The 115,343-nt window shown below is 64.1% G+C and carries 95 protein-coding genes (1 of these 95 only partly in view); 40 read left to right on the top strand and 55 right to left on the bottom strand.

Features of this window, described 5'->3' with window-relative positions; all coding sequences use genetic code 11:
* Nucleotides 1–650 carry the 3' portion of a hypothetical protein gene (locus tag B5483_RS10515; RefSeq protein WP_079730263.1) on the top strand. The gene continues 787 nt to the left of window position 1, outside the view, so 650 of the gene's 1,437 nt are visible here — the last part of the coding sequence; its start codon lies off the left edge, out of view; its stop codon occupies nucleotides 648–650.
* 243 nt (nucleotides 651–893) lie between these two features.
* The gene (locus B5483_RS10510; RefSeq protein WP_245828938.1) at nucleotides 894–2,123 is read left to right on the top strand and encodes a cell wall hydrolase; all 1,230 of its coding nucleotides are present in this window, start codon (nucleotides 894–896) and stop codon (nucleotides 2,121–2,123) included.
* Nucleotides 2,124–2,288: 165 nt separating this feature from the next.
* Here the strand turns inward: B5483_RS10510 and B5483_RS10505 are convergent, their stop codons facing one another.
* Entirely contained in the window at nucleotides 2,289–2,954 is a 666-nt protein-coding gene (locus B5483_RS10505) for a response regulator transcription factor (RefSeq protein ID WP_054947673.1), read from the bottom strand.
* A gap of 299 nt (nucleotides 2,955–3,253) precedes the next feature.
* Nucleotides 3,254–3,859, bottom strand: a complete 606-nt coding sequence (locus B5483_RS10500; protein WP_079730261.1) for a polysaccharide biosynthesis/export family protein — start codon at nucleotides 3,857–3,859, stop codon at nucleotides 3,254–3,256.
* Between the two features lie 303 nt (nucleotides 3,860–4,162).
* On the opposite strand from B5483_RS10500, the gene B5483_RS10495 reads away from it, so the two are divergent.
* Nucleotides 4,163–4,957: a sugar transferase gene (locus tag B5483_RS10495; RefSeq protein WP_054947671.1), complete on the top strand. Its 795-nt coding sequence runs from the start codon at nucleotides 4,163–4,165 to the stop codon at nucleotides 4,955–4,957.
* Between the two features lie 13 nt (nucleotides 4,958–4,970).
* Here B5483_RS10495 and B5483_RS23170 read toward each other — a convergent pair whose 3' ends face one another.
* A complete protein-coding gene (locus B5483_RS23170) occupies nucleotides 4,971–5,111 on the bottom strand; it encodes a hypothetical protein (RefSeq protein ID WP_156367400.1) in 141 nt (46 codons plus the stop codon).
* Between the two features lie 49 nt (nucleotides 5,112–5,160).
* Between B5483_RS23170 and B5483_RS10490 the strand changes: the two genes are divergently transcribed.
* From B5483_RS10490 to B5483_RS10475, 4 genes are all read left to right on the top strand, one after another.
* A complete protein-coding gene (locus B5483_RS10490) occupies nucleotides 5,161–6,636 on the top strand; it encodes an outer membrane beta-barrel protein (protein WP_245828935.1) in 1,476 nt (491 codons plus the stop codon).
* A 55-nt stretch (nucleotides 6,637–6,691) separates the two neighbouring features.
* Entirely contained in the window at nucleotides 6,692–8,833 is a 2,142-nt protein-coding gene (locus B5483_RS10485; RefSeq protein ID WP_054944343.1) for a GumC family protein, read from the top strand.
* Nucleotides 8,830–9,984, top strand: a complete 1,155-nt coding sequence (locus tag B5483_RS10480; RefSeq protein ID WP_079730260.1) for a glycosyltransferase — start codon at nucleotides 8,830–8,832, stop codon at nucleotides 9,982–9,984. Before B5483_RS10485 ends, B5483_RS10480 begins: the two co-directional genes overlap by 4 nt.
* A gap of 462 nt (nucleotides 9,985–10,446) precedes the next feature.
* Nucleotides 10,447–10,677 (top strand): hypothetical protein, encoded by a 231-nt coding sequence (locus B5483_RS10475; RefSeq protein ID WP_079730259.1) that lies wholly within the window; start codon nucleotides 10,447–10,449, stop codon nucleotides 10,675–10,677.
* Nucleotides 10,678–10,796: 119 nt separating this feature from the next.
* On the opposite strand, the gene B5483_RS10470 is transcribed toward B5483_RS10475, so the two are convergent.
* From B5483_RS10470 to B5483_RS10460, 3 genes are read right to left on the bottom strand one after another with little or no spacing between them, the layout of a single operon-like run.
* Entirely contained in the window at nucleotides 10,797–11,744 is a 948-nt protein-coding gene (locus tag B5483_RS10470) for a glycosyltransferase family 8 protein (protein WP_079730258.1), read from the bottom strand.
* Nucleotides 11,714–12,856 (bottom strand): aspartyl/asparaginyl beta-hydroxylase domain-containing protein, encoded by a 1,143-nt coding sequence (locus B5483_RS10465; protein ID WP_245828932.1) that lies wholly within the window; start codon nucleotides 12,854–12,856, stop codon nucleotides 11,714–11,716. The genes B5483_RS10470 and B5483_RS10465 overlap by 31 nt, the downstream gene beginning before the upstream one ends.
* Complete coding sequence (locus B5483_RS10460) at nucleotides 12,843–13,937, bottom strand: GNAT family N-acetyltransferase (protein WP_079730257.1); 1,095 nt, start codon at nucleotides 13,935–13,937, stop codon at nucleotides 12,843–12,845. Before B5483_RS10460 ends, B5483_RS10465 begins: the two co-directional genes overlap by 14 nt.
* Nucleotides 13,938–14,353: 416 nt before the next feature.
* On the opposite strand from B5483_RS10460, the gene B5483_RS10455 reads away from it, so the two are divergent.
* The 5 genes from B5483_RS10455 (at nucleotide 14,354) to B5483_RS10435 (ending at nucleotide 20,110) form a co-directional block, all read left to right on the top strand.
* On the top strand, nucleotides 14,354–15,811 hold the full coding sequence (locus B5483_RS10455) for a glycoside hydrolase (protein ID WP_054944349.1): 1,458 nt from the start codon (nucleotides 14,354–14,356) through the stop codon (nucleotides 15,809–15,811).
* Between the two features lie 64 nt (nucleotides 15,812–15,875).
* Nucleotides 15,876–16,964, top strand: a complete 1,089-nt coding sequence (locus B5483_RS10450; protein WP_054944350.1) for a GNAT family N-acetyltransferase — start codon at nucleotides 15,876–15,878, stop codon at nucleotides 16,962–16,964.
* Nucleotides 16,965–17,224: 260 nt separating this feature from the next.
* Nucleotides 17,225–18,142 (top strand): glycosyltransferase family 2 protein, encoded by a 918-nt coding sequence (locus B5483_RS10445; RefSeq protein ID WP_054944351.1) that lies wholly within the window; start codon nucleotides 17,225–17,227, stop codon nucleotides 18,140–18,142.
* A gap of 76 nt (nucleotides 18,143–18,218) precedes the next feature.
* Complete coding sequence (locus B5483_RS10440) at nucleotides 18,219–19,730, top strand: lipopolysaccharide biosynthesis protein (protein WP_054944352.1); 1,512 nt, start codon at nucleotides 18,219–18,221, stop codon at nucleotides 19,728–19,730.
* A gap of 80 nt (nucleotides 19,731–19,810) precedes the next feature.
* The gene (locus B5483_RS10435; protein WP_231634381.1) at nucleotides 19,811–20,110 is read left to right on the top strand and encodes a hypothetical protein; all 300 of its coding nucleotides are present in this window, start codon (nucleotides 19,811–19,813) and stop codon (nucleotides 20,108–20,110) included.
* A 13-nt stretch (nucleotides 20,111–20,123) separates the two neighbouring features.
* Here the strand turns inward: B5483_RS10435 and B5483_RS10430 are convergent, their stop codons facing one another.
* The 9 genes from B5483_RS10430 to B5483_RS10390 all read right to left on the bottom strand — a co-directional run bounded on the left by B5483_RS10430 (nucleotide 20,124) and on the right by B5483_RS10390 (nucleotide 30,979).
* Entirely contained in the window at nucleotides 20,124–21,278 is a 1,155-nt protein-coding gene (locus B5483_RS10430) for a glycosyltransferase family 8 protein (RefSeq protein ID WP_079730256.1), read from the bottom strand.
* Nucleotides 21,279–21,337: 59 nt separating this feature from the next.
* Nucleotides 21,338–22,567: a class I SAM-dependent methyltransferase gene (locus B5483_RS10425; protein WP_079730255.1), complete on the bottom strand. Its 1,230-nt coding sequence runs from the start codon at nucleotides 22,565–22,567 to the stop codon at nucleotides 21,338–21,340.
* The gene (locus B5483_RS10420) at nucleotides 22,564–23,829 is read right to left on the bottom strand and encodes a class I SAM-dependent methyltransferase (protein ID WP_079730254.1); all 1,266 of its coding nucleotides are present in this window, start codon (nucleotides 23,827–23,829) and stop codon (nucleotides 22,564–22,566) included. The genes B5483_RS10425 and B5483_RS10420 overlap by 4 nt, the downstream gene beginning before the upstream one ends.
* A gap of 10 nt (nucleotides 23,830–23,839) precedes the next feature.
* On the bottom strand, nucleotides 23,840–24,895 hold the full coding sequence (locus B5483_RS10415; RefSeq protein WP_054944357.1) for an NAD-dependent epimerase/dehydratase family protein: 1,056 nt from the start codon (nucleotides 24,893–24,895) through the stop codon (nucleotides 23,840–23,842).
* On the bottom strand, nucleotides 24,819–25,700 hold the full coding sequence (gene rfbF, locus B5483_RS10410; protein ID WP_342743664.1) for a glucose-1-phosphate cytidylyltransferase: 882 nt from the start codon (nucleotides 25,698–25,700) through the stop codon (nucleotides 24,819–24,821). The genes B5483_RS10415 and rfbF overlap by 77 nt, the downstream gene beginning before the upstream one ends.
* Nucleotides 25,697–26,653 (bottom strand): glycosyltransferase family 2 protein, encoded by a 957-nt coding sequence (locus B5483_RS10405; RefSeq protein WP_079730382.1) that lies wholly within the window; start codon nucleotides 26,651–26,653, stop codon nucleotides 25,697–25,699. Before B5483_RS10405 ends, rfbF begins: the two co-directional genes overlap by 4 nt.
* A 297-nt stretch (nucleotides 26,654–26,950) precedes the next feature.
* A complete protein-coding gene (locus B5483_RS10400; protein ID WP_079730253.1) occupies nucleotides 26,951–28,219 on the bottom strand; it encodes a glycosyltransferase family 4 protein in 1,269 nt (422 codons plus the stop codon).
* Nucleotides 28,220–28,223: 4 nt separating this feature from the next.
* A complete protein-coding gene (locus B5483_RS10395; protein ID WP_245828924.1) occupies nucleotides 28,224–29,894 on the bottom strand; it encodes a glucosamine inositolphosphorylceramide transferase family protein in 1,671 nt (556 codons plus the stop codon).
* Between the two features lie 200 nt (nucleotides 29,895–30,094).
* Nucleotides 30,095–30,979 carry a proline dehydrogenase family protein gene (locus B5483_RS10390; RefSeq protein WP_054944360.1) on the bottom strand — a complete coding sequence of 295 codons (885 nt, stop codon included), beginning with the start codon at nucleotides 30,977–30,979 and terminating at the stop codon, nucleotides 30,095–30,097.
* 279 nt (nucleotides 30,980–31,258) lie between these two features.
* Here B5483_RS10390 and B5483_RS10385 point away from each other — a divergent pair, with 279 nt between their 5' ends.
* Nucleotides 31,259–32,569: a calcium-binding protein gene (locus B5483_RS10385; protein WP_079730251.1), complete on the top strand. Its 1,311-nt coding sequence runs from the start codon at nucleotides 31,259–31,261 to the stop codon at nucleotides 32,567–32,569.
* Between the two features lie 112 nt (nucleotides 32,570–32,681).
* Here the strand turns inward: B5483_RS10385 and B5483_RS10380 are convergent, their stop codons facing one another.
* Entirely contained in the window at nucleotides 32,682–33,521 is an 840-nt protein-coding gene (locus B5483_RS10380; RefSeq protein ID WP_079730250.1) for a hypothetical protein, read from the bottom strand.
* Between the two features lie 137 nt (nucleotides 33,522–33,658).
* A complete protein-coding gene (locus B5483_RS10375; protein ID WP_079730249.1) occupies nucleotides 33,659–34,906 on the bottom strand; it encodes a S8 family serine peptidase in 1,248 nt (415 codons plus the stop codon).
* An 83-nt stretch (nucleotides 34,907–34,989) separates the two neighbouring features.
* On the opposite strand from B5483_RS10375, the gene B5483_RS10370 reads away from it, so the two are divergent.
* Together B5483_RS10370 and B5483_RS10365 are read left to right on the top strand one after the other, a co-directional pair.
* Nucleotides 34,990–35,487: an RNA polymerase sigma factor gene (locus B5483_RS10370; RefSeq protein ID WP_079730248.1), complete on the top strand. Its 498-nt coding sequence runs from the start codon at nucleotides 34,990–34,992 to the stop codon at nucleotides 35,485–35,487.
* The gene (locus B5483_RS10365; protein ID WP_079730247.1) at nucleotides 35,484–36,257 is read left to right on the top strand and encodes an anti-sigma factor family protein; all 774 of its coding nucleotides are present in this window, start codon (nucleotides 35,484–35,486) and stop codon (nucleotides 36,255–36,257) included. The genes B5483_RS10370 and B5483_RS10365 overlap by 4 nt, the downstream gene beginning before the upstream one ends.
* Before the next feature lie 64 nt (nucleotides 36,258–36,321).
* Here the strand turns inward: B5483_RS10365 and cobA (B5483_RS10360) are convergent, their stop codons facing one another.
* From cobA (B5483_RS10360) to B5483_RS10275, 18 genes are all read right to left on the bottom strand, one after another.
* Nucleotides 36,322–37,116 (bottom strand): uroporphyrinogen-III C-methyltransferase, encoded by a 795-nt coding sequence (gene cobA, locus B5483_RS10360; RefSeq protein WP_079730246.1) that lies wholly within the window; start codon nucleotides 37,114–37,116, stop codon nucleotides 36,322–36,324.
* Entirely contained in the window at nucleotides 37,113–39,692 is a 2,580-nt protein-coding gene (locus tag B5483_RS10355; protein ID WP_079730245.1) for a nitrate reductase, read from the bottom strand. Before B5483_RS10355 ends, cobA (B5483_RS10360) begins: the two co-directional genes overlap by 4 nt.
* 5 nt (nucleotides 39,693–39,697) lie before the next feature.
* Complete coding sequence (gene nirD / locus B5483_RS10350; RefSeq protein WP_054944367.1) at nucleotides 39,698–40,066, bottom strand: nitrite reductase small subunit NirD; 369 nt, start codon at nucleotides 40,064–40,066, stop codon at nucleotides 39,698–39,700.
* Nucleotides 40,066–42,573 (bottom strand): nitrite reductase large subunit NirB, encoded by a 2,508-nt coding sequence (gene nirB, locus B5483_RS10345; protein WP_079730244.1) that lies wholly within the window; start codon nucleotides 42,571–42,573, stop codon nucleotides 40,066–40,068. The genes nirD and nirB overlap by 1 nt, the downstream gene beginning before the upstream one ends.
* A gap of 359 nt (nucleotides 42,574–42,932) precedes the next feature.
* The gene (gene cynS / locus B5483_RS10340) at nucleotides 42,933–43,376 is read right to left on the bottom strand and encodes a cyanase (RefSeq protein ID WP_054944369.1); all 444 of its coding nucleotides are present in this window, start codon (nucleotides 43,374–43,376) and stop codon (nucleotides 42,933–42,935) included.
* Nucleotides 43,373–45,181 carry a bifunctional protein-serine/threonine kinase/phosphatase gene (locus B5483_RS10335; protein ID WP_079730243.1) on the bottom strand — a complete coding sequence of 603 codons (1,809 nt, stop codon included), beginning with the start codon at nucleotides 45,179–45,181 and terminating at the stop codon, nucleotides 43,373–43,375. The genes cynS and B5483_RS10335 overlap by 4 nt, the downstream gene beginning before the upstream one ends.
* 96 nt (nucleotides 45,182–45,277) lie before the next feature.
* Nucleotides 45,278–46,099 (bottom strand): formate/nitrite transporter family protein, encoded by an 822-nt coding sequence (locus B5483_RS10330; protein WP_054944371.1) that lies wholly within the window; start codon nucleotides 46,097–46,099, stop codon nucleotides 45,278–45,280.
* A gap of 154 nt (nucleotides 46,100–46,253) precedes the next feature.
* Nucleotides 46,254–47,492 carry an alginate export family protein gene (locus B5483_RS10325; protein ID WP_079730242.1) on the bottom strand — a complete coding sequence of 413 codons (1,239 nt, stop codon included), beginning with the start codon at nucleotides 47,490–47,492 and terminating at the stop codon, nucleotides 46,254–46,256.
* A gap of 211 nt (nucleotides 47,493–47,703) precedes the next feature.
* Nucleotides 47,704–49,398, bottom strand: coding sequence for an ABC transporter ATP-binding protein (locus tag B5483_RS10320; protein WP_054944373.1), 1,695 nt, complete (start codon nucleotides 49,396–49,398; stop codon nucleotides 47,704–47,706).
* 32 nt (nucleotides 49,399–49,430) lie between these two features.
* The gene (locus tag B5483_RS10315; RefSeq protein WP_079730241.1) at nucleotides 49,431–50,483 is read right to left on the bottom strand and encodes an ABC transporter permease; all 1,053 of its coding nucleotides are present in this window, start codon (nucleotides 50,481–50,483) and stop codon (nucleotides 49,431–49,433) included.
* 28 nt (nucleotides 50,484–50,511) lie between these two features.
* A complete protein-coding gene (locus B5483_RS10310; protein WP_245828922.1) occupies nucleotides 50,512–51,939 on the bottom strand; it encodes a CmpA/NrtA family ABC transporter substrate-binding protein in 1,428 nt (475 codons plus the stop codon).
* 222 nt (nucleotides 51,940–52,161) lie between these two features.
* A complete protein-coding gene (locus B5483_RS10305) occupies nucleotides 52,162–53,370 on the bottom strand; it encodes a CmpA/NrtA family ABC transporter substrate-binding protein (RefSeq protein ID WP_054944375.1) in 1,209 nt (402 codons plus the stop codon).
* A gap of 1 nt (nucleotide 53,371) precedes the next feature.
* On the bottom strand, nucleotides 53,372–53,950 hold the full coding sequence (locus B5483_RS10300; RefSeq protein WP_054944376.1) for an ANTAR domain-containing response regulator: 579 nt from the start codon (nucleotides 53,948–53,950) through the stop codon (nucleotides 53,372–53,374).
* Between the two features lie 130 nt (nucleotides 53,951–54,080).
* On the bottom strand, nucleotides 54,081–55,886 hold the full coding sequence (gene glgX / locus B5483_RS10295) for a glycogen debranching protein GlgX (RefSeq protein ID WP_079730240.1): 1,806 nt from the start codon (nucleotides 55,884–55,886) through the stop codon (nucleotides 54,081–54,083).
* The gene (glgA, locus tag B5483_RS10290; RefSeq protein ID WP_054944378.1) at nucleotides 55,883–57,352 is read right to left on the bottom strand and encodes a glycogen synthase GlgA; all 1,470 of its coding nucleotides are present in this window, start codon (nucleotides 57,350–57,352) and stop codon (nucleotides 55,883–55,885) included. The genes glgX and glgA overlap by 4 nt, the downstream gene beginning before the upstream one ends.
* Nucleotides 57,353–57,356: 4 nt before the next feature.
* Nucleotides 57,357–58,619, bottom strand: coding sequence for a glucose-1-phosphate adenylyltransferase (gene glgC / locus B5483_RS10285; RefSeq protein ID WP_079730239.1), 1,263 nt, complete (start codon nucleotides 58,617–58,619; stop codon nucleotides 57,357–57,359).
* Between the two features lie 15 nt (nucleotides 58,620–58,634).
* Nucleotides 58,635–60,809, bottom strand: coding sequence for a 1,4-alpha-glucan branching protein GlgB (gene glgB / locus B5483_RS10280; RefSeq protein ID WP_079730238.1), 2,175 nt, complete (start codon nucleotides 60,807–60,809; stop codon nucleotides 58,635–58,637).
* The gene (locus tag B5483_RS10275; protein WP_079730237.1) at nucleotides 60,806–63,235 is read right to left on the bottom strand and encodes a glycogen/starch/alpha-glucan phosphorylase; all 2,430 of its coding nucleotides are present in this window, start codon (nucleotides 63,233–63,235) and stop codon (nucleotides 60,806–60,808) included. The genes glgB and B5483_RS10275 overlap by 4 nt, the downstream gene beginning before the upstream one ends.
* A gap of 231 nt (nucleotides 63,236–63,466) precedes the next feature.
* On the opposite strand from B5483_RS10275, the gene B5483_RS10270 reads away from it, so the two are divergent.
* The 3 genes from B5483_RS10270 (at nucleotide 63,467) to B5483_RS10260 (ending at nucleotide 68,283) form a co-directional block, all read left to right on the top strand.
* The gene (locus tag B5483_RS10270; protein WP_079730380.1) at nucleotides 63,467–65,080 is read left to right on the top strand and encodes an alpha-amylase family glycosyl hydrolase; all 1,614 of its coding nucleotides are present in this window, start codon (nucleotides 63,467–63,469) and stop codon (nucleotides 65,078–65,080) included.
* A gap of 84 nt (nucleotides 65,081–65,164) precedes the next feature.
* Entirely contained in the window at nucleotides 65,165–66,442 is a 1,278-nt protein-coding gene (locus tag B5483_RS10265; protein WP_079730236.1) for a cation:proton antiporter, read from the top strand.
* A 2-nt stretch (nucleotides 66,443–66,444) separates the two neighbouring features.
* Nucleotides 66,445–68,283 (top strand): DUF389 domain-containing protein, encoded by a 1,839-nt coding sequence (locus B5483_RS10260; RefSeq protein ID WP_079730235.1) that lies wholly within the window; start codon nucleotides 66,445–66,447, stop codon nucleotides 68,281–68,283.
* A 7-nt stretch (nucleotides 68,284–68,290) separates the two neighbouring features.
* On the opposite strand, the gene B5483_RS10255 is transcribed toward B5483_RS10260, so the two are convergent.
* Both B5483_RS10255 and B5483_RS10250 read right to left on the bottom strand, forming a co-directional pair.
* Nucleotides 68,291–68,647 carry a PilZ domain-containing protein gene (locus B5483_RS10255; RefSeq protein ID WP_054944383.1) on the bottom strand — a complete coding sequence of 119 codons (357 nt, stop codon included), beginning with the start codon at nucleotides 68,645–68,647 and terminating at the stop codon, nucleotides 68,291–68,293.
* A 168-nt stretch (nucleotides 68,648–68,815) separates the two neighbouring features.
* Nucleotides 68,816–70,171, bottom strand: coding sequence for a GntP family permease (locus B5483_RS10250; protein WP_176167996.1), 1,356 nt, complete (start codon nucleotides 70,169–70,171; stop codon nucleotides 68,816–68,818).
* 212 nt (nucleotides 70,172–70,383) lie between these two features.
* Here B5483_RS10250 and B5483_RS10245 point away from each other — a divergent pair, with 212 nt between their 5' ends.
* Nucleotides 70,384–71,688, top strand: coding sequence for a cyclic di-GMP phosphodiesterase (locus tag B5483_RS10245; protein ID WP_139383953.1), 1,305 nt, complete (start codon nucleotides 70,384–70,386; stop codon nucleotides 71,686–71,688).
* 56 nt (nucleotides 71,689–71,744) lie between these two features.
* On the opposite strand, the gene B5483_RS10240 is transcribed toward B5483_RS10245, so the two are convergent.
* Nucleotides 71,745–73,526, bottom strand: a complete 1,782-nt coding sequence (locus B5483_RS10240) for an SLC13 family permease (protein ID WP_054944385.1) — start codon at nucleotides 73,524–73,526, stop codon at nucleotides 71,745–71,747.
* Between the two features lie 15 nt (nucleotides 73,527–73,541).
* Entirely contained in the window at nucleotides 73,542–75,107 is a 1,566-nt protein-coding gene (locus B5483_RS10235; protein ID WP_079730232.1) for a carbon-nitrogen hydrolase family protein, read from the bottom strand.
* A 325-nt stretch (nucleotides 75,108–75,432) separates the two neighbouring features.
* Here B5483_RS10235 and B5483_RS10230 point away from each other — a divergent pair, with 325 nt between their 5' ends.
* A complete protein-coding gene (locus B5483_RS10230) occupies nucleotides 75,433–75,705 on the top strand; it encodes a hypothetical protein (RefSeq protein ID WP_054946013.1) in 273 nt (90 codons plus the stop codon).
* Here the strand turns inward: B5483_RS10230 and queF are convergent.
* Nucleotides 75,702–76,163: a preQ(1) synthase gene (queF, locus tag B5483_RS10225; RefSeq protein ID WP_079730379.1), complete on the bottom strand. Its 462-nt coding sequence runs from the start codon at nucleotides 76,161–76,163 to the stop codon at nucleotides 75,702–75,704. The two genes, B5483_RS10230 and queF, sit on opposite strands and share 4 nt — an antisense overlap.
* Before the next feature lie 163 nt (nucleotides 76,164–76,326).
* On the opposite strand from queF, the gene B5483_RS10220 reads away from it, so the two are divergent.
* Genes B5483_RS10220 through B5483_RS10210 form a run of 3 tightly spaced genes read left to right on the top strand, consistent with a single transcriptional unit; the run spans nucleotide 76,327 to nucleotide 79,920 of the window.
* On the top strand, nucleotides 76,327–77,580 hold the full coding sequence (locus B5483_RS10220; protein WP_139383952.1) for a hypothetical protein: 1,254 nt from the start codon (nucleotides 76,327–76,329) through the stop codon (nucleotides 77,578–77,580).
* Nucleotides 77,581–77,602: 22 nt separating this feature from the next.
* Complete coding sequence (gene metC / locus B5483_RS10215) at nucleotides 77,603–78,823, top strand: cystathionine beta-lyase (protein WP_054946011.1); 1,221 nt, start codon at nucleotides 77,603–77,605, stop codon at nucleotides 78,821–78,823.
* A complete protein-coding gene (locus tag B5483_RS10210; protein ID WP_079730230.1) occupies nucleotides 78,820–79,920 on the top strand; it encodes a mechanosensitive ion channel family protein in 1,101 nt (366 codons plus the stop codon). Before metC ends, B5483_RS10210 begins: the two co-directional genes overlap by 4 nt.
* Before the next feature lie 18 nt (nucleotides 79,921–79,938).
* On the opposite strand, the gene B5483_RS10205 is transcribed toward B5483_RS10210, so the two are convergent.
* Together B5483_RS10205 and B5483_RS10200 are read right to left on the bottom strand one after the other, a co-directional pair.
* Nucleotides 79,939–80,835 (bottom strand): GGDEF domain-containing protein, encoded by an 897-nt coding sequence (locus B5483_RS10205; RefSeq protein ID WP_231634626.1) that lies wholly within the window; start codon nucleotides 80,833–80,835, stop codon nucleotides 79,939–79,941.
* 284 nt (nucleotides 80,836–81,119) lie between these two features.
* Nucleotides 81,120–81,800, bottom strand: a complete 681-nt coding sequence (locus tag B5483_RS10200; RefSeq protein WP_079730229.1) for a helix-turn-helix domain-containing protein — start codon at nucleotides 81,798–81,800, stop codon at nucleotides 81,120–81,122.
* A gap of 239 nt (nucleotides 81,801–82,039) precedes the next feature.
* Between B5483_RS10200 and cobA (B5483_RS10195) the strand changes: the two genes are divergently transcribed.
* The 5 genes from cobA (B5483_RS10195) to B5483_RS10175 are packed head-to-tail and all read left to right on the top strand — an operon-like array spanning nucleotide 82,040 to nucleotide 86,044.
* Nucleotides 82,040–82,855 (top strand): uroporphyrinogen-III C-methyltransferase, encoded by an 816-nt coding sequence (gene cobA, locus B5483_RS10195; protein ID WP_054946008.1) that lies wholly within the window; start codon nucleotides 82,040–82,042, stop codon nucleotides 82,853–82,855.
* On the top strand, nucleotides 82,852–83,148 hold the full coding sequence (locus B5483_RS10190; protein WP_054946007.1) for a DUF2849 domain-containing protein: 297 nt from the start codon (nucleotides 82,852–82,854) through the stop codon (nucleotides 83,146–83,148). The genes cobA (B5483_RS10195) and B5483_RS10190 overlap by 4 nt, the downstream gene beginning before the upstream one ends.
* A complete protein-coding gene (locus B5483_RS10185; protein ID WP_079730228.1) occupies nucleotides 83,148–84,782 on the top strand; it encodes a nitrite/sulfite reductase in 1,635 nt (544 codons plus the stop codon). Before B5483_RS10190 ends, B5483_RS10185 begins: the two co-directional genes overlap by 1 nt.
* On the top strand, nucleotides 84,775–85,206 hold the full coding sequence (locus tag B5483_RS10180; RefSeq protein ID WP_054946005.1) for a DUF934 domain-containing protein: 432 nt from the start codon (nucleotides 84,775–84,777) through the stop codon (nucleotides 85,204–85,206). The genes B5483_RS10185 and B5483_RS10180 overlap by 8 nt, the downstream gene beginning before the upstream one ends.
* 40 nt (nucleotides 85,207–85,246) lie before the next feature.
* Complete coding sequence (locus B5483_RS10175) at nucleotides 85,247–86,044, top strand: phosphoadenylyl-sulfate reductase (protein ID WP_054946004.1); 798 nt, start codon at nucleotides 85,247–85,249, stop codon at nucleotides 86,042–86,044.
* A 115-nt stretch (nucleotides 86,045–86,159) separates the two neighbouring features.
* Here the strand turns inward: B5483_RS10175 and B5483_RS10170 are convergent, their stop codons facing one another.
* Nucleotides 86,160–86,927, bottom strand: coding sequence for a COG4705 family protein (locus B5483_RS10170; RefSeq protein ID WP_217698201.1), 768 nt, complete (start codon nucleotides 86,925–86,927; stop codon nucleotides 86,160–86,162).
* Nucleotides 86,928–87,103: 176 nt separating this feature from the next.
* Between B5483_RS10170 and B5483_RS10165 the strand changes: the two genes are divergently transcribed.
* Complete coding sequence (locus tag B5483_RS10165; protein ID WP_079730226.1) at nucleotides 87,104–88,330, top strand: MFS transporter; 1,227 nt, start codon at nucleotides 87,104–87,106, stop codon at nucleotides 88,328–88,330.
* A 13-nt stretch (nucleotides 88,331–88,343) separates the two neighbouring features.
* Here the strand turns inward: B5483_RS10165 and B5483_RS10160 are convergent, their stop codons facing one another.
* Nucleotides 88,344–88,895, bottom strand: coding sequence for a dihydrofolate reductase family protein (locus B5483_RS10160; RefSeq protein ID WP_054946001.1), 552 nt, complete (start codon nucleotides 88,893–88,895; stop codon nucleotides 88,344–88,346).
* A 336-nt stretch (nucleotides 88,896–89,231) separates the two neighbouring features.
* Nucleotides 89,232–92,843 (bottom strand): trifunctional transcriptional regulator/proline dehydrogenase/L-glutamate gamma-semialdehyde dehydrogenase, encoded by a 3,612-nt coding sequence (gene putA, locus B5483_RS10155; protein WP_079730225.1) that lies wholly within the window; start codon nucleotides 92,841–92,843, stop codon nucleotides 89,232–89,234.
* Between the two features lie 98 nt (nucleotides 92,844–92,941).
* Between putA and B5483_RS10150 the strand changes: the two genes are divergently transcribed.
* The 6 genes from B5483_RS10150 to asnB all read left to right on the top strand — a co-directional run bounded on the left by B5483_RS10150 (nucleotide 92,942) and on the right by asnB (nucleotide 98,803).
* Nucleotides 92,942–93,412: an Lrp/AsnC family transcriptional regulator gene (locus B5483_RS10150; protein ID WP_079730224.1), complete on the top strand. Its 471-nt coding sequence runs from the start codon at nucleotides 92,942–92,944 to the stop codon at nucleotides 93,410–93,412.
* A gap of 419 nt (nucleotides 93,413–93,831) precedes the next feature.
* A complete protein-coding gene (locus B5483_RS10145) occupies nucleotides 93,832–94,221 on the top strand; it encodes a hypothetical protein (protein ID WP_245828920.1) in 390 nt (129 codons plus the stop codon).
* Entirely contained in the window at nucleotides 94,211–95,635 is a 1,425-nt protein-coding gene (locus B5483_RS10140) for a sodium:solute symporter family protein (RefSeq protein WP_079730222.1), read from the top strand. The genes B5483_RS10145 and B5483_RS10140 overlap by 11 nt, the downstream gene beginning before the upstream one ends.
* Nucleotides 95,632–95,754 carry a hypothetical protein gene (locus B5483_RS23665; protein ID WP_281251237.1) on the top strand — a complete coding sequence of 41 codons (123 nt, stop codon included), beginning with the start codon at nucleotides 95,632–95,634 and terminating at the stop codon, nucleotides 95,752–95,754. Before B5483_RS10140 ends, B5483_RS23665 begins: the two co-directional genes overlap by 4 nt.
* Complete coding sequence (locus tag B5483_RS10135) at nucleotides 95,751–96,842, top strand: aspartate/ornithine carbamoyltransferase family protein (protein ID WP_054945996.1); 1,092 nt, start codon at nucleotides 95,751–95,753, stop codon at nucleotides 96,840–96,842. Before B5483_RS23665 ends, B5483_RS10135 begins: the two co-directional genes overlap by 4 nt.
* A 32-nt stretch (nucleotides 96,843–96,874) precedes the next feature.
* Nucleotides 96,875–98,803, top strand: a complete 1,929-nt coding sequence (asnB, locus tag B5483_RS10130; protein ID WP_079730221.1) for an asparagine synthase (glutamine-hydrolyzing) — start codon at nucleotides 96,875–96,877, stop codon at nucleotides 98,801–98,803.
* Between the two features lie 48 nt (nucleotides 98,804–98,851).
* On the opposite strand, the gene B5483_RS10125 is transcribed toward asnB, so the two are convergent.
* The 9 genes from B5483_RS10125 to B5483_RS10085 form a co-directional block, all read right to left on the bottom strand.
* A complete protein-coding gene (locus B5483_RS10125) occupies nucleotides 98,852–99,223 on the bottom strand; it encodes a WYL domain-containing protein (protein ID WP_231634624.1) in 372 nt (123 codons plus the stop codon).
* Between the two features lie 41 nt (nucleotides 99,224–99,264).
* Nucleotides 99,265–100,536 (bottom strand): Zn-dependent hydrolase, encoded by a 1,272-nt coding sequence (locus tag B5483_RS10120; RefSeq protein WP_079730220.1) that lies wholly within the window; start codon nucleotides 100,534–100,536, stop codon nucleotides 99,265–99,267.
* A 78-nt stretch (nucleotides 100,537–100,614) separates the two neighbouring features.
* Nucleotides 100,615–101,310, bottom strand: a complete 696-nt coding sequence (locus B5483_RS10115; RefSeq protein ID WP_079730219.1) for a hypothetical protein — start codon at nucleotides 101,308–101,310, stop codon at nucleotides 100,615–100,617.
* 6 nt (nucleotides 101,311–101,316) lie between these two features.
* On the bottom strand, nucleotides 101,317–102,528 hold the full coding sequence (locus B5483_RS10110; RefSeq protein WP_079730218.1) for a toxic anion resistance protein: 1,212 nt from the start codon (nucleotides 102,526–102,528) through the stop codon (nucleotides 101,317–101,319).
* 112 nt (nucleotides 102,529–102,640) lie between these two features.
* On the bottom strand, nucleotides 102,641–103,483 hold the full coding sequence (gene fdhD, locus B5483_RS10105) for a formate dehydrogenase accessory sulfurtransferase FdhD (protein ID WP_079730378.1): 843 nt from the start codon (nucleotides 103,481–103,483) through the stop codon (nucleotides 102,641–102,643).
* Nucleotides 103,484–103,528: 45 nt separating this feature from the next.
* Nucleotides 103,529–104,380, bottom strand: a complete 852-nt coding sequence (locus B5483_RS10100; RefSeq protein ID WP_079730217.1) for a formate/nitrite transporter family protein — start codon at nucleotides 104,378–104,380, stop codon at nucleotides 103,529–103,531.
* Nucleotides 104,381–104,449: 69 nt separating this feature from the next.
* Entirely contained in the window at nucleotides 104,450–105,289 is an 840-nt protein-coding gene (fghA, locus tag B5483_RS10095) for an S-formylglutathione hydrolase (protein ID WP_079730216.1), read from the bottom strand.
* Nucleotides 105,290–105,293: 4 nt separating this feature from the next.
* A complete protein-coding gene (locus B5483_RS10090; RefSeq protein ID WP_079730215.1) occupies nucleotides 105,294–105,677 on the bottom strand; it encodes a VOC family protein in 384 nt (127 codons plus the stop codon).
* A gap of 21 nt (nucleotides 105,678–105,698) precedes the next feature.
* Nucleotides 105,699–106,811, bottom strand: coding sequence for an S-(hydroxymethyl)glutathione dehydrogenase/class III alcohol dehydrogenase (locus B5483_RS10085; protein WP_054945987.1), 1,113 nt, complete (start codon nucleotides 106,809–106,811; stop codon nucleotides 105,699–105,701).
* 95 nt (nucleotides 106,812–106,906) lie between these two features.
* Here B5483_RS10085 and B5483_RS10080 point away from each other — a divergent pair, with 95 nt between their 5' ends.
* Entirely contained in the window at nucleotides 106,907–107,803 is an 897-nt protein-coding gene (locus B5483_RS10080; protein WP_054945986.1) for a LysR family transcriptional regulator, read from the top strand.
* 102 nt (nucleotides 107,804–107,905) lie between these two features.
* On the top strand, nucleotides 107,906–108,649 hold the full coding sequence (locus tag B5483_RS10075; RefSeq protein WP_079730214.1) for an enoyl-CoA hydratase/isomerase family protein: 744 nt from the start codon (nucleotides 107,906–107,908) through the stop codon (nucleotides 108,647–108,649).
* A 2-nt stretch (nucleotides 108,650–108,651) separates the two neighbouring features.
* On the opposite strand, the gene B5483_RS10070 is transcribed toward B5483_RS10075, so the two are convergent.
* Nucleotides 108,652–109,470, bottom strand: coding sequence for a TetR/AcrR family transcriptional regulator (locus B5483_RS10070; RefSeq protein ID WP_245828918.1), 819 nt, complete (start codon nucleotides 109,468–109,470; stop codon nucleotides 108,652–108,654).
* Here B5483_RS10070 and B5483_RS10065 point away from each other — a divergent pair.
* From B5483_RS10065 to B5483_RS10055, 3 genes are read left to right on the top strand one after another with little or no spacing between them, the layout of a single operon-like run.
* Complete coding sequence (locus B5483_RS10065) at nucleotides 109,351–110,529, top strand: efflux RND transporter periplasmic adaptor subunit (RefSeq protein ID WP_139383951.1); 1,179 nt, start codon at nucleotides 109,351–109,353, stop codon at nucleotides 110,527–110,529. The genes B5483_RS10070 and B5483_RS10065 overlap by 120 nt on opposite strands.
* A 6-nt stretch (nucleotides 110,530–110,535) precedes the next feature.
* The gene (locus B5483_RS10060; protein ID WP_079730212.1) at nucleotides 110,536–113,691 is read left to right on the top strand and encodes an efflux RND transporter permease subunit; all 3,156 of its coding nucleotides are present in this window, start codon (nucleotides 110,536–110,538) and stop codon (nucleotides 113,689–113,691) included.
* Nucleotides 113,692–113,695: 4 nt separating this feature from the next.
* Nucleotides 113,696–115,120: an efflux transporter outer membrane subunit gene (locus B5483_RS10055; RefSeq protein ID WP_079730211.1), complete on the top strand. Its 1,425-nt coding sequence runs from the start codon at nucleotides 113,696–113,698 to the stop codon at nucleotides 115,118–115,120.
* The last annotated feature ends 223 nt before the right edge of the window (nucleotides 115,121–115,343 follow it).

Raw genomic sequence — 115,343 nt, 5'->3', positions numbered from 1 at the left:
TCCTGACCGAGACGTTCGAAGCGCCATCGGCAGACGAAAGCCTGCTGATCAACTACGACGAGTTCCTGATGTCGCTCGAAGAGGCGCGGCAACAGGTCGAAGCGGCCAGTTCGAGCGAAGAACGTTCGCATGTCGCGCTCTACAAGGCGATCGGTGCCGCCTACGACTTTTCCCTCTACGCTCTTGACGCGCCGGACAGGCTGGAGCGCATGGTGATGGAAGCGGGCCTGACGATGCAGGCACGCGCGCCGATGACGCCGATCGTCAAGCTGGTATTCGGCAGCCATTACGACCGCTCGCGCCTCGCCGAATATGCAACGGCACTGGCTCATGGCCGGCGCAAGGGCGTGACGGCCGGCGGCTTCGTCGATTACCTGCTCGCCTACGAGGGCGGGCTCAAGGGGATCGTCAAGACGGAACGCGCGCGCAAGCGCAAGGTCGGGGCCCCGCGCCAGTCGAAACTGGAAAAGATCGAAAGCAAGCTGCGGGCGCTTCCCGCAGTGCCCGCCCAAGCGATTACACCGGAAGGCGAGGAGTTTGCACTGGTGATCGCTCGCCGCATGCCCGACGGCACCATTGCGCTGCTCGGCGAAGTGCCGAACGACGAAAAGCTGCTCTGTACGGCCGCACAGAAGCTTCTGAAGTCATAGGCTTTCGTTGGGGCCGACCGTATTGGCTTAACGGCGGCCGGTGCCCGTACCCCTTTCGCGTAGAGGCTACCGAATCCGGCCATGACCTGCTTCACGAGCTAGGCCCGCGACGCGGAATAAAGGGGCATACCCAAGGAACTATCCCCAGTCCTGCGGCACTTATCGCCCACTACTTCGAACGCTCCGCTGCCTACTCCAAAAGCTCGCTGGCAAGCCAATCCGATCAACCGCATCCTCCCTCCCGTGAAGTTCACCGCCCCCCCAGGTCTCGCCCGTTCGCGCATGGCGGCAACGCCGGCCAAACACGTGAAGCAGATGCTCGTCGACCGCGAAACGAAGTATGCGGTCGCGGGGGTCGTTCCCGTTTTCGTGATGGTGATGATGCTGGCCCACAGCGCCAGCCCGGCACCGGCGCGCCACGAGGCGATACCGCGGCTCGGCGATACCGTTGCCCCGGCATCGGCCAGGCCCGTAAAGATGGTCCAAGCCGCGCCGACCGTGGCAGACTGGGGCCACATGCCGCAACAACCGGCCATGCTGACCGTGACTTATGCCAAGCCCCGCAGCGCGGCGCCGTTCTTCTACAAGGGAACGACCGACGACCGCGAACGTGCGGTCAATTGCCTTGCCGCCGCTGCCTGGTACGAGGCCGGAAACGATCCAGAGGGACAAAGGTCGGTGATGCAGGTCGTGCTCAACCGCGTCCGCCATCCCACCTTTCCCAGCTCCGTATGCGGCGTCGTGTTCGAAGGCAGCGAACGCACCACCGGATGCCAATTCACGTTCACCTGCGACGGATCGATGCAGCGCCGCTTCCCGTCGGCGCAGCAATGGTCACTGGCCCAGAAGCTGGCGGAAAAAGCCCTGACCGGCTCGGTCGACGATACCGTTGGCCAGGCCACACACTACCATGCGGACTACGTCTCGCCCTGGTGGAGCGGCGCCCTGCAGCAGGTCAGCCAGATCGGTGCCCATATCTTCTACCGCTGGCCGGGCGGCCAGGGCCATCTTGCCCGAAACCGGAATGCGGGCGCCGAGGCGAATGAAGCCGAACTGGCGCAAGGCCGGCCACGGCCGGAAACGCAGGGTGAAGCCACCGCGCTTCTCGCTCCGCAAATGGCTACGCTCGATGCGGCAGCGAGCGCCCCGGTCATCCCCGTCGGCGTCAGCCAGGCCCAGTTGATCGGGCTTGACCCGAACTCGCCGAGTAGCCCCTGGGCCGTAACCGCCCTGAGCCAGTGCCTGAAAAAGCCGGCCTGCACGGTCATGGGATACGGGCAAGGCCTCGAACTGAGCCGCAACACGAACCTCGTGCCGGCGCAGATGGAGCGACCGCTGTTTCTCTTCGTGCGCGATCGCGCGTCGGGAATGGAAGTGATCCTGTGGGATTGCGACCGAACTGCCAGGCCCAGTGAGGATCAGTGCCTGCCGAAGGATCGAAAGTCGCTCGATCAGCTCATGCGCAACCGCTGAACACCGGCGCTGTCCAAGGCTTTTTCGCAATAATCGAGATATCCTGCAGCCCGGCGCGCCTTCTCACGAATATACGCCTGCCCTGAACAGGAAAAGGCGGGCCGGGTATGGCCCGCCTATTCAAGAGCCGGTGACGGGCCGCCCAAGACGCGCCCGGACCTGTCCTCAGGCATGCAGTTCCATGTCGGACAGCCCGCGCGAGCTGGCCCAGATCGCAGCCTGCGTCCGGTTGTGGACGTTGAGCTTGCGAAGGATGGCCTTCACATGGACCTTCACCGTCGCTTCGCAAACCATGAGTTCGCGAGCGATGACCTTGTTCGAATAGCCTGCCATCAGGCAGCACAGAACATCGAGTTCGCGCGGCGAAAGACGCGCTCGGTTGACTTCCTCGTCCGGCTTTTCCGCAGTACGCAGGATCGGCGTGAATGTCTGCTGCTCGAACACATCGACAAGGTCGGGCGGCAGTACGCGTTCACCCATGGCGGCGAGCCGCAAGGATGTCATCAGCGGCAATGCCTTCATCGAGCGCACAATATACCCCTGTGCACCGGACTGGAAGCATTCCAGCATCGTATTGAAGTCGAATCGCTCCGACAGGATGACGACGGGAACGGTATCGAACCGCGCCTTCAACTTCTGCACCGCATCAGACTGGTCGTCTGCGGCAATTCCATCGAGAACGAAAAAGAACTCGGCTCCGAAATCCTGCTTCTCGAGGTCCTTTATGGCCCCGTAGGAACCGATGATGTTGAAGCCCTCGGACTTCAGGATATTACCCAGGCCTTCCCTGGTTATTTCGCATTCACTTACTAAACAGACGTCCCTGTACATGTGCAGTCCCCCCGATTGACCCCGCAGGGCATTACCACGGCCCAGCAGAATGCCGGACCGATCGGAAGCGCGACTCCATTTCTCTTATGCTGAGACGATGCGGCAACCTGATATAGGAATCAACTATCAGCTAACATGCTTAGTCGTATTATGGGACAGGCGCGTCAGATTCCCCAATTAAAAGGACGCCTTTACATTAGTTTAACGCCGATATAACTCTTTCTGGGTATACCCGAACAAGGAGTAAACGAGTCCAGATTTGGATCAGTTTGCAACCCCCGGTTAACGGGTACTTGTGATCAGAAGAACGATTCCTGGATGATGATGGTGTCTCCCGGTGCAATCTTCAGCGGCGTTCCGTCCAGCTTGATTCGCGTGGCGCCTTTCGCGCTCTGGCGCTGAAGCTTGATCACGCGCTTGTTGGCGCGCGCCGTAAAGCCTCCCGCCTTCGCTACCGCCTGATTGAGCGTAAGTTCCCCGCTATAGGGATATTCGCCCGGCTTGGTCACTTCGCCGAGGATGTAGAAGGGCCGGTGCTCGGTCACTTCGACGGCTACCTTGGGAACGAGGACATAGCCCCCTTTCTGCAACCGGTTGGAAATCGCATTGGCCAGTTCACTTGTGGTCAGCCCGTTGACATCGACAGGGTCGATGAGCGGAAAGGCCACGGCGCCATCGTCGCCCACCTCATAGTCGCCGGTGAGTGTAGGCTCATCGAACACCGTAATACGCAGCTTGTCGCCGGTCGAAACCTGATAGCCGGATATGAGCCCGGCATTCGCTTCCTGCGCCGACGTGAGCGGCAGGCCCGCCTGAGCCGGCGCCGCCACGAGCAGGGTGCCCAGAACGATTCCCGAAAGAAGCAGGTGGGGCCTTTTGCCAAGTCTGCGATCCTGGGGGCGCATCAACGATCTCCTCAATCCCGAAATGCAACGAACGGGGACGCGGAATCACTTGTCGTGTCTCGCGTATGGCTATCGTAACCGCCAATTAAACGGCCCGAAACGACCATTTAGAGCGAACGGGAACATCTCCCGGACGACCGGTTTAGCCTCATTGGGTAGAAAAGCGCTACACCGGATGCCCGGTTGTGCAGCACCCTAATCTGGGAAATCGTCAGAGTGCGATCTGCGCTCATTCTTGAACGCAGATGGGTGGCAGGGATTACTGGTCGAATAGATCGAGAGATGCACACATCTAGCAAAGACATGTCACGCAAAGGGAGCGAGGGGGATCAAGCATATGGCTCCTGTATTGCCGTGGCATCGTCCAGCGCGGCCGAGGCGGCCCTGATCTCGAAACCGCGACTCGAGACGGTGCGCAGCACTCCCGCAGCTGCCGACAGTGCAGTTCGCGCCGCCAGGATCATCGCCACGCAAAGCGGGGACCCTCCACACTTCGGCCTTTGCCGGATCCGCGACATCGTCTGCGCCCTCGCCCTTATCATCCTGCTGCTTCCCGTATTCGTTGTATTGATCGCGGTCATCCTGATAAACGACCCCGGCCCGCCGATCTTCGCGCACCAGCGGGTTGGCAAGAACGGCCAGCCCTTCAAGTGTTACAAACTGCGTTCGATGTACTGCGACGCGCAGGAGCGGCTTGTCGTGCTGCTGGCGAAGAATCCGAAGATGCGGCGCGAGTGGGAAGCGATGCACAAGCTTACCGAGGACCCGCGCGTCACGCCGCTGGGCGACTTCCTGCGCCGCACCAGCCTCGATGAGCTGCCGCAACTGTTCAACGTGCTGATGGGATCGATGACGCTTGTCGGCCCCCGGCCGATCGTCTTCGACGAACTGCATCACTACGGACGCCATGCTTCGTGCTACCTGACCTCGAAGCCCGGCCTGACCGGCCTCTGGCAGGTCACCGGACGCAGCGAAGTGTCCTATCGCCGGCGCGTGGCGACTGATCGCCTCTACGCCCGGCGCAAATCTTTCAAGCTCGATTTGCGGATCCTGCTCGCAACGGTTCCCGCCGTTCTGGCGCGCAAGGGAGCCTGGTAATGGGGGGACGAAATCAGGTGATCAGCCAGAACACCAGCGCCCACAGGGCAATGGCTGCGGGCACTGCCAGAACGAGGCCGCGCGCGAAGCTGCGGCCAGGACCTCGAGACGGCTCACGCGCAACTGAGCGCTTCTCCGTGGGCAGTTCATTCATGGCAAATACGCTATCCATCACACGTCGCGCTCTACTCCTTTTGGGCAACTTGATCCAGCCAATCTTAATCATTCCGGCTATCAAGCACGGATTCAACGCACAAAGGGGGAAGGAGTTTCGCAAATCCACGGGTTTCGCGACGAATCGCACCCCTATTTCGACGTCTCGAACCGTCGACCTGCTGGAAATTGCCCCGCTGATCCTGCGCCTCGCTTTCTCCAAGGGAGAGCAGCGCGAAAGGCTGGTCCAGCACGTGATCTACGTGGGCATGCCGCAGGACAACCGCAGCAGGCCCTCGCTGGCAGCGCGCGGCGCCATTTTCCTCGCCCTTTTCGCCATGCCGCGTGTCGCCTCGGCGCAGGCGGTCGACGTTGTCGAGACGCCCACCGACATCTTCGAGCCGGAACGCGGCGCCGGCATACCCATTTCCGGCAGCCTGTTCCTTTACAACACTTCGGCCCTCCAGGGCATTTACGATTCCAATATCTACAACGTCGAACAGAACCGGACCAACGACACCAGCGCCCTCCTCCAGTCCGAATTTCATCTGACGACGAACCTCGCCCGTCACGAAGTGGGCGTGCGCGCCGGCGTTACGACCCGCAAATATTCGGACACGTCCGCCGAAAACTCCACCACCTACCATGTCGACGGACACGCCCATCTCGACCTCGGCGACCGCATCGACGTCTATGCTCGGGGCGGGTATCTGCGCGGAATCGAGATACGCGGCACTGCCGGGGACCAGTTCCTGACCGATCGCCCGGTCCGCTTCGACGACAAGTACATCGAGGGCAGCATCGAACGCACCGGCGGCATTCTGGAAGCCGGGCTTGCCGGTTCCTTCACCCGGCGCAAATACCTCAACGCCAGCATCAACGACACAAGCATCGACCTGAGCTTCCGCGACGCCGAGATCAAGAAGGCCACGCTCAAGGCCAGCTATCGCCTTTCCCCGGTCATGCGGCTTTACAGCGAATTCTCGGTCAACGACGTCACCTACGACCAGAACCTCGGCGTTTCGCGCGATTCCAAGGGCTATTCGGCACTGGCCGGCATCCACTACGAAGTCAGCAAGCTGGTCGATGTGATCGCCGCTGTCGGCTACATTCACCAGAAGTTCGACGCACCGGGCACCAAGGCCGCAACCGGCTTGAACTACCGGGTCGAGGCGACCTGGACGCCGACGCCCAAGTGGAAGCTCACGGCCAGCGGCGAGCGCTTCGTCGACTCCAGCCCGCTCAGCGACATTCCCGCGATCGTGCGCAGCGACTTCCGGCTCAAGGTACAACGGGCACTGGGTGACAGGATGCTGGTCGAGGCAGGCGCCGTCTATACCGGCGAGGATTATCGCGGACTGTCCGGAACCGATCGCCGCTATACCGGCTACGGCAACGTCCAGTACCGCATCACCAGGAATATCTCGGCCGTGGTCGAGGGCGGCTACCGCAAACAGTCCGGCGGCGCGAGCGGCCGCAGCTACAGCGGGGCATCGGTTTCGGCCGGCATAAGGGTCGCCTTGTGACGAACCAGCCCGGCCTTACGCGTGCAGACCGCAATCCGCACGCTGGAGAATTGCAATGAGCGGATCTCGTGAAATTGTTGCGTCCGGAGCCGAACCCGGTTCGTCGGCGCTGGAAAGAACCACCGGGCGGTCGTTGGCCTCGGCTGACCGCCTCGATCTCAGCGGAAGCATCAGCTTTTTTCGGCGACGCCTGAAGATCATCATCGCCTTCGCAATTCTCGGCCTGCTAGCGGGCCTGGCGATCAGCCTGCTGTCGAAGAAAGTCTATCGCGCGGAAGCGACCGTTATGCTGGTCGAACAAAGCAGCGGATTGCCCAGTGCGGACGATACGCCGACGGCCCCGGTGCCGCTGACCAGCCAGTTGGTCGACACCCAGGTGGAGATCATCAAGTCCCGCCAGATGGCGCGCCGCGTCGCCGATGCGCTGAAGATCGACAAAGGCCTCGACGCCGAGGAGCGGCGTACGCTCTTCGATCTCATGCAGGAAAAGGTGAATGCGCAGCGCACCGGCACCAGTTTCGCGCTGACCATTTCCTACGATGCCGCAGTTCCCAGCGATGCGCGCCAGATCGTCAACGAATATGCCCACCAGTTCGCGAACTGGCAGACCTCGCAGGACGAGGAACGCAATTCGCAGATCCGCAAGCAGGTCGAGGAGCGCCTCGTCAGCCTGCGCGAACAGGCCCAGGCCGATACCAGCGCGCTGCAGCAGTACCGTATCGCCAACAACCTGCTCAGCACCTCGGGCGCATCGCTGACCGAACAGGAAATCTCGAACTACAACCTCGAGATGACGCGCGCCCGGGCCGAGTCGGCGGAAGCCAATGCGCGCCTGCAGACCGCACTGGGGCAGTTGCGTTCGGGCTCATCGGGAGACGATGTCGGCGAAGCGCTGGATTCGCCGGTTGTTTCCTCTCTGCGCACGCAGGAGGGAACGCTCGCCGGTGAAGTCGCAAGCCTGGAAGCCCGCTACGGCCCCAATCACCCGCAACTGATACGGACCCGGAATCAGCTCGCTCAGGTCCGCCAGCAGATCCAGGACGAGATCGGACGCGTGATCTCCAACTTGCGCGCAAAGAAGGACGTATCCGAAGATCGCCTGGCCTCGATCGCCGGCAGCCTTTCCCATGCCCGCTCGATGCTTGCCTCGAACAATGCGGCGATGGTCGGCCTGAGCGAGCTTGAGCGCTCCGCCGAAGCGTCTCAGGGCATCTACGAGACCTATCTGAACAGCTACAAGCAATTGCTAGCAGCCGAAGGCACCTCGAAGCCGATGGCCCGGATCCTCTCGCTTGCCAACGATCCGATGAAGCCTATCTCCCCGAACCTGAAGCTGAACCTTGCCCTGGCGCTCGTCATCGGCCTCGGGCTTGGGGTGATTGCGGCCTATATCGCCGATGCCCTGTTCCACGGCATCAAGTCGGCGCACGAAGTCGAACACGATCTGGGCGAGAACTGCCTCGCCTCGATCCCGCTGCTGGCATCCGTCCACGAAGGCAAGCCGCACGCCATATCGGCGATCCGCGACAACCCCAAGTCGGTATTCACCGAATCCTTCCGGGTGCTCAGCACGGCCATCGACCAGGCGACGATGAACCGGGCACAGGTCATCGCGATCACCTCGGCATTGCCCGGCGAAGGCAAGACGGTGCTCTCGTGCTGCCTGTCGCACGTACTGGCGGCCGACGGCGAGCGTACGATGCTTATCGACTGCGACCTGCGCCGGCGCGGGATCAGCCGCCTGCTCGATGTCGGCCCCGACCAACCGGGTCTGATCGAAGTGCTCAACGGCACTTCGCCGCTCGATGTCGAAGAGCTTCTGCGCGACCGCGTATTGTGCGTCCTGCCGCTCGGCCCCAAGTCCGATGCGCCGGACAAGCTCCTGACCGGCCAGCCCTTCATCGACCTGCTGGAGAAGCTGCGGCCGCATTTCGACCGCATCATCCTCGACCTGCCGCCGATCCTGCCGATCGCGGCCACGCGCTCAATCGCCTGCCAGGCCGATGCCGTCGTCCTAGCCGCCCATTGGTGCAAGACGTCCAGCTTTGCCATTCGCACCGCCCGCGCGCGCCTGCCCAAGAAGCTGGTCAACGTCGTGGGCGTCGCGCTCAACCAGGTCGATCTGCGCAAGAAAGCCTACTTCGACCGTGAGGACGTCTCGTTCTACTACAGCAAGTACAGCGAGTACTATTCATGAACATCGTCGCCAGCCGCAGCGACTGGCGACCATCCGCGGGCGCCGCGCCTTTCTCGCAGCCCCGCGTGGCGATCGTCCATTACTGGCTGGTCTCCATGCGCGGCGGCGAGCGGGTGCTGGAGCAGATGCTCGACCTCTATCCGCAAGCTGACATCTTCACCCACGTCTACGATCCCGATGCGGTCTCTGCGAAGATCCGGGCGGCCAAAGTCACGACGAGCTTCATCGATCGCATGCCGCTGTCGAAGAAGCTCTACCAATACTACCTGCCGCTGATGCCCATGGCCCTCGAGGAACTGGACCTGAGCGGCTACGACCTCGTCATCAGCAGCGAGGCGGGGCCGTCCAAAGGCGTCATCACCGCGCCGACCGCGCTGCACGCGTGCTACTGCCATTCACCGATGCGCTACCTGTGGGACCATTACCATCGCTACAAGAAGGAGGCGAACTGGTTGGCCCGGCGCGCCATGCCGATGATGTACCACCGGTTGCGCGCCTGGGATGTCAGCTCCAGTGCCCGCGTCGACCGCTTCGCGGCAAACTCCGAGTTTATCCGGCAGCGTATCCGCAAGGTCTGGCGGCGTGAGGCGGAAGTCATTCACCCGCCGGTCGAAACCGGTCTCTTCACGCCCTCGACCGAGATCGACGATTACTATCTCTGGGTCGGCCAGATGGTGCCCTACAAGCGCCCGGACCTTGCCGTTGACGCGTTCAATGCAAACGGGTTGCCGCTGCTGATGGTCGGCACAGGCGGCATGTCGAAAGCGCTCAAGGCGAAAGCCGGACCCAATATCCGCATCGTCGACCGGCTCGACTTTGCCGGGCTTGTCAAAGCCTACGCCCGTTGCCGCGCGCTGGTGATGACCGCTGAGGAGGATTTTGGCCTCACACCGGTCGAAACCATGGCCTCTGGCCGTCCCGTCGTCGGCTACGCGCGCGGGGGCCTGCTCGACACCGTCGAACACGGCCGGACCGGCATCTATTTCGACAGCCAGGAGACCGAGGCGCTGGTGGACGCCGTATCGACGATGGAAGCGTTCCTGCCCGAGTTCGACCCACGCCACGCGATCCAGCGCGCCGCGCAGTTCTCGCCGCAGAGTTTCGGACAGAAATTCAGGCAGTTCACCGAACTGGAGCGCGCAGCGTACTGAACAGTTGCAAGTTTCGCATGACTATGCGGGACCATCGAATGAAGCGCTGAACAACATATTGGGATGCCGTACCGATAACGAGGTTTGTGAGACCACTTGCAGAATTAAACGGAGGGTCAGCCATGCAAGTTAATAAGAGAAGGATCAGCAAGTTAGTCGCCAAAACGGGACTTATCCACGAGTCTTAGCCCATTTACCCGTTCCGCCAACGCGCCGGACGATGCTAAGAGTATTGCATAAATCAACTGTCGGGTACCTTCGGATAACGGGCGCGAAAGCCGCAGAGGCATCTATCTGCCGGTATTGCACAAGTACCGATTACCCAGTTGAAGCCGACGTCGAGCTGGGGGCCTCGGCATCATGTGTACGTGCTGCAGCAGTGCGCTTGCAGCTTGGGTTGGATGAGCGCCGATGACATCGTCTGACGATCGATCTGCAAAAATAATGAGAGGATTACAACGCTTGCTCGCAGATCAAAGTTCCTCGAACTTCGTCGACTTCGTCGAGGTGGCGGAGTCCCTGATGGATGGGTATGCCAAACTGATAAGGAATGGCTCTCCCGCGTCCACGGTCGCACTCGCCATGCTGGGCGCCACGCTCAACATGTACGAAATGCTCGGGATGCGCTCGGAGCTACCCTCACTGCTGCGTACGGTGGCAGACCAGATCGAGTCCGAAAACCGCATGAACTGAAAGCGGGCGCCGCGTGAATCGGGTTGGGGCGCACTAACCCGCGTCCGAATGCTACGCCGCGCGACATCCCGACTGCCATCGCAGTTGACGGCCCGCCACGCGCGCCGTGCTTTCAAAGCTCAATAGAGAACTGAAGCCAGTCTGGCGGAACAGTGCCGGTATTCGTTCCTGCGGCGCATGTCCCACGAGCGGAACCGGTAGAGCGCCCGCCTCGCCAGCGAAATGCTCCTGCGAAACCGGCGCAACTGCGGATATTTCTTCAGATAGTCGCGATAGACATCGTGCTCGCGCCGGCTCCACGGAAAGAACACGCCGTCCCAGGGCTTGGGGTGCGACATGTAATGAATGATAGCCGGCGCACCGTCATCGACGAGGTGCATGAACTGGCGCGGGAAGTTCCACTTGTTGGAAATCGGGATCCACGCGTCCCCCTTCACGGCATTCAGCGCCCCCTGATCGTGATAGGCCCCGCCGTTCTCAACGAAGAAATCGAAGGCCCTGCGTCCGATCCAGCCCTTGCGGTTGAACTTGATGACGCCGGAATTGAAATAGTCCTCGTGGCTCGCCCCTTTGAGGACGGAGAGCACCGGAACGTAGTCCAGTGCGGCGAGGAACTTGCCCTCGGGCACCCTGTAGTTTTCAAGATAATCGAGCGGGCCCACGACCTGCACGTCGCCGTCCAGGTAGATGATCTGCTCGTAGATTTCCGGAAGCACCGCTGGCAACAGGAGGCGCCCCATGGCGGCAATGCTGATCCGGCCGGCGAACTTCGACTTGTCGAGCACCGATAACTGCTCGGTGAAGAAGGCGCTGGTGTCCTGAAAGACGATATTCTCTCGCGCACACAGGTCCTGCGCCACGTGACGACCAACAGAGGCCTCGGTGAAGGTAATCACGACATCGGTGTCGCGCGAGCAGTGCTTGCGGGCGAGGATGGCCGCAACGAACGTCGGCAGGAAGAAGTTCTCGTCGGTGACGAATGCGATGCACTGCCTGGTCAATGTGTCACCCTTGATCCCGTGCTTGCAGTCGCAAGCTAGATTTTCGAGGCCCGGATCCAGTCGCATTCCGCCTTCGTCAATTCGGGGTGGGGAAAGTCGACCAGCAGGACGATCCGCGGCTGCGTAGAGCTGTTTTCCGCTTCGTGGGCATAGGAAGAATCGAAGATCAGCGGCTCGCCGTAACGCCACTCGCGCCGGATCCCGCCCACCTCGATGTGCCCGCCGGGCGGAACGATCAGCGGTAGGTGCAGGGTGAGGAAGACGTTGGACACGTCGCGATGCGGGCGAATGAAACCATGGGGCCCGAGGATCGAGAACATGGCATCGCGAAAGGCCGGATATCCCGGGATCGTCTTCAGCAGGACGGCCACCACCGGACACAGGGCAAGGTTCTCGGGCACTTCCTCATGCCGCTTGACGAAGCTGAAGTTGCGCCAGAAATCGCCGTCGAGGCCGACGTAGTGATAATGTTCGATCCGCGTTTCGTGATTGAGCAGGACTGCCTCCGCTTCCGCCCGCAAGTCATCCACCGCGTTGACGAATGCGGGCAGCCAGGCAAAGTCCTTCGGATCGTGCCAGGGCCTGGAAGTAAGCCCGGCGAAAGTAAAACCCTGCGGATTGGGCCGCACCGAGACCGAGGACGCGCTGTCTTCCCAGTCGATCGAGACCCTGACGCGGTCCAGTCCTGCCGACGGTCCGGTTCGCTCCAGCGCCCCGCGCATGATCGCAATGCCGGAATTGATCGCCTGCCAGCGCCGCAATGCCGAAACCAGCAGCAGTGCCGTTACCGCGGTCGGCACGAGCAGCAGGGCAAAGGAGACCAGTGAGGATTCCACGCCCGCCGGCGATGCGCGGCGGGTCACCAGGACGACCGCAGCTGTTGCGGCGATCATGCAGGCAATGGCCAGAAGCGCCGGCAACATCCACTTGCGCATGCGGACTTTGGCGCTCGTGCCCCAATAGATCTCTACCGGCTCCATCAGGGCGGACCACGCGAACCACAGCAACGCAAGGATCGCCGAAACCAGCAACAGGTGCTCGGCCATCCCTATCGGCCCGGCGAAGGAAAAGGCTTCGCCGATGAACAGGCTGATGTCGGTCAGTTCCAGCAGCAACAGCAGCAGGAACTGCAACACCAGGAAGGCAAAGATGCCGTTGAAGGATTTAACCGTTCCCATCTTGCGATCTTTCTTTGTTGCGACCTTCGATGAACTGGCTGATCTTCTTGCGCCCCATCGCGGCAACGTCCTTCACCAGGGCTGCCGCGCCCAGCAGGTTCCAGGGGTAGTAGTTGAATTTCATCCGCGGGCGTTCGCTGGAAGCCCAGAAGGCAGTCCAGCCTGCCGCCTTGCCGAGGAACTCGTAGCGCTTCAGACCGCGGCCAGCGGCCTGCTGGATGCTTTCGAGCATCAGGAGCTGGCCGGGCGAACAGCGGGCGAAGCGCTCGTCGTAGCCGATCTTGAACAGCCAGAAGCTGCCGTCGCATTCGGCGCAGATCTGGGCCGCGGCGATCTCGGGTCCGATCTTCATGAAGGCGATCCGGAAGATGCCTTCCTGTGCGGCGAGCCGGGCATAGCGGCGGAAGAAGTCGAGCTGCACCTTGTTGTCGGCAATCGCGGTGCGGGTGCGCGATTTCCAGCTCTTCGCTTCCACCTCGATCGCGCGCTCGAGCAGCACTTCAGCCTCATCGGGGCGAGGTTCGTGAAACTCGAAAGCGACTTCGCCGTCTTCCTCGGCACGGCGGCGCATCCGGCGAAAATCCGCACGTCTGCGCGAATTGAAGCGCGCGAGGGCATCCTTCCAGCTCTCGTCAAGTTCGATGTAGGGCGAACCTTCGGTCGGCGCCGTGACCAGCAGGCCGCGCCGCTGCGCCTTTGCCGCGAAGATATCCGCAAAGACCGTGCCTGCCGGCGGCTGGCCCAGCTTCACCGGCAGGCGATGGTCGAGAATGGCATCGGCAAGCCGCTCCGCCGCTTCGGCATCGGCGTAGGCCGCCTCTGCCGGTTCGGCCAGTTCCTCCGCGCCTGCCAGGAACAGGGTCGGCAACGCCCCCTTGCGAACGAAGGCGGCTATGCCCCCGTTGGTGGTAAGCAGGACGGCCTTGCGATTGCGATACATCGTCGCAAAGCAGGCCTCGTGCCAGATGAAATGCTTCATCGGGGTAGGATCGATCGGGTCCATGCCCTCCCAGATCGAACGTGGCAGCAAGGCCTCCAGTGCAGAGGCATCGCTTGCAGGCACGATGGAACCGATCTTCATAGGGCAGCCAGCTTCTCTGATTTTGACCCAATCTGAATGCGTTGCGCGAGATCCCGTCCCCCGGGACGCGCGCGGCCGTCATGGCGCATACAAGCGAACCAACTGCCTGCATGATGACCCAGCGCCTCCCACGGAGCACTTGCTGATAAGGATTAGTCCGCTTTTTCAGAGCGCTTCCCGGCTTGAAAAGGCCCTCGCGGGCGCTGTTAGCCGAGACCTGCTCACCGTCCAAAAAAGCCGGATCGTCGGCAGGGCTAACCCGGATGCGCATTGGCGGCGCGCGCGTTCGCGGTGCTAGGTTCCTGAACATGATCGGCTGGGCCAAGGCATGGAGAGCAGCGCGCCCGTCGATGCCCAAACAGGCTTCGGGCCAGTCGCTCGGCCGCTGAACCGCGCGGGATCATGGGGAACTATCTTTGGAACTCACCTTCATCGGATTGATCCAGATAGTGGTCGGCGCAGCGATCGTGCTCTTCGGCGGCCCCGGCAGCGCCTTCATCTTCCTTATTGTCAGCGGCCTGTTCGACGGATCGGCGGCGATCCTGCTGCCCTCGCTCGGAGGGTCCTCGATCCCGCCCGTCCAGTTCGCCCTGCTCTTCGTCTACTTGCGCATTTTCGCACCCAAGGGCGGCCTCTACGGCTACTTTCCCGATGCCGTTCGGGCGAACGCCTGGCTGGTGCTGTTCTGCTTCTACGGCATCGCCAATTCATACATCGGGCCACGCCTGTTCGGCGGCGCGATCGCAGTCTATCCGATGCGCCCGATACCGGGTTCGGGACTGTTCGATGTCATTCCCCTCGGCCCGACCTCGCAGAACCTGACGGCGGCCACTTATCTTGTCGGAACGCTGCTGCTGGCCGTTGCCGCCTACATCTTCTGCCAGGCGCGCGGATCGAAGAAGGTCCTCATCGATACCGCGATCTGGAGCGGCTGGTTCTTCATCATTACCGGACTGCTCGATCTCGTCGCGCGCGGAACGCCGCTGGAGGACGTTCTCGCGATCTTCCGCAACGGCGACTACGTTCAGATGAACGTCGAGGTGGACGGTTTCGTGCGCATACGCGGCCTTCTGCCCGAAGCCTCGTCCTACGCCGGGTCGTGCTTCATTGCCCTCGTGGTCAATGCCGAGCTTTGGTACCGCTCGATCCGCCCCCGGCAGACGGGCCTGCTGGCCACCATCCTGACCGTCATGCTGGTCATCAGCACCTCGTCGACCGCCTATGTCGCGCTGGCCGGCTATGCCCTGATCTTCCTCGCCCGCGCCCTCGCCTTTCCCACTCTCGCGCCGCAGGGGAAGATCCAGCGCCTTGCCCTCGTCGGTTTCATGATCGTGTTCATGGTCGCGATCCTCATGGCGTCGATCCCTGAAGTGGCAACGGCGATAGGAAACCTCGTGCTGGAAATGACGGTCGCGAAATCCTCGACCGATTCCGGCCAGCAGCGCCTGTTCTGGGCCATGCAGGGTATCCACGGCCTGATCGATTCCTATGGTCTTGGCATCGGCCCGGGCAGCTTCCGCTCATCCAGCATGCTGACCGCGATCATCGGCGCGATGGGGGTCATCGGCAGCGTCTCCTTCGTGATGTACCTGCTGACGATCTTCCAGCCCTCGCGCCGATCGAGTTGGGGCATCGGCGCCGATTCATCGCAAACGCTGGGCGGCGCCTTCGCCAGCGCGGCCGTATTCAGCCTGATCCCGGCAGCCATCGCCTCTCCGCTGGCCAATCCGGTCGCGATCTTCTCGATCCTGTCGGGAGCGGCCCTCGCCCTGCGGCCGGGCCGCGAGGCAGCGCAAGCGAACCACGACCCCGTCCACGGCACATCAAGGACAAGGACCGTAGCGCGCAAGCGCACGGCAATGGATCAGGCATGACCCGATACCTGCCACTACGCCACCGCAGGGACCGGCTCCCCTGCCCCGTCCGGGAGGCTGCAGCATGAAAGCAAGAGTTCTCCCCCCCTCGCAACTCGATCGCGATCTTCTCGCTCGCTGGAGCCGGCTGTGCGACGCCGGTGCGCTTTACCAAAGCCCATTCTATCGCCCCCAGTTCACCCTGGCCGTGGCTGCGGCGCGACCGGATGCACGCGTCGCGGTTCTGGAACGGGGCGGCGATGTCGTGGGCTTCTTCCCGTTCCACCTGACACGCGGCGACGTCGCCAAGCCGATCGGCGGGCACATCAACGACTATCACGGCCCGATCCTTGCGCCCGGGACAGCCGTCTCCGGCCCGGCCCTGCTGCGCGCTGCGGGCCTCTCCGCCTACGACTACAATCACCTGCCGACGGCCTTCTCGACGCTGGCCGAGGGTGCGCATACCTTCTCCTACTCACCCTGCATGGATCTCTCGAACGGCTACGAGGCCTATATCGCGCGCAAGGATTCGCGCTGGACCAAGGCGCAGCGCGAAGTCCGCCGTCGGCAGCGCAAGACGGAAACCGAGATCGGCCCGCTGCGCTTCGCCTTCCACGATCCCTCCGAAACCGTGCACGAGCGGCACGTAGAAATGAAGAACGCCCAGTACGCCCGCATGGGCCTGAGGGCGATGCTGGGTAGCGGCTGGGTTGGCGAAGTCCTCGATCGGCTGAGGGCCATCGACGAGCCCGACTTCGCCGGCGTCATGAGCACCTTGCACGCGGGCGATCGCCTGATCGCCGCCCACTTCGGCATGCGCGCGAAAGGCGTGCTGCACTGGTGGTTCCCATCCTACGACCTGGCGCTTTACAAGCTGGGCCCGGGGATCAACCTCATCAACCAGTGCGCGATGACCGCCAACGAACAGGGCGTGACCCTGATCGACTTCGGCAAGGGCGACGAAGACTTCAAGCTCCACTTCGCCGACCACCGGGTCGACCTGTGCGAGGGTTCGATATGCCAGGCGCGCAGCATGGCCGCCACGCTGCGGCAGGGCACGCGGGCGCTGGTGGGCCTCGCCGAGTGCCTACCCCTCGGCCACTACCGGACGGTGCCGCGCCGCGCCGCAGCCCGGCTGATTTCCGGCGTCACCCTGCCGGAACGGGCCGGATAGGAGCGCTGTCGATGAGTACGACATCCATTTCCACCGGCCGATTTCGGGGTAGGCCGAATTATTCACCCTCCTCCGGGCCCACCGGGGCGGTGACTAAGGCGGGTTACCGCGATTACGAGGTCGATCAAGTACCTGAAATCGGCGAGAGTTTATCGGACAATAGGCGAACGAAGATCGGAACTGTGCAGACGTAAAGTGCCCGGCCCCAAGGTTTCCGGAAGCCGCCCGATCCACATAAATTGTAATGGTGACGAAGGTTTATGACAGCTGCCAACCTGAAAATAGCCAGAGAGAATTGCAGCCAGCCAATTCGGATTCATGTCATCATCGCCACTTACGGCCGACCCGATTCCGTGCGCAAGCTGCTGCGGCACCTCGAACACCAGACCCGTCCCGCGGACGGCACTATCGTGATCGGGACCTGTCCCGCCGACATTGCCGGCCTTGACGATGTGGCCGCCAATACGCGCGTGATTGTCGGTCCACGCGGCACATGTTGCCAGCGCAATTCAGGGATCGAGATGGTCAAGGACGAGTCGGATGTGGTCGTCTTCTTCGATGACGATTTCGTCCCGGCCAACGACTATCTCGAGGCGACCGAGGCCCTTCTGCTGGCCGACCCGGAAATCGCGGGGCTGACCGGGATTCTGGTTGACGACGGCGTCTCGCATGAACCCATTCCCTTCGACGTGGCGGTGCGCCGCCTTGAAGTCGACGGCGAGCGTCCGGCACAAACCGGGCATGTCCCCCGCCAGGCGCTTTATGGCTGCAACATGGTGATGCGCCTCGACGTGCTGGGCGATCTGCGCTTCGACGAGAACCTGCCGCTTTACGGCTGGCTGGAAGACGTCGACCTCACCTATCAACTCAGCAAGCGCGGCAAGCTGATTTCCGGCCCGGAGATTACCGGCATCCATCTGGGCGACCGCGGTGGACGTCAGCCGGGCAAGCGGCTGGGCTATTCGCAGGTCGCCAACGTGATCTACCTCTATCGCAAGGGAACGATGCAGCCCGACATCGGCTGGCGCCAGCTGCTGAAGAACGTCTCCGCGAACCTGGTCCGCAGCATCTCTCCCGAACCGCACATCGACCGGCGCGGCCGGTTGCTGGGCAACCTGCTGGCGATTACCGATTTCCTGCGCGGCAGGCTGGATCCGCGCAAGATCGTCTCGCTTTGACGGCCTGTGTGATCGCGGCGGGACCAGAACCACTTTCACACCGGGCACCCCCAAGCCCGGCCGTGGGGATAGGACCATGAACCTCAGGCTCGGTATGATGCACGGGGTCTTTTCGCTCGGTAGCGCGCGCCTGACCGGCAACCTGCTGGGCGCACTCGCCCTTGTCGTGCTGGCGCATCTGCTGACGCCGGAAGACTTCGGTATCGTCGCCATTGCCAGTTCGATCCTCAGCGTCGTCCAGTCCTGCACCGAACTGTCCCTGTCGAATGCGTTGATCCGCAAGGACAAGATCGACGCAAGCCATGTCGACACGGCATGGACCATGGCGCTGCTGCGGTCACTTGCCCTGTGCGTCTTCTTCGTGCTGCTCGCCTGGCCGCTATCGCTCGTCTATTCGGTTCCGGGCCTGATCCCCGTGCTGCTGGTCTCTGGACTGACCGGCGCCCTGATGGGCCTGCAGAACCCGATGGTGACAGTCGTCACCAAGGAAATGCGCTTCTGGCCCCTCGCCATTTCGCAGCTCAGCCTCAAGCTCATGAGCCTGGGCGTGGCCATTGCCCTTGCCATCATGCTCCGGTCCTACTGGGCGATCATCGCCGGGAACGCCATCGGCGCCCTCGTCGCGACGGCACTGACTTACATGCTCGTACCTTATCGCCCGCGCTTTTCGCTGGTCCATCTGCGGGAGATCTGGTCGTTCTCGGGCTGGATGTTCTTCAAGCAGCTTTGCGAGACGCTCAACTGGCGGGTCGACCAGCTGATCATGGGTGCACTGGTCCCGCGGGCGCAACTGGGCATCTACGCCATGGCCGACAGCCTTGCCGTCGTGCCCTCGCGCGAGATGGTGCAGCCGATCCGCATGGCGCTGTTTCCCGGCCTCGCCAATCTCAACGGAGACCTCAACCGCCTGCGCAACGCCTGCCTGCGGGCCCAGTCGACACTGGCCATGATTACCGCACCGCTTGGCATCGGCCTTGCCCTCGTCGCCGAACCGGCCGTCAAGGTAGCGCTGGGGCCGCAATGGATCGCGGCGGTACCGTTCGTCCAGATCAGTGCGGTCTTCTATACCATCAGCCTGTTCAGCACCGGATTGCAGCCGGTGGCCATGGCGCTCGGCAGGACCAAGATCCTCTTCGTGCAGCAGGCCCTCGTGCTGGTGCTCAAGGTCCCGCTGGTAGTGATCGGCTTCCTGCTTGGCGGCATGATCGGCGCGGCGCTGGGGCGATGCGTGTGTGAATTCATTTCGATGGTCTTCGAACTGATCGTCGCCCGGATGCTGACCGGAGTAACCGTCGCCGCGCAGGCCGCCTCCCATACGGTCACGCTCGTCGGTCTCGCGGCGATGGCCGTGGGCACCTACTTCGTGCATGGCGCACTGTCTCCGCTTCAAGCCAGCAATCTCGTCCAGCTGGCCATCGAAGTGTGCACCGGCGGCGCGGTCTATGTCGTTGCAGTCGGGGCCAGCTGGCTGATGATGGGCCGCCCGGACGGCCCGGTGCGCGAGATCGTCCAGCTCGCCCGGCGCTCGGGCGCTGCGGTCTGGCAGATGCCCGCCGCGCAGCCGAATTCCGGCCCGGTCGTCCCCTGAGAAAACAGCGCTGCCGGTGTACATGACGAATTCAGGTGCGGTGCGCCACTGCGCGCGATCCGTGGATGATTGAGGCAACCTTGCAAAGTCTGACTCGAGCCAACTACTTCTGCCTCCTCCTCGCCTCCTCGTTCGGCTTCCTGATCGCGGGGATGTTCACACGCATGCACCTGCGCCATATCGAAAGCCGGCTGCAGATCGCCGCCTTCTGGATCATAGCGATCGCTTTCCAGATCATCGTTCACCGGTCGCTGAAGGTGCGCCCGGGCAAGTTCGCGATTTTTGTGAGCGGCGTTTCCGCTACGATCGGCATCGTCGCGATCAAGTGGCTTATCGAGGGACCGCCCCCGCTCTCGCGCTGGGCCGAAATGCTCTTCTAGCCGTCAGGCCCGATCAGCGCGAATAGGCCGCGCCGGACGATCTCGGCGCCTTGGCCCGGGTGTGGAAACCGCTCAGGCCGATCGGCGAACCACTGCCATAGCCGTCGAGTACCGCTTCGGGCGGACGGATCTCCGCGCGTTCGCCCTTCGCCTCGGCCAGCAGTGCCATGGCCATGTCCTCCACGTCCTTGCCGTTGCGCGGTGCCCACGGCAGTTCCTCCTCGTCGTTGCGTTCTCGCGCAACATGCATGGCATCGAGGACGAAAGGCGCGTGCGCGGCCAGCGCATCGCGGATCTTCGGATTGTATCGGAACTTGAAGAGATCCAGCCGCGCGTTGAGCCGGTCGATGGCCGACTGCTCGGGGATGAAACCGGCCCAGACCGTATCGGCCAGCTCGCTGCGGTACCAATCCGCCGCATCCCGCCAACGCGGCGGACGCCGCTTCGACCATGGCTTGGTCGACGTGTAGTGTTCCAGTTTCGGCTTCAGCGCCCCGCCGAACTCGAGATAGGTTTCATGCAGGTTCCAGCGCGGATCGAGCGGCAGCCACTTGTCTTCCAGAGCCACGTTGAGCGCATCCTGATCCGGCGCTTCCTGACAGCTTTCGGGATGGTCGACCAGAAACTGGCGCGCACGGTCCAGAACCCCTTTGGACAACACGCGCGGCCAGTCGAAGACCATGACGCCGGACTGCAGGTAAGGGGCATCCTCGGCAAGAAACAGGTCTTTGCGGCGTCGCCGGATATTGCCGGTCAGGTAATAGACGAAGTCGTGCACCGCCCCTGCGATCTTGCCCTTCAGGTCGAGCGAAAGCAGCGGAGCGAGCGAAGTCATGATCCGCGTGTCGGCATCGAAATAGATCAGCCGCTCGACCTCCGGACCGAAGATCCTGTCGAAATAGAGGCGCAGATAGGCTGCGCGCGGCCAGCGGGTATTGATCGGTCGGATCGCCTCTTCGACTTCTTTCGAGGCAAAGATCCGCACCGTCATCTGCCTCGCCGCGAAAAACTTGCGGGCGGCTTCAAGCTCCGCCTCGTCGACGTCACAGCATACGAGGTTGAGATCGACCTGGCTTCCGGGCGGCAGGTGGTCCACGACAGACTTCAATTGGCAACATGCCGCAGGCAAGTACCCGCGATCGGAAGCCGTTGTAATTGAAGTCTTCATAATATCACGTTCCACAATTTGAACCGGAAGCGCGTCATATCACGCCTCGAATACAGATATCAGAGGAAGGTCACCTCGCAGGAAATGCCGAGGCTGCTGACGTAGTCCTCGATTTCGTCCTTGTAGATCCTGTTCATGATCACGATCAGGCCCGGCTTGATCTCGGCCAGTTCCTCCGGCGCGACGATGGGATGGCCGGTGCCGGGCATGAAGTGGCCGTGACGGTTGGGATTGATGTCGGTGACGCAGGTCACTTCCTCGTCGAGATCGAGCGAGGTCAGGAACGACACCGCCTTGGAGCCCGAGCCCCACAGCACGACCGACTTGCCTTGAGCCGCGGCAGCCTTGACCGTATCGCGCCAGTGCGCCTTGTGTGCCGCCACCCGCTCGGGGAAACTGGCCACGAGCTGCGCCAGTTCGGCCAGCGATGAGCCGTCATCGCTTTCCTGCTTGCCCGAAGCCGTGGCCTCGATCGTCAGGTACTGGTCGTCGTATTCGATCGCCGTGCGCGAAACCGCGAAATCGCAATCCTCGAACAGACGGCGCAGCGAAGTCTCGGTGAAATACGAGCAATGCTCGTGATAGATGTCCTCGAACGCGCAATGCTGCAGGATGCGGTAGGTCTCGGGCACCTGGAAGAAGACAACGGTGCCTTTGTCCTCCGTCAGTCCGGCGCGGATCGTCGAGATGAAGCTGGCCGTATCCGGAATGTGCTCAAGGGTCATCTTGCAGCACAGGAAGTCCGGCTCGCTGGCGCAGTGATCGGGCCGGAAATATTCCGGGATCAGGGTCACCCGCTCTGCGCCTTCGACGCCTTCGAGCCGTTCCGGAAGCGCACCGGGATCGACGCCGACGCCGGTATTTTCGCCCAGTTGCGAGAGCAGGACGAGGAATTCGCCCTTGCCGCAGCCGATCTCCATGACCTCGCGCCCGCGCAAGCCATGGCGCTCGATCAGTTCCGCGGCAAGGTTGCGGTGGAAGCGCGAGAAAGTGGGCGAGAACCCTTGCGTCTCTTCGTAGCGGCCCGAGTATTCGGTGAGGAACTGGTCGAAGCTCGCGTTGAATATGAACCCGCAGTCACTGCAGAAATGCAGCGCGACTTCGCCGCGAAGGCAGCCAAGGGCTTCCTCCCGCGTCGCAAAGAGGATGCAGGAGTTGGTCGGGACATTCTCCACCTTGTAGAACAGCTGCGTCCGAGCCGCCCCGCAATTGGGACAGGCGACCGGCGCGCCGCCGTGCGCCAACGCGCCTTGCGTCTGCGCGGAAAGGGCAGGATCGACCAGGTTCATTCGACAATCCTCGGTTCGGGTACGGGGATGATGAAGCGGCCGCCGGCATCGCGGTATTCCTGCTGCTGGGCGAGGATTTCGTCCGCGAAGTTCCAGGCCAGCATCAGCACGAAGTCGGGCTTGCGGGCGACAAGTTCCTCGGGCGGCAGGATCGGCAGGTGGGCGCCGGGCATCAGCATGCCCTGTTTGTTGACGTTGCGGTCCACAACGAAATCCAGTTGCCGGGTATTGAGACCGCAGTAGTTCAGCATCGTCGCGCCCTTGGCCGCCGCACCGTAGGCCGCGATCGAGTGCCCTTCGCTCTTCAGCGTATAGATGAGGGCAAGCAGCTTTTCCTTGAGCGTATCGACCCGCGCCGAGAACTCCGCGAAGAAGTCCAGCGTATCGAGACCAATGGCCTTTTCATGCGCCATGAGCGTCTCGACGCTCTCGCCAGTGGCCTCGAAGGGCTCGACGAAGATGCGCAGCGAGCCGCCGTGGATCTCCAGTTCCTCGACCCGGTTAAGGAACAGCCCGTGCCGCCGGAACAGGTTGTCCAGCGCCGTGACCGAGAAGTAGCAGAGGTGCTCGTGGTAGATCGTGTCGAACTCCACATGCTCGATCAGCCGCAGGAGGTACGGCATTTCGATCACGGCCACGCCATCGGGCTTGAGCAGGTTACGGATGCCGGCGACAAAGCCGTTGGTGTCGGCCACGTGGGCCAGCACGTTGTTGGCATGGACGATGTCCGCCCTGCCGTGCTCGCCCACGAACTTGCTGGCGAATTCTTCGGTGAAGAAATCGCATAGCGTGGGTACGCCCACCTTGCGGGCGGCGGCGGCTGGACCGTCGGCCGGGTCGATGCCGCAGACCGGCACGCCATGCTCGACGTAGTTCTTGAGCAGGTAGCCATCGTTGCTCGCCAGCTCCACGACGAGGCTCGAAGAACCAAGTTCCCGCTCGGCAAGCCGTTGCAGGACGTTGGCGCGCGAATGCTCCAGCAGCGCCGGCGAGAACGAGGAGTAGTAGGGATAAGCGTCCGCGAAGAGGATTTCGGGCGCGACCGTCTCCAGGATCTGCACCAGCGCGCAGTCCGGGCAGAACGCAACCACCAGCGGGAACGTCAGCTCGGGCGTATCGCCATCCTCGGGCCGGATCAGCCGGTCGGCCAGCGGCATGAAACCGAGGTCGAGGAACGGATGGAGCGACTGGCCGCCGCAGCAGCGGCAGGCGGTTTCGGTCTGCGATGCAACGCCGGGTTGATGCAGGAGAATCTGGTTCATGTAGTCCCCCTCAGGCTACGGCAAACTGTCGGACCGGGAACAGGTCTTCGTTCAGCGATCCCTCGCGGATGCGCTGCTGGATATGGGCGATGCGCTTGAAGCGCGGCCCTTCGAACTGCTCGACGGTCAACCCGCTGGACGTGAAGGCCGCAAACAGTTGCTCGACGCCGCGCCGGCAGGTCCATTGCGGCTTGAAGGCATGGAGGCGCCGGGCGATGTAATTGCAGTCCACGCGATAATTGCGCAGGTCCGGGCTGGCATCGTCGGCGAAGGCGATCTTCGATCCGGGTACGATGTCGCGCACGATCTCGGCGATTTCGCGGATCTGGTAGTTCTCGCTGGTCTGCCCGACGTTGAAGACCTCGCAGTGGACGTCTTCGCGGGGGGCTTCGACCGAGGCGATGTAGGCGAGCGCGATATCCTCGACATGAACGATGGGCCGCCAGGGCGATCCGTCGCTCTTGAGGTGGACGTCGCCGGTCGTCGTCGCCCATGCGGTCAGGTTGTTGACCACGAGGTCGAAACGCAGTCTGGGCGAGAGGCCATAGGCCGTCGAGGCGCGCAGGAACGTGGGGCTGAAGGTTTCGTCCGCCAGCGCGACGATGCCCTTCTCGGACTCCACTTTCGATACCCCGTAGGGCGTCACCGGATTGAGCGCACCGTCCTCGGTGATGAAGTTGTCGTCCGAGGCTCCGTAGTTGGAACAGGATGAGGCATAGACGAAGCGCGGGATCCCGGCGGCCTTGGCAAGCCGGGCGAGGTCGACCGATGCCCCGGTGTTGATTTCCTGCGTCAGTCCGGGGCGATAGTCGCCCAGAGGATCGTTCGAAAGTCCGGCGAGGTGGATGACCGCATCGAAGCCACGCAGGCGGTCTATCGCATCGGGTTCAAGAACGAAGCTGCGAACGTCCTGCCCGATCGAGGCAATGTCCGCAATCGCACCGGCAAAGGTGCATTCGGCAAAAAGATCGCTGTCGAGACCGACTACCTCATGCGCTCGCTCTAACAAGCGGGGTGCCAGCACTGTCCCGATGTACCCCAGATGCCCAGTCAGCAGGACTTTCATGAACGGTATCCCTCCAGAGTTTCCAGGGCGCCTGGCCCGACATCCAGTAATCGTTGAGAATCTGCTTCTCGCGCATGGTATCCATGCACTGCCAGAACGAGGTATGGCGGTAGGCCATGAGCTGGCCGTCCTGCGCCAGGCGGGAGAGCGGGCTCTGCTCGAACATCTCCTCCTCGCCGTCGATGTAGTCCATCACGCCCGGTTCCAGTACGAAGAACGCGCCGTTGATCCAGCCTTCGCCAAGTTGCGGCTTCTCGGCAAAGCAGGTGATCCTGTCGCCGTCGAATTCGAGGTGGCCATAGCGCGCCGGCGGGCGAACCGCGGTGAGCGTGGCCAGCTTGCCGTGCGACTTGTGGAACGCCAGCAGCTTGGGAATGTCGATGTCGGCCACGCCGTCGCCCCAGGTGACCATCATCGTGTTGTCGCCCAGCCAGGGCGCCAGCTTCTTGATGCGTCCGCCGGTACCGGCCTTCATCCCGGTCTCGACGAGGTCGACGTTCCAGTTGGGCGCGCAATCGGGCGAATGGCGCACCAGTTCGCCGGTCCGCGTGCTCAGTGAGACCGAACCGGAAACCGAGAAATGCTCGTGGAACCAGCGCTTGATGAACTCGCCCTTGTAGCCCAGCGCGACGCTGAAGTCGTTGAAGCCGTAGTGGCTGTAGATCATCATGATGTGCCAGAGCATCGGCATGCCGCCGATTTCGACCATCGGCTTGGGCCGGGTTTCGGTTTCTTCCGACAGACGCGAACCCAGGCCGCCGGCCAGGATGCCCACTCTCACCTTGGAGAAGTCATGCATAGTCATTTGAACACCACCTGTTTGAGCTGGCGGGGACCGATCTGCCCGGCAAAATTGCGCTTGAGGAACGCGGCCGTCTTCGGCGAGATCATGCCCGCCAGTTCGAGCGAATAGCGCCCGAGTTCCACCGGCGTCAGGCTCCGGCGGATCAGCCCCGCCCAAAGCCGGTAGGGCGCAACGACGTCGCCGTGCCGCGATGCGATGCGGAACAGATGGGACGCCAGCTGGATGTGCTCTGCAGCGGCGCTGCGGCTCTTGCGTCCGGTCTGCCAGAAGCTGCGCTGCAGCTTGTCGTCGATGTTGATCGAGCGCTCTTCGTGTTCGCGGTTGTAGAATACCGCGTCCTCGACCAGCAGGAACTTGCCGAGGATCGCCATTTCGGCCAGCAGCGCGCGGTCCGAACCGTAGTAGGAACGATGTAGCATCGAGCGCTCCAGCAGCTCGGGCCGGAACACGCCGAAGATCGGGAAGCAGGTCTTCGACAGGGCAATCGTCTGCCTGAAGCGCAGTGCCGGATCGTCATTGTCGATCGAGGGCGTTTCGTACTCGGGTATCTCGAAGATCTCGTCCTTGGGGCTGATCTGCAGGGTTCTGCCGTAAGCCAATCCGACGTCAGGGCGCGCTTCGAGCGCATCCACGCAGGCTTCGAGATAGTTGGGGCTCAGGCGGTCATCGTGCGCGCACCACTTGAAGTACTTCCCGGCCCGATAGGTGAAACCCAGGTTGTAGTTGGCGGCAGCACCGATGTTTTCCTTATTCCTCACCAGAACGACGCGACTGTCCTTGCGGGCATAGGACGAGACGATCTCAGGCGTGTCGTCTTGGGAGGCGTTGTCTGTAACGTACAGCCTGAAATCGGTGAGCGTCTGACCGAGAATAGATTCTATAGCGTCCGCTATGTAGTCAGAGCCATTAAATACTGGCAGAGATAATGTGACTTTTTCGGCGCTATCGGTCATGCTTTCACCAAACTGGAATAAGATAAAACGGAGACGATGCCCGCAGCCAAAGTCGAACTTGGGGATCGAAAATCGCATCCAATTCACGAATCATATTGGCATGTTCGGTCTGAGGCAGGAATCACGCACTGTGGTTAGACCGAAGGAGCAGAACCCTAGCCCAAAGGGGCAAAGAGATCAGGATATCATTGAATTATATTGGTTTTTATAGCGATCCTCAGGTCGACAGACGATTGCAGGGCGGGCCCGGAAACAGCGTTCCGGACGCTTGAGGACGGCTCGCCGCGAACCGCGCGTTCAGGCATAGGACCGCCGCAATGCCGGCTCGCGCGCGCGTCCGGAACTGTGCAGCTTTTCCTCGAAGATATCGATGAATGCGCCGATCCAGGTGTCCGGCGTGTGGCAAAGTGCATGGCCACCGGCGAAGCCGGCCCGGCTCATCTGCCCGACCTGATCGTCGTCGGCCGCCAACTGGCCCATCAGACTCGCCAACTGGTCGAAACGATCGATGTTGAACGTCTTGGCGAAGCCCAGCCGAACCGCATCGTCGGCAAGGTAGGCATGCGAAGCAAGAATGACCGGGAGCCCGCTCATCGCAGCTTCGAGAATGACGAGCCCGAAGGGTTCGGTCACCCGGCTCGGAACGATGATCGCGCGGCAATGCCTGGCAATCTCCGCGATGCCTTCCCGATCCTGCCAGCCGATGACGCGCGCATCCCTGTTCTTGCGCGCCTCCAGCGTTCCCAGCTTGCCGCTGCCGATCAGGGTGATCTTCTGCCCGGCCGCGCCCGCCGCCTTGATCGCGAGGTCGGCGCCCTTGTCGTGCCCCAGCCGGCCGACGAAGAGGAAACCCTCGTTGCGCTCCGCCTCAACCCGTTCGTCGGTCCACGCTTCCACAGGGTTGGGTATCGCAACGAGGTTTTTGGCCCGAAATCCGCTGTTTGCGAACTTTTCCAGCATCCGGTCGTGCAGGAAAGTGAATGTCGCGCGATTTTCCGCAAAGCGCGCGACACTGTTCAACCGCATGTGCCGCAATGCGCGCCAATACTTGCGCGCGGTGCTGATCCGGTCGCACTGGCTCACCAGGCATCGCGCCGAAAGCGAGCGGTGCTGACATGGCATTGCGCTCGGGAAATGGGAAAAACCGCCGTTCGGACAGATGTTGAAGAAGTCGTGACAGGTCACGATCAACCGGTCCTCGACCTCGCGCAGTGCCCGGAAGATCGAGGGCGAGAGGATCTGCGACCAGTTGTGCAGATGGTAGACCGTGCCGCGCGTGTCGTTGTCGCGGATCCAGTCGGCGACGAGACTCTCGGCTGCGGGATTGTGCAGCCCCTGCATCAGCGCATGGCGCGCCGGCAACTCGAGCAGCGCATCCGAGCCGAGCGTAACTTGCGTCACGCCCATGTCGTCCAACTTGGTCGTCGGCGCATCACCGCAGATATAGGTGACCGGATACCCCAGCCGGCGATAGAGCCTGACCGCCTGCAGCGCGATCACGGTGGCTCCCCCGCGCGATGCGGAAGCGAAGTCGTTGATGACGACAATTTGGTCTATCGAAGTCATCGGGTCACTCGCTCCCCTTGAGATGCCGGGTCCGGGCCGAGCGCAGACCGGTAGCCAAAGGCGCCATGGCCGGCGCGGACCCTGGCGCCTTGCGTCCAGTTGCACGGCCCGCAAAGCCGCCCACTCGCTTGCGAACATCCATCACCACACGCCCGGCCCGAACGTCCAAATGGTGGCAGCCCGTGATGCCGGGTTCGAAATCCGGCTCGATCGAGAAGGCCAATTCCTCCCGGTAATCGTCGAGAGACAGGTGCGCGATCTCCATCAGCCGCACGCCGTAGCCGTAAGTGCCATGCGAATTGTCCTGTGCGGGGCGATAGAGCCTGCCGTCGAGTTTCAGGATACGCCCGGCGTTGCGCGCCTCACGCGCGTCGACAACGACGGGGTTGAGGGCGTGGGGCTCCAACCGCGCAAGATCGGGCCCATCGGTCCTGAAGATGTGCAACTGGGTGTTCATGTCGAGAAAGGCGTCATCGGAGATATTGGTGAACAGCCACCAGGTCCCGTCGATCAGGTTCAACGTCGAATCCGCGGCGACGACACCCTCCAACGCGGTGGCATGCAGTGCCCAGTCATACGGAAACTCGCGGCACTTCCAGACTTCCAGCCGCCGGACCTCGCAGCATTCGGGCATCATGTAGAGCTCCCCTTCATGCTCGAAGAGGTGGGGAAACGACAGGTGATAGTCCCGGCGCAATGCGACCCGGATATCGGCAAGCTGCCCGTCTTCGAAGCGCCCTACGCTGATGTGCCCGCGGCCGGTGCGGTAGTCGAACTCCTCGAAGAAGCAGTACATTGCCCCTGCCCGCTCCCACAGGAAGGGATCGGCGAAATAGCTGTTCTTGGCCGAGACATGCGCTGTCGCCCTTGCGGGATCGAACTCGGACCATGCCCCGGCATGGGACTTGAGAAAGAACATGCCCGGGCGTGCGCCCAGTTTCTCGCCAACCTTTTCAACCACTTTGGCCGCTCCATCGCCGCCAAGACGAGCCAGATAGGTACAAAGGCCAGCTCCTCCCGGCTGGCGCGGCTCTGCGGACCGGGGCAAGGCAGGCAGTTCGACCGCTTGCGATGCCTGTGCCCGCTTCAGGGCGTTGACGATCAGCGGCACCGCCTTTTCGAGCATGAAGTCCTCGTTGCGCGAAGCCACGAACTTGGTATTGAGCCGCGCCGTCGCGATCGTGGTCTCTTCGCCCCTGTCCGCAGCCCCACACAGGAGCGATATCGCTATGACGGGATCGCGCGCGACGATTGCGGCGATGGCCGTGCTACCGGCTGGACGGCGCAGGAAGTCGGGGTGCCAGATACCCAACCGCGCAACTTCCGCCGGAAAGATGCCGGCGGCCTGCCCGGACAGATCGACGATCACGTCAAGGTCCATCCCCACGATCGCCAGGTGATCGTCATTGGCAAGGGTCGGGCAGTTGCCGCGCCGGTTGGACCGATCGAGAGGGTCCGCAGCCTGCAGCTTGCCCACGACCTTGCGTTCGAACGCATACCATGTGCGGACCAGGGCGTTGCCCGAGGATGGCTGCATGTGTGAAGGGCATGCGATGAAGGCGCGCAGGTCCAACCGCGGTTCGGCCTCGATCTGCTCCACCAGACGCGTACACCATCCGGCGGGCCGATCGGGCGTTGGCAGTACGATCGCAATGCGCAGTGCTTGCATCCTCATGAACCGGCTGCGTGTGGGGGCGCTTCGAAAGGCAACCGGGGCCCACCCCGACAGCGCCTGATGTCGAAACGATAAGTCGCTGCCGCCGCGCTTCCCATGCCCTATTCGGCGGTAGCTACAATGGGTCGCGCGCAGGAAACGGGCAGCAGCGCTAATCCGTTCGGATTGTTCGGATTTGCTTGCCCACGACCTTTGAGCCGTCAGTTCGCGACCGGCGCTGCGGGCATCTGCGCCGGGTCCAGCGACGGCAGCACGAAGTTCCTGCCGCCGATCAGGTCACGACCCAGCCAGTACAGCGTCTTCGGGCTCTTGATCGCCCGCTTGAGCGAATAGGGAAGCCAGGCCTCGCCATAGGGAATGTAGAGCCGCGCGCCAGCCCCATAAGACGCGCCTTCGCGCAGGGCGGCCTCGATCGGCAGCGGATAGACGAATTCCTGTTCGAATGGCGTTCCCGCTTCGGCAAGGATGCGCATGGCCTCGCGCGCCAGCGGTGCGTCGTGCGTGGCGACCCCCACGAAAGCGGCCTTCCCGGCAAGGCGCCTGATGATGCCGAGGTACCCTTCTCGCAAATCGATATGGGGGTGGTCCGGATCGACCCACTCGCCCTTGACCACCCGCACGCGCACGCCCAGCTCGATGGCACGGTCGGCATCGCGCAGACTGCGCTTCCAGCGACCGGGAATGGCAAGGCCGACACCCTCGCGCGGATAGCGTTCCAGGGTCTTGAGCGTATCGTCGGTCTGCGGCGGCGCGTGGGCATCGAAGATGACCGGCGCATCGACCTTGCGGGCCAAGGCAACGACCTGCTCGACCAGGTCCTCCCGCTCCTTGAGCGCGGGCAGCTTTGCGGCAAGGGCACCGTCGATGCGGCCCTCGCCGATCAGCGAGAGGATCCGCGAATATTCGCGCACGACGATTTCGGGATCTTCGGTTCCGTCGTTCCAGTAACACAAGGTGCAGCGAAGGTTCTGCCGGCCGGCACGCAAGGCCAGGTCGGCGGCATCCTCAAGGGCTTCGCCCGCGACGTACTTGCTGGTCGCCCGCTTCAATACCGGACCGAGAATGGACTTGAGAGCTTCGCGCATCGTTCCCCGCAAATGCCTTTTCCCAATCGCTTCACGACGACCGTTTCGGGATTTCGACGTGACTTCGCGAGACTTCCCCTAAGCCCTGACAATAGTCGGTCATGCGCGGGTGCCGGTATCGTCCATTGGCATTTAACCCGGAAGAGTAGTTCATCGCGCGTCGTTCTATACTCTTGCGCGGCAGCTCTCCTTGCAGTCGCCGATGCAGCATGCAAACTGCAGGGAGCGGCCCGCCTGGCCTTCAGGCGCTGGCATTCCTCTCCTGTCGGCGACATTGCGATGAGACCGTTCGGATACACGATCCTGTCACTGGTGGCGGTGATTGCCTGCCACGGTCCGGCGCTTGAAGGCGCAAGCCACAAGCAGGCGGACGTGACGGAAGGGGCAATTCCGGAAGCGCAATTCGTCGACTCCATGGGTGTCAACGTCCACCTCAACTTCACCGACGGCGCCTATGCCCGGCTCGACCGGGTTCGCGACGACATGCGCTATCTGGGACTGGTCCACGTGCGCACCCATGACGGCGGCGACACCGTGCCGCTCTCCGACTATGCCCGGCTCGCCTCCGAGGGCCTGCGCTTCAACCTGATCGCAACGGCGGACCAGATGGACCGGAACGTCGATTTCGCGGCAAGGCTGATGGCGCAAGTCCCCGGCTCGGTCGTCAGTATCGAGGGCTTCAACGAGATCAACAACTGGCCCGTCAGCTATCGCGGCCTCCACAAAGACGAGGCGGGGCGGGCCGCGCAGCGCGATCTCTATGCCAAGGTCAAGGCACATGCCGGCCTTGCGCATCTTCCGGTCCTCTACTTCACGGGCGGGGAAGCCGTTTCGGACCTGTCGGGAATGGCGGACTGGGCGAACGTCCATGCCTACAGCAACAATGCGCAGCAGCCGGGGCCCGCCCTTCGCGAGGCCTTCGCCAAGTTCACCGGCTCTGCGGCAAGGGCCCCGCGCGCCAATACCGAATTCGGCAACTTCACGCTTCCCGAAGGCTGGCCCGAGGGCAAGCCGTACTGGGCCAATTACACGCAGCTCGGCATCGACGAAGTCGCCCAGGCCAAGCTGGTCCTCACCGCCTACTTCGAGGGTGCGGAGAGCGGCATCGGGCGCAGCTACGTCTATGAATTGCTGGACGAGAAACGCGATCCCAAGGGAACCGAGCCGGAATTCCACTTCGGCCTCTTCACTTTCGAACATCGGCCCAAGGCCGCGGCGAAAGCGCTGCATAGCCTGACTTCGTTTCTGGCCAGGACCCGCTCCGACAAGGTCGAAGGCCCGATCGGTGCCAGGCTGAAGACGGCAGACGGATCGATCGGCATCCTCCCGCTCCAGCGCGAAGATGGCAGCCTGATCGTCGCGCTGTGGAGCCGTTCCCCGTTCTGGCGATGGGACCGGAACTACGCGGGTCCGGCCCAGACGCCCATGAAACAGGTCGAACTGGTCTCATGGTTCGACAACGGGAAGATCAAGGCCGTGGCTTTCGATCCGCTGGAAGATGCCACCGCGAAGCTCAAGGTTCGGGGCGGACACAACATCACCGTCGCGGTGCCGAACTACCCGATCCTCGTCTATCTCCAGAAGCGGTAGCGGCCACCTTGCAGAATCGGGCGACCCAGCGCCCCGCGGTCTGATTGACCGTCAGGACACTGGGTCGCGGGACCTGAAAGAGCGGGGGGACGGGTTTCAGGCCCGTTTCGGATCAGGCGCCGTCATTGGTGCTGACGTTCACGCCCACGCTGGCCGAACCGCTGCCACCCTGCTTCGAGGCCGAGCCGCTGCCCGAACCCGAAGCGCTGGCGTTGGCATTTCCGGCCGAGGCATTGGCCGAACCGCTGCCGTTACCGCTTGCCTGGGTGTTCGCAGCCGTGCCGGCAGCATGACCGGCAGCGTCACGGACCTTCGAACCCAGTGCAGAGGCGCGATCGCGGACGGCGCCGACCGCGTTGCCGGCGGTATCGGTCAACTGCGAAGCCGACGGCGCCGAGCCGACGGGCAGGTCCGCAGCGCCGGTCAGGGCCGAGTTCGCCGAACCGGAAGCCGAGCCGCCCGCACCCGAGGTACCGGCAGAGCCCGAAGCCGCACCGCTGGCCGAACCCATGGCGCTGCCGCTGGCTGAGCCGAGCGCACCCTTGGCACTGCCGACCGCGTTGCCGACACTATCGTGTGCCGTTCCGGCGAGGCCGGTGGCACGGTCGCGGGCATTGCCGGCGGCGTTGGTGACCTTGCCGGTCAGCGCGGAAGCGTCCGGCGCGGAAACGTCGGGAGCCGTGACCGACTTGGTGGCCGACGCCTCGCCCGAGCCGTTGACGGTCGAGGTCACGGCCCGACCGGCGCGCGAAACCCCGATGTCGCCCATGGCGCTACCGGCACCGCCAACAGTGCCGCCGACCGAACCGACGCTTCCGCCAAGGGTGCCGCCGATCGAGCCGCCGAGGCCGCCGCCAAGACCGCCACCGCCAAGCAGCTGCGCATTGGCAGCGCCTGGCAGGGTGACGATTGCGAGAGTGGCAATTGCAGTTCCCAGTGTGAGCTTCTTCATGATCTTGCTCCTTCCTTTGCTGTCCTTCCCTTTGGCGTGAACCTTGCCTCGGGGGTCTCTGGTGGAAGGAACGGATGGCCCTTTGCCTTTCATCCGCGCCGGGTCGATTTTTTTGGAAGTTTTTTCGATTCTCTTGCTCAGGCGCCCTTGCGGCAGGTGCCGCAGAGCACCCCGCGGCCAGTCCGGATCGATCCATCGACCGCTTCTGAATCAACGATTTTCAACGCCGATACAGAGCTACCGAGACGCGGATAGCGGGCCGCGATCCGGGCCGCGGCCAGCGGCGCTGCAAACGACGTGCCACGCAGCGCCATGCGTCCCTTGCCGGGCACGAGCGCGGACATGTCGGCACCCGGGGCCGCATAATCGAGATGCAGCGCCTTGCCCGCTTCGATCAGGACCCGTCCCTTGCCGTCGACCCCAGTTACGGCAATGACACCCGGGTAACTCGCCGGGTAGGCCGGCGGCGCCGCGGCGCCGTCATTGCCCACGGCAGCGACCACGACCATCCCGTGCGCCCGCGCGGCGGCAATCGCCCTGGCGAGCAGCGCATTCTTCGGACCGACCAGACTGATCGAGACCACCGGCACTGCGTTCTGACGCATCCAGCCGATCGCCTTGGCGATCGCCAGTGCATTTCCGCCGGCCGGATCGGCCCCATAGACATCCGCGCCGTAGAGCCTTGCCGTCCCGGCCCCGGCGAGGAGCGAGGCAATCGCCGAAGCATGCTCGCTGGCCCTGGGCGCTCCTTCGGCAAATCCGCGCTGGCCGGCCAATCGGTCGGAACCGGCGATTCCGCCGTCGATCACGCCAACGGTACCACCGCGAGGCAAACCTGCACCCGCTGCGGACGATCCTACCACGCTCGACGCGCTGTTGGAGGGAAAATGTATCTGGTCAGCAGTGATCTCGCGCCCGGGAAGCAGCTTGCGCAAGGACCGGATCGCCTTGTCCAGCGCTCGACCTTCGGGCACCGACAGCCGTGCATAGGCCAAGTCGAGCCCCTCGATCGTACCCTGCTCGATCACGCCATAACCCTCGCTCCCGACGAGTGCGATGTCTCTGTCGCCCGGATCGACGAGCAGCACCTCCCCGCGCCGCGCGGGTGCACCGGTATCGTCGAGTTCCACCGTGTCGGAGTTGTTGCGGGCAAAACGGGTCAGGCGCTGCACCCGCTCCCGCGCAAGACTGCGGGCACTGCGCACCACATCGCGCACCGGATCCAGCGCATCGCGGGCCCTGTCGCCCAGATCCTGCGTCACCTGACCCAGTGTACCCAGCGGATCGCCGGGCAATGGCAGCCCCAGTTGCGCACGCGCCGGGCCTGCGATCAGCAGGAGCACGGCCGAGACAAGGGCGCATCGTTTGAGGTTCCGGGTCATCATGGTCTTGTCCGATAACAAAAAAGATAGCACTCAGGGATGAAACGTTCCCGTCCATCCGTTTCATCCCCAGGCAAGGCAATTCGATGAGCATGACACGCTTCTGCGAGGAACTCACTGCGCTGCTGCCGCGATTGCGGCGGTTTGCGCGCGGTTTGACGCAGGACAGTGCCGATGCCGACGACTTGTGCCAACAGACGATCGAACGGGCGCTCAAGGCCCGCCAGCAGTGGCAGGAAGGCACGCGGCTCGATGCTTGGGTATACAGGATCATGCGGAACCAATGGATAGACGAAGTCAGGGCAAGAACGCGCAGGTCGCAGACGTTCGCCCATGAGGACGAAGGCATGAATGTGGGCGTAGCCGGCGACAGGGACGCAGAGAACCGCGTGGAACTCGGCAATGTCGAGCGGGCCCTGCAGCGCCTGCCCGAAGATCAGCGCGAGGCGGTCGTTCTCGTGATGGTCGAAGGCTTTGGCTACAAGGAAGCCGCGGACATCCTCGGCATCCCTCAAGGGACGCTGACCTCGCGGCTGGGACGCGGGCGCGAAGCCCTTTTGCGCGAATTGGGAGAAGCGGCATGAAGGTGACCGACGAAGAGCTGATGGCCTATGCCGATGGCGAGCTTTCGCCGGTCGACGCCGCCCGGATCGAAGCTGCTGTCGCATCCGATCCCGACCTCGCCTTGCGCCTCGATGCCGAACGCAAGCTGCGGGCAGCCCTGCGCGGCCATCTCGATCCCGTCGCCGAGGAACCCGTGCCCGATGCCTGGAAGGCGATGATCGCGGCCGCGGCCGAAGAGGACAAGCAGGCCGAGGAACGCAAGGTCGTAAGCCTTGCCGCTGCCCGCGCCGAAAAGGCGAAGAAGGCCGCACAGGATGCCAGGGAAACGGCCAGGGCGCGCCCCTTCATGCAGCGCTGGGGCACGGGCGTCGCCATTGCCGCATCGCTGGCGCTGGGCGTGTTCATGGGAACCCAGTTGACGCTCAAGGGCTCGGTCTCCGATCGCGACGGCACGCTTGTGGCCTCGGGCACGCTGGCACGCGGGCTGGACAGGCAACTGGCTGCCGCCAGCGAGGAGGAATCGCTGCAGATCCTGACGAGCTTTCAGCGCCGCGACGGCGACTACTGCCGCGTCTTCGCGTCCGGCGGAACCTCGGGGATAGCCTGCAAGGACGATCGCGGCTGGGTCCTCGAGCGCACGATCAACGGCGGGACGCGGCAGGGCACGCAATACCGGCAGGCTGGCTCGGCCAATTCCGAACTCATGGCCGCCGCGCAGGAAATGGCCAAGGGCGCCCCGCTCGACGCCGAGCAGGAGAAAGCCGCCAAGGCGAACGGGTGGAAGGACTAGCGCGCAGCTTGCGCGACATCAGGGGCGCCCCGTCTGCATGGGGATGCCGCTAACTGAGCGGACTTCAGATCGCCGCCTTGGCTTCCGGTACCGAAACGGCGGCATCCACGCCTTCCGGGCGGGCCATCGCCTGACCGATCAGCAGCAGCGCGGGCCCGTCGCCCAGCGCGGTACGGACCGCGAGGGGGAGCAGGTCGAGGCGGGTGTGGAAATGGCGCTCCTGCGGCAGGCTGGCACTTTCCACCAGCGCGACCGGCGTATCGGCGGGTAGGCCGGCCTCGATCAGGCGGGCAGAGACTTGCGGGGCTGCGGCCTTGCCCATGTAAACGGCCAGTGTCGCTTCGGGATCGGCAAGGCGCGACCAGTCGAGCTGGAGCTCCTCGCCGGCGCGGGCATGGGCGGTCACGAACGTCAGCTTGCGGGCGAGGCCGCGCAAGGTCAGCGAAGCGCCAAGGCTTGCCGCCGCCGCGCTTGCCGCGGTGACGCCCGGGCAGATCCGCACGGTCACCCCGGCCTCGCGGCAGGCGTCGAGTTCTTCGGTGGCGCGACCGAAGATCGCCGGATCGCCGCCCTTGAGACGCACGACTTTTTCACCCTGCAGCGCAGCTTCGACGATCAGCTTGTCGATCGTCTCCTGATCCTTCGAATGGCGGCCGGACCGCTTGCCGACATGCACGAGGCGCGCCGAACGCGCAGCCATTTCGAGGATTTCGGGGCCGACCAGCGCGTCGTAAAAGACCACGCTGGCCTCGCCGATCAGGCGTTCGGCCTTGCGCGTCAGCAATTCGGCATCGCCGGGGCCGGCACCGACCAGCCATACCGATCCCGCCGGGAAGTCCCCCTTGAACACATCGGTCATTCTGCAGCTTCCCTTTCAAGCGTCGAACAGGTTTCCAGCAATCGGGCGATAGCCGGACGGCACGATCCGCAATTGGTGCCGGCACGGGTGCAGCCCCCCACTTCGGCTACCGTTGCCGCACCCTCGCTGACCGCCAGTTCGATGTCCCTTTCGCCCACGCCGTGGCAGACGCAGACGATGGCACCGCGATCGGGCAAGGGCGCACTGGGGCGTCCGGCGAGCAGCTCGGCCGTGCTCGCCTCGTCGAGGCCCAACTGCTCGGCCACCCATCCGCGCGCGGGAAGTTCGCCCGAGCGGGTGAGGTAGGCTGCGGCAACGAGCGAGCCCCCTTCCCCGCGCACCGCGATGCGGCGCATGCCGCGCGCAATGTCGGCGACTTCCAGCCGTTCGCCGTCGGGCAGCAACGCGCCGATGTCGATTGCCCCCTCGCCCGCGAGTTCATAGAGCCAGCCCGCCTTGATGCGCGAACGGGTCCAGTACAGCAGGCCCTCGGGCGCGATGACGTCACCGCGCACGACGAAGGCCCGCCACTCGGGCGAAAGGGCAACCACACGCGCGGCGCCGTTCTTGAAACCGGGTTGGCCGGAGACGGGATCCACCGCCTGTGAGGGCAAACGGTTGGAGCGCCCTTCCCCGGCCATGGCGTCGGTCCAGTGCATCGGCACGCAGACTTCCCCCCGTCGCTGCCCTGTCGACACCTGAATCCGATAGACCGCCGATCCGCTCGCCGTCTCGACGCGGCCGAGGCCGCCATCGACGAGATCGAGCGCTTCGGCATCGGCAGGATGCACTTCCAGCAGAGGCTCGGGCCGGTGCTGCGAGAGCGTGGGCGACAGGCCGGTGCGCGTCATCGTGTGCCATTGGTCGCGATAGCGCGCCGTATTGAGACGCAGCGGGAACCCGGCGCTTGTCACCGGTACCGGCGGCCGCACGGATACAAGCCGCGCCCTGCCGCTGGCGGTAGGAAAGCGCCAGGCCATTGGCCGCTCGCCGCCCCACTGGAACGGCTCCATCGCTTCGTATTCTTCGTCGCTAACCCTGGCGTGCGGAGTGAGGTCGAGAACCTTGCCGCGCGCCTTGGCCAGCGCCGTCATCAAGGCGTATTCGCGAAAGATCTCTGCGGGCTTGTCCCAGGCGAAGCTTTCGCCCCAGCCCATCCGCGCGGCGACATCGGTCATGATCTTCCAGTCGGCGCGGGTCTCTCCCGGCGCAGGAAACAGCGCGCGCTGGCGGCTGACGCGGCGTTCGGAATTGGTGACGGTGCCGTCCTTTTCGCCCCAGCCGTGCGCAGGCAGGCGAACATGGGCGAACCTGGCCGTGTCAGTATCGGCGATGATGTCGGAAACGACCACGGTCGGACAACGTGCAAGCGCCTCTCGCACGAAGTGGCTGTCGGGCATCGAGACTGCCGGATTGGTCGCCATGACCCACAGAAACCTGATCTTGCCCTGATGGATCGCCCGGAACATGTCGACCGCCTTGAGGCCGGGACCGGCGCAGATGTTCGGCGCGTTCCAGTAGGCCGATACGTCATCGCGCTCCTGCTCGGAAAAACCGAGATGGCACGCAAGCATATTGGCCAGTCCTCCCACCTCGCGACCACCCATCGCATTGGGCTGGCCGGTGATGCTGAACGGCCCCGCGCCGATCCGGTTGATCCGGCCTGTCGCGAGGTGGAAGTTGATGATCGCATTGCCCTTGTCGGTGCCGCCCACCGACTGGTTCGCTCCCTGGCTGAACAGGGTGACCATGCGCGGATGCTCGGCGACGAGATTGCAGAGCTTGGCGAAAAGGCCCGCGGTGACGCCGGGATCGCAGTCGAGCCCATTCCAGAATCCCGCGTCTGCCTCTACCCGCTCGCGCAGGAAGGTCTGGTCGAGCTTGCCGCGCCGCTTCATCTCGGCCAGCAGGGCATTGAACAGGGCAGTATCGCCGTCGGGCGCGATCGGCACGTGGAGGTCGGCCTGCTCGGCCGTTTCGGTCCGGCGCGGATCGATGACCACGATCTTGGTCCCGCGCCGCTCGCGGGTCTTCTCGATGCGCTGCCACACGACCGGGTGGCACCAGGCAGTGTTCGAGCCGACCAGCAGGATAAGGTCGGTCGCGTCGAGATCCTCGTAGGAGCACGGCACCACGTCCTCGCCGAAGGCTCGGTTGTGCGCGGCCACGGCGCTCGCCATGCAAAGCCGGGAATTGGTATCGATATTGCCGCTGCCCACGAAGCCCTTCATCAGCTTGTTGGCGACGTAGTAGTCCTCGGTGAGCAACTGTCCGGAGACATAGAAGGCGACGCTGTCCGGCCCGTGTTGGGCGATGCAGTCGGTCATCCGGTCGGCGACGAGATCGAGGGCATCATCCCAGCTTGCCGCGCTATCGCCGATCATCGGCCTGAGCAGGCGACCTTCGAGCCCCACCGTCTCGCCAAGGTGCGTTCCCTTGGAACAGAGCCGGCCGTCGTTCGCCGGATGTTGCCGATCCCCGACGATGGCGACCCCCCGATCACCATCGCCGGAAACCTCGGCAGTGACACCGCAGCCTACCCCGCAATAGGCGCAAGTCGTGCGGATCACCTTCATGGCAATCAGGCCGCCGCCCGGGTCTGGGCAGCGTCCGTCGCACCTGTGCCAATCACGGCAGAACGCAGGAGATAGATGCGCCCTGCATCGACCCTGAGCGGAATGGTCGGAACGCAGCCTTCGTCGTCGCCCAGCGCCTTGCCGCTACGCAGCGAGATGTTCCAGTTGTGCAGCGGGCAAGTCACGACGTCGCCATGAACGATACCCTGGCTGAGCGGGCCCTGCTTGTGCGGGCACTTGTTGCGCAGCGCGAAGAACTCATTGCGCATCGTGTGGAACACCGCGATTTCCTCGCCGCCTTCGACCGGCAGGGTGCGCGCGGTGCCCGCTTCGATCTGCGAGATCGGACCGATATCAAGCCATTCGCCGATCATTATGCCTTCTCCAGTTCCAGGGCCGTGTCCATCGGACGCACGGTGGCGATGTGGGCGTGCAGGTCCTTGCGTTCGCCCGAGGCCCGCTTGGCCCAGGGATCGTCCTGCATGAACTGCTGCGAATAGAGGAAGCGGGCGGCATAGGCCCTGACGGCGCCGTCCTCGGCCAGCCTGTCCTTCACGTAATCGAGCCCGACCCGTTCGACCCAGGGCGCCGTGCGCTCGAGATAATGCGCTTCCTCCCGGTAGAGCTGAATGAAGGCAGCGCACATCTCGAGCGCATCTTCCTCGCTTTCGACCTTGCAGAGCAGGTCGGTCGCGCGGACCTTGATGCCGCCGTTGCCGGCGATGTGCAGTTCGTAGCCGGAGTCGACGCAAACGACGCCGAAGTCCTTGATCGTCGCCTCGGCGCAATTGCGCGGGCAACCGCTGACGGCGATCTTGAACTTGTGCGGCATCCACGAGCCCCAGGTCATCCTCTCGATCTTGACGCCAAGCCCGGTCGAATCCTGCGTGCCGAAGCGGCACCATTCCGATCCGACGCAGGTCTTCACCGTGCGCAGCGACTTGCCGTAGGCGTGGCCCGATACCATTCCGGCCGCATTGAGGTCGGCCCAGACGGCAGGCAGGTCTTCCTTCTTGATTCCGAAGATGTCGAGGCGCTGGCCACCGGTCACCTTGACCATCGGCGCGTTGTACTTCTCCACGACATCGGCAATCGCGCGCAGTTCGGTTGGGTTGGTAAGCCCGCCCCACATGCGCGGGACGACCGAATAGGTGCCGTCCTTCTGGATATTGGCGTGCAGGCGTTCGTTGACGAAGCGGCTCTTCTGGTCGTCTTCGTATTCGCCCGGCCAGGCGCAAAGCAGATAGTAATTGAGCGCAGGCCGGCACGAGGCGCAGCCGTCGGGCGTCGTCCAGTGCAGTTCCTGCATGACCTCGGGAATGACCTTGAGCTGTTTTTCGACGATCAGCTTTCGCACGTCGTCGTGCGTGAAGCTGGTGCACTTGCACATGGTCCTGGGGCCGCTCTCGACCTCACCGCCCAGCGTTACCGCCAGCAGGCTCTCGACGAGGCCGGTGCACGAACCGCACGAAGCCGATGCCTTGCAGCCGCTGCGCACAGCGTCGAGCGAGTGCGCCCCGCCGAGGATGCACTGAACGACAGCGCCCTTGGAAACGCCGTTGCAACCGCAGATCTCGGCATCGTCCGAGAGGGCAGCAACGGCAGCATTAGGGTCCGCGAGCGCACCCCCGGACGCGAAGGCCTGGCCGAAGATCAGCGCCTCACGGATCTCGGAAACGTCCTCGCCCTTCTTCATCAGGTCGAAGTACCAGGAGCCGTCGGCGGTATCGCCATAGAGTACCGCGCCCAGGACCTTGTTGTCCTTGACGATGACGCGCTTGTAAACGCCGCGCGAGGCATCGCGCATGACGATGTCTTCGCAGTCCTCGCCGCCGGAGAAGTCGCCGGCCGAGAACAGGTCGATGCCCGAGACCTTGAGCTTGGTCGACGTGACCGAGCCTTCGTAGCCGGTCGGGCTTTCGGTGACGTAGTCGGCCAGGGCACGGCACATGTCCCACAGCGGCGCAACGAGGCCGTAGCACATGCCGCGGTGCTGGACGCATTCGCCGACGGAAAGGATGGCCGGATCGGACGTGACCATGTGGTCGTCGACCATGATGCCGCGCTCGACCTCAAGCCCGGCGGCGCGGGCAAGGCCGGTCGCGGGGCGGATGCCGACGGCCATGACGACGATGTCGGCCGCGATCTCGGTGCCGTCGTCCAGCATGACGGCGGCGACCTTGCCGTCCTTGCCGAGGATCTCCTTGGTATTCGCGCCGGTCAGGATGGTCTGGCCGCGACGTTCCAGTTCGGTCTTGAGCAGCCAGCCGGCCGCTTCGTCGAGCTGGCGTTCCATCAGCGTGGGCATGAGGTGGATGACCGTGACCTTCATCCCGCGCAGCGAGAGGCCGTGCGCCGCTTCGAGGCCGAGCAGGCCGCCGCCGATGACGACGGCGTTGCCCCCGCCCTTGGCATTGCCAGCTTCCGCGGCGTGCAGCATCTTGTCGACGTCATCCAGGTCGCGGAAAGTGACGACGCCTTCGAGGTCCTTGCCCGGCACCGGAATGATAAAGGGGTCGGAGCCGGTGGCGATCAGCAGCCTGTCGTAGGGTTCGGCCCGGCCCGACGCCGAAATCACGGTCATTGCTGCGCGGTCGATGTGATCGACCTTGTCGCCCGAAATCAGCGTAATGCCGTTTTCATCGTACCATTGCTGGGTATTGATGACGATTTCGTCGAAGGTCTTCTCACCGGCCAGAACCGGCGAGAGCATGATGCGGTTGTAGTTCACCCGCGGCTCGGCGCCGAAGATGGTGATGTCGAAGCGATTGGGATCGCGCGCAAGGATCTCCTCGACAGCGCGGCAACCCGCCATGCCGTTGCCGATCACCACGAGCCTTTCCCGGACCTGGCCGGGAAGGTCGCCCTTCTCGAAGTTCATCGGTGCATTCACGTCACGTCTCCGTTCGCAACGCGCACACAAAAAAACCGCCTCGTGCCTGTTCCCATTCGGGAAAGGTACGGGCGGCGTCGTTGCCACGCGTCTGTAAATCTGAAGGCGAGGCGCTCAATTCGTCCAACGCTGGACGGACGCTTTCTCGCTGCTGGGTGTTTAACCGATTCGCCGTGTGCGGCGCAAGACGCTTTTTTGCAGTGCAGCAGGAAAAGAATAAATTACGTTCAATGTCATAAGGTTATAACTCGCCGCCCCTTCCTGCATCGGCAGGCGCGCAGGAAGGGGCGGCAAGCGTACCGGATGCCGAAACGGGTTCAGCGTGACGGGAGAGTATCCGAACCCGCCTACCAGCTCTTGTAGGGCAGGAACTTGCCAGACATCTTCACTTCGATGCGATCGCCCTTCTCGTTGGGTATCTTCTCCACGGTCATGTCGAAGTCGATCGCGCTCATGATCCCGTCGCCGCCCTTCTCCTGGATCAGCTCCTTCAGCGTTTCGCCATAGACACCGACGATCTCGTAGAAGCGGTAGATGCATGGGTCGGTCGGCACCGTCATCTCGAACATCTTCTTGGGATATTCGGCGAGCACGACTGCCGCCTCCTGCGGCAGGCCCAGGCCGGTCGCGACCTTGTCGGCACTCTCGCGCGGAAGCGAATTCATGCCGAGGCATGCGGATGTCACGAAAACTTCCTGCAGGCCCGCCATCTCGGCGATCTGCGCCCAGGTCACACCGCCTGCGCGCTTCTTTTCATAGATCATGTCGGTGACATCGGCCTTGGTCATCATTCCGGGATCTCCTCGGTTCTGGGGGTGGAAACTCTACTGGTGGCTCCATGTCCGCCGCCCGGCTCACGCTCGCTACCGCGGGTGGCGATGGACAATGCAAGGGCGAGCGCCAGAGCGGTGCTGATCGCCTGCCACAGGCGTTCCGGTCGGCGCGCCAGCCAGGGTCGCGGCGGCGGCGCGGCGAGCGCGGTATTGGGATGGGCGATGTCGTAAATGAATTCGGACAGCTCTTCGTAGCGATCCGCCGGATCGAGCGCGAGCGCGCGTGCCAACGCCGCATCCATCCATTCGGGCACTTCAGGATTGATCTCGCTCGCCGGGATATAGGCCAGCTTCCTCTGCGCCGCCCGGGTCTGCGCCGCGCTGAGACGCGCCCCATACGGCAGGCTGCGGGTCAGCATGAAATAGGCAATCGCGCCAAGCGACCACAGATCGGACTTCCGGCTTGCAGGAGCACCCAGCCAAATTTCCGGCGCGGTAAACTGCATGGTTCCGGCAAACATCGCATCGTCGGCGCGCGGCGCCAGTTCGTCGAGCCCGGCCACAAGTGCGGAGCCGAAATCGATGATCCGGGCCGTCCCCTCACGATCAATGACGACATTGGCGGGGCGCAAGTCGCGATGAAGGATTTCCATGCGGTGAAGCGCCTGCAGGCCCGATGCCACCTGCTTCACGATCGAGCGTATCGCCGCAAGATCGGTCCCGGGCTGAAAACGTACCCAGTCCTCCAGCGTCGCGCCTTCGAGAAAATGGGTCACGGCATAGGCGTGACGGCGCGAAGCACGCGCGGGCGGCGCGCCCAGCACATGTGTATTCCTGACGCGCCGCGCGATCCATTCCTCCAGCATGAGGCGGCGCAGTTCGACCGGGTCGGCACCGCTTTCGGTCGACGGTACCTTGATCGCCACCAGCTGCCCGGTCTCACCATCGCGCGCGAGATAGACGTGGCTGCGATGCCCGGCATGCAGTTCGCGCAGGATCGTGAAACCATCGAAGTCATGCCCGGCAGTCAAATGCGGCGCAGGCGGCAGGGCTGCCTCTTCCCCGACCAGATCGCCCGGATCGCTTTGCGGCAGGTCGTCCACGCGAAGGATCTGGACGGTGAGGTTGTCCTCGCTGCCCACAGCAAGTGCAGCATCGGCCAAGGCACGGGCCGCTGCGTCGAGGTCCTCTCCGCGCGCCGCCTCGACGAAGGCTGAATCGGGCAGGACGTCATGAACGCCGTCGCTGGTCAGGATGAAGGTGTCACCCTTCGCAACCGGCACCTTGCGGTGATCGATTTCGACGCGCCGATCGATCCCGAGCGCGCGGGCGAGATAGCTCTGGCCGCCACCCAGCCAGACGCGATGCGGTTCGGTCAACGGCTCGAGGGCAGTGCCGGAGACCCGCACCACACGCGCATCGCCGATATGAAAGACGTAGGCCGAGCGCGACTTGAGGACCAGCGCCGAGAGCGTGCAGACCATGCCGCGCTCCCGCTCCTCGTCGGTCAGGTTCCTGCCATGCCCCTTCAGGTTCTGCGCGTGCATCCAGGAATTCGTCGCGCATATCACCCGGGCCGCGCTGGTCTGGACCGACCAGGCTTCGGACGTTGCAAAATAGTCGGTCAGGAAGGATTTTACCGCGGTTTCCGCTGCCGCTGCGCCCAGCACACTGGTGCTGATCCCGTCCGCGAGGGCCAGGGCCACGCCCTTGGTCCACAGTTCGTCGCCCTCGGGAACGAAGGCGCCATGGAAGTCCTGGTTCGCCTCCTTGGTCCCGGCTGTCGAATACTGGCCGATTGTCACGGCAAGCTGGTTTCGCAAGGATCCGTCCTCGCCTGCGGCAGGTTCAGGTGATCGCAAAGGGGATCGGGAGGGTTTGCTGGGCCCCTCCCGATCGAATGCAGCCAGAGGGATAGCTCAGGCTGCCATCTTGACCACGCGCTTCGCACCGGTGCGGGCATGCGTGGTGTAAAGCATGAGGCCGGTGAAAGTCAGGCCGCCGACCAGGTTGCCCAGGACGGTCGGAATCTCGTTCCACCAGAAGTAGTCGCCGACAGTGAAGTCACCGCCGAGCATCAGTGCGGTCGGGAACAGGAACATGTTCACGATCGAGTGTTCGAAGACCATGTAGAAGAACAGCATGATCGGCATCCACATCGCGATGACCTTGCCCGACACGGTGGTCGAGATCTGGGCACCGACGACGCCGGTCGAGACCATCCAGTTGCACAGCATGCCGCGCACGAAGATCGTCAGCCAGCCGGCCATGCCGTACTCGGCGTAACCCACCGTGCGCGCAACGCCCGTACCGGCCAGCTTCATGCCCACTTCGCTCGGCTCGGCCGCGAAGCCGTACGTGAAGTAGATGGCCATGAGCACGGCCGTCGTCAGCGCCCCGGCGAAGTTGCCGGTGAAGACGAGCCCCCAGTTGCGCAGGACACCCGACCAGTTGCAGCCGGGACGTTTGTCCCACACCGCGAGCGGCGCCAGCACGAATACACCGGTCAACAGGTCGTATCCGAGCAGATAGAGCATGCAGAAGCCGACCGGGAACAGGACGGCACCAGCCAGCGGCTGGCCGGTCTGGACATTGATCGTCACGGCAAAAGCCGCAGCAAGGGCCAGCGTGGCACCGGCCATGTAGGCGCGGACCAGCGTGTCCTTGGTCGACATCATGATCTTCGATTCACCGGCGTCGATCAGCTTGGTGACAAATTCTGAAGGCGCAAGATATGCCATCTACGAATACTCCCCGTTGCCAGATAAAAGGTCCAATGCGTACGCTAGACTTTTCCTTCGTTTGAAATCGTTCGGTTCCGGCTGCAGTCCGGGCCCTGCTTCGGCACGTCCGGAGCCATGCCTGAACTGCAGCCAGTCCCCCTCCTCAAGTCGGTCAGTACTTGAATGCCAATTGCAGCCAGAACTTTTCGGTATCGGTGCCGAAGTTCTTGGCATCGTAGTTCGCGTATTTGAGAAGCACGGCGTAGTTCCTGATCGAGAAGCCAAGGCTGGCATCCCACTCCTGGCCGTAGTTCACGCTGCCGAAATCGCTTTCGAACTTGTGGTAGACGACCGCACCGTTGAGGCCCTTGAGCGGTCCGGCATCGCCGATCTTCTTGGCGAGACCGCCGTAATAGTCGCGCAGACCCGCCGCCGGCGTGGTCAGGAACAGATCGGCCCAGCCGTTGAAGGCATGGGCGGTCGCCAGCGGGGTCTGGAAGGCGGCAATGCCGTCATCGCTACCCAGCTCCTCGTAGCCGGCCTTGAGGCCGAAGCCCATGATCGATGCGCCCAGCTCGGCGTTGATATAGTCCGCGGCAAAGTTGACCGGGTTCAGCTTGTAATCGCTCTGGCGCGCATAGGTCGCCGAGAAATTCAGCTTGAACGCATCGCCAAGCGGGATCGCGCCATTGGCGAGCACGCCGTAAGTCTGGCTCGAGAAGGCGATGCGGCTGTCGTAATCGAGCAGGTAGGCGAAGGCTTTCACCTTGGCGACTTTCAGGTTCAGCCCACCCTGGACGAGGAACATGTCGCCGTCGAAGTATTCGTTCGGGCTGTCGGCACCGAAGATCGTGCGCTGCGAAATGGCGTAAGTGCCGTCGAACATCACCGGGCCGATCCTGGTCTCGGCGCGGACCGCATCGAATGTCTGCTCGTTCTGGCGCCAGCCGACATTGCCGACGAAGCGGGCATCATCGAGAATGATGCGCTGGCGCCCGATCGTAACCTTGCTGCCCTTGGCAGCATAAGCCACCTGCAGGCGGTTGAGTTCGATGTTCTGCGGGTCGGCCACGACCGAATAGGGTTCTGCGCCCAGATATCCGTTATTGCCGGGAATGGTGTCGTTGTAGTGGTCGACGATCGCCAGTGTGCCCTCTCCTTCGGCCAACAGCGAAAGGCCGTGGGTAGTCACTTCGGCACCCGCGCGCAGGCGCATGGTCACGGCGTCGGCATCGAGGTCGATGTCGTCCTGGTCGACATGTTCGTAGCGCAGGACCCCGTCGATGATCGGGTCGATGGTAACGTCGTCGCTGACCTTGACCGGATCGCCGGCCTTGGCCTGTGCGGGCGCGGCAAGGCCCAGCGTGGCGACAGTGGCGGCGAGAGCAGCAAGCGAGAGTGTCTTTTTCATATGCGTGAGCCTCCACGGGCACCCCCCCGGGCGCCCCTTCCGAATAGGAACGAAGGCAGACGCCGTTGCCCGCCGCTATGACCCTCTCCCTGCGCGAACCGTGCGATCCGCAGTGCGCGTCGGACGAACGGGCGCCATTGCCCGTCGCCGCCCCTCATGAGCGCGCGCGTTCGAGGCCGCCGCGCTTTGCGCGCGTGCGGCCTCACTTGTTTCAGGCGGCCTTTGCCGCCGGTCCGTGATCGTATTCGGCCAGGAAGTGCAGCACTTCCTGTCGGTATTGGTAGAACTTGGGATGATCGAGCAGCGCCTTGCGATCGCGCGGGCGCGGCAGGTCGACCTTGAGTATCTTGCCGATGGTGGCCTGCGGGCCATTGGTCATCATCACCACGCGGTCGGCCAGCAGTATCGCCTCGTCGACATCGTGGGTGACCATGATCGCGGTGACCTTGGTGCGGTTCCAGGTCTCGACCAGCACGTCCTGCAGGTCCCAGCGCGTGAGGCTGTCGAGCATCCCGAAAGGCTCATCGAGCAGCAGCAGGCGCGGCGAGAGCGCAAATGCCCGGGCGATACCGACGCGCTGGCGCATGCCGTTGGACATCTCGGCTGCCATCTTCTCCTTGGCATCGGCAAGGCCGACGCGGTCGAGGTAATAGTCCACGATATCCCGGCGCTCGGCCTTGGATGCATGCGGATAGACCCGCTCGACGCCCAGCGCGACGTTCTGGCGGGCGGTCAGCCAGGGCATCAGGCTCGGCGCCTGGAATACCACCGCCTTGTCCGGGCCGGCAACGTCCACCTCGCGGTTGTCGAGAATGATGCCGCCCTTGCTGATCTCGTTGAGGCCGGCCGCCATCGTCAGCACGGTCGACTTGCCGCAGCCCGAGTGACCGATGAGCGAGATGAATTCGCCCTTGTCCATCAGCAGGTTGAAATCCTCGACGACGGTTAGCGGCCCCTTCGGCGTCGGGTAGACCTTGTGGAGCTTGTAGAACTCCATGTAGCGCCGCTCGACCGCGGATTTCGCCGCTTGCGTGTAAGCGGCGGGAAGCTCGGCCTCCTTGCCGGCGAACAGGTCCAGCGGCACCACTTCGGGCAGTTCGACCGAGCTTTCGCCGACGCTGGAACCCTGCTCGTTGAGCTTGCCGAGATAGGCGACAATCTGCTTGCGCAGCGACTGGAAGTGATGATCGTCGTTCACCGCCTCGCGATCGCGCGGGCGCGGCACATCGACATCGAAGATCCGCCCGATGGTGGCGGCAGGCGCAGGCGTCAGGATCGCGACCCGATCGGCCAGCAGGAGAGCCTCGTCGACATCGTTGGTAACGAGGATGATGGTGCGCTTTTCTTCCTTGCGGATCCGCTCGATCTCATCCTGGAGCTTGGAGCGGGTCAGTGCGTCGAGCGCGGAAAGCGGTTCGTCGAGCAGGAGAATCTCCGGCTCCATGGCCAGCGCGCGGGCCACCGAGACGCGCTGACGCATGCCACCGGAAAGCTGGGCCGGCTTGCGGTCCATCGCATGGCCCAGCCCGACCAGTTCGATCTTCTGCTTCACCAGCGCCGCACGGTCCTGCTTGCTGCGGTCCTTGTGGACGGCATCGACGGCAAGCGCGACGTTCTTCTCGACAGTCAGCCAGGGAAACAGCGAATAGGACTGGAAGACCAGACCTCGGTCCTTGTCAGGCCCGTCGATCTGCTTGCCGTGCAGCAGGATATCGCCCGCATCGGGTTCGATCAGGCCGGCGATCGATGAGATCAGGGTCGTCTTGCCTGCGCCCGAGAAGCCGAGGATGGCGATGAATTCGCCCTCCTCGACGTCGAGGTCGATGCCGTCGAGCACTTGCGTGACGCCGCCGTTCTGTCCCTTATAGGACTTGGAGACACCCTTGAGCGAAAGGATCGTGGCCATTGTCTGTTTCCTTCGGCTGGTGGGGTTGACGATCAGATCGTGTGGTTGCGGTTGGCGAAGGACTGAAGCATCATCATGATCCGGTCGAGCAGGAAGCCGATCAGGCCGATCACGATCACCGCGAACATGATCCGGGCGAGCGACTGGCTGGAACCGTTCTGGAACTCGTCCCACACGAACTTGCCGAGACCGGGGTTCTGGGCGAGCATTTCCGCGGCGATCAGCACCATCCAGCCCACGCCCAGCGACAGGCGCATACCGGTGAAGATGTAGGGCAGCGAACTGGGCAGGACGAGGCGCGTCAGTTTCGCGAACCAGCCGAGCTTGAGCACGCGGCCCACGTTGAGCAGGTCCTTGTCGATCGAGGCGGTGCCGATCGCGGTATTGATCAGCGTCGGCCACAGCGAGCAGAGCATCACGACGATGGCCGAAATGACGAAGCTCTTGGCCAGCATCGGATCGGCGCTGGAAACCGTGGCCGAGACGACCATGGTCACGATCGGCAGCCAGGCAAGCGGGCTGACCGGCTTCATGATCTGCACCAGCGGGTTGATCGCGGCATTGAACATCGGCGATAGGCCCGCGGCAAGGCCGATGGGCACCGCGAACACGGTCGCCAGGATGAACCCGAGCGCGACCGTCTTGAGCGAGGTCAGGACCTGATCGAGGAAAGTCGGCGGACCGGCATAGTCGAAGGCCATCGCCTGTGTGCCCGCCGCCATGCGGGCATCCTGGGCGTCATAGAACTCGGCCTTGGCCACGTTCGCAGCATGCCATTCATCGTACAGGGCAACACCCTGCTCGGCGACTTCCAAGGGGCCAGGAAGCGCGCCGAGCGAGGTGTCGACCTGCGGGGCGAGAGCCGCCCAGATGGCAAGGAATGCAGCAATCCCGAGGATCGGGGCAATCAGCCCCTTGCCGAATTTCGCAATGACGTCCTGCACTTTGCCGAGAGCGGCCGGCGGCGCGGCCTTTTCGGCCTTGCTTTCGGACGCAGCCCTTGCGGTTGCGGTATCGGCCACGGGATTCTCCGACTGGGCCTGAGCCATTTCCTTCGGCTCCATATCGGCAAAGGCGGTTGCCATCGAAATTCTCCTCGGATTAGCTCGGGTGTCAGCTGCCGGTCACGCCGGAAGCCGTCACCTTCTGGCCCTTCTTCAGACCGATCTTGAGCGACTGGATATACGCGTTCGGCTTGTGGCCGTCGTAAGGGATGTGATCCATGAAGCCGTTGTCGACCGGCTTGAAACCGTCGGTTTCGGGGATAGCATCGGCGGGGATCACGCCCTTCTCTGCAAGGCCCCTGGCCGCTGCGAGATACAGGTCGGGACGATAGACGGCCTTGGCCTGATCGATGTACCACTGGTCATCGTGATCCTCGGGAATCTGGCCCCAGCGGCGCATTTGCGTCAGGTACCAGATCGCATCGGAATAGAACGGATAGCCCGCGTTCTTGTCGAAGAAGATATTGAAGCCCGGCGCATCGCGGGTGTCGCCCGGCTCGAACGTGAACTTGCCGGTCATCGATGCGGCAATGACCTTCTCGTCGGCGCCCACATAGTTGGGCTGCGAGAGGATCTTCACGGCCTCGGCGCGGTTCTTGCCGCCATCGGCATCGAGCCACTGCTGCGCCTTGATGATCGCACGAAGCATGGCTGCGGTCGTGCCCGGATACTTGTCGGCGAAATCCTTGCGCAGGCCGAAGACCTTCTCCGGATTGTCATGCCAGACTTCGTTGTCGGTGATGATCGGCACGCCGATCTTCTTCTGCACCGCCGCCTGGTTCCACGGTTCGCCCACGCAATAGCCTTCGATGGTACCGGCCTCGAGCGTGGCGGGCATCTGCGGCGGCGGCGTGACCGAGAGCTGGACGTCGGCATCGACCGTGCCACCGACATCGCCGGGGGTGTAGAAACCGGGGTTGAGGCCTCCGGCGGCCAGCCAGTAGCGCAGTTCGTAGTTGTGGGTCGAAACCGGGAAGACCATGCCCATGTTGAAGGGCTTGCCCTGCTGCTTGAAGCTGGCGACCACCGGCTGGAGGACCGCAGCCGAAATCGGGTGCTTGGGCTTGCCGCCTTCCATCGGCAGGTTCGGCTTGACCATGTCCCAGACCTTGTTGGACACGGTGATGGCATTGCCGTTGAGGTCGAGGCTGAGGGGGGCGATCAGGTCGGCCTTGGTGCCATATCCGATGGTTGCGGCGATCGGCTGACCGGCCAGCATGTGGGCGCCGTCAAGCTGTCCGCCGATCACGCCGTCGAGCAGGACCTTCCAGTTCGCCTGCGGCTCGAGCGTGACGTTGAGGCCCTCCTCGGCGAAGAAGCCCTTCTCCTTGGCAATGGCCAGCGGCGCCATGTCGGTCAGCTTGATGAAACCGAGCTTGAGCACCGGCTTTTCCACGCCGCCCGGCGCCGCTGCAGCCTTCACCGCGTCACCCGACGGTGCATCGCCCTTGCTGCCGCAACCGGCCAGCGCGACGCTGGCCATCAGCGCGACAACCGCAGCGCGACGCGTAAACCCGAACCCCCGCTTCATGCTCATCCGAACAAATCCCCAAGTTCATCAGGCAAACGCAAAAAACCGCCTCGACGCGAACCCAAAAGGGTTACATCGGGCGGCTGCGTTGCCACTGATTTCTGATACCCGCAGGCCGATCTTTCGATGCTCCCGTCCTTGGGAGCCGACCGTTCTGCGTGACTTAGTGTTTAAGCGATTCGCCCGGCTCGCGTAAAGGACTTTTTGCACCGCACAACGAATTTGCGCTTACGCAAGCCGAGACAGGTAGCCCTCGATATCGCTCGGATCGAACACCTTCCCATCGAAAAACCTGTTCGGTTCCAACTGGATAGCGCCCTGCTGCGTACCCACGACCATGGACGTCTCGATACTGCCTTCGACCTTGGAACTGGCCCCCGGAAGTGGTTCCCCCGTGCCGAGCAGTGCACTGCGGTAAACGTCGGGGCGGAAAACGCGTGCCGCCCTTTGCGCGTCCTTCGCATCGAAGGGTACGTTATCCCAGCGCACCATTTGCGTGTAGAGCCACTCCGCCTGGCTGACCCACGGGAAGTTGGCCGCCTCGCGGTACTGGAACATGAAATCGGGATAGTGGATCAGGGCACCGCCGCGCGCGATCAGCAACTGGTCGGAGATAGCCCGGCGGATCAGTTCGGCCGAACCGTCGAGGTATTCGGGCCGCGCGAGAATCTCGGCGTTGAGTTCCCAGTTCACCGGATCGACGAAGTGCGCCCCCGCCTTGCACAAGGCACGGATCAGGCGCTGCACGCCTTCACGTTTCTCGTCGAGAACCTGCTCGCGCAGGGCCAGCACCTTTTCCACGCCGCGCCGCCAGATCTGCGCAGTGGACAGGACGATTTCACCGGCGCCCTGCTCGACCGCAACGGAGTTCCACGGCTCGCCGACGCAGATCCCGTCGACTTCCCCCTGCTTGAGCGCATCGGCGCAAAACGGCGGCGGGACCGTGGTGATGTCGACATCGGTATCGGGCCGGATGCCGCAACCCGCCAGCCAGTAACGCAGCATGTAGTTATGGCTGGAATAGCGATGAACGACCCCGAAGGTCAGCGGCTTGCCGGCAGCCTTGCGTTCCTCTGCGATCACCTTGAGCGCCGCACCCACTTCCGCAGGATCGCCGATCTGCCCTTCGGGGCGAACCATGCGGGCGATTTCGGGCCGCAAGGTAACGGCATTGCCATTGAGGCCAAGGACGAAGGGAACCGAAAGCGACTGTGCCGGACGTCCGCGTCCCAGCGTCGCGGCAATCGCCAGCGGCGCGACAAGGTGCGCGGCGTCGCTGTGCCCGTAAAGCAGGCGGTCGAGAACGGTTGCCCAGCTCATGTCCTTCACCAGCGAGAGCGTGACGCCCTCTTCCTCGGCAAATCCATGTTCCTTCGCCAGGATCGGCAGGCATGCATCCACCAGAGGCAGGAAGCCGACGGTCAGCTCGGTACTCACGTCAATGATCCCCCATCAGCCGGTCGGCCGTCACGATGGCCTCGGCGATATCGACTATGCGCTTGCCCTGGTTCATCGCCGCCTTGCGCAGTTCTGCATAGGCCTTTGGTTCGGGCAAGCCCCTGCCGTTCATGAGAATGCGCTTGGCGGCATCGATGGTTTCGCGTTCGGCCAGCTTGCCCTTGGCGGCGGCAAGATCGTTTTGCAGGCGCGAAAAGGCATTGAAACGGGTGATCGCCAGATCGAGGATCGGACGGATGCGGTTGGGCGCCAGGCCATCGACGACATAAGACGAGACGCCCGCCTCGACCGAAGCGGCAATCGATTCGTCGTCCGCCTCGTCGACGAACATCGCAATCGGCCGGTCAAGCGCCCGGCTCACCGAGAAATATTCTTCGAGCACGTCGCGCGACGGGTTACCCAGGTCCATGAGGACGATGTCAGGATTGATCTCACCGATCCGGGCCAGCAGGCCCCGACGTTCCGTCAGGACATAGATTTCGCAATCATCGAGAGCGGCCAGCCCTTCCTGGATGATCGAGGCGCGCGCGGCGCTTTCGTCGATGACGGCAATTCGCATGATTACCCCATTGTGCAGCGCAGCAGCGCCTTTTGGCAAGTGGCCAGATGCTCGATGCCCCCCCGGGCGGGAGCGGGTCATTGCGGCAAAGCGCGCGGAAGGCAAGCGCGGCGTAACCGATCGGGTCAATTCAGATTGCAGTGAGGCGCACTTCGCGATCGTGACGGCGCACTTCGACGCGAATGCCGCCGTCCTCTTCGCGCGCCTCGTAAACGAAGCCTGCGCTATGCGGATTCTCCCAGTCGATGACGGTCTTGGGGACGCCATCCAGCCTGTGCCATTCCACCGTATCGGGAAAGCGCGCGAACCATGCCCGCCGTTTCGCCCGCACGAGCGAGAGCCGGGCGACATGATCTTCCAGGCCGAGATCGCGGCTTTCCCAGTCGATCCAGCCGATTTCGTTGTCCTGGCAATAGGCGTTGTTGTTGCCTTGCTGGCTATGGCCGAATTCGTCACCCGCGGTCAGCATGATCGTCCCGGTCGAAGCGAACAGCGTGCCGAGCAGCGCCCGCAGGTCATGGGCACGCCTTGCCAGCACGTGAGGATCGTCCGTCGGCCCTTCGGCACCGTTGTTCCAGCTGAAGTTCTCGCCGTGCCCGTCGCGGTTCTGCTCGCCGTTGGCCTCATTGTGGCGATGCGCGTAGGAAACCGTGTCCGCCAGCGTGAAGCCGTCGTGCGCGGCGAGGAAGTTGACCGAGCGGCAGTCGGAATGAGGCCAGTGCGGCCCGAAGATGTCGGACGATCCTGCCAGCCGTGTCGCCAGCTTGCCCACACCCTCTTCCTCGCGCCAGAAGCGACGGACGTCGTCGCGGAAGCGGTCGTTCCATTCCAGCCAGTGCGCCGGAAAATTGGCGAGCTGATAACCGCCCGGACCGATGTCCCAGGGCTCGGCGATAAGCACCCGGTTCGACAGCAGCGGGTCGTCGTCGATCTCGGTGAAGATCGGCGCGGCGGGATCGAACCCCGGCCCGCGTGCGAGGATGGGTGCAAGGTCGAAGCGGAACCCGTCGACACCGCACCGGCTGACGAAGTGGCGCATGGCATCGAGCGCGAGACGGCGGACGGCGGGATTGGCGAAGTCGAGCGTATTGCCGCAGCCGGAATCGTTGATCAGCGAGCCGTCCGGCGCACGGCCATAGACTGCATCGTCAAGACCGCGCAGCGAGATCACCCCGCCCTCGACATCGCTTTCGCCGGTATGGTTGAATACAAGATCGAGCAGGACGCCGATCCCCTCGGCATGAAGCGCCGCGACAGTCTCGCGCAATTCGGTGATGCCGCCGGGGCACAGACCGGGATCGAGTGCCATCATCGCCACCGGGTTATAGCCCCAGGCGTTCACGAGGCCGAGCGGCGGCAAGTGCCGCTCGTCGATCCACGCCACCACGGGCATCAGTTCGACAGCCATGACATGGAGCTTTTTCAGGTGCGCCAGCACGGCCGGATGCGCCAGCGCCGCCACGGTCCCGCGCAGGCGCCGGGGCACCTCGGGATGGCACATCGTGAAGGCACGCACGTTGACTTCGTAGATCAGCCCGCCGGCGGCAAAATGCGGCGGCCGGACCGCGACGGGCGGGAGCGGCGCGGGAACGCGCGCCTTGGGAACGATGGCGGCGGTATCCTTGCCGAATGCCGACAGCCGCCGGTCCTGTCGGAAGCGGCGGTCCAGTTCCACGGCATAGGGATCGACCAGCAGCTTGGCGGAATCGAACCAGCGGCCCCGCTCCGGCGCCCACTCTCCAGCAGCGCGATAGCCATAGCGCGTCCCGGTCAGGTCCTCCGGCAATTCGAGCGTCCAGACGTCACCGTCGCGCGCCATTTCGTGGCGTGTTTCCTTGCGGCCGTTGAACAGGCACAGCCAGACGCGCTCGGCTTTCGGGGAGCGCACGGCGAAGCGCGTGGCCCCGTCCCGCACCGTCGCGCCGAGCAGCGTCATGTCATCAGCGAGCGATAGAGATCGGCATAGGCCTTGCCGCTCGCCTTCCAGGAAAAGTCGCACTTCATCGCGTTCTTCTGGATCTTCTGCCAGACCGCGGGCTGGCGATAGAGATCGACGGTGCGGGTCAGCGCAGCGGCGAGGGCATCGTAAGTCACGCCGTCATGCTGGATGCCGGTGGCACAGCCCGCGGCAAGCGCGGCCGGGTTCGCGTCGATCACCGTATCGGCCAGACCGCCGGTGCGCGAGACCACCGGAACGCAGCCGTAGGCAAGGCCATAGAGCTGGGTCAGTCCGCAAGGTTCGAACCGCGACGGGACGAGGATCGCATCGCCGCCGCCCTGCATGCGGTGGGACAGGTCCTCGTCATAGCCGATGCGAATGCCGACGCGGCCGGGATGGCGCGCGGCGCCTTCGAACAGCTGCTGCTCGATATGCGGATCGGCCGAGCCGAGCAGCGCCAGCCTGCCGCCGATGCCGACGAGATGGTCCAGCACTTCGGGCAGGACATCCATGCCCTTTTGCCAGGTCAGTCGGCTGACGACGATGAACAGCGGACCGTCGTCCTCATCGAGATCGAACTCGGCTTCCAGCGCACGCTTGTTCGCCATACGCCGCTCAAGCGTTCGCGCCGTGAAGGTAGCCGCCAGCGCCTTGTCGGTAGCCGGATTCCAGACATCGGTATCGATGCCGTTGAGGATGCCCGAAACCGCATGGCCGCGCGCAATGATCAGGCCCTCCAGCCCCATGCCGAACGTGCCGGAACGGATCTCGCGCGCATAAGTCGGGCTGACTGTCGTCACTGCATCGGCGCAGGCGAGGCCCGCCTTCAACATGCCGACGCCGCCGTGATACTCGACCCCGTCCATCGTCCAGGCCTTGGGCGGCAGGCCCAACTGCGCGAAAACCTCTTTGCCGAACCAGCCCTGAAAGGCCATGTTGTGAATCGTCACGACCGAAGGGATGCGCGCCTCGCCATAAGGTGCATAGCGCAGGTACGCACAGGTCATCGCTGCCTGCCAGTCGTGCGCATGGACGAGGTCGAAACCCTGCGGTTTGCCGCGCTTGACCATGGCGCCACCGGCAAGATCGGCCGCCGCCCGGCCCAGCGCCGCGAAACGCCGCCAGTTGTCGCTCCAATCCTTGCCCGAGATGTCGCTGTAAGGGCTGCCGTCGCGGGTGAAGAGCTCCGGCGCGTCGAGAACCAGCAGCGGATATTCCGCGCCCTTGGTTCCGATCTTGCCCGACAGCAGCCGCGCCGGCGTGCCGAGAAGCGAATCCCACTGGTGAACGGGCCGCGCCCGGGGCATCGCCTTGAGCACGGACGGATAACCGGGAAGCAGCGTGGTCATCGCCGCGCCATGATCGGCTACCGCACCGGGTAAAGCCCCGGCCACGTCGGCAAGCCCGCCGGTCTTGATCAGCGGAACTGCTTCGGACGCGACGCTCAGGACATTCAACGGCACTCGTTCACTTCTCCAGTCGCTGGATCATGGACTTGGTAATCAGGCACACACCGTTTTCGGTGCGGCGGAAGCGCTGGCCATCGAATACCGGGTCTTCGCCGACTACCAGCCCTTCAGGGATACGTACGCCGGAATCGATGATGACGCGGCTCAATCGCGCCCCGCGGCCGATGTTGCAATAGGGCAGGATCACCGCTTCATCGACGCTGGAATAGCTGCCCATCTTGACGCCGGTAAACAGCAGCGAACGCCGGGCGGTCGAGCCCGAGACGATGCAGTCGTTGGAGATCAGCGAGGATATCGCCATGCCGCGCCGCCCTTCCTCGTCATGGACGAACTTGGCGGGCGCGGCGACCACCGCGTCCGACCAGATCGGCCAGTCGCGATCGTACATGTCGAGCTTGGGCACGGTATCGGTGAGATCCAGGTTGGCCTCGAAATAGGCGTCCACCGTACCGACGTCGCGCCAGTATTCCTCGATCTCCTCGGCCGCGCGAATGCACGAATGGGTGAAGCGGTGGGCCTGCGCCTTCCCGTTCTTGACGATGTAGGGGATGATGTCCCCGCCGAAGTCGCGCTTGGAATCGGGATCGTCGGCATCGCGGCGCAACTGGTCGAACAGGAACTCCGTCTCGAAAACGTAGATGCCCATGGAGGCGAGCGCCATGTCCTCCTGCCCGGGAATGCCCGGCGGATTGGCGGGCTTTTCGACGAAGGCGGTGATGCGATCGTCCTTGTCAACGTGCATGACCCCGAAGCCGGTCGCTTCCTTGCGCGGCACGACAAGACAGCCGACAGTGACGTCCGCGCCGGAATTGACGTGCTGCTGCAGCATCAGCTCGTAGTCCATCTTGTAGACATGGTCGCCGGCCAGGATGACCATGTACTTCGGCCCGTGCGCGGCAATGATGTCGATGTTCTGGAATACCGCATCGGCCGTGCCTTCGTACCACAGCATTTCGGAAATGCGCTGGCTGGCGGGCAGTATGTCGAAGCTCTCGTTGCGTTCGGGGCGCATGAAGTTCCATGCCCGCTGCATGTGGCGGATGAGGCTATGCGCCTTGTACTGCGTGGCGACGCCGATGCGGCGTATCCCGGAGTTGATCGCGTTCGAAAGGGCGAAGTCGATGATCCGCGTCTTGCCGCCGAAATAGACCGCAGGCTTGGCGCGATTGTCTGTCAGTTCCGCCAGACGGCTGCCCCGCCCACCGGCAAGGACATAGGCCATGGCATCGCGCGCAAGCGGCTGACCGATTGGACTTCTCATCACCCCTCTCCTGCTTCAGCCCGCATATTCGAGCATGATCGTACCCAGCGGCGGCAAGGTCACCGTTGCCGCGCCGCCTTCAGACTTCACCTGACCCAGGTTCCCCTTGCCCGATCCGCCGTAATGCGCGGAATCGCTGTTGAGGATCTCGTTCCACTTGCCCTCGTGCGGCAGCGGCACGCGGTATCCGCTGCGCAGCGCCGGGGTCATGTTCGATATCACCGCAATCGGCTTCGCGCCCGGCGCCTTGCGCAGCCAGGCGAAGACCGAATTCTCGGCATCGTCGACAATGAGCCATTCGAAGCAGCCCGCGTCGCAATCGCCGGCATGAAGCGCGGGCTTCTGGCGGTAGAGGCGATTGAGATCCTTCACCAGATTGCGGATGCCTTCATGCGCGGGGGCATCGCGCAGTTCCCAGTCGAGTGCGCGCTCCTCGCTCCATTCGCGCCGCTGCGCGAATTCCTGCCCCATGAACAGCAGCTTCTTGCCTGGATACCCCCACATGAGCGCATAGTAGGCCCGCAGATTGGCGAATTTCTGCCATTCGTCGCCGCTCATCTTGTTGAGCAGCGAGCCCTTGCCGTGGACCACCTCGTCATGGCTGAGCGGCAGAACGAAATTCTCGCTGAAGGCGTACATCAGGCCGAAAGTGATGTCCTGATGGTGGTAGCGCCGGTGGACGGAATCGCGGCTCATGTACTGCAGGGTGTCGTGCATGAAGCCCATGTTCCACTTGAAGCCGAAACCAAGCGAAGTGGGCCGCTCCCCACCCTCGGCATCGTAGGCAGGCTGGGTCACGCCGGGCCATGCCGTCGATTCTTCGGCGAAGGTCATGAAGCCGGGATGCGTTCCATAGAGCGCACGGTTGGTGGCGCGCAGGAAATCCACCGCCTCCCAGTTCTCCCGCCCGCCCTGCGGATTGGGGATCCACTCGCCCGCCTTGCGCGAATAATCGCGGTAAAGCATCGAGGCGACGGCATCCACGCGCAGCCCGTCGACATGGTAGCGCTCGGCCCAGAACAGCGCATTGTTGACGAGGAAGCTGGAGACTTCGCGCCGCCCGAAATTGTAGATCAGCGTATTCCAGTCCGGATGATAGCCGAGCCTCGGGTCCTCGTGCTCGTAAAGCGCGGTGCCGTCGAAGCGGACGAGGCCGTGTTCGTCGGTGGGAAAGTGCGCCGGAACCCAGTCGAGAAGCACGCCGATGCCGGCACGGTGCGCACCGTCCACGAACCGTGCGAAGCCCGCCGGCTCGCCGAAGCGGGCGGTCGGCGCAAACAGGCCGGTGGTCTGGTAGCCCCACGAGGGATCGTAGGGATGCTCGCTGATCGGCAGGAACTCGATATGGGTAAAGCCCATGTCGACGACATAGGGGATGAGCCGTTCGGCCAGTTCGTCCCAGTTGAGAAACCAGTTCCACTGGTCGCGCTGCCACGAACCGGCATGGACCTCGTAGATCGAGATCGGCACCTTGCGCGGATCGACCGATGCCCAGTGTGCACGATGCGCCTCGTCTCCCCAGTCGAGCTTGGCCGGGTGCGCAGTCATCGAAGCGCTCTTGGGGCGGATCTCGGCCATGAAGGCAAACGGATCGGCCTTGAGCGGCTGCACCGCGCCGTCGGCCCCGACGATGTGGTACTTGTAGGCGCGATAATCGCCGATGTCGGGAATGAAGATCTCCCAGACGCCGATGTCCTTGCGATGGCGCATGACATGGCGGGCCGGGTCCCAGTCGTTGAAATCGCCGACCACGCTCACGAGCCGAGCGTTGGGCGCCCAGACGGCAAAGTGGACGCCGCTCGCCCCCTGGTGATCGATGATGTGGGCGCCCAGCTTGTCGAACAGGCGCTGGTGAGTGCCTTCCGCGATCAGCAGATCGTCCAGCGGACCCAGCACCGGCCCGAAGCTGTAGGGATCGGTGACGAGCCAGTCATGCGCACCGGCGCTGCAGCGATAGCGCACCGGCTGCGGATCGCCCTGCAGCTTGCCTTCGAACAGGAAGCGGTCATCGACCTTGTCGAGCGCGCCGAGCGCCTTGCCGTCGAGACTGAAAGCCTCGACCGTATCGGCTCCGGGCAGAATCGCCCGGGCGAAAGTGCCGGTCGGACCGGAATACATTCCAAGCAACGAAAAAGGATCGGCGTGAGAACCTAGAAGAAGGGATTCAAGGGCGCTCTTCGTTGGCTTCACATGACCTTCCAGATGTCTTTGGCATATTCCGCGATGGTCCGGTCCGAGGAGAACCAGCCGACATTGGCGATGTTGCGGATCGCCGCTTTGCGCCAGCCCGTCTTGTCTTCCCAGCGCGCATCGACCGAGCGCTGGGCCGCGGAATAGCTGTCGAAGTCGGCCGCGCACATGAACCAGTCATGGTCGTAGATGCCGCCGACAAGTCCGGCATAGCGGTTCGGATCGTCGGGCGAGAACACCCCCGAGGCGATCGCGCAGAGTGCCTGCCCCAGTTCGCGCGAACCTTCGATGATTTCGCGCGGATTGTACCCGTCGGCGCGCTTTTCCGCCACCTGTTCGGCGGTGAGGCCGAAAATGACGATGTTGTCGTCTCCGACATGGTCCCTGATCTCGACATTGGCGCCGTCGAGCGTGCCGATGGTGAGCGCGCCGTTTAGCGCGAATTTCATGTTGCCGGTGCCCGAGGCTTCCATGCCCGCGGTCGAGATCTGTTCCGACAGGTCCGCCGCCGGGATGATCCGCTCGGCCAGGCTGACGTTGTAGTTGGGCACGAAGACGACCTTGAGCAGCCCGCCAACCGAGGGGTCGGCGTTGACCCTGCGGGCGATGTCGTTAGCCAGTTTGATGACGAGCTTGGCGTTGTGATAACTCGGCGCAGCCTTGCCGCCGAAAATCTTCACGCGCGGGATCCAGTCGCGTTCGGGATGGCTGCGGATCTGGTCGTAGAGCGCCACCGTCTCGATCAGGTTGAGCAGCTGGCGCTTGTATTCGTGGATGCGCTTGATCTGCACGTCGAACAGCGCATCGGGATCGAGGCGGATGCCCATGGTCCGCTTGATGTAATCGGACAGTGCGACCTTGTTCGAGCGCTTCACCTCGGCGATCCGCTCACCCAACGCTGCATCGCCGGCCAGCGCATTGAGGTCGGCCAGCTTGGCGGCATCGTCGAGGAATTCATCGCCGATTGCATCGCGGATGACCTTGGTCAGCCCGGGATTGCACTGCTGCAGCCAGCGGCGCGGAGTGACGCCATTGGTCTTGTTGTTGATCCGATCCGGATAGAGCCGATGCAGGTCGGCGAAGACCGTCTCTTTCATCAGCTCGGTATGCAGGGCCGCCACGCCGTTGATCGAATGGGCGCCGGCAAAGGCAAGGTTGGCCATGCGCACGCGCCGCTCACCGCCCTCGTCGATGAGCGAGATGGCCGCGATCTGCGCGTCGTCGCAACCTGCCTTGCGCGCCTCGCGCAGGACGCGGCTGTTGATCGCGTAGATGATCTGCATGTGGCGCGGCAGCAGCCGTTCGAACAGCGGCAGCGGCCAGGACTCCAGCGCCTCGGGCAGCAGGGTGTGGTTGGTGTAGGAAACGGTCTTCTGGCACAGCGCCCAGGCTTCGTTGAACTCCAGCCCGTGTTCGTCGACGAACAGGCGCATCAGTTCAGCCACCGCAACCGATGGGTGCGTGTCGTTGAGCTGGATCGCGGCCTTCTCCGGCAAGGTACGGATGTCGCCATCGTACTGCATGTGCCGGCGCACGATGTCCTGCACCGATGCCGCGGTGAAGAAGTACTCCTGTCGCAGGCGCAGTTCCTGCCCGGCCGGGGTCTGGTCCGCCGGATAGAGGACGCGCACGAGGCTGTCGGCCCGCACCTGCTCTTCCAGCGCCCCGAAGTGGTCGCCCGCATTGAAAGCGTCGAGCCGGATCGGATCGAGCGGGCTCGCGGTCCACAGGCGCAGGGTATTCACCCGCTTGCCGCGCCAGCCGACGACCGGCGTATCGACGGCCGTCGCCTCCACCGCCTCGGCGGGATTCCAGGTCACATGGTCGCCATTGGCCACGACCTCGCCGCCGAAGCCGATCCGGTAGGAACACTCCATCCGATCGAATTCCCAGGGATTGCCGTGGGCCAGCCAGGTCTCGGGCAGCTCGACCTGCCAGCCGTCGCTGATGCGCTGGCGGAACATGCCGTTCACGTAACGGATGCCGTAGCCGTAAGCGGGAATGTCGAGCGTCGCGAGGCTTTCCATGAAGCAGGCGGCAAGGCGCCCGAGGCCACCGTTGCCAAGCGCCGCGTCGGGCTCGAGCTCTTCAAGTTCGGCAAGATCGAGCCCATGGGCCCGCAGTGCCTGTTCCATCTCGCGGGTCATGCCCATGTTGGACAGTGCATCGCGCAGCAACCGCCCGATCAGGAACTCCATCGAGAGGTAGTACACGCGCTTGTCGCCGGCGTCGTAAGTGCGGCGCGTCGATTCGATCCAGCGGTCGATGATGGCATCGCGCAGGGCATAGATCGACGCGTTGTACCAGTCGTGCTTCTTGGCTGCCTTCTCGTCCTTGCCGATGCGGTGGCGCAGGACACGGACGATATGTTCGTCGAACTCCGACTGGAAGGCGGTCTTGGAATCGAGGACAGGATCAGTAGCCACGGGCGCACTCCTGAACAGGCCGTCCGGGCCGCCCGTTCAGGCGCCAGGATGCGGCACCGATTATCGCCGATACGGGGGCGACACCCTCCTCTCGATCCCAATCTTCCGAAGACATGGCTAGCACAGCCCCGCCCCGCTACAAGTGCCATTGTGCACTGCCGCAAAAAATTTGCGCACGGCGTCAATCGGTGATCTATGTTCGCGCAGAGTCCTCAGCCGCGAAAGGTGCGCATGAGCCTGCCCGAGACCGCTACTGCGACGCCTTGGTGGAAGGGCGCCGTAATCTACCAGATCTACCCGCGCAGCTTCCAGGATTCGAATGGCGACGGCATCGGCGACCTGCCCGGAATCACCCGGCGGCTCGACCATGTCGCATCGCTGGGCGTCGACGCGATCTGGATCTCGCCCTTCTTCACCTCTCCGATGCGCGATTTCGGCTACGACGTGGCCGACTATTGCGATGTCGACCCGATCTTCGGCACCCTTGCCGACTTCGACGCGCTGGTCGAACGCGCGCACGGTCTGGGTCTCAAGGTCATCATCGACCAGGTCTATGCCCATACATCGGACCTGCACCCCTGGTTCACCGAGAGCCGCGCCTCGCGCAACGGCGACAAGGCCGACTGGTACGTGTGGCACGATCCCCGACCCGACGGGGGGCCACCCAGCAACTGGCAGTCCGTATTCGGCGGCCCGGCCTGGACCTGGGACGCGCGCCGCCGCCAGTACTACATGCACACGTTCCTCAAGGAGCAGCCGCAGCTCAACATGCATGAACCGGCAGTGCAACGGGCCGTGCTGGACGTCGCGCGGTTCTGGCTGGACCGGGGCGTCGACGGGTTCCGCCTCGATGCGCTGAACCACGCGATGCACGATCCGCTGCTGCGCAACAATCCGCCTGCCCCAGAGGACGGGCGCGTCCGGACCCGGCCCTTCGACTTCCAGCTCAAGACCTACAGCCAGTCGCACCCCGACATGGTCCACTTCGTGCGCAAGCTGCGCGCGCTTTGCGATGAATATGGCGCCGGCGCGATCCATACCGTGGCCGAGATCGGTGGCGATGAACCGCAGGCGGATCGACGGGCCTACACCGCAGGGAAAGACCGCCTGAACAGCGCCTACGGCTTCGACTTCCTCTATGCACCGCTGCTGAGCGCCGATGTTGTCGCCTCGACGCTGGAACGCTGGGCCGACGGGCCGGACGAAGCGGCAGGCTGGCCAAGCTGGGCCTTCGAGAACCACGACGCGCCGCGCGCCGTTTCGCGCTGGTGCGCCGAGGGCGACATGGCCCGTTTCGCCCGTACCAAGCTGGCCCTGCTGCTCGCCCTGCGCGGCAATGCGATCATCTACGAGGGCGAGGAACTGGGCCTCGAACAGGACACCATCCCCTACGAACTGCTGCAGGACCCGGAGGCAATCGCCAACTGGCCGCTGACGCTCTCACGCGACGGGGCCCGCACGCCGATGCCCTGGGACGAAAGCCCGCAAGGCGGGTTCACCACCGGCACGCCCTGGCTACCCCTCTCGTCCCGCAACCTCTCGCGCGCCGTCTCCGTGCAGGAACAAGACCCGGAAGCACTCCTGCAGTTCACCCGCAAGCTCCTGGCGCTGCGCAAGGCCCATCCCGCGCTACGGTTCGGCGATCTTACCGCGTGCCGGGCGCAGGGCGACCTGCTGTCCTTCACCCGCACCTTGGGTGAGACGCGTATCCTGTGCCTGTTCAACCTGGGCGCAGAGCCGGTCGCCTTGCCCGAACATGCACAGGGGGAAGTGCTGCTGCTCGTCAACGGCGACGGCGACGGCGCCCTTCCCGGCTTCGGCTCGATCTGGCTGGAACTGGGCTGACGCGGCGGCGCGCGAACGGCCACTCTCTCCGATTCTGTCCGCCCGAGCTAGGAAATCGTTGCAGGTCAGGCTAATGTCGCGTCCATGCATGACCTGACCGCGTTCGACGCCGCCGCGATCCTCATCGTCCTTGCTGCCGGGCTCGGTTACTTCAACTACCGCGTTCTCAAGCTGCCCTCGACCGTCGGACTGACGGTCATGGGCACGCTCGCCTCGCTGCTGATTGTCGCTTACGACAAGCTGGTGCCCAGCAGCACCATGGCCGAGAAATTCGGACGCTTCCTCAACGACATCGACTTCAGCACCACGCTGATGGAGGGGATGCTATCGTTCCTGCTGTTCGCCGGTGCGATGCACGTGAGCTGGTCGAACATGCGCAAGGGCCGCTGGCCGATCCTGGTCTTCAGTACCGTGGGCGTAATCCTGTCGACGGCAATCGTCGGCTTCGCCTTCCACTACCTGACCATGCTGCTCGGCCTCACCGTGCCCCTCATGTGGAGCCTCGTCTTCGGCGCGCTGATATCGCCGACCGACCCGGTCTCGGTCATGGCGGTGATGAAGCGTGCGGCCATGCCCGATACCCTGCAGGCCACGGTCGCAGGCGAGAGCCTGTTCAACGACGGTATCGGCGTCGTCGTCTTCACCATCCTGGTCTCGCTGGCGACCGGCGCCGAGACCTTCAGCTGGTCCTTCGCCATCGGCCACTTCGTGCAGGAAGCGCTGGGCGGCGCCGTGCTCGGCCTCGTGGTCGGCTGGATCGGCTACGTCGCGATGAAGTCCATCGACGAGTACAACATCGAGGCGATGATCAGCCTTGCCGTCGTCATGGGCGGCTACAGCATCGCCATGGCGCTCCATGTCAGCGGGCCAGTGGCGATGGCGGTCGCCGGTCTGATCATCGGCAATGCCGGTGTCGCCCATGCCATGAGCGACGTGACGCGCGACTACATCATCAAGTTCTGGGCTCTGATCGACGAGATCCTCAACGCCGTGCTGTTCCTGCTGATCGGCCTCGAGGTCATCGCACTCGAATTCGAGAACATCTACATGCTCGCCGGTCTGGGGGCGATCGTCATCGTGCTTATCGCCCGGATGATCGCGGTCGGCGTACCGCTGGCGGCCATGGAGAAGTTGATCGACATGGGCCCGCTGGCCTTTCCCACCCTGGTCTGGGGCGGGCTTCGCGGCGGCATCTCGGTCGCGCTCGCGCTTTCCCTCCCCGCCTCGATCATTCGTGACGAACTGCTGGTCGTCACCTACATCGTCGTGCTCTTCGCGGTTGTTGCGCAGGGCAGCACCATTTCCGGCCTGATCGGCCACATCAGGAACCGCCAGGCAACGGCCCCGGCACAGAAAGCCTGACCATGAACGATACTCCGACGGCCATGCCGGATGACCCTTTGCCGGGTCAGTCGAACCCGCCCGGCACCGACCGCCGATCCTTCCACGATGCACGCGAACCGAACGCCGAATTCGCGAAGAAGGTGGAAGCCGCGTGGAAGAAGCGGCCCATGTGGATCCGCCGCGCCGAGGCCTTCGTGCACCTCGTGCGCCTGCGCCTTGCCCATGCGGTGCTGCTGCCCCAGCTGACGCCGGATCAGGCCTACGACTTGCGCCAGCACGTGCGCAAGGACGGAGAACTGACCAACGGCTACATCCTGATGTGCGCCCTTGCCGCGGGCATCGCCACTCTCGGCCTGCTGCAATCCTCGACCGCAGTCGTCATCGGCGCAATGCTCGTCTCGCCGCTGATGGCCCCGATCGCATCGATGGGCTTCGGCTTCGCCTCGCTCGACGGCCACCGCATCCGCGACGCCGCCAAGGTCGTGGCGGTGGGCGCGGCCATCGGCATTCTCACCGGCATGCTGCTGACCTGGCTTTCGCCGATCCGCAACGCCACGCCGGAAATCCTCGCGCGTACCGAGCCCAACCTGCTCGACCTTGCCGTCGCCTTGTTCTCCGGGATCGCGGGTGGCTATTCGACGGTAATCGGCAAGGGCGGAACCGCCATCGGCGTTGCCATCGCGACCGCGCTGATGCCGCCACTGACCGTCGTGGGCTATGGCATCGGCGTGTTCCAGCCGATGTTCGCGATGGGCGCGCTGCTGCTGTTCCTGACCAACCTCGCCGCGATCACTTTTGCCTTTGCGCTTATCGCGCGCCTTTCCGGGGCCGCTCGCCCGTTCGGCAAGGTGGAATGGACGCCGCGCTACGTGACCATACTTGTCGCGGCCTTCCTCGCGCTCGGCACGCCGCTGTCGATGACGCTGATGAAGCTGTCGACCGAGGCCAAGATCCGCACCGCCGCGCGAGCTGCGATCCTGCAGGCCTGCGGGACCAAGGGCGTCACCATCGCCCAGCTCGACGTCAAGTCCAGCGTATTCAGCGCGCCATCGGTGGACGCCCTGGTGATCGCCCGCCGCTATACCTCCAACGCCGAGGCATCTGCCGAGGAACTGATCCACAAGGCGCTGGGCGACGAAGTGACGATCAATCTCCAGCAGGTCCTGGCCGCCGACGTGCAGGCCCAGACCCGTGCCATGGTCGACGCCGCCATGGAGCGCACCGCAGCCGGCATCGCTGCAGACGTTCCGCCATTCAATGCCATCCGCCAGAGCGTGGGCCTGCCGACACGCTCAGTCTGGAGCGACCGCGCCCAGCGCATGGTCTACGTCGAGCCGATTCCTGCGCCAGGCTGGACCCTGGCGGACTATCGCACGACCGAACAGGCCACGAGCAAGGAGACGCAGGGCTGGACGGTCAGGATCGTGCCGCCGGCACAGGCCGAAATGGAAGTCGCCCTTTCCGGCGAGAACGGCATGAAACACCCGGAAGGCGCGATTTCCGCCGATCTGGCGCTATGGGCCCTGCAACGCTGGGGCATGGCCAGGGTCACGGTTTCGAGTGGCGACGAGGAACACCTTGGCGCGCTGGTGAAGTTCTTCTCCGATGCCGGGATCGAAGTGCATATCCGGCATCTTGTGCCCGACCCCGCCGCCTCGCCGAAGCCGAAGGGCGCGGAAATACCGAAACAGCCGCAGGACGGGGAAAGCCAGGGGCTGGTGCCAACGGCAACCGTCAGCGTCTACGGTCAGAGCCCTTCGCAGCAGGCTGCCGAAGCCGCACGGGCTGCCGCACAGAAGGCGGCAGCGGAGAAAGCCGCATCACCGAAGGCCGCGGCGCAGCAGACTTCGGGGCGATAGACCGCTCTCAGGCAGTCATCCGAAGTGGCGGCGAAGCCGAATTGCGCACCGAAGTCAGGAACGTGCGGTGGTTGCGGTGCAGGTGCTCGACGACCGGCGCATAGAGTGGCTGGACGAAGCGGATGCCAGCCTCGCGGCCAATGACCCAGCGCACTTCGCCACCCAGTCCTTCGAGCATTTCGGGGCGGACCACGACGATGTCGCCGACCCGCAAGTTCACCGCGCAGCTCTTGATTCGGCAACCGCCGGTGGAAATGTCGTAGACCATCACCTGGTCGCGAAACCCGTTGCGCAGGCGGCAGACGGCAGGGACCATGACGGACAACCTCTCTGCCTGGCGCGATGCGCGATCACCCTGATCCATTCCTGTAACTCCGACCCGTTTTTCTCTGCCGGGAAGATGCGACCCTTCGCCCGGCTCATGATCGGATAGGACGGCGACGGCGAAACAAGGTTAATAAGGGCAGGCCCTGAGTTCACCCTTAGGATTGCAGGAATACCGAGGGTCCGGCGGGCTGCCCGCCGGTTCCCGTCAGCTTATCGCAAAGAGCGCGATCGCGACGGCAAGGCCGATCGTCGGCACCACGACGGTCAGCAGCCCCACGGCGGGATAGGCGTCGCGGTGGGTCTCCCCGCAGATCGCCCGGATCGTCGTTACCACGTAGCCGTTGTGCGGCAGGCTATCGAGCGCGCCGCTGGCGATGGCCACGGTCCGGTGGAGTTGCGAAGGGTCCGCGCCCATGGCCAGATAGCCGGGTGCCAGCAAGGGCAGCGCGATCGACTGGCCGCCCGAAGCAGATCCGGTAAGCCCCGCGATCACGGTCACCGCAATGGCCGCGCCGATCAGCGGATCGCCCGGCAGGTGCTGGACGGCATCGAGCGCCGCCTGAAATGCGGGCGACAGCGATGCCACGGCCCCGAAACCGACGACCGCGCAAGTATTGGTGATCGCCACCACCGCCCCGGTCGCCCCGCGCGAAAACGCGGCGGGCATGGCCCCGCGCGAGCGCAGGCCGATCAGGACCGCGATTGCCGTGCCCGCGCCCAGCGCGACGACCAGCGCCCATTTGCCCAGCGACGCGCCGGGCAGCAGCGCCGCCAGACCGGCTATCGCCTGCGGATACTGGAAAAGCATGAAGACGCCGAGAACCGCGACAAGCGGCAGGATGCACAACAGCGGATGGGGCAAGTGCCGGTCGGCGGAACTGGTATCGTCGCCCGGCCTGCTCTCGAAGCGCTCACCGCGCGCCACGGCCCGCTTCACCATGCGGTCGAGCAGGAAATAGCCAAGCCCCGCCATCAGCACCGCAACGACGAGGCTGACCTGCCAGCCGGCATAGGCGTCGGTGCCCAGATACTGCATCGGGATCAGGTTCTGGATCTCGGGAGAGCCCGCGCTCGTCATCGTAAACGTTACCGATCCGAAGCACAGCGCGCCGGGGATGAAGCGGCGCGGCATGTCAGCCTCGCGGAACAGGTGGACGGCCAGGGGATAGACCGCGAAGCCGACGATGAAGACCGACACGCCCCCGTATGTGAGGATGGCGCAGGCCGCGACGACCGCAAGCACGGCATGGCGGATGCCGATTTTCCGCACGACCCAGTGCGCCACGCTGGCTGCCGCACCGCTGGCGCCCATGACTTCGCCGAAGATCGCGCCCAGCAGGAACATCAGGAACCAGTCGCCGAAGAAGCCGGTGAAGCCTTTCATGTAGGCGGTCGCGAAATCCGGCGCGCCTTCGGCGGCGAGCGGGGGCAGCCACGCCAGTCCGCTCGTCCACGCGACGATCGCGGCGGCAATCGGCCCGGCAAGGAGGATGTTCACGCCCCGCACGGTCATCCAGATCAGCAGGATCAGGGCTCCTGCAAGACCGATGGCACTGATCAAGACCTCATCCTCCCTTAAGCATTTCGCATCTTCGGCGAACGCGCGCATCCCTTGCGAATTTATCGCGCGTTGTCCTTATGTTGCAGGGCCGGTCGAGGCTTGTCCATGAGGCAATGCAACAGTTGGTTAAGCGACCGTTACCCAAAGAAACCATAACCTCTCTTAACGCTATGCGCCCAAACCTGCCGTCATTGACAAAACTTGGCGGTCGCATGGCGTTAAAGAAAATTTCCACGTCCCAGGTCGAACTGGGCATGTTCATTCACGGTTTTCAGGGGAACTGGCTAAGCCATCCCTTCTGGAAGGCCCGCTTCGTCGTGGCTGACGAAGACAAGCTGGAGACCCTGCGGGCAAGCAAGCTGGACGCCATCATCATCGACACCGATCGCGGAATCGACGTGCCAGCGAACGAAGACAGGGCCACGGCGACCGTGACTTCCGCGCCGCGCCCGAACGGCACCATGCAGGCCCGGCAGTTCGAACGGCGCACGATACCCCGTCCTGCGCCTGTGATTGCGCGACCGGCGGGCGGCGATTCCGCGGCGTTCCGTTCCGGTCCGGTCCCGGTGGCACGCGAATTCGGCAAGGCCCGACAGACCGCGGGCAAGGCCCGCAAGGTCATCTCCAAGGTCTTCCTCGAAGCGCGCCTCGGCAAGGCGCCGCGCGTCGCCGAAGTGACACCCGTGGTCGAGGACATCTATGCTTCGATCCAGCGCAATCCCTACGCCTTTTCCGGCCTGATGCGCTGCAAGGCGGAAAGCGAGACGATCTACCAGCACATGCTCTCGGTCAGTGCGCTGATGATCTCGCTGGCCCGCCAGATGAGGCTTTCGCCCGCCGACACGCGCAATGCCGGAATGGCCGGACTGCTGCTCGATGTCGGGGTGAGCCGGCTCTACGTCAATATTGACCCGCATGAAGGGGGCATCAGCGCGATCCCGAGCGACGTCTGGCACCGCCATCCCTACATCGGCAAGGACCTGCTCGAAGCGGCCGGGGAAGTGCCCGAGGAGGTGCTGCACGCTGTCATGCGCCATCACGAAAGGCTGGACGGAACCGGCTTTCCGCAGAACCTTACCGGCTCGCAGATCGACACGCTCTCGCGCATGGCCGCCGTGTGCGACACGTACGACCACATCGTCTCGGGCATGCTCAACGGGCATGCGGCGGACCCTGCCAACGCCATGCAGGAACTGATCGAGATGCGCGACGTGTTCGACGGTGAGGTGCTGGACCGCTTCGTCGAGGCGCTGGGTGTCTACCCGGTCGGCTCCTTCGTGCTGCTGCGTTCGGAACGCATTGCCATGGTGATCGACCAGAACCCCGAGGAACCGGCCGCACCGACCGTGCGCACCTTCTATTCGCTGGCGAACCGCAAGCGCATCGTTCCCAAGACGATCGTGCTGTCCAACTGCTTCGGCGAGGACGCGATCATCGGCGTGGAATCGCTGGACGGGCTGGGGCTGCCCCCGGTGGAGGAACTGCGCGAGCAGATCCTGACCGGCAAATCATCTTAGGAAGAGACAGCCGTCTTCCCTGCCAGCGTGGGGATGACGGCTGATTTTTCTCTCGCTCAGATCCCGTACCAGTAGACCAGCGTCGTCGAGAGCGCGGCAACCATGATCAGCACCAAAGGGATTCCCGAGCGCAAGTAGTCCGCGAAACGGTAGTCGCCCTCGGTCAGGATCATCATGTTGGTCTGGTAGGCGACCGGGGTTGCGTAACACAGGTTGCAGCCGAACAGCACCGCCAGCACCAGCGGCTCTGGCGGCAGGTTGAGCTGGCTGGCGATGTTGAAGGCGATCGGGGTGCCCACAGCCGCTGCCGCAGTGTTCGAGGCGAAGTTGGTGAGCATGGTGACGAAGACCATGATCGCGGCCAGCACTCCGGCGGGCGGCAGGTACTGGAGGCCGGTTGCCAGCAGGCCGCCCATCCATGCCGCGGCGCCGGAAACGAGGATGAACTTGCCCAGCGCAATGGAAGCGGCGACGAGGACGATGACCTGCGCGGACAGCGCGCGCCCCACTCTCTCGAACCGCACGCACCCGGTCACGAACATCAGGATCGCACCGGCCAGCGAGGAAATCGCGATCGGTACAAGACCGACGCTGGCGAGGCCGACCGCGCCGGCCATGATCGCCAGAGCCACCGGGGCCTTGGTCGAACGCGTCACCTCCTGCCCGCCTTCCAACTGCAGCAGGCCGTCGCTCTCGGCAAAGCGGCGCAGGTCGCCCGCCATGCCCATGACGAGCAGAACGTCGCCTTCCATCATCGGCGCATCGGGCGAATGCAGGCGGGTATCGCGAAACGGCTGGCGCGCATGGTGGATGCCCAGCAGCGCCACGCCGACGAAACCTGCCGTCTTGGGCGTCAGGCCGATCAGGCGGCTGTCGGGCGCGATGATCATCTCGGCAACCATAAGGTCATCGCCGGTGCGGCTGGAATTGGACCGGATGCGCTCCAGCAACCATGTCGGCGCCAGCTTGGCGGAGAGCTTGCGGGCCGCCTCCTGCAGGTCTTCCAGCGTACCCGAGGCCATGACCCGCCGGTCGACCGAGCCGTTCGCACCGGCCGGCAACCAGACGCTCACGCCCGCGGGCACGTTGCCGCGCACTTCCTCGATGGTCTTGCCGCGCATCGGCGAGTCGCCCTCGACCCGCAGCTTGGCAAGGAAGGTGCGACTTTCGACCGCCACGGCCTTGGTATTGTCGGGCAGCAGCCGCGGCATGACCAGCCAGATATAGGGCAGCGCGACGACCATCGCGCACAGGACAATCGGCGTGAAATGAAACACCGTGAGCGTCCTAAGCCCCAGATCCTGCGCGATCGAGACGACCAGCAGGTTCGTTGAGGTGCCGATGGTGGTCGCCATGCCGCCGATCAGGATGGCGGCATTGACCGGGATCAGCGTCTTCGATGCCGGCATGCCCCCGCGCCCGGCCAATTGCGCCAGGATCGGAATCATCAGCACGAGCACCGGAGTATCGTTTATGATCATCGACAGGAACATGCACATGACCACGGTCAGCAGCAGCCCAAGCGGCTGGTTGTACTGCCATACCCTGGCCAGCGCCCGCGCCGCAGGATCCAGCGAGCCGGTCACGACCAGCCCCCGCCCGAGGATCATCAGCGAACAGATCGTCACCAGCGCGTAGTGCCCGAAGCCTTCGAAGGCGAGCGCCAGACCTGCGTACTTGTCCTGTCCGGGCATCGGCAGGACGTAGAGCAGCAGGGCAATTGCACCGATCGTCAGCAGCGAGACGATCTCGACCCGCAAGCTGCCGTTGGCAAAGCCGTAGAACATCCCCAGCGCGATGAACAATGCGCCGAAGGCGTGAAGGTCTGGCAAGGCCATGGCGGTTTCCCGGCCTCAGGCCTGCTGCTGCGTCCATTCGACCCGGTAAAGGTCGAAGCGACGGTCGCGCAGGTTCTGGACGGTTCCCGACTGACGCGCCGTCAGCAGGGAATCGAGCGATAGATCGGCAATGGCAATGGTCTCGGTATTGGCCGGGGCATGGGCAGCCACACCATCGCGCGAGAACGGGAAATCCGACGGCGTCAGGATTGCGCTTTCGGCATAGTGGACATCCATGTTCTCGACGTTCGGCAGGTTGCCGACGACGCCCGAGGTAATGACGTAGACCTGGTTCTCCACCGCACGCGCCTGACAGCAATAGTGTGCGCGCAGGAAGCCGCGCCGCTCATCGGTGCAGAACGGCACGAACAGCATCAGCGCACCCTGGTTGACGAGGTGGCGCGCCAGTTCAGGGAATTCGCTGTCGTAGCAGATCATCACCCCGATCGGTCCGCAGTCGGTCGGGATCACGTTGGCGCCATAGCCGCCCTGGATGTTCCACCACCTGCGCTCCGAGGGCGTGGGATGGAGCTTTTCCGATTGATGCACGGCGCCGTCGCGCAGGAAGGTATAGCCGATGTTGCGGATCTCGCTGCCGCCGCCTTCGCGCTTCACCTTGGTCGGGTGCGAACCGCCGATGATGTTGACGTTGTAGCTCACCGCCATGCGCGACATGAACTCGACGAAGCGGTCGGTATAGGTAGCGACTTTCTCGATTGCCTGCGCCGGCTGCAGCTTCTTCTCCTCGATGGAGAGGAGTTCGAGCGTGAACAGTTCGGGGAAGACCACGAAGTCGGATTCGTAGTCCGATGCAACGTCGACCCAGTACTCGACCTGTTCCTCGAACTGGTCGATCGTCTCGATCTTGCGCATCATGAACTGGACGGTCGCCACGCGCACCGAGCTGGGCACCCGTTCCTTCAGGCCTGGCACGGCCTTGCCGGTATCGCGCGGGGCAAGCGGATTGGTCCAGTACATCAGGACCGCGTAGCCGCCGGATTCCTTGTCGTTCGGAATGTAGTCCGGCATGATCCCGCGCGGCTCGTACCCCTCGTTCATCTGGAACAGGATGACCTGGTCGCGCACCTTCTTGTCGCGCACGGCCTGCACGTAGTCGGCCGGATTGGGATACTGGCGCCGACGGCGGGCGTAGCCGGGCATGCGACCGGCAAAGGCGATGCCCTTCAGCTCGAAATGCTGGCAGAGTTCCTTGCGCTTGCGATACAGGCGCTGGCCGATGCGCAGTCGGCGGAAATCGGGATCGACGCAGACCTCGAAGCCGTAGAGGACATCGCCATCGACGGCCGGCGGGCGGCCATAGCCGCCATTGCTGATCTCTTCCCAGGTATGTGGCTTGAATGCGAGTTCCGCGCTGACGATCATCGTCGCGCAGTGGCCGACGATCTTGCCCTCGTACTCAGCGACGAACTGGCCTTCGGGAAAGTTGATGAGCTGGCCGCGGATTTCCGCGCGGGTGAAGGAATCGGCCTTGCCATAGACCTTGATGGACAACCGCGCGATGGCCGGGGCATCGGCAACCGTCGCAGGGCGAATGATGAGTTTGGCTTTGGTGTGATCCATGTGCCGCCTTCTTACGCGCAGCCGCGCGCCGGGTTCCAGTGCCTATTGCATAGAAAGGAAAAAATCCGCGGTCCGGGCCATCGAAGTTGTGGCCGCACAATGCCGTTGCGGACTGTGGCATTTCTCACGCGCAACCATGGGGTGTTGCGCACATCGCGAACCGCAGTTTCCGCCTACAAACAGGATGCGTGCTGCAAGTTGCAATGCACCCCCGGAACCAACGTCCTGAACGACAATGCTTTTTCGGGGACGACAATTTTTCTTGGGCCGACCGGGATACTTTTACGCATCCGCTCCGTTGTTCTTGGTGAAAGGAGACATATGCATGAGTGCTACACTGATCGCCCTGGCCCTGTTCGGCTGCAGTGACGACGGGAGCGCCTGCGAACGCCTCCGCATGCCGGTGGAAACCTATCAGACCCGCGCCCAATGCACGGCAAAGCTCGACGATGCGCTGGGCAGCGATGCCGCCATGCGTGCCGAGTTCCCCACGGTTTATGCGCAATGCCTGTCGAGCCGGCAGCTTTCGATGCTGGGCTCCGGCACGGTCGACCTGCGCCGCGTCAACGGCGTGAATTTCGCTTCTGCAGGCCTTTAACCGCGTCCGCGGTAGCTCTGCACGCCCTGATCCGGGACCCAGAGCCCTTCGGGAACCGGGCCCGACTGCCAGAACACATCGATGGGGATGCCCCCACGCGGATACCAGTAGCCGCCGATGCGCAGCCAACGTGGCTTCATCTCGTCGAACAGGCGCTGGCCAATGCCGACCGTGACGTCCTCGTGAAAGCCGCTGTGATTGCGGAAGGAGCCGAGGAAAAGCTTGAGGCTCTTCGATTCCACGATGGTCTCGCCCGGCGCATAGTCGATCACGAGATGCGCGAAGTCGGGCTGGCCGGTGACCGGGCACAACGAGGTGAACTCCGGCGCGGCAAAGCGGACCATGTACAGGGAACCGGCGCGCGGATTGGGCACATAGTCCAGCACCGCTTCGGTCGGGGACGCGGGAAGCGCGCTCTGCTGGCCAAGGTGAAGGGGGTTCGCGGGTGTTTCGCTCATGCCTCGGCCATGACGCGAACGCGCCGCGATGACAAGCATGATGTGCCATCCTCGGGAGCAAACGCAGCCGGTTTGGCGGCAGGTCGGAACGGCTCGGCGCGCAGAGCGCGCGCATTAACTTTCGGTTCAGCGGACTTGCTGTGATGGCTCGCGCATGAGGGGCTTGAACGGGACTCACACTCGCATCACTCTGGCGCTGCTGATCGCAGGCTCGCCTGCCATAGGCCATGCCCAGGCGATCGGCTCATGGAGCCTGCCGGAACCCGACTCGACCTCCAGCGCCCCTGCGCCGCAAGGGCCGGTCGACGCCCAGAACCCCATCCTCCGGCCGGAAGCCGGTGAGTCCACCCCCGGCCCCGCTCCATCGGCCAAGCCTGCGGCGAAGCCGACGCCGGCTCCGCTGATCACCGCGGCACCGCCGCCACCCGCCGAGCCCACCGCCCGCACGACGGCCAAGCCTGCCCCGCCCAAGGCGACCACACCTTCGCTGCGCCCTGTGACGCAAGCTCCGGCCCCGGAACCGACTGCAAGCGATAGCTCTGGCCCCGTCGAGCCCGCTGCTCAGCCCGAGCTGCTCCCGACGCGGCAGACAACCGAGCCTGAAACTGCCGGGGCCGAGCACCCGTCCTGGCCCGCATGGTGGTGGACCCTTCCCGCAGGCATCGCCGCGATTGCCCTGGCGCTGTTCCTTCTGCGTCGGCGCCGTCCGCAGGAAGAGGAATGGGCAGACACCGGCGAAGCCGTTGCCGAAGCGCAAGCCGAAAGCTCCCCGGCCGCGCGCCCGCTCGATTCCGCGTCGAGGCGCCCGCTGCCCGAACCTGCCTTCACGCCGGCTCCGCCCAAACCGGTCGCACCGCCCAAACCGGCCCCTGCCACCGTCAAGGCCAGCCCTGCGCTGATTTCCGTCGATCTCGAACCGGTCGCGATGCGGCTCTCGCTGTTTTACGCCACGCTGCAGTACCGCCTGACGCTCAGTGCCGAAGAGGCTCGCGGGCCGATCACGGTATCGGGCGACATGATTTCCGCCCACGCTTCGTTGTCACCGGAGCAGCAGCTGGGACCGCAAGTGCAGGACATGGCCCGGCGTCATGACCTCCAGGCCCTTGCGGCCGGCGAGCCCGTGCAGCTCAAGGGCGAGATCCAGCTCCCGCTTTCCGAGATCCGTGCCATGCGCCAGGGCGACGCGGCGCTGTTCGTTCCGCTGGTGCGCCTGTGCCTGACAGGGCCAGATGGACTGGCGCTGCGCCGCGTCTTCACGCTCGGAATTCCGGGCGGCGGCGCCGGCCTGTCACCCTTGCGCACTGACACCGGCCCGCGCACCTTCGAGCCGCTTGCCGCCCGCGAAATCGAGGCCGCGCGGCAAATACCCTTGCAAACGGAGACCTTGCCTCTCGACCCCCAACGCGCAGCGGGCTAGGCTTCTCCGCGCGACAGCGGAGATGATCTTGAGCGATACAACGGGGCTGAAAAACAAGGCACATGCCACCAGGCTGGTCGGAGCCGGCCGACGTAGGGAATGGACCGGGGCGGTGGTCAATCCGCCGGTCTGGCGGGCCAGTACGCACTTGTACGACAGCACGAAGGACCTGGCGGAAGGGCCGCGCCGCAACGAGGACGGCCGCTTCTTCTACGGCAGGCGCGGCGCACCCACGCAGTGGGCCCTGTGCGATGCGCTGACCGAGATCGAGCCCGGTGCCGCCGGAACGGTGCTTTACCCATCGGGCGTGGCGGCCATAGCCGGCGTGCTGCTGACCCTGCTGCGCCCCGGAGACGTCCTGCTGATGACGGACAACGCCTATGACCCGAGCCGGGCCATGGGCAAGGGCCTGCTCCATGATCTCGGCGTCGAGACCCGCTTCTTCGACCCGCTCGACCTGCCCGCCTACGAGGCCCTGTTCTGCGAGAAGACGCGCGCGGTCCTTCTCGAGGCGCCGGGCAGCCTCTCGATGGAAGTGTGCGACGTGCCCGCCCTCGCCCGCATCGCCCGCGAAAAGGGCGCGGTGTCCGTACTCGACAACACATGGGCCAGTCCGCTGGGCTTTGCCGCGCTCGAAAAGGGCGTGGACGTCACCCTCATGGCCCTCACCAAGCATGTCGGCGGCCACTCCGACCTGATGATGGGCAGCGCCAGCGCCGGGCCCGAGCTTTACGCGAAACTGCGCCAACGCGCGCAGCAACTGGGCACCGTCGTCTCGCCCGACGACGCATCGCTGGCCCTGCGCGGCCTGCGCACGCTCAACTTGCGGCTCAGGCAGGAAACCGCCTCTGCCCTCGCCATTGCCGAGTGGCTGTCAAAGCGCCCCGAGATCGCGCAGGTCCTGTGCCCGATGCTGCCCGGATCGACCGGCCACGAATTCTGGAAGCGCGACTTCACCGGCGGCTGCGGCCTGTTCAGCTTCACTTTCAGGGGCGGCGACGGAGCAAGCCGCAACCGCTTCATCGATGCACTGGAGCTGTTCGGGATCGGCTATTCCTGGGGCGGCTACGAAAGCCTCGCCCTTCCCATAGAGCCCGCGCACTATCGCACCTGCATGGCCTGGCCGCCGCGCGGCGGCGATCCGCAGGACTGCCACGGCGTGCGCCTGTCGATCGGGCTGGAAGACCCGGACGACCTCATCGCCGACATCGAACAGGCGCTCGCTCGGATGCAAGGATCGTGAGCGCTCCGCTCGATCCCGCGGCGACCGGCTCGCCTCTGGCCGACTCGACCGGCGCGACCGATCCCGGCGTACTGATCCCCGCACCCTCGCCCACCCCGATGGACGATCAGGCGATCGCCGGTGCCGAAGGGCTCAAGAACGCCGTCGCTTCGAAAAGCGGCACCATCGGCGACATCATCAACTCGCTGGACAGTCTCGCGGTCCAGGTTGGCGGCACGCGCATTTCGGTGTGGGACCTGATCGTCGTCATGCTGGTCCTAGCCCTCGTGATCACGATCGCCTGGGCTGCCAGCAAGTTCGCCGCCAGGGTCATAGGCCGCATGAGCCGGCTCGACACGACCCAGCATCTCCTCGCCGAGAAGATGGTCAGCCTCGTCATCTGGGGCATTGCCATCCTCGTGGGCATCGATGTCCTAGGCATCGACCTGACCGCCTTCGCGGTTTTCTCGGGCGCCTTCGGCCTGGCCATCGGTTTCGGCCTCCAGAAGACCTTCGGCAACCTGATCGCCGGGATCATCCTGCTGATGGACAAGTCGATCAAACCGGGCGACGTCATCGCCATTACCGATCAGGCGGGCAATTCCACCTTCGGCCAGATCCGCCGCATCGGCATCCGCGCCGTCTCGCTCACGACGCGCGACCAGAAGGAATACCTGATCCCCAACGAGAACCTGATGATCAATCAGGTGGAGAACTGGTCCTACTCGTCCAAGAACGTGCGCATCCAGGTGCCGGTCGGCATTTCTTACAATGCCGATATCGTGAAGGCCGAGGAACTGATGCTGGAAGCGGCGCGCGGCGTGAAGCGCATCCTGGCGGCACCGCCGCCCACCGCATGGCTGGAATCCTACGGCGACAGCTCGGTCAATTTCATCATCCACTGCTGGATCACCGATCCCGAGGAAGGCACCGGAAACGTGCGCTCGGCGGTTCTCAAGAACCTGTGGCACCTGTTCCACGAGCACGGCATCGAGATCCCGTTCCCGCAGCGCGACATCAACTTGCGCCAGAACGAAGCCTTGCGCGACCTGATCGAGGCCATGCGCGAGAGCAAGGCAAGCAATGGGAAGAAAGCGGAAACCGGTCCGGAAGCCTGATCCGTCCGTCCGGGACGGTCAGTGCGTGGCGACCGGCCGTTCCTTTTCCAGTTCGAGGCGGTTGCGCCCCTTCGCCTTGGCGCAGAACAGCGCAAGCTCGGCACGCTCGATGGTCCGGTCGAGATTGTCGCCGATATGGGCGATGCTGGCACTGGCGGTGATGGCAAAGCGGCTTTCGCCCACCTTCTGGCGCAGTTCGGCCAGCGTCGTCACCACGCGGTGGCAGATTGCCTGCGCCTGCTCGGTCGAAGTGCGCGGGAGGAGCACGGCGAAGCGCTCCGAACCGATCCGCGAAATGATATCCTCGGCCCGCAGCATCTCGCGAAGCAGTTCGGCGAAGACCTGCAGGACCTCGTCCCCGGTCGACTGGCCGTACTTCATGTTGATGGTGCGGAAGAAGTCGATGCTGAACAGCGCCAGGCACCCGTCCATGTTCGATTCGATCATGTGCTCGAGCATCGAAATGAAGGCGGCGCGGTTGGTAAGGCCGGTTAGCGGATCGGTATAGGTTGCGGCGAACAGCTGGTCCTTGAGCTGGCGACGCTCGTCAATGCTGCGCATGATGCTGAGCGCACCATAGATTTCACCCCCTTCGTCACGCAAAGCGCGGGCCTGGATCTCGAACCAGTGCTGGCGTTCGTCTGCAGTGACAGCCGGGAATTCGACCCACTTCCCCGGCTCGCGCCCGTCGAGTGCATCGCTCAGCGCGCGGCTGACGATGTCGCGGTGCGAGCTTTCGACGATGTCGAGCAGGTTGGGCGAGATCAGCGAGCCGGGAATGCGGAAGCCAAGCCGCTCAAACGCTGGCGAGGCATGGACGATGAAGCCTTCACGGTCCGTCTTCAGGATCACGTCGGAACTGCTGTCGGCCAGCAGCCCGTAAAGTGCCGAAGTCTCCTGTACCGTGAAATTCATGCCCATCGTCATAAGCCCCGGACTCTCGCTTCCTACTGGACCGGAAAGCACTTGGGGGCATTGCCCCGCTGCACACTTCCGTCCGACAACTGACAGAAACATCCGTCGCGTTAGCCCTGTTGCCTAACGAAACTAAATATTTCCTTAATATTCAGTTATTTAACATCGAAAAACGGAACGGAAAAGCGGGATTCTCCGGGGCTGGACCGGTTAACCATCTTTTATGCACAAGACTTACCGGGCCCCACCCCTCCAAGCCTCTGAATCTTGGGAAAGATGGCGCGTCACAGCTCGATCATGATCTTGATCTTTTCCGGAGTCGTCTCGACCGCCTCGGCAATCTGGCTGCGGCAACGGGCGATCAGTTCTGGCAGGCCGACGATCGTGCGAGTCGGCTTGAGATCCGACGCAGTTACGCCCAAAGCCTGGGCGATCGGCTCGATGCGATCCTCGATCGGGCGCGCACGGTCCTGTTCCCAGGCCCATACGGTCGGTTTGCTGACGCCCAGCTTTTCGGCGAGTTCGCCCTGGGTCATGCCGCGCAGCTTGCGCAGGCGATGCAGGCGTTCGCCCAGCGTTTCGCCGCCGATCGCGGCAACGCCCTGAACCTTGGCCGCGCCGTCTGCCTCGGCGCCCGGCTCGACCGCGCCGCGCAACTGGGCCGCGCTCAGCGCGAAAGCGGAAAGCGGCTTGTCGAAGCTGCAGCCGTAGAGCGCGCCGCTGGCCCACTCCACCGTTGCGTGGACCTGGCCAGCTTCGGGGAAATCGAGGTCGATGGCCTCGCCGATCTCCAACTCGGTCCTGCTCTCCATGAGCATGCCCGATTCGGAGAGGTTGTGGATGACGACAGAGGTCTCGGCACCGGACTCCAGCGCCCCTTGCGCTTCCAACCGCAGCTTGCGCCTGTGCGCGCGCGGTCGGGCCGCATCGACCGGTACTTCATCGAATTGGGCGGCAATGGCCATGCACGTAACCTCCTGAAAGATCCCCAAATCGTCATCCCTTACGGTTAAGATTTGGTTAGGACGGCCTCCGCAGTCCGGCAGGAGACGCTCCGGCACATCGGCAAAGCGTGCGAAACCGGCGGAATTGCGCGCGCTTGCAGCCTGAACGGCTCGTCGCATTCACGGCCTAAAGCTCCCCTTATCCCCTCGAAAGCCAATATGGCTGGCAATGGCGGGCCAACCCGGCCACATGGCGCACCATGCAAGCGAATCCCGCCACTACCGGACAGGAAGGCCGCATCGGCACCGTCTATCTCGTCGGCGCAGGCCCGGGCGATCCGGACCTGCTGACGCTGCGCGCCGCACGGCTGCTCATGTCGGCCGGCCTCGTCGTGCACGACGGCCTCGTCGATCCGGCGATCCTCGCCATGGCCCGTTCGTCCGCGCGCCTCGTCTCCGTCGCCAAGAGCCGCTCGCGCCACACCATGAAGCAGGAAGCGATCTGCGACCTGCTGGTGAAGGAGGCGCTTGCCGGCAACGACGTCGTGCGCCTCAAGGGCGGCGACCCCTTCGTCTTCGGGCGCGGCGGCGAAGAAGCCGAAGCCTGCCGTGCGGCCGGTGTCCCGGTCGAGGTCGTCCCCGGCATTTCCTCGGCGCTCGGCGCATCGGCGGCGGCGCAGATCCCGCTGACCCACCGCGACCACGCCTCGATCGTCTCGTTCGTCGCCGGTCAGTGCAAGGGGCTTACCGACCAGGACTGGTCGGGCCTTGCCGGCAAGGGCCGCACGCTGGTGATCTTTATGGGCCTGGCCACGGCCGCGCAGATCTCGGACAAGCTGATCGCCGACGGCCTGACGCCGGAGGTTCCGATCGCCGTCATCGAGAACGCCACGCGCAAGGAAATGCGCGTGCTGCGCGCTTCGCTCGCCGGTCTTGCCGATCTTGTTCGCGATGAGAGGGTGCAAAGTCCCGCCCTCATCGTTATCGGCGACGTCGCACGCGCCGAATCCGGCGATACCGACAATTCCATTCGCGCCCTGGCGCTTGAGGCCCAGAACATGGAGATAGGGCAGTGAAAATTCTTACGGGCAACGACCTGAAGACCGGAGCGGTCATCTGGTGGACCGGCGTGGGCTGGTCGCTGGACGTCAACGAATCTGCCGATGTCGGCGAGCATGGCGCGGCGATCATCGCCCGCGAGGAAGGCGCGCAGAACGTCTTCGCCGCCTATATCATCGACGGCCAGAAGGACGCCGACGGCGTTCGTCCCGCCCATATCAAGGACCGCATCCGCGCGCTGGGCCCCACCGTGCGCCCCGACCTGACGCTCAAGCCGTCCGAACCCGAAGCCGTGAACTGGGTGATCTGATGTACAAGTACGACCAATACGACCAGCAGATGGTCGATACGCGCGTCGCGGAATTCCGCGACCAGGTGAAGCGCCGCCTCGCCGGCGACCTGACCGAGGACCAGTTCCGCCCGCTGCGCCTGCAGAACGGCCTGTACCTCCAGCTCCACGCCTACATGCTACGCGTCGCGGTGCCCTACGGCACCCTGAACTCGACGCAGATGACGATGCTGGGCGACATCGCGGACAAGTACGACCGCGGCTACGGCCACTTCACCACCCGCCAGAACATCCAGTACAACTGGATCAAGCTGGAGGACACGCCCGACATCCTCGCCGACCTCGCTTCGGTCGAGATGCATGCGATCCAGACCAGCGGCAACTGCATCCGCAACATCAGTTCGGACCAGTACGCCGGGGCGGCCGCGGACGAACTGATCGACCCGCGCCCCTATGCCGAGCTGCTGCGACAGTGGTCCAGCTTCCACCCGGAATTCCTGACGCTTCCGCGCAAGTTCAAGATCGCCGTCATCGCCAGCGAGACCGACCGCGCGGCGATGAAGCTGCACGACATCGGCATCAGGATGGTCAGGAACGACGCCGGCGAAATCGGCGCGCGCTTCTACGTCGGCGGGGGCATGGGCCGCACCCCGATGATCGCGCCCGTCATCCGCGAATTCGTGCCGCTCGACCAGCTGATCACCTACTCTGAAGCGTGCCTGCGCGTGTACAACCGCTACGGCCGCCGCGACAACAAGTACAAGGCGCGCATCAAGATCCTCGTCCATGAACTGGGCAAGGAAGAATATACACGCCAGGTCGAGGAAGAGTTCGCGCACCTGATGTCGCAGGGCATCGAGCCGCCGCTGGCCGAGCTTGAACGCATCAAGCAGTACTTCGTCGATCCGGCCCTCGAGACCGGTCTGTCCGACGATCTCGACCTGACCGATCCCGACTTCCGCCTTTGGGTGGAGCGCAACTGCCAGGAGCACAAGCAGGCCGGGTACATCATCGCCACCGTCTCGCTGAAGCCGGTGGGCGGTATTCCGGGCGACGCCTCGGCCGACCAGATCCGCCTGATGGCCCAGCTTGCCAAGGACTACAGCTTCGACGAACTGCGCGTCACCCACGCCCAGAACATCGTCTTCCCGCACGTGAAGAAGGCTGACCTCTACACGCTGTGGCAGAAGCTCGACGAGGCCGGTCTGTCGACCGCCAACCTCGATACGGTGGGCGACATCATCGCCTGCCCCGGCCTCGACTACTGCAGCCTTGCCAATGCCCGCTCGATCCCGGTGGCGCAGAAGATTTCGGAACGCTTCGGCAGCGCCGAAAAGCAGGCCGAGATCGGCGAGCTCAAGCTGAAGATCTCCGGCTGCATCAACGCCTGCGGCCACCACCACGCGGGCCACATCGGCATCCTCGGCGTCGACCGCAAGGGCGTGGAGAACTACCAGCTCCTGCTCGGTGGCTCGGAAGGCGCCGACACGTCGCTGGGCAAGATCACCGGTCCGGGCTTCGACGAGGACGGCATCGTCGATGCCGTCGAGAAGGCCACGCAAGTCTATCTCTCCAACCGTGAGGACGGTGAACGCTTCCTCGACACCTATCGCCGGATCGGCATGGATCCGTTCAAGGAGGCTATCTATGGTTGATGTCCAGTTCCGCTTCCGTGACGATGAAGCGGTCAACGATCCCGCCGTCACGGTCGACGCCTTCACCGAGCAGAGCAATGCCTCTGCCGTGCGCATCGAACCGGGCGACGACGCCCGCGACCTGCTGCCCCACCTAGACCGCATCGCGCTGGTCGAAGTGAACTTCCCGGCATGGACCGACGGCCGCGGCTACTCCTCGGCCCGGATCCTGCGCGAAGCGGGCTTCACCGGAGAAATCCGCGCCGTGGGCGATGTCGTGATCGACATGCTCAGCCACCTCAAGCGCTGCGGCTTCGACGCTTTCGCGCCCGACAAGCCGCTCAACCCGACCGATGCGCGGAATGCATTCGACCGTTGGGACAACGTCTACCAGGCAACGGCCGACGGCCGCCAGCCGATCTGGGCGCTGCGGCACCCGGCCTGAGGCCGAGGCCAGACCTGGAGCTTCACCAAGGATTTCCGTTATGACCGAAGCGACACGCATCCGCGACCGCATTGACACCGGCCCCCGCTTTGCCGAGGCCGATGCCGTGCGTCTCAACCGCCTCTTCCGCGGCACCGATACGATCGAAATGCTCGAGACGGTGCTGAAGGAAGGCATGGCGGGCGATGTCGGGATCGTGTCCAGCTTCGGCGCGGAATCCGCGGTGTTGCTCCACCTCGTCTCGCAGGTCGATCCCAGCGTGCCGGTGCTCTTCCTGGAGACCGGCAAGCACTTTCCCGAGACGCTGGCCTACCGCGACCTGCTGATCGAACGCCTCGGCCTCAAGGACCTGCGCAACCTGACCCCGGATGCGGAGGAACTGGCCAAGAAGGACGAGTCCGGCCTGCGCTGGTCCTACGATCCGGACGGCTGCTGCGATATCCGCAAGGTCAAGCCGCTGGCCAAGGCCCTGCTCGGCCTCGATGCCTCGATCACCGGGCGCAAGGCCTTCCAGGCATCGACCCGCGCGACGCTGCCGCGTTTCGAGATCGACACGACCGACGAACAGGGACGCCTGAAGATCAATCCGCTGATCGACTGGTCGCCCGAACGGATCGCCGCCTATATCGAGGAACACGATCTGCCGCCGCATCCGCTGGTGGCTGTAGGCTATCCCTCGATCGGCTGCATGCCCTGCACCAGCAAGGTGGCGCCGGGCGAAGACCCGCGTTCGGGCCGCTGGCGCGGTTGGGACAAGACCGAGTGCGGCATCCATGTCGCGCATCACACCCCCGATCACACCGAAAAGGTCGCCCCGGAATTCGACCCGGGCCTCTAAGGCTCCCCGAATACCGGACTGCGCTGCCCCCTGCCGCGATTACCGCCACGGCAGGGAATCGCGCCAGGCTTGCGCAAGAGCCAGATAAGCCGAGCCCGGAAGAGACTCTTCGAATTCAGCTTGTTGCAGGCGCGACGCTACCCGGGTGTCGCCCTGCCCGTTGCGGCAGGATGGCGATCAGCACCACGATCCCGACCACCAGCACGCCGGTTGCGAGCGGTCGACTGAAATCGAGCCCGCCTTTCGCCAAAGGCTTGTCGAGGAAGTCGCCAACCGTCGCGCCCAGCGGACGGGTCAGGACGAAGGCAACCCAGAACAGGGCAACGCGGCTGCTCCGGGTAAATGCCCAGAGCGCAACCACGGCGAGCAACAGCCCCCCGAACAAGGCCGCTCCGCCGAGATAGCCGAAACCGCCGTCATCCGCCGCCCAGTCACCCAGCGCCGTCCCGAGTGTCTGCGAAAAGGTGATCGTCAGCCAGTAGAAAACCTCCGTACGTGCCGAAACCACGGTCTCGACCGAGACCGTGCCATTGACGACCTTCCAGACAAGCAATGAGCCAGCCACCAGCGCGCCGAGCAGGAGGGTTCCGCCCGGATAGCCAATTCCCAGCGACCGGGTGGCGAGGTCGGCCATCGTCGTACCTGCTGTCGTTGAAGCCACGATCGTCGCCCAATAGAGCCATGGCCGAAAGCGCGTCGCGCGCACTTGCGCCAGCACAAGCACGGCGAGCGGCACGAAAAATATGAAACTGCTGACGAGATATCCAAGGTCGTAGGTCATCGAGAGCGTATCGCCGCCGGTTTCGCCAAGGGTCGTCGCCAGTATCTTTATCATCCAGAACCCGAGAGTGATCGCCGGCACCTTTGTCGCGGTATGTCCCATCATGCCTCGCTAGATTGAATTGCAGGTCTTTCCAAGATGCCGCCAACCAGCACTTGCCTCAGTCGTTCAGGTCAATTTCGGCAGCCCCATGCGGTTGCGCGTGAAGAACGGGTGCATGACATAAACGCAAGTCCGCGGCCCTTATCGTTGGTGCCTGCCAGCACTAAGTCGCATTCATGGCCATACCGCAATGCAGCATAGGCGATTCGGGCGGAACCCCGGATCGCGCCGTTCACCCGTTCCTAGTCATTCTGGCCCTGGCAATGGGGGCTTTCGCGATCGGGACGACCGAATTCGCGGCGATGAGTCTGGTTCCCTATCTGACCCGCGACCTGGGCATTACCGAGCCGCAGGCCGGCCATGCGATCAGCGCCTATGCGCTGGGGGTGGTAGTCGGCGCTCCGGTGATCGCGGTGCTCGCCGCAAGGTTGCCGCGCCGGGCCCTCCTGATCGGGCTCATGGCCATGTTCGCGCTGGGCAATGGCCTGTCCGCCATGGCCCCGAGCTATGACCTGCTGCTGCTCTTCCGGTTCCTGAGCGGCCTGCCGCATGGCGCCTACTTCGGTGTCGCCGCCCTTGTAGCGGCCTCGATGGTGCCGTCGAACAAGCGGGCGCAGTCGGTTGCGCTGGTTATGTCGGGCCTCACCGTCGCGACGATCATCGGCGTACCGCTGGCGAACTGGCTGGGGCAGGCCCTGGGATGGCGCAGCGGCTTTGCCGTCGTTTCGGGTCTCGCGCTGCTGACCATGGCCCTCGTCGCGCTGTTCGCGCCACACCAGTCTGCCGCACAGGGGGCGAGCCCGATGCGCGAGTTGGGCGCGCTGCGCCGACCGCAAGTGCTGCTAACGCTGCTGACCGGTGCCATCGGCTTCGGCGGCCTCTTCGCCGTCTATACCTATGTCGCCTCGACCCTGATCGAGGTCACCCGCGTTTCGGAAAGCATGGTCCCGGTGATCCTGGCCGTGTTCGGAGTCGGCATGACGGTTGGCAACCTGTTCTGGGCCTGGGCAGCCGACCGCGCCCAGAACCGCGCGGCCATCGGCGCCCTGCTGTGGAGTGCAGCCGCCCTTGCGCTGTTCCCGCTGGCGGCAGGCAATATCTGGAGCCTGACCGCCGTCATCCTTCTGGTCGGCTTCGGCGGCGGCCTCGGCACGATCCTCCAGACCCGGCTGATGGACGTTGCCGGCGACGCACAGGCGCTGGCTGCAGCGGCGCACCACAGCGCTTTCAACATCGCCAATGCCCTTGGCCCCTGGCTGGGCGGGCTGGCGATCACGGCGGGCTATGGCCTCACGTCGACCGGGTGGATCGGCGCGGCGCTCTCACTGGCAGGTCTCGGGATTTTCCTCGTGACGATCGCTCAGCACCGCAAACAGGCGGACCTGCAGCCCGCCCTCGCCTGATGCTTGCGCAAGCCTAGTGCTCGACGCGGCGTTCCAGTTTCATGTGAACGGCACCCGGCGTCGTTTCCACGGCGCTGACGAAGAATTCCTTGCCCGGCTTGCCGGGGCCGAACAGAGGCGTGCCGCCACCGGTTTCCTTGGCGATCACGCGCAGCCACATCTCGTCGGCCATACCCGACAGCAAGGCCGCCTGCACGGTACTCGCCTCGCCGATGGCAAGGACGGCCTTTTCACCGGCCGCCTGCTCTGCCCGCTCGAACGCTTCGGTGAATGTCTCGAGGAAATGAAACCTCAGCCGGTCGTTTTCCTTGGGATAGCGTGCGGGCGGCGGATCGTCCGAAACGACGAAGATCGGGACCTGCAGCTCATAATTGTCGGCAAACCAGTCCGGGTTCGCTACCGTATCGAAGCTGCGGCGGCTCATCACGACCGCTCCGCAGGCGGAAACCAGCGGCTGGCGCAAGTCCGCGCGGTTCAGGGTCTCGATGGGAATGACACTTTCGCCGCGAGCATCCGCACAGAAGCCATCCATGCTGGTGGCGGCATCGATGATCATCCTGCCCATTCCACTCACTCCCGACTTTGTGCCACGCCGCATGCAATGGCACAGTACCGGTATCAATCCGCCCACCCCCTTGAGAGTTCCCATAGGCAAGTCGGGCGGCCCTGCGGCAAAACGACCAGAAGGGGCATAACATATCATGCTCCTATCCGACCGGGCTACGTCTTTATGCGAGGGTGTCTGCCCCATTGGCACCATGCAAACCATTGCATGGAAATTGCGTCGCAATAAGGATTAGCCGCCGTCTGAATGACGCAAGGCACCCCCGATCGCCAACTGTCGCTTCGAACAGGCGGCGATCGGAAGAATATCATTAATAGTCTTAAAAAAAACAGCGACTTAGCTAATCATCATGAGGCTTGCATTGCCGCCTGCCGCAGTCGTGTTGATCGAAGTGGAGACCTCCTCCAGCAGGAAATCGAGCGGCCACTCCAAATCCTTGCCCGGCAGCGAGGCATGAACTGTCACGATGGCTCCGGGAAGTTTCGCAACAGCTTCGCACGCCTTGCGAACGTCCTCGCCGCCGCCTTCGACGAGCGCCGCACCGAACGATTCGCCCGATTCGCCGCCCAGGAAAGACACCACTTGCGGGGGCAGGTCGGCAGGAAGCGCCATGCCGTCCACTGCGGCGCGATTGCCCGTTGCCAGAGCTGCGGCGATCTGCGCGAACAGTCCGTCGCGCGTCTTCGGGAACAGCAGGATCCGGCCGCGCGGGTGCAGCGCGTAGAGGTTGCGTTCGCCGACCGGGCCCGGCAGCGCAATCTCGGTGCCGAGCGCGCTGGCCGCGCCCATCGCGCGAGCACGAGCGGCAGCCGCTGCCTCGCCCTGCCCTTCAAGCCAATCGGCAAAGGCCGCAAGCGGCGCGAAGGGCTTCCCGAAGGGCGCAAGTACCGGCGGCGGGCTCGCCACCAACCGTCCCTGGTAAAGCGGGCCGCCCGCCTTGGGGCCGGTCCCCGAAAGGCCGCGCCCACCGAATGGCTGCACGCCGACGATCGCGCCGATGATGTTGCGATTGACGTAGAGGTTGCCCGCCTTCGCATGCGCAGTGACTTGCGCAACCGTACCGTCGAGGCGCGTGTGCAGGCCGAAAGTCAGGCCATAGCCGGTGGCGTTGATCGCATCGACCAGCTTGCCGAGGTCCGCCCTGCGGAAACGCAGCACGTGAAGGACCGGCCCGAAGACCTCGCGGCCAAGGTCCGCCATGCTGTCGATCTCGATGATCGTTGGGGCGACGAAAGTGCCGTGAGCGGTATTGTCAGCGGGAATCGCGACCTGCTCGACCTTGTGCCCCCGGGCCCGCATCGCTTCGATGTGCGCATTGATGTTGGCTTGGGCCTCCGCCGTGATGACCGGACCGATGTCCACGGCCAGTTGCTGCGTGTTGCCCACGCGCAGTTCGGCCAGTGCCCCCTTGAGCATGGTCAGGGTGCGGTCGGCGATGTCTTCCTGCAGGCACAGCACACGCAGCGCCGAGCAGCGCTGACCGGCACTGTCGAAAGCCGAAGCGATGACGTCGCCAACGACCTGTTCGGCCAGCGCGGACGAGTCGACGATCATCGCGTTCTGGCCGCCGGTCTCGGCGATCAGCGGGATCGGCTTGCCGGCAGGCGACAGGCGCGATGAAAGCTGCCGCTGGATCAGACGCGCCACTTCTGTGGAGCCGGTAAACATCACCGCTGCGACCTTCGGCGCGGCCACCAGCGCCGCACCGACCTTGCCGTCACCGGGAACGAGTTGGAGCGCGTCCTTGGGGACACCCGCTTCGTGCAGGATGCGCACGGCTTCGGCGGCGATCAGCGGGGTTTCTTCGGCAGGCTTGGCCAGCACCGGATTGCCCGAGACGAGCGCGGCAGCGACCTGCCCGATGAAGATCGCCAGGGGAAAGTTCCAGGGGCTGATGCAGACCGCCGGGCCAAGCGGCGTCTGCCCCTCGCCCAGCGTATCGCGGGCCTGCCTGGCATAGTAGCGCAGGAAGTCGATCGCCTCGCGCACTTCGGCAATGGCGTTCGCGGCCGACTTGCCCGCCTCGCGCATGACAAGACCCATGAGCACGCCGATCCGGTCCTGCAGGACATCGGCAGCGGCATCCAGCATCGCCGAACGCTCGGTCACCGGCACATGCTGCCAGCGGCTGAGCGCTGCGCGCGAAACCGCCATGCCCGCCGCTTCCGGCTCGACTTCGAAAACGCGGCCCACGACGTCTCGATGATCGGCCGGGTTGAGGACCGGTCGCTCCTCGCCCTGACCGTAGGCCGGCATGGCATACCAATCGACGCTGGCGGACGTGCGCAATTGTTCGGTCAGGGCCGCCAGCGCGGTTTCGCTGGACAGGTCGATTCCGTCCGAATTGCGGCGGTCGGGATAGAGATCGCGCGGCAGGGCGATCAGATCGTGCCGTGCACCCGGCTCGGGCATCGCGCGCACGAGGTCGACCGGGTCGGCAGCCAGTTCGGAGACGGGCACCGACGGATCGGCAATGCGGTTCACGAAGGATGAATTCGCCCCGTTCTCAAGCAGGCGCCGCACCAGATAGGCCAGCAGCGTCTCATGAGTGCCGACCGGCGCATAGACGCGACAGGGCCGGTCGAGGTTCTCCTTGCCGACGACCTGCTTGTAGAGCGGTTCGCCCATGCCGTGCAGGCACTGGAATTCGTACTGCCCAACCGTGAAATCCGGCCCGGCGAGGTGGTAGATCGTCGCCAGCGACTGGGCATTGTGGGTCGCGAACTGGGGGAACACGGCGTCGGGGGCAGCCAGCAGCTTGCGCGCGCAGGCAACGTAGGCGACGTCGGTATGGACCTTGCGGGTATAGACCGGGAAGTCCTCCAGCCCGTCGACCTGGGCGCGCTTGATCTCCGCATCCCAATAGGCGCCCTTGACGAGGCGGACCATGATCCGCCGCTCCGCCCGGCGAGCAAGATCGACGATCCAGTCGATGACGGCCGGGCAGCGCTTGCCATAAGCCTGGACCACGAAGCCAAGGCCATTCCAGCCCGCCAGATCGGGATCGAGCGCAAGGCTTTCGAGCAGGTCGAGCGACAGCTCGAGGCGGTCGGCCTCCTCCGCATCGATGTTGAAGCCGATGTCATACTGCTTCGAAAGGACTGCCAGCGCCTTCACCCGCGGCAGCAGTTCATCCATCACCCGCCCGGCCTGCGCGCGGCTGTAGCGCGGGTGGAGCGCGGAAAGCTTGATCGAGATGCCGGGGCCTTCATAGACGCCCTTGCCGTCCGCGGCCTGACCGATGGCGTGGATGGCGTTCTCGTAGTCCGCATAGTAGCGCGCGGCATCGGCCGCCGTCGTCGCAGCTTCGCCGAGCATGTCGTAGCTGTAGCGGAAGCCCTTGGCTTCCAGCTCGCGTGCGCGCTTCACGGCTTCCTCGATAGTCTCGCCGGTGACGAACTGCTCGCCCATCATGCGCATCGCCAGATCGACGCCGCGGCGAATGACCGGCTCGCCGGCACGCGCGATCAGCCGCGTGAGCGCGGCGGACAGGCCCTTGTCGTCAACACTGCCGACAAGCTTGCCGGTCACCACCAGCCCCCAGGTCGCGGCATTGACGAACAGCGACTTGCCGTTGCCGAGATGGCCGCTCCAGTTGCCGTCGGCAATCTTGTCGCGGATCAGCGCGTCGCGGGTGTCGTCATCGGGAATCCTCAGCAGGGCCTCGGCAAGGCACATGAGCGCGACGCCTTCCTGACTGGAAAGCGAATATTCCTGCACGAGCCCTTCAACGCCGCTGCCCTTGTGGCCGTTGCGCAGCGCGACCACGAGCCGGCTGGCCGTCTCGCGGATATTCGCGCGAAGCGTTTCGGGCAGGCTTGCGGCATCGAGAAGCGGGGCCAGGCACTGCGCCTCCTCACGACGATAGGCGGCAGTGATACTCTCGCGCAGCGCAGAAGCACCACGAACGGGAGGGGCGAAGTCGGAAAAGGGCGCGATTTGGGTCATGCCGACATGATAAGCCAGCCGCGTTCGGCAATCTGCCTTTTCAGAAGCATGTTATAGATCTAATTGACCAATTATCTGTATTATTTTGGACCATGTGAATGACTTTGACTGACAAACAGGTCGATCTGGATAGAATCGATCGAAAAATCATCGCAGCTCTGCGGGAAGACGGGCGCATGACTGTGACCGACCTCGCGCGGGAAGTCGGCATCAGCAAGACGCCGTGCCAGGTTCGCCTGCGCCGCCTGCTGGATTCGGGCGTGATCCGGGGCTTTCGTGCCGTCGTCGATCCTGCCAGCCTCGGCCTCGATCATGTCGCCTTCACCGAAGTAAAACTGTCCGACACGCGCGAGCAGGCCCTGAGCGAGTTCAACGCGGCGGTGCGGCGCCTGCCGGAAGTCGAGGAATGCCACATGATCGCCAGCAGCTTCGACTATCTGCTCAAGGTGCGCACGGCCGACATCCGTCGCTACCGCATCGTGCTGGGCGAAAAGATCTCCAGCCTGCCCCACGTTTCCAGCACATCGACTTTCGTGGCGATGGAGACGGTCAAGGACGCCAACAGCTGACCGGGAAATTCGCCAAACGACGGTATAATAATACCCACGCACGTTGCGTCTTCGCGATCAATTCCGCTGAGTCGCTCCCATAAGCAGGAAGCCTGCAACATGTCACCGCAGCGGAGCAATGAATCATCGCTGTGACTAGCGCAAAAGTCACGGTTTCAGGGACATGTACGAATTTCTGCCCGCCAGCGGTTCAGTTATATATTTCGATCTGATAAGCACCCCATATTACTAGGAGTAACCAGCACGAGCACCGGCAGTGCGGCCGGCAGGACGGTAAAAGAGCAATCCCTACCCGAAAGTCCCTGGACCGGAGGCCCCGCCCGACCTCCGCAAGTCGATCGCTTTCCCCTCGTCAAATCCGGCGCGACACCCTGCGCAAGCCGCGGCTGTCCGGGCCTCTGATCGCAGCCGCCCTGGCCTTGCCGGCCATCCCCGCGGCTGCAGCGGCTGCAGCGGCTGCACCGCCTCCATCCTTCTCTGCCAGCGCCCCGCTTTCGAGCGACACCGGCTATACCAGGCTGGACTGGAATGCGTCCGGCGACGTCGTAGTCGAGCAGGCGCGCAAGGCCGACCTTTCCGACGCGCGGACGATCTACGAAGGCCCGAACCATGCGCTGTTCCTCTCGGGACTGGGCGGCGGGACCTACTACTTCTCGCTGCGGGACGAGACCGGGGCTCGATCAGCGCCGCTCAAGCTCACGGTCTCGCACCAGTCATTGACCCAGGCGCTGTTCCTGACCGCGATCGGCTTTCTCGTCTTCATCGCCACCGTCGCGGTAATCTTCCGGGGCGCGCGCGATGACCAGTGAAGCCGCCCTCCTTCCCGCTGGCGTCGGCTGGACGCTGCTGGCCGCCTTCAGCGTGCTGTGGATCGGCCTCGGCATCTACTGGGGCCGCCGCAACAAGAGCTTCGAGGACCATGCGCTGGCCGGACGCAACATCGGCCTGGCGCTCGGCTCGGCAACCGCAGCGGCAACGTGGATCACGTCGAACACGACGATGCTGGCCCCGCAGTTCGCCCTGCAACTGGGCATCTGGGGCATGCTCGCCTACTCGACTGCGGCGATCGGCCTGCTGCTCTTCGCGCCGATGGCGGGCCGCATCCGCAAACTGATGCCCAACGGCTATACCAGCGGGGACTTCTTCCGCCTGCGCTACGGCCGGGTCGCCTGGGCGGTGTTCCTGCTCTTCACCCTGTTCTATTCGCTGACCTGGCTGGTCTCGATGGCCATGGCGGGCGGCATCCTGCTCAACACCCTATCGGGCATTCCCTATGCCTGGGGCATGTCGGTTATCCTGGGCGTTTGCGTCCTCTATACCATGCGCGGCGGGCTGGCTGCCGTGATCGGCACCGACTTCATCCAGAGCCTGATCATCATCGTCGGCATCGTCGTGGTCGGCGTGGCCGTGCTTTCGCACGTCCCGGTCGAGAAGATCCACGCCAATCTCGCCGCCGAGCGCCCTGCCCTGCTCGACGTGCTGTTCCCGGCGGCGATCATGGCGATCTTCAACAACCTGCTGTTCGGGCTCGGCGAGGTCTTTCACAACAACGTGTGGTGGAGCCGCGCCTTCGCCTTCCGCGAGGGCGTGGCGGGCAAGGCCTTTGCGCTGGGCGGCCTGATCTGGTTCCCGATCCCCTTGGCAGCCGGCTTCGTCGCCCTGGCCTCCGGCGCGCTCAACGTACCGGTGCCCGCCGCCGACATGGTGGGGCCGCTGGTCGTCGCCGAAGTGCTTGGCGAGGCGGGCGCCATCGGCATCTTCATCATCGTGTTCTGCTCGCTCGCTTCCAGCATCGACAGCCTGCTGGCGGCAACCGCAGACCTGATGACCGAGGACGTCTATCGCCGCATGTTCCGGCCTGCCGCCCATCCCGAGACGCTCAAGAAGATCGCGCAGTGGGTAACGCTGGGGCTCGGCCTGTTCACCTGGGCGGTCTGTTTGCCGCGCATCGGCACGCTGGCAACCGTACTGTTCTTCGCGGGCCCGCTCGTCGGCGCGATGATCTGGCCGATCGTCACCGGCCTCTACTGGCGCCGCGCCAACACGACCGGCGCCGTCGGCGGCATGCTGTTGGGCGCCGGCATCGGCCTGTTCTTCTATTTCGCTATCGGCTTCTACGTGGCGTCCTTGATCGCCACTGCCGTCTCCATGATCTGGGTGCTGGCATGCAGCGCCCTGTCCAAGACCCGTTTCGACTGGGCCCTGCTGAGGGAGGCTGAATGACCTTCTCGACCCAATTCCTGTCCGCTCTCGTCTATGGCTCGCTTGCGTGGTGCGCCGTGACTGCACTTGGACTGGGCACCCTGCTCATCCGCGACATCGTTCGGGGAGAAATCTGGTGACCCTGCCGGCATCGCGGGTCGATCATGCCCCCGCCATCGTCAAGCGGCCGGGCAAGATCGGCAATTGCCCGAATCCGGTCGACTTCATCGCGAAATCGCCCAAGCTCGATCTCCACGTGCTCGATCAGTTGCGCGGCGCCTCGGTGCTGTCCGCCGCGCAATTCGACAAGGACCTGCTGTGCGAACTGGCCAAGTTCGCGGCCTACCTGCAACTCAAGCGGTTCGATGTCGGCCGCGCCATGGACGACAAGATCATGGCCGCGGCCTTCTTCGAACCCAGCACGCGCACCCGCCTTTCGTTCGAGAGCGCCATGCTCCACCTCGGCGGCAAGACGATCAGCGTCGCCGACGGCAAGACCACCGGCGTCGCCAAGGGCGAATCGATGCGCGACATCGGCCAGATGTTCAATTCCTACGCCGACGTCGTCGTGGTCCGGCATACCGAGCAGTCCGCCGTAAGCGAGATGTGCGAGTACCTGCGCGTGCCCCTGCTCAACGGCGGCAACGGTTCGGACGAACATCCAACGCAGGCGCTGGCCGACTGGTACGCGCTGCTCAAGTGGCGGCCCGAGATCGCGTGGGCCAAGCTGCCCGAAAAGTTCCGTCTCAACATCGGCATCATCGGCACGCCGGGCAACATGCGCACGGTGAAGTCGTTCCTGATGCTGGCGCTGCTGTTCCACGAGAACATCAACCACATCACCATCTTTTCCGAGATGGCCGATCCGCTCGGCGATGAACTGCGCGAACTGACGAAGAGCAGCCCGATCGGCATCGACTTCTCGCAGAACCTGCAACAGAGCCTCGAGTATCTAGACGTCATCTACATGAACGCCATCGCCTATCTGGGCGACGGCTATCGCTTCTTCGGGGATGCCTTTTCGCTCAACGACAAGAGCAGGCTGAAGGACGACACGGTCATCCTCCACCCGCTCGCACGCGGCGAGGAACTCGACGTCAGCCTCGATGACACGCAGCACAACCTCTATTTCAATCAGGCCGACGGCGCCGTCTGGATCCGCCAGGCGTTGCTGCTCGCGATCTTCGGTCGCGCCGCGGAAGTCGTGCCTGCAGAACTCCTCGCCTGACCGGCGGGCCCAGAACCAAGGAAACAACGACGATGTGTGGCATTGCCGGACTGTGGAGCCCCAAGGGCTACTCCGACAACACCCCGAAGCTGGCCGAGAAGATGGCCGACCGCCTCTACCACCGCGGGCCGGACGGGCGCGGCTTCCATTTCGATCCGGACCATGGCCTCGCCATGATCCACACCCGCCTGTCGATCATCGGCCTCAATGCCGGTGACCAGCCAATCTTCGACAAGGAGGCAGGGCTCGTCCTCACCGCCAACAGCGAGTTCTACGACTACAAGCGCCTGCGCGGCCTGCTGCGCACCGACGGCTTCGAGTTCACCACCAAGTCCGACAGCGAGATCGCACTCAAGCTCTACCGCAAGCACGGCTTCGATTTCGTCGAACAACTGCGCGGCGAATTCGCCTTCGCCATCTTCGACGAGAAGAAGGAGCAGCTGATCCTCGTGCGCGACCGCTTCGGGATCCGTCCGCTGTTCTGGCACAACGGACCCAATGGATTCTTCTGGGGCAGCGAGATGAAGGCCATGCTGGCCCATCCCGACGTACCGCGCGAAGTCTGCCCCAAGGCGCAACTGCACCAGATGATGCAGGTCATGGTGCCGGGCATGACCCTATACAAGGACATTCAGGCCGTCCTGCCAGGGCACATGCTGATCGTTACCCGCAAGGGCGATGGCTTCGTGGTCGAACAGAAGCGCTATTGGGATGCCGAATTCCCGCTCGACGGTCACCACGACGTGCGCCCGGACGAAGAGCACATCGAAGCGGTGCGCGAGAAACTGGTGGAATCCATCGCCTTCCGGCTCGAGGCCGACGTGCCCGTCGCCTGCTATCTTTCGGGCGGCATCGATTCCTGCTCGATCCTGGGCATGGCCGCGGCGATCCAGCAGTCGCCGGTAAAAGCCTTCACGATCTCGTTCGACGACGACCGCTACGACGAGGCCCATATCGCCACGGAAATGGCGGAGATGGCCGGCGCGGACCAGGATATCCTGCGGGTCAAGGCCGAGGACCTCTACGGCAAGAACTTCGAGGACGCAGTAATGTTCTCGGAGCGCACGTTCTACAACACGCTGGGCGTCGCCAAGATGCTGATGAGCAAGCACGTGCGCAACGTCGGCTACAAGGTCGTGATCACCGGCGAAGGTTCGGACGAACTGTTCGGCGGCTATGCCCAGTTCAAGGCCGACCTGTTCCTGCACGATCCCGACTATGCCGCCACGCCGGCGGCCGAGGAAATGCGCAAGCGCAATGCGATCTTCTCGGGCTCGGTCCTTGCCGAACAGACGATCAGCCACCCGGCCTTCGAGGAAGTCATGGGCTTCACGCCGAGCTGGATCCAGCCCTGGATGCTCACTCTCGAGCGCGTGAGGCCGCTGCTGTCCGACGAATTCAAGGCCCGGCTCGGCGACTACGACCCCATCGCCGCCATCGCCTACAGCCTCGACAAGGCGATGCTCGACGGGCGCCACGTCCTCGACAAGGTCCAGTATTCCTGGATCAAGACCATGCTGGAAGGCCAGATCCTCAACTGGGGCGGCGACCGCGTCGACATGGCCAACTCACTGGAAAGCCGCCCGGCCTTCCTCGACCATCACGTGGCGGAACTGGCCATGCGCATCCCGCCGCATGTGCGCGTACGCGACGGCGTCGAGAAATGGGTCGTGCGCGAGGCGATGAAGCACGTCCTGCCCGAAGTGCTCTACAAGCGCGAAAAATTCGCCTTCATGGCGCCCCCGGCCCATACCGACGTGAAGAAGGCTGCCGAAATCGACAAGCTGATCGAGAAATGGCTGTCGTCGGAAAAGATCGCCTCACACGGCATATTCGACGAGGCCAGGATGCGCACCTCGATCGAGGAATACCGCAAGTCCGACGATCACGCGCAGAACACGCGCAAGGACATCATTCTCAATCACGCCATCGCACTGCACGCGATGGAAGAGCTGATCTGATCCCGGGCGGGCTGGGGGTGGCCGGCCCGGATGGCCAGCCCACGCCCGTCAGTCGGTTCCGACGGCGAAGAGCTGCTTGTCGTCGGGACGCGGCAGGCTGCCGTCGAAGTTGGGCAGGGGTTCGAAGCCTTCTTCCGTCACGGAAATGTTGGACAAGCCGTCGACCTTGAAATGGCCGAGGCGACGCTCTTCGTCGCTGCGCCAGTTCTTGCGCGGGTTCAGCGCGCTGACGAAAAGGTCTCCATGCCGCTCAAACAACTGATGCGGGGCAAGTTCCATCTCGCTGCCATTGTATATGGCAACGATCAGGCGCTTGAGGGCGATGGCCTCAATGATCGACCGTTCTGGCGACACCGTAGTCATATTTGCGTTTTGCATTGCAGCAAAATGACGAATTCCCCCCTTCGTATCAAGTTGCATTATATGTCACACAACTTGCATTTATCGCAACCCGATCGCTGTCAGGCGCGCTCCACCTCCGACCGATCCGACAAGGCGGCCTCGTTGCAGGCCAGCTCGGTAACGCATTCATAGAGCAACTGCGTTCCGCGCTCGATATCGGACCAGTGGGTCCATTCGTCGGGTGCGTGGCTGACGCCCTTCACGCTCGGCACGAAGAACAGCCCGGCCCGCGTATGTTCGCAGAAGAACTGGACATCGTGGCCAGCGCCCGAAGGCATGATCTTGTAGCTGTATCCGAGCTTCCTGGTCTGGTCCTCGATCAGGTCCATGATCGCGCGGTCGCAATAGGCGGGCTCGAGCCAGGACATCTGTTCGTACTCGAAATGCAGCTTGTGCTTGCGGGCAATCGCCGACAGCACGCGCTCGCAGGCTTCGGCCAGAGCCTTCATCTTGTCGTGATCGAGGTCGCGCCCGACGATGGTGAAGTCCACCTCGCCCGGAACCGTGTGGGGGAAACCCGGCTTGCACGCGACATGGCCGATGGTGACGCGGCTCTTGTCGGTGCCCTCCTCGTCGATGATGCGCGGGATTTCATGGGCGAAATCGACCATGCCCATCAGCGCATCGGCGCGCATGTCCATCGGCGCGGTACCGGCATGGTCGGCCTTGCCGATGAGCCGCACCTTCCACTTGAAGACGCCGGAAATGCCCTCGACGATGCCGATGGTGATCTTTTCCGTATCGAGCACCGGTCCCTGTTCGACGTGAAGTTCGAGAAAGGCACGGATCGTCTCGGGCCGACGGTAGGCGTGCAGCGCCTTGAGGTGATCGAGGCCGACCGCCGCCATGGCATCGCGCAGCATCAGGCCGTGCTCGTCGGCGGCACTGTCCAGCCATTCGCGCGTCAGGTGCCCGGACGGCGCCTGCGCGCCGAGCATCCCGCCGAAGCGGCCTTCCTCCTCGCTGGTGGCGATGACTTCGACCGGAAAGGCGGGTTCGACGCCGTTCTCCTTGAGCGTACGAACCACCTCGAGCCCGGCGATCACGCCCAGAACACCGTCGAACATGCCGCTGGCCGGGACGGAATCGAGGTGCGAGGCGATCACCACTGCGGGCATGTCCGCAGGGCCGTAACGACCGATGACGTTGCCTGCACCGTCCATCTCGTGGGTCATGCCCAGACTTTCGAACTGCTCGCGCAGCCACGCCCGGGCGGCCATGTCTTCTGGCGTGAAGGCCTGTCGGTAGACGCCGCCATCAGCCTCGTTGAAACCGAACCTCGATACGGCGGTGATGTCTCGCTCGATCCGTTCGATATCAACCTGGGCCACGCGTCCTCCTTCTTGTTTTGCGTGACGCGAGGGTAACGCCTTCAAAGCCAAGGGGGCAACCCCCGGCTCGGACTCGTCTCAGCCCTGGTCGATGTACTTCGTTTCCAGGAAACGGTTGCGTGTCGCCAGTGCGTCGAGGTCGTTGCGCGACAGGTCATGGCTCATCGCCTCGATTTCATCGGCAATGACGCATAGCCCGTCGACGAGCTGTTCGGACGGCGTGCTCCCGGCATGCTCCTTGTTGCGCAGGGCCGGCGGGATACGGGAATAGCTGTCGACGAGCCCGGGCAAATGTTCGGCGAGCAACTTGCGCACTTCGCGCGCGGCCGGTCCGCTCTCGTTGAGCGTGGCCAGCTGCGGCGCGAGCTGTTCGAGGCGCACGCCGATCATGTCGATGGCGTCGATCGCAGCATTGGGCAGCGCCCGGCGGCGGGCCTCCAGCCACAGTTCGGTCGATCCCGCCAGTTCGGCCAGTTCGACGCCCGAAAGCTGGTCGGCCCTGGGTCGGGGCGTTGCCGGGTAGATGGACAGGACCACGAAAACGATGAAGCCCAGCAGCATCGTCAAAAGCCAGGTCGTGTCGGACAGGCCATCCATGAATATGCCGGTGCCGATCGCGGCAATCAGGAAGACCGCCAACGCCAGGAAAGCGCGGCGGATGCGCCGCCAGCGAAAGCGCCAGCGCTCCTTGCGCGCATTGTAGAGCCGCGCCGCGCGCTGCCTGCGGGCGGCACGGATTATCTCTTGTTGGACTGGGGATCGGCCTCGCGCCATCGCGGCTTAGTCCAGTGCCTCCAGCATCGACTTGACCGCCTTGCCGTCGCCCGCTGCCGCTCCTTCGGACTGGCCCTGCGCCCGGGCGATATAGGCCTTCGACTTGCCGATCTCGCCTTCCAGCGAAGTGACCGTCTGCTTCATGCTGTCGAGAGCCTGAAGCTTGAACGTGTCGATCGAATCCATCGTGTCGTAGATGTTCTGGAACGCACGGCTGAGCGTCTCCAGCGGGATCGTCGAACTGGCCGCCTGCTGGTGAATCTGCGCGGAATTGTCCTTCAGCATCTGCCCGGTGGCATCGATGATGTTGGCGGTCGTCGTGTTGAGCGCAGTGATCTGGTCGAGCACGAGACGCTGGTTGGTCATCGCCTGCGCCACGGTAACGGCGGTGCGAAGCGCGCCGACCGTGGTGGTCGAGGCCCGGTCGACGCCCTTGATCAGCTCGACGTTGTTCTTCTTCACGAGGTCCAGCGCCAGGTAGCCCTGCACCGTGACCGCCATCTGCGTCAGCAGGTCCTGCGTGCGCTGGCGGACGTAGAACAGCGCGGTTTCGCGAACGGCCTTGGCCTTGGCCGGATCGGTGTGATCGAGGTCCGCCGCCTTCTGCTCGAGCGTCTCGTCGAGGGCCTTGGACATGAACACCATCTGTTCGAGCTTGCCCATCGCCTTCCACAGGTTCTGGCGCTCGACGTCGATGGCGGCATTGTCCATCAGCAGTTCGTCCTTGCCGCCCTGCAGGCGCGTCAGGATCGCGCTGATGTGGCTTTGCGCGCTCTTGTAGCTGTCGAAATAATGGCGCAGCTTGTTGCCGAACGGGATGATCCCGAAGAGCTTGCGGCGGGTGGTGAGGTCGCCCCGCGTCGACGGGTCGAGATCTTCCACCGTGCGCCGCAACTCGGCGAGATCCGCGCCGACGCCGGTCGTCTCGTCCATCGCCCGGATCGGGCGGTCGAGAAAGCGGTTGGACTGCCCGGCCGCCTCGGCGATTTCCTTGCGGCCCATGTTGGTGATCTGGTCGACCCGGCGGCCGAACTCGGGCGAGTTGGAATCCTGCGCGACCAGGTCCTCGACGAATTCGTCGACACGCACCTGCAGGCGGGACTTCTGCTCCTCGTCGACCGGCACGAGACCGGCAGCCTTCTCGGGCTTCACGGCGGGCACGGGATCGGGTGGAGTCAGCTTGAGCTCTTCAGAAGCCTGATCCGTCGCTACCGCCATGTACTGTCACCTTCTTGCCTGCGAAATGCACCAAGTCGCTGTGAAGTTAGGTTTGGTACCGGCCGAGTACAAGGAAAACAGGCCCCCGGGCGCCGCCCTTGGTCGGATCGCATCAACGCTTGCTCGAATCCGTCTCTTCCGCCCCGATCCACAGCATCGTGTCGTCCCGCGCCAACACGGCAAGGTTCAGTCCCGAGGCCCGGGCCCGGCGCACTGCAAGGTCGGTCGGCGCGGAAATCGCCACGAGCAGCGGGCAACCGGCCCGCACCGTTTTCTCGACCAGTTCATAGGAACAGCGCGAGGTAACGACGATGAAGCCCTGCGCCGGGTCGATGCCCGATCGCGCCATGGCGCCGACCAGCTTGTCCAGCGCATTGTGGCGGCCGACGTCCTCGCGCACGAGCGTTACGGTGCCCTCGGCGGTGCAGAAGGCCGCGGCATGCGTCGCCGAAGTGCGCCGCCCCAGCTCCTGCTTCTCGCGCAGGGAGCCCAGCGCAAGGCGGATGGCTTCAGGGCGCACGGGCGGCGCGGTCGGCAACCGGGGTAGCGGGCGCAGCGCGGCTTCGACGCCCTCGATCCCGCAGATCCCGCAGGAACTGTCACCCACCCGGCGGCGTGCGCGTTCGAGAACGGGACCGAGCCGAGCCTCGGGCAGGTTCACCCGCGCAACGTAGCCTTCGCCCCACTCGCCACTCTCGACGCGGTGGACGGCCACCTCGCCCACCTCACCGACTTGCGCGAGACCTTCGGCCATCAGGAAGCCGGTGACGAAATCCTCGATGTCGAGGGGGGTCGCCATCATCACGGCGTAGGCGATGCCGTTGGTCTCGATGGCGATGGGCGATTCCACGGGTATGGTGACCTCGCACGGCTCGCCGGCACCTGTCGTATAGGGATTACGCTCAGCGCCGATCAGAGCCGCGCCGCTCGATCCATTCCTGTCTTCGTCAGTCATGCCACCGTGATAGGCCATGGGCTGCGAAAGGCCATGCCCGAAGGCTCAGATTTCCGCCTGGATCTGGCCATAGGCCAGCAGGGCGAACAGCCCGGTCCCGCCGATGACGTTGCCGATCAGGGTTGGCAGCAGATGCATGCCGATCGCCTGCCCGAAGCTCAAGTCGCCATGAAGCGCCAGCATGAACATCTCGGTCGATCCGGCGATGACATGGGTGAAACCGCCTGCCGCGATCAACCACGCGAATAGGCCGACGACGATGATTTCGAACCCCTTGGAACTGGGCAGCATCCAGACGATGGCGGCCACGAAGAAACCGGCCGGAACCCCGTTGAGCAAGGCTTCCATGCCCCGGCTTTCCGCGGCGTGGCGCGATACCTCGAGCATGGCGGCGGTCAGCCCGCTGTCGGGCGAGCCGATCATGACGGCAATGATCGCACTCGCCATCGTCCCGATCATGTTCGCCAGCAGAACGATCAGCCACAGCCGCCCCGTGCGGTAGAGCCGCGTGCCGTTCGGCCCGGCCAGCAGGGGCAGCACGACGCTCAGGGTGTTCTCGGTGAATAGCTGGAGGCGTGAAAGCACGACGAGGATGAAGCCCATCGCATAGCCCCAGGCGGCGATGATCTCGCGCTGGGGATGGCCTTCATATGCCTCGTAAAGCAGTCCCTGGCACAGGACCGACGTGGAGATGCCGAAGCCCGCAGCGATCCCCGACCACCACAGGGAGGCGGCGGGGCGGTGCAATTCCTCTTCGCCCTCGCGCCGGATGACGGAAAAGACAGTCAGGGCCGAAAGCCGCTGACTGTCCTTGACCTGCGACCTTTCGCGGCGACTCAGCCCGGCTTCGTCCTGCGCAAGCTCCCTGCTTACGTCCTCACGATCGGGATGGGTCATCGCGCGTCTGGTTCCTCCGGCGGATTGCTCCGGAAAAACGCATCAGCACCCCGCGATGTTCCCCTCCCGTCAGGCTTTCAGGCGTTCGGCATGCCAGGCGACATGCTCGGCCATGAACGTCGAGATGAAGTAATAGGAGTGGTCGTAGCCCTCCTGCATCCGGATCGTTGCAGGCTGGCCCGCCTTCTCGCAGGCCTGCGCAAGCAGATCGGTGCGCAGCTGTTCCTCGAGAAACCCGTCCGCCGTGCCCTGGTCGACCAGCAGGTCGGGCAAGCGTGCGCCGTCCTCGATCAGAGCGCAGGCATCGTATTCGCGCCAGTTCGCACGGTCGCTGCCGATATAGCCGGTCAGGGCCTTGTCGCCCCAGGGACAGGACAAAGGCGATACGATCGGCGAAAAGGCGCTCACCGAACGGAAACGCCCGGCATTGCGCAGGCCGATCGTGAGCGCGCCGTGGCCGCCCATCGAGTGACCGGTGATGCCCTGCCGATCCATATCGACCGGGAAGTTCGCGGCAACCAGCTCGGCAAGTTCCTGCTCGATGTAGGAACGCATGCGGAAGTTCTTCGCCCAGGGTTCCTGCGTCGCGTCGACGTAGAAGCCAGCGCCCTTGCCGAAGTCATAGGCTTCGTCGTCCGGCACATCGTCACCGCGCGGCGACGTATCGGGCGCGACGAAAATCACGCCATGCTCAGCGCAGGCGGCGCGAAATTCGCCCTTTTCAGTGACATTGGCGTGGGTGCAGGTGAGCCCCGAAAGATACCACAGGACCGGCAGCCTGGCGCCCGGGGCATGGCCCGGGACGAAGACGGAGAAAGTCATCTCCGTCCCCGTCTGCGCGGACCGATGCCGATAGACGCCCTGGACGCCGCCAAAGGACTTGTTCGTCGAAACGGTTTCCAGGGTCACGGTCTCACTCGCCCTCGGGCAACTGTGTGAAGGCGCAGATCTTGTTGCCGCACGGATCGCGCAAGTAGGCGCCATAGGCATTGCCCGGGGCCTGCGCACGCTTGCCCGGCGCACCTTCGTCGCTACCGCCATTGGCAAGGCCGGCGGCATGGAATGCGTCCACGGCTTCCCTGGTGGCGGCAGCGAAGCCGATGGTCCCGCCATTGGCATGGCATGCCGCATTGCCGTCGGCCGGCTTGCCGACGCCGAAGGCGCCGGTCGGGCTCTGGTAAAAGACGCGGTCGCCGAAGGCCATGCCTTCGCCGATCCCCAGTGCCCCGAGGGCGGCGTCGTAGAACTGCTTGGCCTTCGCCGGGTCGTTGGTTCCGACCATGACATGCGTGAACATCGGGCTGTTCCCTCTTGATGCTTAGTAGACGACTACGCTGCGGATGCTCTCACCCGCGTGCATCAGGTCGAAACCCTTGTTGATTTCTTCAAGGGAGAGGACGTGGGTAATCATCGGGTCGATCTGAATCTTGCCGTTCATGTACCAGTCGACGATCTTGGGCACGTCGGTGCGGCCCTTGGCCCCGCCGAATGCCGTGCCCTTCCAGACGCGTCCGGTGACGAGCTGGAACGGGCGGGTGGCGATCTCCTTGCCCGCTTCGGCAACGCCGATGATGATCGATTCGCCCCAGCCGCGATGGCAGCACTCGAGCGCGGTGCGCATCACTTCGGTGTTGCCCGTGCAGTCGAAGGTGTAATCCGCGCCGCCATCGGTCATCTGCAGGATCTTGGCGATGGTGTCCTCGCGGCTCATGCCCTTGACGTTGAGGAACTCGGTCATGCCGAACTTGCGGCCCCATTCCTCGCGGTCGGGGTTGATATCGACGCCGATGATCTTGTTGGCGCCGGCCAGCTTGGCGCCCTGGATCACGTTGAGGCCGATGCCGCCCAGGCCGAAGACGACGACGTTGTCACCGACCTGCACCTTGGCTGTGTTGGTCACGGCACCGACGCCGGTGGTGACGCCGCAGCCGATGTAGCACGAGGTCTGGAACGGCGCGTCCTCACGGATCTTGGCGACGGCGATCTCGGGCAGCACGGTGAAGTTCGAGAAAGTCGAACAGCCCATGTAGTGGAAGATCTTCTCACCCTTGTAGGAGAAGCGGCTGGTGCCGTCGGGCATGAGGCCCTGCCCCTGCGTCGCGCGGATCGCGGTGCACAGGTTGGTCTTGCCCGAGAGGCACGACTTACACTGGCGACATTCCGGCGTGTAGAGCGGGATAACGTGGTCGTCCGGCTTCACGCTGGTGACGCCCGGGCCGACTTCGCGCACGATGCCGGCGCCTTCGTGGCCCAGGATCGAGGGGAAGATGCCTTCGGAATCGAGTCCGTCCAGCGTGTAGGCATCGGTGTGGCAGATACCGGTCGCCATGATTTCGACCAGGACTTCGCCTTCCTTGGGGCCTTCCAGGTCGACTTCGACGATTTCCAGCGGTTTCTTCGCTTCGAAAGCGACTGCGGCGCGGGTCTTCATGTGCGCAAACTCCTCTTGATCGAAGCGCTTTGTAGGACTCGCAGGTACTGTGATAAAGCGCCCCGCAGGAAAAGGATTATCACAGTACGGAGATAATGGTGCTGGCCAACTGGGACGGTATCGAAGAGTTTGCAATGGTCGCACGGCTGGGCAGTTTCACGGCTGCGGCGCAGGCCTATGGCGCCTCGGTGACGCACATGAGCCGCTCGCTCGCGCGGCTGGAAAGCCGGCTGCAGGCCCAGCTGCTCCACCGCACGACCCGCTCGCTGCGCCTGACCGAAACAGGGCAGATCTTTCTGGAGACCTGCAAGCGCCTGATCGAGGAGCGCGACGAGGCTATCGCTGCGATTGCCTCGCAAGGCGAGCCGAGCGGCCACTTGCGCATCACCTGCTCCTACGCGCTGGGGGAGAAGTTCGTGGCCCCGATCGTGCGCGAGCTGTCGACGACCTATCCCTCGCTGACGATCACGCTCGATCTCGACAATGCCGTCGTCGACCTCATCGCCGATGGCTACGATCTCGCCATCCGTACCGGCCAGTTGAACGATTCCCGGCTCGTCGCCACGCGAGTAGCCTCGCGCGCGCTGATCACACTGGCTTCTCCGGCCTATCTCGCCCGCCACGGTCGCCCCAAGGACATCGAGGACCTGCGCCGGCACGAATGCCTCGTGGGATCGACCGCCCAGTGGCAGTTCAAGGCCAATGCGACTTTCCGCCCGCAGGGACGCTGGCGCTGCAACAGCGGCAACGCCCTGATCGAGGCAGCGCTGGCCGACATGGGCATCTGCCAGGTCCCGCGCTTCTATCTCGGCGACCACCTCGGCGAAGGGCGGCTGGAACCCGTCCTGCCCGACCTCAACCCCGAGGAAGAGCCGATCTGGGCCGTCTATCCCCAGCGCCGTCACCTCTCGCCCAAGGTCAGCGCCATGGTCGAAGCCCTGCGCACGAGCCTGCCCGCACACCTCGCATCGGCCAGCGGCCTCGCCGCTTGAGCCCGCTGCGGGTATTCCCACCCTCGCCACTCGCTCCCGCAAAGGCAGGAATACCAATCGGGTCCGGGCCGAAGGCCTCACTTCATCAACCGGAGTTCGTCCATGTCCCTCCACCTTTTCCGCGAAGGCGCTGTCGCCCGCATCGAGATCGACCGTGCCGAACGCCGTAATGCCTTCCGGCAGGACATGTGGGCACGCCTGCCGGAACTGGTTGCCCAGGCAGCCAGCGACAGCGCAGTCAAGGTCATGGTGCTGACCGGCAGCCAACCGGGCATGTTCTGCGCCGGGGCCGACATCTCCGAAATGCTCGACAATCGCGCAAACCCTGATTGGCTTGCAGCCAACCAGGCAGCGATCAACCGAGCCCAGTACGAACTGACCCGCGCGCCCATGCCGACTATCGCCTTCGTCGACGGGGATTGCATCGGCGGAGGGCTGGGCCTCGCGCTCGCGTGCGACATGCGGCTGGCGACCCGGCGCGCGCGCTTCGGGGTAACGCCGGCCAAGTTGGGCATCGTCTATCCGCTGCACGACACCCGGCTGCTGGTCGATCTCGTCGGTCCGGGACAGGCCAGCCGCCTGCTCTATACCGGCGGGCTGCTCGATGCCGAGGAAGCCTTGCGCATCGGACTGATCGAGGAACTGGCCGAGAGCGCCCATGCCCTTGCCGCTACGATCGCAGCCAATGCCTCCTACAGCCTCAAGGGGCTCAAGCGGATGATCCGCTGGGCCCGCGACGGACAGATCGAGGACGACAAGCGCGCCCTCGACCTCTTCGCCGCAGCCTTCACCGCCCCTGAATTCGAGGAACGCGCCGCGGCCTTCGTGGCCCGCCGGCGCTCATGACTTCACGCCTCTGATCCAAGCCCGCGCAGGATCAGACCGGTCACCAGCCGAGCGGATTCCCGCGCACTGAGGCGGCAGCTCGTCAACTCGCGGTGACCGGAAGAGAACAGGCAGGCAAGCAGCAGTTCTTCGGCACCGTCGAGTTCCGGTTCGTGCAGATCGGGATTGGCGACGAGGGCCATTTCGCGGAAGATCGCGCGATACTGCAGGTTGATGGCGCGGATGGCCTCGGCCACTTCCGGATTGCGATGCCCTTCGGCCAGCACCTCGTGGATCAGCGCCGAATCCTTCTCGACGCTGCTGCGCACAATCATATCCTCCAGCACGGCTCCGATCGTCGCCTCGCCTTTGCGGATGCGGCAGACATCCGAGGTAAGTTCGACAAGCAGGCGCGCGGTATCGGCCTCGATGATGGCACGGATGATATCCTGCTTGCTGGGGAACACGCGATAGATGGCACCGACGCTGACTTCGGCCTCTTTCGCCAGGTCGGCCATGGCCGTCTGGTGAAACCCCCTTTCCGCAAACAACCTGCGCGCGGCAAAGACCACCCTGTCCGCCGCGGTCAATTTCTGTTGCACCGCACAATTGTCGGTCAAATTCCCCTCCAAACTGCTTGACCTTACATTGGCAGAGTGTTTAGAGGGCTGCAAGTGGAATGAACGTTCATTCCATAGATCCTTGATCCCCCCAGGGTGAACATGACCTTTAAGAACGCCTCCTCCATGGTGCTCGCGCTGGCTCTTCTGGCTGGCTGCAGCTCGTCCGAACAGCCGCAGCCCCAGGCGCCGAAAGTCGGCGTCGTCAAGCTTGCCGAACAACAGGTGGAACTGACGACGGACCTGCCGGGCCGCATACAAGCTTCTGAAACTTCTGAAGTTCGTCCGCAGATCAGCGGCGTGATCCGTCAGCGTCTTTTCGCCGAGGGCAGTTACGTCAAGGCCGGACAGGTCCTCTACGAGATCGAGGACGCGCCCTACCGGGCCGCCCTGGGCACGGCGCAAGGCAATCTTGCCAACGCCCAGGCCAGCGTGCGCGCAACTCAACTGCAAGCCGACCGCTATCGCGATCTTGTCGAGATCAACGCCGTCAGCAAGCAGGAATACGACAATGCCGTGGCCGCCGCGCAGCAGGCCAAGGCCAATGTTGCATCGCAAAAATCTGCTGTGGATTCGGCCCGCGTGAACCTGAACTTCACGCGCATCCGGGCACCCATCTCCGGGCGGATCGGCCGTTCGTTCTATACCCGCGGCGCACTGGTCCAGACCGGACAGAGCGATCCGCTGGCAACGATCATGAGCACCAGCAGCGTCTACGTCGACGTAACCCAGTCCGCCGCGCAGATCCTGAACCTCAAGGAAGCGCTGGCAAGCGGCGGTCTTTCCCGCGAGACGAGCGACAGCGCCCGCGTCAAGCTCATCCTGCCCAATGGCAAGACTTATCCGATCGAGGGCCGACTGCAGTTTGCCGAAGTCTCGGTCGATCCCGAGACCGGAAGCGTCGCCTTGCGCGCCACCTTCCCCAACCCGGACGGCATGTTGCTGCCCGGCATGTTCGTGCGGGCCCGGCTCGTCGAGGGGGTGAAGCAGAATGCCATCCTGGCCCCGCAACAGGGCATCAGCCGCGATCCGCGGGGCCGTGCCACGGCGCTTGTGGTCAATGCCGAAAACAAGGTGGAGATGCGCCAGGTGAAGGCAGAGCGCCCGATCGGCGACAAGTGGCTCGTCACCGAGGGCCTGAAGCCCGGCGACCGGCTGATCGTCGAGGGACTGTCCGGCGTGCAGCCGGGCGCCACGGTCACTCCGGGAGCCCCGCAGCAGATCACTGCCGCCAGGGCTCCTGCCCTCGCCAAGTCCGCAACCGCCACCGAAAAGCACTGATCCGGCATGTCGCGCTACTTCATCGACAGGCCGATCTTCGCCTGGGTCATCGCCATCGTCATCATGCTTGCGGGCGTCATCGCCCTGCGGGTCCTGCCGGTTGCCCAGTTCCCTACCATCGCCGCCCCCGCGGTAACGATCAGTACGGCCTATCCCGGGGCCGATGCCCAAACGCTCGAGAATACAACCACGCAGCTGATCGAGCAGCAGATGAAGGGCATCGACAATCTGCGCTACTTCTCGTCGACAAGCGATTCTGCGGGCAACCTCGCAATCACATTGACCTTCGATCAGGGCACCGACCCCGATACCGCGCAAGTCCAGGTCCAGAACAAGCTGGCACAAGCCACCCCGCTTCTGCCCGAGGACGTCCAGCGCTCCGGCCTGCGCGTGGCGCGCGCGGCCAAGGACTTCCTTCTGGTCATGGCGCTCTATTCCGAAGACGGATCGCATGACCAGGTCGACATCGGGGACCTTATCTCGACCAAGCTTCAGGATCCGGTAAGCCGTGTCGATGGCGTGGGCGATACCCAGCTGCTGGGCGCGCCCTATGCCATGCGTATCTGGCTCGATCCCTACAAGATGGCCAACCTCAAGGTGACGGTGTCGGACGTCACGGCCGCAATCAAGGCGCAGAACGCCCAGATTTCCGCCGGCCAGGTCGGCAGCCTGCCCGCTCCCGAGGGACAGGCGCTCAATGCCACCGTCACCGCGCAGTCGCGCCTGCAGACGCCCGAGCAGTTCCGCAACATCCTCCTGCGCACCGACAAGAGCGGCGCCAATGTGCGCCTGTCAGACGTCGCCCGCGTCGAGATCGGCGCCGACAACTACAGCTTCCTCGCCCGCTTCAAGGGCAAGCAGGCCGCAGCCCTCGCCATCAAGCTCGCTCCCGGCGCCAATGCGCTCGACACAGTCGAAGGCGTAAAGGCGGCAGTCGCGAAAGTCTCCAGGCAGTTCCCGGCCGATATCAAGATCGAGTACCCGGTCGACAACTCGACCTTCATCCAGCTCTCGATCAGCCAGGTCGAACACACGCTGTTCGAGGCCATCATCCTCGTCTTCGTGGTCATGTTCCTGTTCCTGCAGAACTGGCGCGCCACGCTCATCCCGACAATCGCGGTCCCGGTCGTGCTGCTGGGCACCTTCGCCATCCTGCTGGCCGCCGGCTTCACCATCAACACGCTGACGCTGTTCGGCATGGTGCTGGCCATCGGCCTGCTGGTCGACGACGCCATTGTCGTCGTCGAGAACGTGGAGCGCCTGATCCAGACCGAGGGGCTCAGTCCCAAGGAAGCCGCGCGCAAATCGATGGACGAGATCAGCGGCGCTCTGGTCGGCGTCGGCCTCGTGCTCTCGGCGGTGTTCCTGCCGATGGCCTTCTTCGGCGGGTCCACGGGCGTCATCTTCCGCCAGTTCTCCATCACCATCGTGTCCTCGATGGTGCTCTCGGTGCTGGTCGCGCTGATCCTGACCCCGGCCCTGTGCGCTACGATCCTCAAGCCATCGCGCGAGGATCATGGCGAGCGCGGCGGCTTCTTCGGCTGGTTCAATCGCACGTTCGACCGGGGCGTCGAACGCTACAGCAACGGCCTGCGCCGGGTGGAGCGCAACTGGAAGCGCTCGCTCGCCGTCTACGCGATGATCGTCGTGGGCATGGGCGTGCTGTTCTGGCGCCTGCCCGGCGGCTTCCTGCCCGATGAAGACCAGGGTTTCCTTTTCGCTCAGGCGATGATGCCCTCGGGCACGACGATGGAAGAAACCCAGCGCACCGTCGACCGCATGACCGACTACCTGCTCAACGACGAAAAGGACGTGGTCGATTCGATGCTCAGCATCGGCGGCTTCGGCTTTGCCGGACAGAGCCAGAACGTGGCCATCGCCTTCGTCAAGTTGCGCCCCTGGGAAGAACGCCAGGGCGAGGGCATGAACGTCACCGCGCTGGCCCAGCGCGCCAACGTGGCCTTCCACAAGCTCGGTGTAGGCCAGATCTTCGCGTTCGCCCCGCCGGCCGTGACGGCACTGGGAAATGCCACCGGCTTCGACTTCGAACTGAAGGACGAAGGCAACCTTGGCCACGAAGCGCTGATCGCCGCGCGCAACCAACTGCTCGGCATGGCCGCGCAGGACAAGCGCCTGGCCATGGTGCGTCCCAACGGAATCGAGGACACCGCACAGCTCAAGCTCGACGTCGACAAGGAAGCCGCAGGCGCCTTCGGCCTTTCGATCGCCGACATCAACGCGACGCTCAGCACCGGTTTCGGCGGCAGCTACGTCGACGACTTCATCGACCGTGGCCGCGTCAAGCGCGTCTACGTCCAGGCCGGCTCCGCATTCCGCACGGAACCGGAATCGCTCGGCAATCTCTTCGTGCGTGGCACCGGAGGCGAAATGGCGCCCCTCGCGTCATTCTCGTCGAGTGACTGGGGCTACGGCCCGTCCCGCCTCGAGCGCTACAACGGCGTTTCCTCGGTCGAGATCCTCGGTTCCGCCGCTCCCGGCTACAGCACGGGCGAAGCCATGGAAGCGATGGAAGAGCTGGCGGCCAAACTTCCGCCCGGCATCGGCTACGAATGGACCGGCATTTCCTACGAGGAAAAGCTGTCGGGCAGCCAGGCCCCGATGCTCTACGCGCTTTCGCTGCTGGTCGTGTTCCTGTGCCTTGCCGCTCTTTATGAGAGCTGGTCGGTGCCGATCGCAGTCGTTCTCGTCGTGCCGCTTGGCGTCGTGGGCGCCTTGCTTGCCGCAACCTTCGTCGGCCTGGACAACGGCATCTACCTGCAGGTGGGCCTGATCACGACGATCGGCGTTTCGGCCAAGAACGCGATCCTCATCGTCGAGTTCGCCGAGGAAAAGATGCGCGACGGCCTTGGCGCCGCCGAAGCGGCACTGCAGGCAGCCAAGCTGCGCCTGCGCCCGATCCTCATGACCTCGTTCGCGTTCATCTTCGGCGTGCTGCCGCTGGCGGTATCCAGCGGAGCGGGCGCCGGTGGCCAGAACGCCATCGGCTGGTCGGTCGTGGGCGGCATGCTCTCGGCCACGGTGCTGGCGATTTTCCTCGTGCCGCTGTTCTTCTTCGTCGTGAAGCGGATCTTCCGTCAGGACCAGCCGAACCGCGAGGCACATGCCGCTGCCATCGACGAAGCACACATCGAGCAGGATTGATCCGATGAATCGCGTTACCCGATCGCTCTGGCTCTGCAGCGCCCTGGCTCTCGCCGGGTGCAACATGGCACCCAAGTACGTGCGCCCGGACCTGCCGGTTCCGGCCGACAGCCCTTCCGGCGCGGCTTACGACAGCGCCGCACTGCAGGGCTCTGCGCAGGATCTGGCGAGCACGGGATGGGAAGACTTCTTCACCGACGAACGGCTGCGCGAAGTGATCCGCACGACGTTGGCCAACAACCGCGACTTGCGCATCTCGGTGGCGAACGTCGAGCAGGCCCGCGCGCTCTACAAGGTGCAGCGCGCCGGCCTCCTGCCCGGCATCACCGCCAGCGGCGGCGCGACCTACCAGAAGTCGCCCTTCGCGGCAGGCGGGCAAGGGAACGCCGGCGGTGCAGGCCGGATGGACACGTATTCGGCCTCGGTCGGCGTGTCCGCCTGGGAGCTGGATCTCTTCGGCCGGGTCCGCAATCTGACGAAGGCCGCGCAGGAAGACTTCTTCGCCGCGCAGGCGAACCGCGATGCGGCGCAAGTCACCCTTGTCGCCGAAGTCGCTTCGGCCTGGCTGACGCTTGCCGCAGACAGCGAAAGCCTCGCCTTCTCGACCAGGACCGCGCAGGCCTTTGACGAGACCGTCGCGCTGACCGAAGCGCGCTTCAAGGCCGGCGTCGCATCGCAGCTCGAAGTAAGCCAGGCCCGCACCAGCCGCGATCAGGCCCGCTCGGACATTGCCGCGCTGACAACGCAAGTGGCGCAGGACCGCAATGCGCTGGAACTGCTCGCCGGGACGAGCCTCGACCCGGCCATGCTGCCCGCAGCCCTGCCCGACAATGGCGCGACCATCGGACAACTGCCCGCCGACGTGCCTTCGACCGTCCTGCTGCAAAGACCCGACATCGCCGCTGCCGAACATCAGCTGATCGGCGCCAATGCCAACATCGGCGCGGCACGCGCAGCCTTCTTCCCGCGCATCTCGCTCACTGCCGCCCTGGGGACGATGAGTCTGGGGCTGTCGAACCTGTTCAAGTCCGGCAGCGAGACCTGGTCGGTCGCACCGTCCGCCAGTCTTCCGATCTTCGATTTCGGCAAGAATGCAGGCAACCTGCGCTATGCCAAGGCGACGCGCGATGCGATGGTCGCGCAGTACGAGAAAAGCGTGCAGACTGCGTTTCGCGAAGTCGCCGACGCCCTCGCGCGGCGCGGCACCATCGGCGAACAGCTCGATGCGCAGGTTTCCCTGCGCGACAATGCGCAAGTCGCCAGCCGCCTGTCGCAGGCGCGTTTCAGCAAGGGGGTGGATAATTTCCTGACCACTCTCGATTCGCAGCGCAGCTACTACGCGGCCGAGCGGTCCCTGATTGCCACGCAGCTGGTACGCAGCACGAATGCCATAGAGCTTTACCGCGCTCTTGGCGGCGGTCTGAAGTAAAGGATGCTGGCGGAGAAAGACTGATAAGTCGCGGTTTGTGCCGCAGCTGTCAGCGCATCAGGTGCCAGTACAGGATATAGGCAACGCCGAGCCAGCTGCCTGCCATGCAAACGCGATTCCCGATGGAATCCAATAGCGTCATGTCTTCCTCTCCCGGAGTTTTCGTCCAGTTCCCGGACTTTTTATCCGGTGAACGCTGAAGGCTAACACGAGTCCGGAGCGA

This window comes from Novosphingobium mathurense (genome assembly GCF_900168325.1).
Lineage (GTDB): Bacteria > Pseudomonadota > Alphaproteobacteria > Sphingomonadales > Sphingomonadaceae > Novosphingobium > Novosphingobium mathurense.
This window is presented reverse-complemented; position numbering and strand designations above follow the sequence as displayed.

Bases quoted from the DNA above. Each gene is read 5' to 3' on its own strand.
- B5483_RS10125 (WP_231634624.1), bottom strand. From the start codon at position 99,223: ATGCAACTTGATACGAAGGGGGGAATTCGTCATTTTGCTGCAATGCAA.
- B5483_RS10385 (WP_079730251.1), top strand. From the start codon at position 31,259: ATGAGACCGTTCGGATACACGATCCTGTCACTGGTGGCGGTGATTGCC.
- B5483_RS10180 (WP_054946005.1), top strand. From the start codon at position 84,775: ATGGTTGATGTCCAGTTCCGCTTCCGTGACGATGAAGCGGTCAACGAT.
- B5483_RS10495 (WP_054947671.1), top strand. From the start codon at position 4,163: ATGTCACGCAAAGGGAGCGAGGGGGATCAAGCATATGGCTCCTGTATT.
- cobA (WP_054946008.1), top strand. From the start codon at position 82,040: ATGCAAGCGAATCCCGCCACTACCGGACAGGAAGGCCGCATCGGCACC.
- B5483_RS10170 (WP_217698201.1), bottom strand. From the start codon at position 86,927: ATGGGACATACCGCGACAAAGGTGCCGGCGATCACTCTCGGGTTCTGG.
- B5483_RS10075 (WP_079730214.1), top strand. From the start codon at position 107,906: ATGTCCCTCCACCTTTTCCGCGAAGGCGCTGTCGCCCGCATCGAGATC.
- B5483_RS10460 (WP_079730257.1), bottom strand. From the start codon at position 13,937: ATGAAGATCGGTTCCATCGTGCCTGCAAGCGATGCCTCTGCACTGGAG.
- B5483_RS10165 (WP_079730226.1), top strand. From the start codon at position 87,104: ATGGCCATACCGCAATGCAGCATAGGCGATTCGGGCGGAACCCCGGAT.
- B5483_RS10500 (WP_079730261.1), bottom strand. From the start codon at position 3,859: ATGCGCCCCCAGGATCGCAGACTTGGCAAAAGGCCCCACCTGCTTCTT.
- B5483_RS10425 (WP_079730255.1), bottom strand. From the start codon at position 22,567: ATGAACCTGGTCGATCCTGCCCTTTCCGCGCAGACGCAAGGCGCGTTG.
- B5483_RS10140 (WP_079730222.1), top strand. From the start codon at position 94,211: ATGACCAGTGAAGCCGCCCTCCTTCCCGCTGGCGTCGGCTGGACGCTG.
- B5483_RS10370 (WP_079730248.1), top strand. From the start codon at position 34,990: ATGAGCATGACACGCTTCTGCGAGGAACTCACTGCGCTGCTGCCGCGA.
- B5483_RS10405 (WP_079730382.1), bottom strand. From the start codon at position 26,653: ATGACCGATAGCGCCGAAAAAGTCACATTATCTCTGCCAGTATTTAAT.
- B5483_RS10185 (WP_079730228.1), top strand. From the start codon at position 83,148: ATGTACAAGTACGACCAATACGACCAGCAGATGGTCGATACGCGCGTC.
- B5483_RS10090 (WP_079730215.1), bottom strand. From the start codon at position 105,677: ATGTTCACGCATGTCATGGTCGGAACCAACGACCCGGCGAAGGCCAAG.
- B5483_RS10440 (WP_054944352.1), top strand. From the start codon at position 18,219: ATGAACCTCAGGCTCGGTATGATGCACGGGGTCTTTTCGCTCGGTAGC.
- B5483_RS10450 (WP_054944350.1), top strand. From the start codon at position 15,876: ATGAAAGCAAGAGTTCTCCCCCCCTCGCAACTCGATCGCGATCTTCTC.
- B5483_RS10470 (WP_079730258.1), bottom strand. From the start codon at position 11,744: ATGCGACTGGATCCGGGCCTCGAAAATCTAGCTTGCGACTGCAAGCAC.
- B5483_RS10365 (WP_079730247.1), top strand. From the start codon at position 35,484: ATGAAGGTGACCGACGAAGAGCTGATGGCCTATGCCGATGGCGAGCTT.
- B5483_RS10420 (WP_079730254.1), bottom strand. From the start codon at position 23,829: ATGAACCAGATTCTCCTGCATCAACCCGGCGTTGCATCGCAGACCGAA.
- B5483_RS10205 (WP_231634626.1), bottom strand. From the start codon at position 80,835: ATGAATTTCACGGTACAGGAGACTTCGGCACTTTACGGGCTGCTGGCC.
- B5483_RS10115 (WP_079730219.1), bottom strand. From the start codon at position 101,310: ATGGCGCGAGGCCGATCCCCAGTCCAACAAGAGATAATCCGTGCCGCC.
- B5483_RS10480 (WP_079730260.1), top strand. From the start codon at position 8,830: ATGAACATCGTCGCCAGCCGCAGCGACTGGCGACCATCCGCGGGCGCC.
- fdhD (WP_079730378.1), bottom strand. From the start codon at position 103,483: ATGACTGACGAAGACAGGAATGGATCGAGCGGCGCGGCTCTGATCGGC.
- B5483_RS10235 (WP_079730232.1), bottom strand. From the start codon at position 75,107: ATGGATCACACCAAAGCCAAACTCATCATTCGCCCTGCGACGGTTGCC.
- B5483_RS10395 (WP_245828924.1), bottom strand. From the start codon at position 29,894: ATGAGGATGCAAGCACTGCGCATTGCGATCGTACTGCCAACGCCCGAT.
- B5483_RS10060 (WP_079730212.1), top strand. From the start codon at position 110,536: ATGTCGCGCTACTTCATCGACAGGCCGATCTTCGCCTGGGTCATCGCC.
- nirB (WP_079730244.1), bottom strand. From the start codon at position 42,573: ATGAACTTCGAGAAGGGCGACCTTCCCGGCCAGGTCCGGGAAAGGCTC.
- B5483_RS10355 (WP_079730245.1), bottom strand. From the start codon at position 39,692: ATGAAGGTGATCCGCACGACTTGCGCCTATTGCGGGGTAGGCTGCGGT.
- B5483_RS10485 (WP_054944343.1), top strand. From the start codon at position 6,692: ATGAGCGGATCTCGTGAAATTGTTGCGTCCGGAGCCGAACCCGGTTCG.
- B5483_RS10325 (WP_079730242.1), bottom strand. From the start codon at position 47,492: ATGAAAAAGACACTCTCGCTTGCTGCTCTCGCCGCCACTGTCGCCACG.
- B5483_RS10465 (WP_245828932.1), bottom strand. From the start codon at position 12,856: ATGGGAACGGTTAAATCCTTCAACGGCATCTTTGCCTTCCTGGTGTTG.
- glgC (WP_079730239.1), bottom strand. From the start codon at position 58,619: ATGAGAAGTCCAATCGGTCAGCCGCTTGCGCGCGATGCCATGGCCTAT.
- B5483_RS10255 (WP_054944383.1), bottom strand. From the start codon at position 68,647: ATGGATCAGGGTGATCGCGCATCGCGCCAGGCAGAGAGGTTGTCCGTC.
- cynS (WP_054944369.1), bottom strand. From the start codon at position 43,376: ATGATGACCAAGGCCGATGTCACCGACATGATCTATGAAAAGAAGCGC.
- B5483_RS10320 (WP_054944373.1), bottom strand. From the start codon at position 49,398: ATGGCCACGATCCTTTCGCTCAAGGGTGTCTCCAAGTCCTATAAGGGA.
- B5483_RS10375 (WP_079730249.1), bottom strand. From the start codon at position 34,906: ATGATGACCCGGAACCTCAAACGATGCGCCCTTGTCTCGGCCGTGCTC.
- B5483_RS10230 (WP_054946013.1), top strand. From the start codon at position 75,433: ATGAGTGCTACACTGATCGCCCTGGCCCTGTTCGGCTGCAGTGACGAC.
- B5483_RS23170 (WP_156367400.1), bottom strand. From the start codon at position 5,111: ATGAATGAACTGCCCACGGAGAAGCGCTCAGTTGCGCGTGAGCCGTCT.
- B5483_RS23665 (WP_281251237.1), top strand. From the start codon at position 95,632: ATGACCTTCTCGACCCAATTCCTGTCCGCTCTCGTCTATGGCTCGCTT.
- B5483_RS10265 (WP_079730236.1), top strand. From the start codon at position 65,165: ATGCATGACCTGACCGCGTTCGACGCCGCCGCGATCCTCATCGTCCTT.
- B5483_RS10055 (WP_079730211.1), top strand. From the start codon at position 113,696: ATGAATCGCGTTACCCGATCGCTCTGGCTCTGCAGCGCCCTGGCTCTC.
- B5483_RS10430 (WP_079730256.1), bottom strand. From the start codon at position 21,278: ATGAAGACTTCAATTACAACGGCTTCCGATCGCGGGTACTTGCCTGCG.
- B5483_RS10330 (WP_054944371.1), bottom strand. From the start codon at position 46,099: ATGGCATATCTTGCGCCTTCAGAATTTGTCACCAAGCTGATCGACGCC.
- B5483_RS10310 (WP_245828922.1), bottom strand. From the start codon at position 51,939: ATGAGCATGAAGCGGGGGTTCGGGTTTACGCGTCGCGCTGCGGTTGTC.
- B5483_RS10175 (WP_054946004.1), top strand. From the start codon at position 85,247: ATGACCGAAGCGACACGCATCCGCGACCGCATTGACACCGGCCCCCGC.
- B5483_RS10445 (WP_054944351.1), top strand. From the start codon at position 17,225: ATGACAGCTGCCAACCTGAAAATAGCCAGAGAGAATTGCAGCCAGCCA.
- B5483_RS10270 (WP_079730380.1), top strand. From the start codon at position 63,467: ATGAGCCTGCCCGAGACCGCTACTGCGACGCCTTGGTGGAAGGGCGCC.
- B5483_RS10200 (WP_079730229.1), bottom strand. From the start codon at position 81,800: ATGGCCATTGCCGCCCAATTCGATGAAGTACCGGTCGATGCGGCCCGA.
- B5483_RS10380 (WP_079730250.1), bottom strand. From the start codon at position 33,521: ATGAAGAAGCTCACACTGGGAACTGCAATTGCCACTCTCGCAATCGTC.
- B5483_RS10260 (WP_079730235.1), top strand. From the start codon at position 66,445: ATGAACGATACTCCGACGGCCATGCCGGATGACCCTTTGCCGGGTCAG.
- nirD (WP_054944367.1), bottom strand. From the start codon at position 40,066: ATGATCGGCGAATGGCTTGATATCGGTCCGATCTCGCAGATCGAAGCG.
- glgX (WP_079730240.1), bottom strand. From the start codon at position 55,886: ATGACGCTGCTCGGCGCGACGGTGCGGGACGGGGCCACGCGCTTCGCC.
- B5483_RS10245 (WP_139383953.1), top strand. From the start codon at position 70,384: ATGGCGTTAAAGAAAATTTCCACGTCCCAGGTCGAACTGGGCATGTTC.
- B5483_RS10160 (WP_054946001.1), bottom strand. From the start codon at position 88,895: ATGGGCAGGATGATCATCGATGCCGCCACCAGCATGGATGGCTTCTGT.
- B5483_RS10110 (WP_079730218.1), bottom strand. From the start codon at position 102,528: ATGGCGGTAGCGACGGATCAGGCTTCTGAAGAGCTCAAGCTGACTCCA.
- B5483_RS10065 (WP_139383951.1), top strand. From the start codon at position 109,351: ATGACCTTTAAGAACGCCTCCTCCATGGTGCTCGCGCTGGCTCTTCTG.
- B5483_RS10400 (WP_079730253.1), bottom strand. From the start codon at position 28,219: ATGACTTCGATAGACCAAATTGTCGTCATCAACGACTTCGCTTCCGCA.
- B5483_RS10315 (WP_079730241.1), bottom strand. From the start codon at position 50,483: ATGGCAACCGCCTTTGCCGATATGGAGCCGAAGGAAATGGCTCAGGCC.
- rfbF (WP_342743664.1), bottom strand. From the start codon at position 25,700: ATGACTATGCATGACTTCTCCAAGGTGAGAGTGGGCATCCTGGCCGGC.
- B5483_RS10415 (WP_054944357.1), bottom strand. From the start codon at position 24,895: ATGAAAGTCCTGCTGACTGGGCATCTGGGGTACATCGGGACAGTGCTG.
- B5483_RS10085 (WP_054945987.1), bottom strand. From the start codon at position 106,811: ATGAAGACCCGCGCCGCAGTCGCTTTCGAAGCGAAGAAACCGCTGGAA.
- putA (WP_079730225.1), bottom strand. From the start codon at position 92,843: ATGACCCAAATCGCGCCCTTTTCCGACTTCGCCCCTCCCGTTCGTGGT.
- metC (WP_054946011.1), top strand. From the start codon at position 77,603: ATGATCTTGAGCGATACAACGGGGCTGAAAAACAAGGCACATGCCACC.
- B5483_RS10080 (WP_054945986.1), top strand. From the start codon at position 106,907: ATGGTGCTGGCCAACTGGGACGGTATCGAAGAGTTTGCAATGGTCGCA.
- B5483_RS10150 (WP_079730224.1), top strand. From the start codon at position 92,942: ATGACTTTGACTGACAAACAGGTCGATCTGGATAGAATCGATCGAAAA.
- B5483_RS10240 (WP_054944385.1), bottom strand. From the start codon at position 73,526: ATGGCCTTGCCAGACCTTCACGCCTTCGGCGCATTGTTCATCGCGCTG.
- B5483_RS10390 (WP_054944360.1), bottom strand. From the start codon at position 30,979: ATGCGCGAAGCTCTCAAGTCCATTCTCGGTCCGGTATTGAAGCGGGCG.
- B5483_RS10300 (WP_054944376.1), bottom strand. From the start codon at position 53,950: ATGCGAATTGCCGTCATCGACGAAAGCGCCGCGCGCGCCTCGATCATC.
- B5483_RS10505 (WP_054947673.1), bottom strand. From the start codon at position 2,954: ATGTACAGGGACGTCTGTTTAGTAAGTGAATGCGAAATAACCAGGGAA.
- cobA (WP_079730246.1), bottom strand. From the start codon at position 37,116: ATGACCGATGTGTTCAAGGGGGACTTCCCGGCGGGATCGGTATGGCTG.
- asnB (WP_079730221.1), top strand. From the start codon at position 96,875: ATGTGTGGCATTGCCGGACTGTGGAGCCCCAAGGGCTACTCCGACAAC.
- B5483_RS10100 (WP_079730217.1), bottom strand. From the start codon at position 104,380: ATGACCCATCCCGATCGTGAGGACGTAAGCAGGGAGCTTGCGCAGGAC.
- queF (WP_079730379.1), bottom strand. From the start codon at position 76,163: ATGAGCGAAACACCCGCGAACCCCCTTCACCTTGGCCAGCAGAGCGCG.